This window comes from Coleofasciculus sp. H7-1 (assembly GCF_057473865.1).
This window is the reverse complement of record NZ_JBYCCT010000065.1, coordinates 1-95,690: the sequence shown is the minus strand read 5'-3', so window position 1 is coordinate 95,690 and position 95,690 is coordinate 1. Positions and strand designations below refer to the sequence as shown.

The window sequence follows — 95,690 nt, the reverse complement described above, 5'->3', positions numbered from 1 at the left end:
ACCATCTATCAAAGCAAGGGGGCATGGCGGCGGGAGTTGTCTGTTTCATCGGGAGAAACCTCGACGTGAACTGTTTACTCTGCAAGCATTATACTTTCTTTTCCTTTTGATTTTCGTTTAAGTCCCGATAGAGCGGTTTTCACTTGGAGGGGTTTGGGGAGAGGTGTTCCAGTGTATAGGGCAGGGGTGGGGTCAAACCCTAGGGCATCTCATCGAGAATTGCTAGATTAATTTGCTGGGAAAACAAAAAAACCGGGTTTTAAAAAACCCGGTTTCTGAAGAATTCTCTTTTTCTCGATCGACAACCCGCTTAAGGTTCCAGAAAGGTTTCCACTTTGCCATCGGAGCCAAGAACTACCCGGATGTGGGCATTGCGATCGCCTTCGATGGGAGAAACAAACGGTTTCCCCGGTACTGGCATCCCAGTACGGTCAATATACTTGACTGACGCTTCTCCAAGCGGTCGAATGCGCTCGATGGAGCCATCCGGATTGAGCCGGAGATAGTATTGCAGCGATTGTGTCAGACCGGCGGGTGGTTTCCATTGCTGTTGGAAATAGTTCCGCACTTGTGCAACTTGGGGAATCGTGTCAAATAGCCGGTCTTCCTGGGCGCGATCGCTACTGGTTTGGGCGCGATCGCGTTTCCCCGCCGGTGGGGCAACGCTGCCGCGAGTCGTACCGGGACTAGGTTCGCTGTTATTTGCAGCCGAGCTTTCAGCCGGAAGGCTGGCAAGCGACGGCAGATTGGGAAGCGGGGGAGGCGCGGGAGGAATGCCCCCGGCATTGGGGGATGCAGACTGGTTTGTGCCTTGAGAACTTGAGGCGCTGTCACCAGGAGCCGGTTGCCCGATTCGGGGCGCTGTCACCCCGCCGCTACTGGGGATCGGATCGAACGGGAGATTATTGCGGATAGCCTGTTTTGGCTGTTCAGCCGGGGGTTTGGGGATGGGAGGAAAATTACTGGGAGGAGGGGGCTGGAAAATGGCTCTTCCCTCTGGGGCAGAACGTTGTTGAATGGGGGGCAGATTGGTGAAAATGGGGCTGGAATTTCCAGGGGGATTCCGAGGCACAACGACGACCCCTGGGCTTTTGGCATTGAAAGGTGTCGGCGTGCCTACAGGGGCCGGAGATAACAAAATGGACGAAGGAGACCCAGTCGGCGTCGGCGACACGGAGGACAAAGGAGGAGGCGTCGGCACTCCCGCCGTAGGCGTCGTTGTCGGAACTGGCAACACCTCGGTGGAACCGGGCACTTGTGCCGGGGTGCTGGGTGATGCAGTGGGTGCCGGTGCAGAGGAGATGACAGTGGGACTAGGCTGGTTCAGCAGCTTGAGCGTGGCGGCTGTTATACCCACCCCCAACAGAAAGATGGCTGCCGTCCGAGTCCAGAGGGGCGGATTTTTCAACCACTGGGTGCGGTTGAGGGGAGGCAATGCCACTAATTCAGCGTTGTATTCATCCAAAGCCGTGGCTAAGTCGAATAGTTGCAGCGCACTCAGCGTCACGACTGACCCCGTTTCTTCAGTCGCCAAATGCCCCAAAAATAGGTCGTGGGACAAAAGTCCCCTCGGTTGTATATAGGGGACAAAGGTTTGAAAATGGGGGGATTCGGGCGGGGAAAGAATGGTTGCCGCTTGGGCGGGGGCAGCAGCAGCGACCATCGGCTCGCCTACGGGCATTTGATGCGCCACCGGCTGCGGTCGAGGGGATTGCTGAAGGAAGTCCTGCACGTAGGTGCTAACGGCTTCGCAAAGGCTTTCTAATTGAGCGCGATTTCCGCGAATCGATACTCGTCGATCTTCTGGCTGTCGCGGATCGTCAAAGCTTAGCTCAAATCGTAGATGCTTCAGCACGGGTTGTCCTGCCCAGCGAGACAGGGGCGAGTCTTTCGCCTGGATTTCCAACGTGCAGGTGGGGGGTGTATAGCGTCGCAAAACCATTTTGCTAATTGAAAGGATTGCTAATTGCTAAGTGTGAATTGCTAGCGGGCGCGATCCAAAAGTGCTAACCAGAGACGCCGATGACCATTGGGGCTACTGTAGAACAGGAGATCGATGAGAAGTTTCAAAGCCAAGTGGCTCAAAGCGTCGGACGATACATTTTCTTCTTCCTCCATGCGTTCCTGGTAAGTGTTGCTGAAGGCATCAAGATAATCTCCCAGTAAAGAAGCTTCGTGGGGTTCCCGGTTTTGCTCGGCTAGCTGTTCGAGCAAGGCAACGGCACGGCGGATTAGCTCTTGCTGCTGTCTGGCAAGGTGACAGATGATTAAAACAAGCGATCGCGCTTCCTCCACATCTAACTTTTTCCGCCCTCCCGAACTCTTCCGCATGGGGTTAGACTGGCGCAGTCGCCACAAAGCCACCCGATCTGCCACCATTGACTCTAAATTCAATTGAGCTGCGGCTTGAAGTATCGCGTCGGAACCGATGCCTGCCAATGCTTCAAGAGCCAATAAAATTAAATCCAGTTGGGCTTTGATATTGTCCAACTGTACTGGATCTGGCGCGGAAGCAAGGGGTAAATCCTCCCAGTGGGGGGTTGGCGTCGTTGGTGTCTTCACGATGGAGGGCATATTTTTAGCTTAGGTGACGCAACTGGTGATAACTTCGCCGTTACGAGTCTTGAAACCAGACTATCGCGGTTTTGAGTAAGTTTCCTGTCGTCGGCTGATGGCGAATGGCTAACTGTTTTTAAACAATTAGCTATTAGTAATTCGCTACTTAATATAGGCGATTGTGACACCCGTGCCACCTTCTGGAGTGCCAGCTAATTCAAAACGCTCGATTAGAGGATGCTGTTTCAAGAATTCGTGGACACCTTCTCGCAGTCGTCCGGTTCCCTTGCCGTGGATAATCCACAAACAACCCGCATCCATCGCTTGAGCGATCGCTTTTTCTAATGCCATCTCGGCATCAGGCACTCGACTCCCCCGAATATCGACGGTATTTTTGGAGGTGCGAATTGTGGGTTGCGGTTTGGAGGGTGCGGGTTGCTCTTTTGGAGTAGCCGTCGGTTTGGCTTTAGTGATGGGTTCGGGTTTCTGACCGTCCAAAGATTCGATATCTTCAAGGGAGACGGTCATTTTCATTAACCCAAATCGCACGCTCATCTGACCAGCTTCGTCTGGATTGCTCAGCACTTCGGCGGTTTGTCCCAAGCGAGGAATGCGGACGCGATCGCCCATTTTTGGGCTAAATCCCGGCTTTGGTTTGGGTGGCGGCGAGGGCAAAAGATGACGTTCGGCAATTTCATTCAAGGCGTTGGTTGCACCTTGAGCATCTTGAGCAGTGGCTGAGCCTTGCTGTAACCGCCGAATCACTTGAGCGATTTCTCCTTTGGCTTGAATCAAGGCTTCCTGTACAGCGCGTTCCTGGGAAAGCTTGAGCTGCTGTTCCCGTTCCTGCAAAGCGGCAGCTTTTCTCGACACCTCCTGATAAAAACGCTCCGCTTGCTGCAACAACTGACTAGCTTCAGCTGCTTTAGTTTCTTGATTGCGGCGTTGTGCTTCCAGTCCGGCAATCACTTGGTTGATGTCTTCTGAAGCACCTCCCACATAAGTTTGAGCTTGTTCGACAATTTCCGCCTTCAATCCCAAGCGTCGCGCAATCGTCAGGGCGTTGGAACGTCCGGGAATTCCCCACAACAGTCGATAAGTGGGGCTGAGGGTGCGATCGTCAAATTCCACCGAGGCATTTTCAAACCGTTCGTCTTCATATTTGAGCGCTTTGAGTTCGCCGAAGTGGGTGGTGGCAATGCTTAGATTGGCATGGTCTGCTAGATACTGGAGGAGAGCGATCGCTAAAGCACTCCCTTCTGCCGGATCGGTTCCCGCTCCCACTTCATCCAGCAAAACTAGCGTATTTGGCGTCATTCCCTCAGAAATTCGGCTGATGCGACGAATATGCCCCGAAAAAGTCGATAAACTCTGCTCTAAAGATTGTTCGTCGCCAATATCTGCCAGCACTAAATCAAACCAAGGCAATTCTACCGGCTCCCGCGCCGGGACAAATAACCCCACTTTTGCCATCAGTGCGGCTAATCCCAGGGTTTTTAGGGTGACGGTTTTGCCGCCGGTATTCGGTCCAGTAATTGTTACGACCCGAATCTCTGGCTGAATCAGTAAATCTACGGGCACGACTGCACCCCCGTTTTCGTGTCGCTGCTGCCATACCAATAAAGGATGGCGCAACTGGCGCAGGGTGATGGAATTTTCGATTTTGGATTGGGGATTTTTGGCTGGGGATTCTCCAGACTCCTCATCTTCCCGGTTCCCCGGCTTTTCTGGGGGGGTGCGTTCGATAAATCTGGGAGGATTCGCTTCTAACCAATAGCTGTATCGTGACCTAGCGGTTGCCAAATCCAAAGTTGTCGCCACTGCCAACAACTGCTCTAAATCTGGCTTCACGGCTGCTACTTGTGCCGTCAACACTTGGCGGATGGCTTCTTCTTCCACTTGTTCTTGACGCCGCAACTGCCGCAATTGATTGCCCAATTGCACGATCGCGTTCGGTTCGATAAATAGCGTCGCGCCGCTACTGGAAGTGTCGTGGACGATGCCGGGAATGGCGTCTTTTTGCGGTGCTTTGACGGGAATCACGAAGCGATCGCCCCGCTGTTTGATCGTCTGTTCCTGCACTGCATTGGCTTGGCGCTGCAAAATCCCCTGCAATGTCTGATAAATGCGATCGCGCAGCTGCCGCAGTTGGATGCGAATTCCGCCCAGCTTGGCACTCGCCCTATCTGCTACGTCTCCCCTTTCATCGATACAGTGGTTAATTTCCTGCTCTAATTCTGGATAGGTGCGGATATCGGCAACCAGCGCTTTCAGCACCGGCACGTCTTCTTGATCGTCAATCATGCGCCGCAAACGCCTGACTCCAGCCAGGGTGGTGGCGATCGCCAGCAACTCTTCCCCCGCTAAAATTCCCTGAAGTTCCGCTCGCTCCAGAGAATCTCCTATATCCTGAATTCCTTCAAAAGTCAACCCCGGAGAAAGACGATTCTCCAACTGGTAAACTTCCTGAGTTTGGGCGATGAGTTGCAGGCTCTCTGACTGAGTAGCTGGAATTTGCAGATGATTGGCAGCTAGAGCGCCCAACTTAGTGGCAGCAAAAGTAGACAAATGCTGGCACAGGCGGGGCCATTCGAGTAATTCTAAGGTCTCAGATTGAATCAAAGCTTAAAAGCTATATCTAAATATTCAAGTGCTTATCTATATTAATTTTAAGCTCTGATTAACTGACAGCGCGAGAACAAACATACGCAACTCGCCGCTTTCCTTACGCTGGGGCACCTTCCAACTCATACTGGCTTTGGGTAAGCGTCACCCACGCGGTTTCCTCCCAAGGCTCCAGAAATCCTATTGACTCTAAAGGAGCGATCGCATCCAACTGCATTAGCTCGTCTGTGTCAAAATCATCAAATATTTCAGTAAGTGCTTGCAAGTCGCGCTGCCTCAAAGGCATTTGCAACACTGTGAAATAGCAAGCCAGAGCTGACTGGTTCGTAGATGCAGACATTTGCGTTCCTGATGAAGATAATTGTTTCAACCTAAAACAGGCTTTAGCGTCCTACCTCTATCCCATTACTGAAGTTTATTGCTCTTAAAGTCTGCCTTTAGAAGGATGCTATTTATGAAATAATTAAATTTAAACGATAAAATTCTCTTTATAAAGAATAAAAATTAAAAAAAGTTATCGTTTTTCCGGTTTTTCCGGAATTGTGGCTACGCTGGTGATGTTTTATCTCAGTTCACGCGATGTGCAACTTTAAGAAAGCCGTTTGATCAAGACTTGTCATCAATACGGTTCGCTTAAAGCTAACAATCCAAAACCTGCGTAGGTTGGGTTGAGGCACGAAACCCAACACCAATAACTTATGTTGGGTTTCACTATCGTTCAACCCAACCTACAACTGGTGATGTTTTATCTCAGTTCACTCAATGTACAACTTTAAGAAAGCCGTTTGATCAAGGGTTGTCATCAATACGGTTCGCTTAAAGCTAACAATCCAAAACCTGCGTAGGTTGGGTTGAGGCACGAAACCCAACACCAATAACTTATGTTGGGTTTCACTATCGTTCAACCCAACCTACAACTATTCTTAGTGAACCATATTGGGCTGATTACGACCCACATTTGGTGAAATTTAGAGTTTTAGCTTCAGGCGGACTGAGCCAACAACTGAGCCAACAACTGAGCCAAAGAGTGAGCCGAATCGCCGAGACCGCTCTGAGACGATCGAAGTGCAGTCAGCTTAATTAATCGATGAAGCTCAAAGACAAACTTCTCCATTAAGCACCTTCCTCCGTAAGTCTTGAAACGCTAAAATTTTCAACTCAACTCAATTAAGGACACTAGGCATTCATGCTGTTTAATTCAGCCAACCTACCCTACTGGATGTTTCTAGGGATGGGAGTCCTATTATTCCTATTGGTGATTGTTTCCGGTGGGGGAGACTCCGACATAGATGCTGACATAGATGCTGACATAGATACCGACATAGATGTTATAGACGTAGACACCGATGCAGATGGTGACTTCGACTCCTTGGAAATCCTGGGATGGCTAGGCATTGGCAAAGCGCCGCTAATCCTATTATTAGGAACTGACTTTAGCCTCTGGGGTGTCATCGGCTGGATGCTCAATGTCTGGGTTGGCAGCCTCACAGGTGGCATCCCCTACCGTTTTTTTGGATTAGGGGGAGTGGTGTTATTAGGTTCAATGGCTATCAGCCTGTTTCTGGGGGGGTTGATTGCTCGACCACTGGGAAAAATCTTTGCCGCCTTTGGGGAAGATGCCAGTAGCGATCGCTTAATTGGTTGCTTCGGCACCGTAAGTTCTGCCTTTATTCCCCATAAACACAGAGGCAAAATTGGTCAGGTAGATGTCATCGATTCAGCGCGAAATCTTGTCACCATCAGCGCCACTTTACCTGATTGGGCAACTGTTCTCCCGCGTCGCAATGAAAAAGTCTTAGTCATTGAACGTTTGGAACACCACTATTTAGTCGTCGCCAAAGATAGTCTCGATCAAGAACATTGGCTAGAAAATGCACACAAAATCAAGTAAGAAATCCCAGAAGAACAGGACTTACGCAAAGCTTATACATATAGCGTTTTGTCGGGGCAATCCCTTGTGGTTGCCCTCAGATGTGGTGCTATTTGCGTAATTCCTGAAGAATAAAATACACCGCTATCCAAACAAAGTCCACCTGTGCGTTTACGCGCACGCTACGCTAACGCCGACTTTAGAAGTTCAAGTTGCCTAGGTAGATTTCATCTGTATATCCGCAACTTCCAATCGCTAGAGAAACTAACAACTAACAACCAACTTCTTCAAAATTATGCTATTTTGGCTTACCTTCATCCAATCATTACCGATTGCCACCACATCTGAATCGCAGAAACAATGGCAAACCGAGACAAATTTACCCAAAAATGAGTCTACTTTAATCGCTCAAACACTGCCAGCCCCAATACAACCAGCGATTGCCCAACTGGGAAGTGGGATTGTCTTCCCAGGAATTATTGGTGCTTTAGTTGTATTACTGCTATTAAGCATTTGGGCGTATACGCGAGTTTATGTTGTTACACCCAACAACGAAGCTTTTGTGAGAACGGGCGGCGTTTTCATTAAAAGTAAATCTGTCATTCTCTATGGCGGTTGCGTTGTTTTACCTGGATTCCATCAGCTTACCCGCGTACCTTTGCGGGAAATTTCTATTGATGTTGAGCGCACCGGGAAGTTGGCAGTTCGTACCCAAGATTACCTCCGAGCAAATATGCGGGTGACATTCTATGTCTGCATCAATGCCGACGAACAAGATGTTTTAACGGCGGCGGCTAGACTGTCCAGGGCCGGGAAAATTACGCCGGAAGATATTAAAGATGCTCTGGAAAAACGCGCAGATGATGCGATTCGGGCAGCGGCGAAAAATAAGAGTTTAGCCGAGATTGATTCGGATAAGATTGGGTTTGCTGATGCTGTTTTAAATTTAGTTCAGCAAGATTTGAAGAAAGTAGGTTTGACGCTGAACAATATTGCCATTTCGGAAATAGAAGAAAGCGATACCTACGACACGAATAACTTCTTCGATGCTCAAGGCGTGCGACTGCGGACTGAAACGATTCAACGCTCGATTCAGCAAAAACGAGAAGTTGAATTAACCACTCAAGTTACCATTGAACAGAAAGAACTGGATGCCCAAAAGCGATCGCTCCAAATTGAGCAAGAGAAACAAACCGCTAAACTAGAGCAACAACTGCAAGTAGAAGCACTGAAAGCTCAAAAAGAGCGGGAGATTCAAGAATCGAAAGACACAGAAGCAGCCACGGTACAGCGTACCAAGATTTTACAGCTTAAATCCGTTGAAGAAGAAGAAATTCGCAAGAAATTGGGAGTGCAACAAAGCCAAATTGAGGCAGATATTTCCCTAGAGGAACGCAATAAACAACTCAAGGTGGCGCAAGCACTGCAAAAACAAGAAGCAGAAATGGCGGAAATTACCCGTCAGCGCATCATCCAAGAGGGAGAGATAAAGAAAAAACTGGCGGTGGAACAAGGTCAAATTGAGGCAAATATTTCCCTAGAAGAACGCAATAAACAATTCAAGGTGGCGCAAACACTGCAAAAACAAGAAGCAGAAATGGCGGAAATTATCCGTCAGCAGACAGTAGAATCTTCTCGCCTACAAGCGCAAGTGCAGGTAGCGGAGTCAGAAAAACTGTCAAGAATTGCCCAAGAAGAGGTAGCGATCGCAGTTGCTAACAAAAAACGCGAAAGCTTTGTCGCCGAGGCACAACAAGCGAAGGCAGAATCATCTGTGACAACCGCCAGTTCAGTTGAAAAAGCCGAACGGGACAAACAGCTTTCAATTATTGCCGCCGAACGAGAAGCCCAAGAGAAGAGTATTAGCGATCGCAACGTCGTAGAAATTGACGCTTTCCGGCGCAGAAGGCAAGCAGAAATTGCCCAACAAGCAGCGGAACTTGAAGCCGAAGCAATTCGCACTCTAGCAGATGCCAACCGCGACAAAGCTTTAGCCGAAGCTGAAGGTATTCAAGCCCAAATTGCCGCCCAAAATACTATCAGCGACGCTAACCTCACTGCCAAGATTATCACCACAATTTGGCCCGATCTCGCAGATAAACTACCAGAAATTGTCAAGGCACTGGCACCTCAACCAGGAGTGATCGGCGATGCCCGAATTTACTCCTTCCCCGGTGCAAATGGCAGCAACGGCAACGGTGCCGGTGACATCAACAAAATGTTACTTTCTACCAGCGGCTTAGCTTTAATTAACACCTTGCTAGAAGATGGCAAATTAGGCTCATTAATTGGTCAAGTTAGTAATCTGGTTCGTAGCAACAACGGCAGTATTCCCACCGAGGTGATAACAGGCGATTCCTCCCAAAAACCAACGCCTAGCATTCCCCAGACACCTCCTAAAAAAGAGCCATCAGTCCAAACGCTGGTAACAATGCCAACGCCTCCCCCACCGCCATCCAAGCCGCTAGGGAGTTTAGAAACTGGAAAAGACGATCGCAAAAACAGCGGAAATTAGATTGTCGGTTGAGTAGAGCCGGAACCCCACCCCGTCCTCGCCTGCGGCTCCGGCTCCCCTCCCCGCAAGCGGGGAGGGGTTGGGGGTGGGGTTCTATAGCGCCATCTGCGCCGCAGATATTGGGTCACAGTGTCCTTGTACGTAAAGGAAGTGGCTGGGAACAGATTGGGAATGGCAGCGCTGAATTCTTTCTGGATCGCCCACCGTTACCGCCAGAGGAGCTGGTGTGGTATGGAGGTAGCAACTACTCGAACGATAAAGGTGAGACTTACGCCCTCACTTACGGTAAGGTACTCTCACCAGAAGTCGCTGCTGTCGAAATAACCTTTGATAACGGGAAGATTCTGCGCGACGAAGCCACTAACGGTGTTTTTGTCCTAATATCACCAGGCGCTAATCATTCTTGCCAAATGCGGGTACTCGGCAAAAATGACAAAATACTGCGGCGCATTAATGATGTGAACTTTGTGCAAAATAATCGGTGTTGAGCGCATTTTTGAGAATGCGATAGCGAAGGGCTGACTTGTCAGTTCGCGCTGTTGATGAGAGGAATGCGATCGCGCTATGTCAACTCAATGTAAAATCGATTCAACCAGTTTATTGTTCATCTATTTTTCTCCTATTGCACGTCGCACTTTCTCAACTTGCCTTGGTGCTTCCATTTCCTCAAAAAGTCGAATTGCTTCTTTAAAGTTTGTCTGACCCTTCTCGTTTTCACCCATCTTTTGATAAGTCAAGGCAAGTTGATAATAAGCTTCAGCAAGATCGCATTTAGCGCCTATTTTATCCAGCAATTCTATTGATTTTGAATGGTTTGAAAGTGCTGTATCAAAATTTTCCTGTTCTCGATAAAGCTCTGCTAGACCAGTTAAAGCTTTAGCCTTAACCTGCGTGTAGTGGCTTTCTTCAGCATACGCGATCGCTTTGCGGTACATATCAAAAGACTTTTCATGATCTTCTAAATTGTTGTATGTTTGACCTAAAAACAAGAATCTATATCCTACGGCCCATGTAGTCGACCTCCCAGGTGAGCTTTCATGTTGACTCTTCTCGACTAAGTAAAATGCTTCCTGCCCAAGACCTAAAAATGACTTTAAAAACGCTAGGCAATACCAAGATTGTACTGCGTATCTATGGCATTCTGTATTTTCTGAGAGTGATATAACTTTTTCAAATAATTCTACTGCTTCTTGAATTTCTAATAAATCTATGTGACAAAGACCTCTATTAAAATAAGCAACTATTTCAAGACCTTTATTTTGAATAAAAATTGCAATCTCTTCAGACTTTTTATGAGATTCAATACTAGATTGAGTATGTCCTGTTAACCAATAAAGATCGCCCAATATATTATAAATCCTACTTGCAGTATAACTAGGATTAAGATTATTTATTATTTGATTAATCGCAGTTGTCATTTGTTGTAATAGACCTAATCTGCTGAATGACATACCTAAATCTTCATCTTTTTGCCATTTATTACTTCTCTCTTTAGTAATGACATTACCAGCCCAATTAAAATCTTTAATTTCCACATAGTGATAATAAGCTTCTAACGCTCTCAGTGCTTCTTCTACAGTTTCAACTGTCTTAACATTCTCTGTCCAAAATGCTGCTGCTTTCCGGTTGGCTTCTTCCCAATCTTCACTTGGTCTCAAACGTGCGATCGCCTCTGCCCGAATTACTGGATGCAGCAAGTATTCTCCCTTTTTGTACTCTACTAAACACCGATTTCGCAACGATTCAATGATGCGTCTACGCTGTGCTTCTGGGACATCCCAAAGTAAACAAAACAGCCCCTCAAGGGGGACAGTCGGCACATCCTGATAGCGAAAGCATCCCAAACGGCAGAGGAGTCGATAGGCTTCCGGGTAAATTTCTTGGAGACGGTTGAACTGATCTTTAATGAGGTTTTCTACAGCTAATTCCACTAATAAGTCAGCTTCGACTTGATGTTCTCGCCAATAGGCTGTCATACCCCTATCTCTTACAATTGGATCGCAGAGGACTGTCATCGCTAAGGCATTGCCACCATAAGCTTTGTGCATTTCCCGCAGAGCCGTATCATCTATATCAATGTTGCGGCTGCAAAAAAACTCTTGCCATGCCTGCTGATTCAATCTAGGCAAGGAATAGTTTGCCACATTTACGCATTCAGCCAGCGGTTCGCGGCTGGTAATCAGCGTCACAGATTGCACGGTTGGATCAGCCAAAACTCGCAACAGTTCCACATAGCGGCGATGCGGTTCAATAAACCTGCCTTGTTTATCGAGTGCAGGTTCCAAGTTATCAATCAACACCCCAACTCGGCGCGTCTGAAGTTGCCGTTTTAGCCGCCCTAGCGTTATCCCAAACTCCCGCCCAGGTTCCTCCTGAAAATCCTGTTTGAGCCATTCTTCAATCACACTCTCGACGGCGGTGATGTTCTCTTTCTCCTTTGCCATCAGGAGTTCCAGCACCAAATCAAACCCTTGAGTTTTGAGATATTGCCCTGCCAAAGTTGTCTTACCCACGCCGCCAGGTGCCTGTATGACGATGACTTTCGCCCCTTGGCTGACACGGGTGTTGAGGTGGGCGATATCGCTTTCCCTCCCCACAAAATTAGAATTTTTGGATGTTGTACTCTCTGCGGTTGGTTCTAGCTGAGGAGTTTTAAGAGCAGAGATATGGTCATCCTTATCCAGTGTTAGCCCAAAGGCTTTGAAAAGATGTTCGATTTTTGGTTTGTCAGCCGCTTCCCGTCGATTCACAATATTAGATACTGTATCACACGATACAAAAGCTACTGCTTCTGGATTAACATTAGGGTCAGTTTGTTCTGATATGGCTTGGATGGTTTGCCTGTCAGGAAACGATAAAGCGATCGCATCCCAGATTCTTTTCCATCCTTTGTCAGTTAGTATCCGACCGCGATCGCGTCTTGCCTTTAGTAGAGTCATGATGCTTGGCTTAACTCCGGTTTGTCGGGACTTTAGCTGCGTGCAGGGCAGATAACAACTTTTTCAGGAGGTTAAGGGATTTAAGAGATTTTAGTTCCTAAAATTTATCTTAATTAAAACCCTTGTTATGTCTGGCTTTACAAGATATTAAACTATAAATTTTAACTTTGTTCTTAACACCCTTTTCTCCTCTAGAAAAAACATTGCACTTTGATGAGAATACCAACAGAAACAGCCAAAACAACAAGAAAGGAGACTTACATCAGTTAGTGAAACTGTTTCTCTGGAAAACTTTATCTTTATCAAAGGAATCGCAACTATGAAACGCTCAAAAACCGCTTTGCTTGCTTCATTTTTTCTAGTTCTTTCAGGTTCAATTGCTTTAGGTAGTGCTATGGCAATTGCTCCCCTGGGAATTCAACCAGCTATTGCCGGAGGAATTGGAGATTGGCTTCCTGTTCCTACAGGAATTTACTTTGAAATCAACGGCAAGCAGTTTTTCCTTGGCGACTACAGTGCAGATCCGACATTGACCTATCCTGGTAGCAAGTGGGAAGTGAAGGTTAATGGTCGGATTTGGGCGCATGGATACGGGCAAACTCCAGGTTGGGTTGTAGAGACTGCTAAGAAAGTCTTTGGCTTCTAAACTCTTTTCTAATCTAGGCGATCGCACCTAATACTAAAAGTGCGATCGCCCCTACTTCTGTCAAACCTTGCTCAAAAACGCGATCGCCCCCACAGTCCGATCTCGCCGGACTTCGTTTGTGTAGCCGCGATTTCAATCGCCCAAGCTAACTTGACCCCCAGCCCAGAACAAATTCCCCATTGAATTTGATACTCTAACTTAAATAGTCTTGGGAACGGGAAGTTAAGAGTGGATATTCAAATTGGGCGGGGCAAGACAGCTCGCCGAGCTTATGGCATCGATGAAATAGCGCTAGTGCCTGGAAATCGGACGCTAGACCCCAGTTTGGCAGATACCCGCTGGCGCATCGGCGGCATTGAGCGAGAAATCCCCATTATTGCCAGTGCAATGGATGGGGTAGTCGATGTCCGCATGGCAGTTCTACTATCTCAACTGGGGGCATTAGGCGTCCTCAATTTAGAAGGAATTCAAACTCGCTATGAAAACCCAGAGCCGATTTTAGATCGCATCGCCTCCGTGGGGAAAGAAGAGTTTGTCGCGCTGATGCAAGAACTCTATGCAGAACCCGTTAAGGAAGAATTAATCGAACGACGGATTCAAGAAATTAAACAACAAGGCGGCATTGCAGCAGTCAGCGCCACACCAGCGGGAGCGACAAAGTACGGCGCGGCTGTGGCAAAAGCGGGTGCTGACTTGTTCTTTGTGCAAGCGACAGTGGTTTCTACCGCTCACCTCTCGCCGGAGTCAGTAACACCCCTAGATTTGGCTCAATTCTGTCAAGAAATGCCAATCCCGGTCATTTTAGGGAACTGCGTCACCTACGACGTGACGCTGAACTTAATGAAGGCGGGTGCGGCTGGCGTGTTGGTGGGGATTGGCCCCGGTGCCGCTTGTACCTCTCGTGGCGTTTTGGGCGTAGGGATTCCCCAAGCCACCGCTGTTGCCGACTGTGCAGCCGCCCGCGATGACTATTTCGACGAAACCGGCAACTATGTCCCCGTGATTGCCGATGGCGGTTTAATTACTGGCGGCGATATCTGCAAGTCGCTCGCCTGCGGTGCTGACGGCGTGATGATTGGTTCTCCGTTTGCCAGAGCCAAAGAAGCACCCGGACGGGGGTATCATTGGGGGATGGCAACACCTAGCCCCGTTCTCCCTCGTGGTACTCGCATTCGAGTCGGCACAACAGGGACGTGCGAACAAATCCTGCGCGGTCCCGCCGGTCTGGATGATGGCACCCATAACCTGCTGGGAGCCTTGAAAACCAGTATGGGCACGCTGGGAGCCAAAGATATCAAGCAGATGCAGCAAGTTGAAGTTATAATTGCACCCTCTTTGCTGACAGAAGGGAAGGTCTACCAGAAAGCACAGCAGTTGGGAATGGGTAAATAGACCCACTGCCTTATTTGCGTTCCTTAAAAAATTCCGGACTCCTGCTCGGAGGACTGGAAAATCTAAAGCTGTCGCTTAGAATAGAGAAAGCGGAGACGCAAGTTTCCGTTCACTCCTCACACCACACTCCGCCCGGACTACTGTTCGGGCGGTTCCTTATTTAGGGTTAAAATAATCGCCTGCCTGCCTGCAGTCAAACCCACTGATTCGTCAATTATGTCTAAATGTATACCTTTTGAGTCAGAAGATGTCTGTTTTGCCTATGGTAGAATTTGCTAAAAATTAGAAACAGTTACGCTAAGGATTTCTAGGCATGTCAGCAGCCGCACAAGTTACAGACGCTTCGTTTAAACAAGAAGTACTTGAGAGTGAAGTTCCCGTTCTAGTAGATTTTTGGGCACCCTGGTGCGGACCTTGCCGGATGGTTGCGCCTGTGGTGGAGGAAATTGCCCAGCAGTACGACGGTCAAGTAAAAGTAGTCAAACTTAATACCGATGAAAACCCTAACGTTGCCAGCCAGTATGGGATTCGCAGCATTCCCACGCTCATGATTTTCAAAGGCGGTCAACGGGTGGATATGGTGGTGGGTGCGGTTCCCAAAACCACTTTGGCAAATACTTTGGAAAAGTATCTCTAACCACTTTTTCCAAGTAACAATGGCTAAACCGTCAGTATAGTTACCTATTTTTTCGGGAACTAGACGCTTATCAACCCAGACGCTCTGTGCTGGCTGGGGAGTTCTGCTTGTCATTTGTCTTTTTTGCTCGCCTTCTTGAGCCATTCAGTAGGTGGTTCCAAATCACGAACGATATGCACGACCTGCAAAAACCCGTTTTCTACAAGAAAACGGGTTTTTTTGAGGAGTTCGGCACCATTAATGGCAGCTTCAACCTTTCCGATAGACAGGCGCTGAGAGCCGGTTGGGGAGAAAAATCGTATAGAATGATACCAGTGGCGGCGATGCTGGGGCGAATCTCGTTAGAATAAAGTGCCGCTGGTGCTTGCATAAATTATGACCATTACTCCTCCTTCTAATGCCCTTGAGTCGCTGGAATCAGACGTAGCCGATCTAATTCACCAGCTGCCGAAGCTGAAACATGGGAAATGGATACAACGGGCGCTGTCAGTGCTGGTGCGACTGGCTGGGGAGGAAATCGACCGGCTGGACTGGAAAATCTTGAGCGCTTCTTTGCAAGATATGGAGCGGGCATTTCAAGTTTTTTATCCTTATCGGCACGTCCGCAAAGTAACGATTTTTGGTTCGGCTCGCGTTGCGCCCGATAGTCCCGAATACCTCATGGCGGTTGAGTTTGCTCGGCGTGTCACCCAGCTGGGTTATATGGTGATGACGGGTGCCGGTGGAGGGATTATGCAGGCGGGAAACGAAGGCGCTGGAGCTGAAAAATCGTTTGGTTTGAATATTCAGCTACCTTTTGAACAGGGAGCAAACCCGTTTATTGAAGGCGATCGCAAGCTGATTCCTTTTAAGTATTTTTTCACGCGGAAGCTGTTTTTCCTGCGAGAAAGCGATGCGATCGCTCTGTTTCCAGGTGGGTTTGGCACCCAGGATGAAGCTTTGGAATGTTTGACGCTTTGCCAAACGGGCAGATATGGCCCCGTACCGATGGTATTAATTGACCGTCCTGGCGGCGATTATTGGCAAGCATGGGATGCTTATATTCGCAAGCATTTAGTCGAACCCGGTTTAGTTAGTCATGACGATCCGAGTTTATACACAATTACAGATAACTTAGAGGTCGCTTGTGAAGCGATCAATCGCTTTTACCGGGTTTATCATTCCAGCCGCTATGTTGAGGATAAATTTGTCCTCCGTCTTAAGTCTGAAGTATCGGATGCAGAGGTTGAACAGCTGAATGCTGACTTCAGCGACATCTTGGTGAAGGGACGAATTGAAAAAACTCAGGCATTACCCGAAGAGGCAGTGGATGAAACATTAGATTTGCCTCGTCTAGTTTTGTACTTCAACCAACGGGATTTGGGGCGCTTGTACCAGATGATTTCTACAATTAACCGCATGGGAACTCCCCCACCCTATGTGGCAGCGCATCCAGAGCGCAAGTAACCAGTTCAGTCAACCTAAGCCGTGTACGTTGAGTAACGTTGCCTGATTCGTGAACCGTATTGCATTAGCCATTAGCTATCCGGTAACTGACTACTGACACCGATATAGCTGATAAGGAACCCCGATTCGGTAGTGCTGAGTGGAGTCAATCGTACAACTCGTTGGCTCGGCAAGTGCCAAATACTGGGGATAATCCACCAGCTTGAGTCCAGGGGCAACCACCCACAAGTTCAGCGGCGATTTTAAAGGAGTTGGGATGCCAGACAGATGTTGCCAAAGGGCATCATAACTAGGTTTCGCGTTTAAGAAAGCAAAGTAGGCTTTCTCTCCCTCCGGCTCAAAACTACCGACGCCAGGTGCCCGGATTTTATCGACTGCCAGGGCAAAGCTTAACCCTAAAGCGACATCCTGGGAATCGTTGTATCCCACCACAACCATCAGGGGAACGGTCGGTTCTAAGTTCATGTGCTGGGCGACTCGCAGGGGGTTAAAGGGCTTTAAGAATGCCAGGTTAGAAACGACAAAGATGCTGCTGAGAAGGCAAACTAGCAGTAGAAATGAGGACTCAGGACTCAGGAGTAAGTATGGAGTGTTGCTTTGCTGCTGAGTCCGGGCATTTCCATCAGAATTTTCTTGTGCATCCTCACTCCGCAATTCTTTTACCGCAGTCCCGATTGTGAGGATAGCTCCCAAAAGGGCGCACAAAGCTGGGTAATAGACAAAGTGATAGCGAGGGGCAATGGTGATGTCTTTGTCCAGCAGGTAGATAATGGCAAAGAATTGCAGCAGCACGCAAAGGGTGAAACTACCCAAGGTGAAAATTGCTGGGTAGGAGAGGGTGGAGAGGGTTTTAAAGCGACTTGGATTTGCTTGCGTGCGCCCTCCAGAGGTGGTTAATTGCCTCTTTACCTTAAAAGCATCAAAAATTTGCCATCCCAGCCAAAAGCCAAACAGAAGCATCAGCAGCCCCGATGGAATCGCCATCCATAGAGGCTGATCTTCTACGGGTAGCGCGATCGCCATCAGCAGCCAACCGATCAAAGTTTGATATAAAGGAGCAACATTATGGGGAGACGGAAGCCAACTGGTTTCCGAACGTCCAGAATGTCCCAGCAGTACCGGCAACCAAGGCATAAAGCTGAGTAAAATCCCCAAGATTGTCAGACCCAGCGCCACCCAAGTGTGAATTTTAAGCGATCGCCGCCGCTGGTAAAATATCGCTAGGAGCGTCACCAACTGCGCCACAAAAGCCAAGACAAAAAAGTAGTGGACGTAGAAGGCAATACTGTTGACAACGCCCCAGCCAAGCCAAACGCGCCATCTCGTTTGCCGATTCTTTTCCAGGTCTTGCTGAATTTGAATTAATCCCAGCAGTGCCAAGGTAATCAGCAGTATCGGTAGGGTATAGTGCCGTGCTTCTTGGGAAAGATAGACGCCAAAGGGGGAAACCGCCATAATTGCGGCGGTCATCAAACCGGCGGCGGGAAAGAAGGCGATGCGACCCAGCCAGTATATTGCCGCGATCGCTCCTACTCCGAAAATCGCAGGTAGCGATCGCAAGTCAGTGCTGAGGGAAGAGTGCTGATGGCTGAGTATTTTTAGCCAGCCGTGCATCAGGCAAAAAAATAGGGGAGGATGGGTAGACTGAGTCGCAAGTGTATGAGCAATTTCAGCACAGCTAACGTCTGGCTTCAGGGTAAAAATTTGCTTTAAGGTTGATAGGGGAAAAACTACGTTGAGCGGGACATCATCGTAAGTACGTCCCAAACTAAATAACGCTGTAATCACCTCATCTAGCCACAACGGTTTCAGGTCAAGATGCCAAAACCGCAAAGCAGCGCCCAAGACAATTACCCCAGCTAGCGCTAAATAATGTAAAAAGAACTTTAGGCGATTCATGTTTTTCCGTTGTCAGTTGCTAATTGGTAAAAAGTTTTAAGTGTTAAATTTTGAGTTTGGAATTAAAGAATTCTCTTGTAACTCAAAACTCAGACGCGATCGATCGCGTCTCTACTCAAAACTCAGACGCGATAAATCGCGTCTCTACAAGCCATTAGCTGTTTAGCCAGTCTTCCATTAGCCATGAATGACGATAATCTAATTCACCCAGATGGTACAGCAGCCCAAATGGTGCCGGATTTGGCTCAGCCGTCGCTGGCAGCAGTGCGCGAACAGGCAATGCAGCGACTCCGCAATGGGTTGCGAGCGGGGCAGCAAAGCATGGCTGACTGGCGAGGCGGCCCTTTAGCGGTTTCTGCCGTACCCGGTGCAGGTAAATCTACCGGGATGGCAGTAGCGGCGGCGTTAGCGATCGCTCGTTACCAATTGCATACTCGACGCTATTTAGTCGTTGTCACCTTTACTCGCTCGGCGGCGGCAAATATTAAAGCCAAGATTCGCCAGTGCCTGCGGGAGGATTTGCGACTACCGCAAACTGGCTTTGTTGTCCATACGTTGCACGGTTTGGCACTGAATATTGCCACCCGTCATCCAGAGCTATCGGGTTTGAATTTGGAAACTGTAACTTTGGTTTCTCCGAACCAAAGTCACCGCTTGATTCGGGACTGCGTAGAGCGATGGATGTCCCACAATCCTGGGCGCTATTCCACGCTGTTAGAGGGATGGCAATTTGATGGGGAAGAAACCGAGCGGTTGCGCCGTCAGGCAGTTTTACGCACCGAAGTCTTGCCAAGTCTTGCCAACACAGTAATTCACGAAGCAAAAAGCTCTGGATTGTTACCGGAGAATTTGTGGGAACTCGCAAGACAGACGCCGGATGATTATGGAATTTTGAGCGTAGCTGCCGGGTTGTACGAGCAATATCAAGCTTTATTGCGATCGCGCGACTTGATCGACTACGACGAAATGATTCTCGGTGCCCTGCGGGTGCTGCAAAACGAAAGCGCCCGCCAACTTTGGCAAAACCAAGTCTTTGCCGTCTTTGAAGATGAAGCCCAAGACTCTAGCCCCCTCCAAAGCCGACTGTTAGAAATTCTCGCCGCTCAACCCGCGAACAATTCCCCAGTCCTCAACTTGGTGCGCGTGGGAGATCCCAACCAGGCGATTAACTCCACCTTCACCCCCGCCGATCCGATTTACTTTCGTCGCTTCTGCGAAGCCTGCCAAGCCCAGGAACGCTTGGCAACGATGGATCGCGCGGGTCGGAGCAGCCAGACAATTGTTGACGCCGCGAACTTCGTCCTGGAGTGGGTGAATCGCACCTATGGGAGGAGCCGAGAGTCAGTGGTAGGGGCAAAGCATTCGGCGGATCGATCTGGGCAACAGGCGACCCATTCAGATGCGAATGCTTCGCCCATCCAGCAGTCAAAATCCCCCCAAAACCCAACCGAACTTCCCTTTCGTCCCCAAACAATTCTTCCCGTTGACGCTGGCGATCCCCAATCTGACGCCAACCCCGAACCAACGGGTCGAGGATTGGAAATCTACACCCCCCGCGACATTTACCACACCGTCCAGTTGATCGGAGAACGGACGATCGAATTATTTGAGAAAAATCCCCAAGGTCGGGCGGCGGTTTTGGTGCGGGAAAATCGGCAAGCCCGATTTGTGGCTGAAAGGCTGAGTTATCTGCATCAGCACCAGATTGAGGTGTACGATGTTTCCCAGAGCGATCGCCACTCTAACGTCCCCACCGAAATCCTCGCCCTCCTGCAATTTCTCGATCGCCCCCACTCCCCCGACTACATAAAAGCCGCACTAGAAGTACTCGTACAGCGCCAGCTGATTCCCACCCAAGACCTCAACGCCCTCGCCACCTTTCCAGAGCAATTTCTCTATCCCGGCCCTCTCGACCCTCCCCAAACGCCACCCGTGCATCAGGCGGGGCGGTACTGTCGCAGTTTGCTTCGCGCCCGCTTGGAACTGCCACACTACCAATTGCCAACCTTTCTAGCTCTCACCTTAAAATACGACCCGTCCGAATTGGCCACAGCGGATAAATTAGCCGAACGTATCGCCCAGCAAACCTACGGCAACAGTTCCATGAGTTCCACCCTGGAAGTCTTAAGCGAAATTGTGAATTCCGAACGCTTTGAACCCGTAGAAACTGAGGACACAGACGCCCGCTATATCCGCGCCGGTCAACTCACCATCATCACCATGCACAAAGCCAAGGGACTGGACTGGGATTATGTCTTTATGCCGTTTTTGCACGAAGATAGCATTCCCGGCAGTCCTTGGGTGCCCACAGCCGCCCAATTCCTGGGCGATTTTACCCTAGCAGAGGTCGCTAGGGCACAGATTCGCGCCAGTCTCCACGGTCAATATCCCTTACCCCCAGCACCCGCAGCCTGGGAACAAGCGGGACAGCTCAAAAACGCAGAGGAATTCCGCCTCCTCTACGTGGCGATGACACGGGCGAAGCGCTTACTCTGGATGGCAGCTGCTCAAAAAGGACCTTTCCGCTGGAACACTTTCAACTGGAATAATCAAGACAATTTACAGGAGAAAAAACCGTGTCCGGTGATACCAGCGTTGAAGAGTCGCTTTCCTAAAGCGGTGGTTGCTTTGTCTAGGATGCCGAGTTAATCTGCTTTTTTTGTTGGCGCTTGAGTCTTGAAGTTGCACCGAAAGCACCAAATGCCAGTAAACCCAATACAGAACCTGGTTCGGGAACCGAAGCGGTTTGAGTGGCGGTTAGATAACTAAGGTTGTCAAATCCCCATGAACCTGAATCGTTAGTGAAATCTACAACTGCCCGTTTTACAGGGGTTCCGCTGTAGGTAAAAGTAGTGCCTAAAACACTATCTCTAATCGGGGAGGGAAACTCATCGATGAGTTCTTCATCCAGAGTCAACTCGCTAATACCAACAGAAGTGAAGTCTTCGTCAAAGAGTTGGACGGTTAATTTGGGTATAGGCTGAAATTGAAAATCCCCTAGCTTCGCCACGTCGAACATAATATTAGAGGTAGACATGGCGAAGTCAAGTGTTAACATTCCCAGCGCACCGATTTCTAAGACGGGGGGTGATAAATCAAGTCGAGCAAATGCTCCAGGAATGCCTGTTAAACCTCCGAGATTCAATTTTCTGACAACATTGTAGGTGGCAGCAGTTGAGTCTTCTCCATTTACTTTAAAGTCGAATGTAACGCCCTTAACACTTAAATCATCTACTGGTTGAGTCGGCAACTCATCAAAAGTTAATGTGGTTAATGTAGCAGCTTGCACGCTTTTAGGTGCCATCAGTGCAGATAAGGAAAAGCAGACTGTGCTGAAGACTAAGGCTGAAAGTGTTTTTCTGAAGGTAGCCATACAAGCCATTTCTCAAAAATTGTAGAAGTTGCGAGTGGGGATGGGTAAAAGTGGAAGGCGATGTGGAATGCGATCGCTATCTATCTATAAACAGTCAAAATTGCATACACTCTCACCCCAAAGACTGATTAAAGTCATTCTTTAAATTGACACGATCGAGTTGTACGGGTTGCTTCAGATCGATCGGGAGCGCAAGTATAGCAATAGACCATTGGGCACGCGGTAGCGATCGCATAGGGTAAAAAAATGATCAAATCAATGATGATTATTGGGGGCGTGACCTTATTAGTCGCGCTAGGAAGTCTCTTGTTTAGACCGCGCGATACTCAATGGGTCAAAAACTTGAACCGACCTAGTTGGCTTGTCTTTGAGCCTCTGATTCCGTTTATCTGGACGATTGTTTTTGCAGGCGGAGCTTTATCAGCAACCATAATTTGGGAACAAGATCCAGGTAGCCTGAAAACTTCGTTATTAATGGCACTTTATCTACTATTGGAAATTGTCACAGTCGCTTACATTCCTACCACGCTCAGACTCCGTAGTCTCACAGTCGGTACGATATTAGGGGGATCTGGCGCAATTTTAGGAATTCTTTTGGCATTGGTTGTATTACCTATTTCTGGATTAGCTGCTCTTTTATTACTCCCCTATGTGCTTTGGAGTCCGGTTGGAACTTATACGACTTGGGAGATGATTCAACTGAATCCTGAGTCTATATAGTTGGGAGTTTCTAAGCTGGTTTCAAATCTATTTGTAAAAACGCGAATTTTGCGTCTCGACAGTCGGCGAAGGCAGACTTCGTTTGATAAAAGCTCTCGCAACTTCTGCCCCCCTTCAAAAAAAGGGGGGCAGAAGTTGCGATTACGAACATCGCCAGGTACTTTCTCTCAACAAACCATGATGAATTTCCAACAAATATTCGGTACAGAACCAGAAATCGAAGCCAGCGCACCAGGACGAGTAAACCTACTAGGCGAACACACTGACTATAACGATGGATTTGTCCTCCCGACAGCTATCCCCCAAAAAACGACGGTACAATTGGGTTTTAGCAAAGATGAACAGCACCACTTTTACTCTGCGGAACTTGATGAAAAAGTAGACGTTTTAGAAAGCAGTCATACGCCGTCTAGTTTCGCAAGTTATATATTTGGGTGTATCCGACTTTTAGAACAGGAAGGTAATACCATCGCGCCGATTAATGTGTACGTTACATCCTCCGTTCCTATCGGTTCAGGTTTGTCTAGTAGTGCGGCGCTGGAAGTGGCGACTCTCAGAGGATTGCGATCGCTTCTTTCACTGACTCTTGATGATGTGCAAATCGCCCAACTCGCACAGCAGGCGGAAATTCACTATGCTGGCGTGCAATGCGGGATTATGGATCAGATGGCGTCGAGCCTTGCTGACACCGATTCGATGCTGTTTCTGGACACGCGATCGCTGGAACGTCGAGTTCTTCCTTTCCCAAAGGGAGCAGAAGTTGTGGTAATCGATAGCGGCGTACCTCGTACCCTGGCGGCAAGTGGCTACAACCAGCGACGTGCTGATTGCGAGGAAGCAGCGCGGTTGTTGGGAGTGAAGGCGCTCAGAGATATTACCGATCCGCAAGCTGTAGAGTCTTTACCCGAACCGCTGCGGCGTCGCGCTCTTCATGTGGTTACAGAGGATAATCGGGTGCTGGAGGCGATACAGGGAGTCTCTGCGGAGCGCTTTGGCGAGTTGATGAATGCTTCTCATGCCAGTTTGCGAGACGATTACGAAGTTTCTGTGCCAGCGCTGGATACGCTGGTGAGGATGTTGCAAGAAACCCGTGGTGTATTTGGCGCACGCTTGACGGGTGCTGGGTTTGGGGGCGCTTGCGTTGCTTTGGTGGAGGTGGGGAAGGCGGAAGCGATCGCCCAAAACGTACTTCAACGCTACAACGGATCGGGCTACACCGGGCGGATTCTGGTTCAGTAAGGGTTAAGAGCGTTCTACACTTTATACACTAAGGGTAAGGGCGAGCCGCCATCATCGCCATCACATTGATGAACTGTTTTCCGGGGATGGCGATCGCTTCATCGGTTAAAAGTTGCCCGAATAAGCGATGTGAATTTCTCCCTAGCGATCGCATTTCAAAAGGGCAAACCTGCTATGATTCTGCCTGAGATTTGAAATTTATAACTTGTCTAATCAGCCTAAATAGTGCTAACTTTATAGATTGTGTCGAATTAAAGACCATCCATGCCTAAACTGAAAACCCGTAAAGCAGCGGCAAAGCGTTTTAGAGCCACCGGCAGCGGCAAAATCGTCCACCGCAAAGCCTTCAAAAGTCACCTGCTACAGCACAAGAGTTCTGACCGAAAACGGCGGATATCTAAAATGGCTCTGGTGCATGAACGCGATGAAGAAAATGTGCGCTTGATGCTGCCCTATTTGTAAGGAAGCAATTTGCTTTCTGTGACGAGTCTCTAGTCAATTGCTAATGACTAATGACTAATGACTAATGACCACCGATCAATAACAACTAATAATTAGCCATGACACGGGTAAAACGCGGTAACGTTGCTCGCAAACGCCGCAAAAAAATTCTCAAACTAGCCAAAGGCTTCCGAGGTTCCCACTCAACTTTGTTCCGGACAGCCAATCAACAGGTAATGAAGGCGCTGCGTAACGCCTACCGCGATCGCAAGAAGCGCAAGCGCGATTTCCGCAGCCTCTGGATCGTCCGCATCAACGCCGCAGCACGTCAGCACGGCATTAGCTATAGCCAGCTGATAGGCAAATTGAAAAAGGCGAATGTCCAGATTAATCGCAAGATGCTAGCGCAGATGGCTGTTCTCGATCCAGCTGGCTTTGACAAAGTGCTGCAACTAGCTACACAGGCTCAAGGGTAAAGGATGAAGGATGTAGGGCTTTGCCCTTCCCGAAGGGTGGGATGAAAGATGAAGCTCGCCACTCGTCTGTTGCCGCTCTCTCTCGTTCCCAGGCACCGCCTGGGAATGTTTTTTCTTTTGCTCTTTGCCAGTATAAAAACGCCAAATTTAGCGGTTGCCGCCGAGCTAAAAGAGATTGTGGAGCGCGGCTACCTAATTGTTGCAGTTAAAGACAATGTCCGTCCCCTGGCTTTTCGGGATGGGGAAGGCAAACTGCAAGGGCTGGAAATTGACATTGCCCAGCGTTTGGCAGTAGAACTTCTGGATAAACCCGATGCTGTAAAGTTGCAGCCGGTGGCGAATCGAGATCGGCTCTCGGTAGTGCTGGATGGAACGGTCGATCTGACGATCGCTAGGGTGACAGAAAATTCTTCGCGCGATCGCTTGGTCAACTTCAGCATTCCCTACTACCTAGACGGCACCGCTTTAGTCACCCAGGACGCATCCTTACAAAGGCTTAACGATCTGCAACAGAGAAAAGTCGCCGTTCTGAAAGGATCGGATACGATTTCTACGGTGCGCTATCTTATCCCCCAAGTTCAGCTAATTGGCGTCGATTCCTACGAACAGGCGCTCATGCTCCTAGAATCAGGTGACGCCGATGCCTTTGCCGCCGATGCCAGCATTCTGTGCGGCTGGGTGCAGGAATATCCCCAGTACCGACTGCTGCCAGTACGCTTGTCAGGAGAGCCGCTAGCGGTGGTGATGCCCAAAGGGTTACAGTACACTCAGTTGCGGCAACGGGTGAATGATGCGATCGCGCGTTGGAAGAGAGAAGGCTGGCTACAGGAACGGGTTAAGTATTGGGGACTACCCCAGAGCGATACCAACCGATTGTAGAAAACTTCCGCTAGGGCAGCTGTGGCGATCCTCCTCTGCCGCAACCAAGTCCCATAATGAATAGAGAAGGCAAATTAATCTCTGTATTTGAAGGGCAATGGATAACTCTCTGGCAATTTTTTATCTTTCCTTGTTGCTGGCACTGCTTGCCGTTGCCGGTTGGGCAGTTGTGCGCCAGGTTTTCAAAACCCGCAAAGTTGAAAGTGTCCTCTCCCGGCTGCAAAATAAGCTGCAAAACGACAAATGCACAACCCAAGAGTATTACGAACTGGGCAGCATCTATTTAGATAAAAAACTTTACACGCAGGCGATCTCGCTGCTTCAAAAAGCTCTCAAAGCTGAGGATGCTGGCGAAGAAACTCTCGCGCCTATCTACAATGCCTTGGGCTTTGCTTACTTCTCGCAAGAGCAGTACGACGTAGCGATTCGCAACTACAAAGAAGCCTTGAAGATAGTTCCAGATTATGTCACGGCGCTCAATAATCTGGGTCATGTTTACGAGAAGAAGAAGTTAACCGCTCAAGCGTTGGAAAGCTATGAGGAAGCGCTGAAGCGCGAGCCTGACAATGCCACCGCCAAGCGCCGCGCCGAATCCTTGCGGAAACGGTTGGTTCCCTCTACTTAAGACGCTTTTTCATCAATGAGGCTCTGCCTCCCGTGAAACTTTGTAGGGGCGGAAAGCTTTGCGCCCCTAGAGTTTTATCGGTAGCAATTTATCAGTAATATTCAGTCTGGACGGAGTATTGATTAACTTACCTAAAATTTAGTATTCTTCAGGTAATTGTAAAGCGCTCTCAGATAAATTTCAATTTTCTCTCGTAGCGTCACCGAAGATAAATAACTTTTGACAAATTCTTGACATTCCTCCTCAATTCCTCCAGAACGGCTATACATACCCAAACCTGTTGCCAACAAGTTATTGGTAAACTTAGAAAGCGATGGAAATTTCTTCTTTATCCAATAAGCTGTAAGGACAATTATTCTGGCTTGCACCTTTTGTTTATCCTTCCTCATGGAATAGGCGTTAGAGCCATGTACTCTATAAAGAGCTAATTCTTTATCAAAAATTAGCCCTTTACTCAGTCCTATTGCAGTAAATTCCAAATAACCATCATTAAGACCAATTCTCTTGGCTTCAGGCATTGGTAAAATCTGCTGTAGAAGCGATCGCCTAAAGCAAAGAGCTGTGGTAGAAGGAAGATCGTCTAATTTATCCTTCAGTTTGCCCTTTTTTATGTGTTCTCGCAGATCGTATTCGCGTTTGGGATTTTCATCACCTTTTTTACTAATAGATGCAGCTTCATTGCCATTTTTAGTAAGAGAAGGTTTACCCTCAGCATCCACCCACTTAAGCGAGTGGAAACACCATCCTAAATCTGCGCGATCGCTAAACGCATCTACAACTTCTGCCACTTTTTCTGACACATAGATATCGTCAGCATCTAAAAAGCAAATAATATCTCCAGTACTCGCGGCAAAACCAGCATTAAAAGCCGAAGCTTGTCCCCCATTTTCCTTTAGCACTGGGGTAATTTTATCTTTATAACTGGCAATAATTTCCCGTGAATTATCAGTAGAACCGTCATCTACTACAATTACCTCAGTGTGAGAATAACTTTGGTTGAGAGCGCTGTCAATCGCTTCCGCCAAGAAACGAGCATAGTTGTAGTTGTTGATGAGAATGCTAACTTTAGGATTATTGTTCATGCTTTAGCCTCTTCAATATTTTCAAATTTCATCCGTCGTCATGTTACTTTCTTCCCTCTCAAAAATTACTGAATCTGTAGGTTGGCTTGAGGAACGAAACCCAACGTTCCTTACTGGGGATCGTTCCTCAACCATTCCCTACAAATTTTTTCTAATTAAAGTAGAAACAAAGAAATAAAATCCCGTTAATTAACATTCAACACCTGCCGATACGCTGCTAGAGCGTTTAAAAGAGAGTATTCCGCAGCCTTTCGCCGTAAAGCTTCAGAATTTGCAGGCTCCTCTAAAGTGCTAATAATAGCCTCTGCCATACCCTTAACATCTCCCACAGGTACTAATTTTCCATAGCGACCCTGTTCTAAAATCTCAGCAGGACCACTTTCGCAATCAGTAGAAACAACCGTGGTTCCTCCAGCCATCGCCTCAATTAATACAGTAGGCAATCCCTCAAATAAAGACGAGAGAACGAACACCGCCGATGCAGCCATGTAAGCATAAGGATTCGCCACAAACCCAGGTAAAGCCACAACTTCTGTTAAACCTAGTTCCTGCACCAAAGCCTCAAGCTGGGGTCGTTCTTTTCCCTCACCCAAAATCATCAACTTTACCGGACGATGCTGCTGCACTTGAGCAAAAGCGCGAATCAGCGTTGGGAAATCTTTTTGTTTTTCCAAGCGTCCTACACCCAAAATCACCGGAGGTGAATCCGGTTTAAACCAAGGATGATCCAAAGGTTCAGCAACTTTTTTAAAAAGTTCCGGGGTAACAACTGGGTTGTAGATTACTTTAACCAGTTCCTTAGACAAACCCAATTTTATTAAATCATCCGCCGCCCCTTGAGATACTGTAACAACTGCATCAGCCCACGGGTAAAACCAGCGTGCCAAATAAGGTGAAATTCGCCTTTTGAGTTGAGTTGAATTTTGAGACTCTATTGAAAGAGTGTTATGCACGCTAACTACCATTCGAGTAGATACGCCACCTATTTTTCGACTCCACAAAGCCACCAAGTTTGTATCTTCCAAAGCCGAAAGTAAAGCTTGCGGTTTGTTTTCTTTTAGATAGCGTACCAGCGCGGGAAGACTGGTTATTAGCCGCTTACCCTGCAAGTCTATGATGTTTACTTCTGGCGGAACCAAAGACAAAAAAGGTCCTTCGACCTTAACTAAAACTAAGTCTACGCTTAAACCTTGCTCGATAAAACCACGAGCCAAATTAACAAGCACTCTTTCAACGCCACCACCTTCCAGGGAGGTGAGAAAAATTGCCACATTAGACATCTTAAATCCGGCAATAAATTTTTACTAATCTTAATGAGCAAAAACTCTATTGTATACCTTTGTAGAGTTTAAGCAATTCTCGGTCAGAAAGAACGCGATCGCTCTTTGTCCCAATAAAATAATATCCTGATGCTGCATCAAATGTACCGGGCTTATCAATTAAGAAATAGTCAAAATATTTTAACCAAAAGGAAGTCAACCTGGTAAAAGCTTTCACCGCAGATTTTGCCGCATCAGACTTCACGAAACTCAAAAGAAAGTATTGATATGACCAAGCTAATGCCATTCCCGGACCACACACTGCGCCACTAGAAACTTCTTCAAACTTGCGGAACAAACGGCGATGTCCTAAATGGGTGAAGCGAGTAAAATCATATCTTCCCATGTGTACTTGTTGCATAAAGGGAGTTTCTGCGTAAACTACTCCACCTTTTTTAAGTACCCGATAAATTTCTTCTACACATCGGTTCGGATCTAGAACGTGTTCGAGTACAGCTTGTACAATTACCCCATCAAACGAGTTATCAGCAAAGGGTATGTCGTGAGCGTCACAGATTAATGCTGTACAAGGACCAAAAGAAACATCACTGCTAACAATTTCCAGATCGGGATTGGAAAAAACAGCTTCCATTCCATCTCCCACTATACCCCCACCAACTACCAAAATCTTAGGCTTTTCATTCTGCTTCATCACCACCTTTAAAAACTGGTTATAATTTGCTTTTCCCTTGATATTGGCATGAATATCCGGAAGTAGATTTGCAATAACCTTTTTCAATTTTGACTGGGATTGAAAATTGAAAGTTGTATCTTGACGATTTAAAAAGTCGCTAAAAGAAAAGATACTTGAAGACTCATTGATTAAAACAGGTATCCCATCAACCACAGGAAAACGAGCTTTACACTCAGAATTTATACATTCAAATTCCTCCTTGACCAATTCTAACTTTGAGTGGCAAATTGGACAATTGAGCAATTGTTGCGTATTTTCCGATAACTTCATCTGGGTATTCATGAAATAATCCCTCTATTTTTGATTGGTAGTACAAAGTAATTTCTCTGACGAAATGCATAACCAGCTTACCCTGATATTTTGTTATCTCGTTCCCAGGCTGAGCCGGGAAATGCTTACTGTGAGGCTACGCCTCACATTCTCCGCAAGTCTTTTGGTTGTGAGGGTGGAGGTACCTCCCGTTCCAGCGTACCCAGGCTCAACCTGGGTACGAAAAACATTAAGGAAAGCTTTCTATACCTGTTTGACTAACAGTTTCTTCCCTGAATCTTTCGCTTTCTTTCCTAGTTTTTACCGCTTGGACATTTCTTAAAGAGAAAGTGATTGAGACAAATAAAACCCAATAAATAGAGTTTGGTTCAACAATCGTACTCTCGGTGTAATTATACATAGGCAAGAACGTTAAGTAGATTAGAGGCCATAGAGCTTCTGATGTTTTACTTGAACGCACGTATTTTATTGCCCGTATATAAGCAAAAGCCATACTAAGCACAAAAAACAAGGCTCCTAATAAACCAATTTCTACTCCTATATTGTAAAAGCCATTGTGAGCCTGATACACCCTGTAGCGAAGTACGCGCCACACATAATCTGACTCTCCTCCCTCTATCCAAAACGCTTGATACCCATAACCAAACCAAGGACGCTCCCAAATTTTATGCATGACAGCTTCCCAAATCTCTGTACGACCGCTGAGGGTAGGATCTTTCCCTAAACTAAACAGCAAATTGTCCCAACTGGCTACAGTAAATGTAGCCATACTTCCACCTATTAATATCAAAGTGATGAACAAGGGAATTGCCAGGTTATCGCTCCATCGCAAAGCTCTATACAGAGGTAACAGAATTATCAGAGTAAGAAAGATAACCAGGGCAGTTTTTGAAGTTGAAAGTATAATTAGAGCAGCTGCCAGACCAGCAACACCAAACGCAAGGTAGCGGTACTTGTTGCGAAGATCCAGAGCAGCGAGTAAGGGAGGAAACGCACATACAAGCATCAGCCTAGCAAAGAGATTTTTGTGTAACAATGGTCCTCGCCAAGCTCCCGAATGAGTCCCATTTTCTATTCCTGCCCCTCGCAAACCTAGCGTATACAATAAGCTAAATACTGCAACTATACCCAACGCCCACGCTATTATTTTTAATTGCTCTTTTAAGCTAAAGCGGGAAGCAAGATACAATCCAAATAAGGTTGTTATTAATGTAAATATGCCAGCTTTTCTCGATATAGCTGGGAAATCAGACCACAGAAATGAGGTGACAATAAGTCCTATCAAAACTAATAAGAATGGGTCTCTCAGAGCAGGGCGAACAACACTTTTGAACCGGGCAATAATAAAGAATAAAGTTGTCGCATAAATCCCATATTGTAGCAGTAACACCATACGGTCAAAGGAGGACGAGACGTAAAAACCGTATCCTGGTACGCCCTCAGACACATTGTAATAGCTGGCAAAATTCAAGACACCTGTGAAGACTACCAGGGTAAGAATGGCGAATCTTTTTTCAACGAAGTTTAGGAGGGGATTTACAGTTTGAGCTGGTGACATAAGGAAGGAAAATTAATCGGAATTTTCTGATGAGCTGCTAATACCATTTTGGATTTTGGATTGACAAACCCTTGTCTGTAAAGGATTTCACAATTTTAATTGCAATTCCAAAATCCAATGGTATAACTTTTAACATTGAGAGTCCGTACTTGCGATCGCGCTAACTTCAAGACGCGCCTTCAGACTTTGCTCCCCTGATACTTTTAATGTAATCTCTCAGCTTTTGGTGCGTACTGGGCAACAAAGCCACCACTACTAATCCCAGCGCCGCCCACCATCCTAACTGATAAGCAAACAGAGCAGCAGCAAAAGCACTCCACCACAAGCCAGTCAGTCGATAGTCTGGGTTGCCAATATCCCGCACCAAGTAGAAGTGAATTACAAGGTAACTCGCCAGAGTTACTACCTCAGCCCAACCGTATCCTATTAATCCCAGGCGGGGTAAAAGCAAAAAGGCTGCTCCCGCAAAAAGAGCCATGTGTACGACGTGAAAGGCTGTAACTTCCCAGTTTCGCCGCAGAACGTAGAGTGCTGAGGAGTGCATATTAAACAGGGAGTTGGTCAGGTAGCCCAAGGCGATAAAAGGATAAACTTGTACTACGGGAAGCCAGCGATCGCCAAATACTAGAGGAATTAGCCAAGGACCAACCCAACTAACTCCGACTAACAGCGGTCCCACTGCTAATATCTGTAAACCCATGCCTTCAGTTACAGCCTTTATTAGGCGTTCTTTGTCCCCCTGCAAGCGGGAGAGGGTAGCGATAGAAATTCGCCAGGTTGCTGCCTTGACAAAACCAAGAATCTCGATAATGCGAATGGCTAAAGCCACGTATCCCACCGCTTCCGCCCCGGCGAACCTACCTACTAGCAAGGGGTTGATTAGGGTACGCAGTTGCCACACCCAAATTGATGCGGAGAAGCTCATGCTGTACCCCCACATTTGCTTAACTAAATCCAAGTTCCAGGCAAAGCGGGGACGATAGCCTGCACTCCAGTAGAGTAGTGCTAGAGTTTGAACTTGCTGTAGCCACCATCCAGCCACCAGCGCCCAAACTCCGGCTCCCCGAAAAGCCATTGGAAAGGCTATCACGTAGTAAAATAATTGACCGAGAAGTTCAATTAAAGCTACTCGCTTGTAATCTAGATTCCGCTCTAGCCGAGCCAGCGGTACTTGATTGAGGAGAACTACGGGAAGTCCCAGAAACAAGACTTGCGCTACCGGGCGAAACCCTTTGATGTTCACCCAGCTTTCTATTAAGGGAAGCGCCAAAAAAGCTAAAAGCATTCCGGCAACCGCTTGCAATAGCAGCAGGGTAAAAGCTTGGTGGTATACTCCTAGTTCTTCTTCCCCTTCCCGCCGCACCAGATAAACTTCAATGCCTAGCTGGCTGAGCATCTGAAGGTACAAAAATATACTGATAGCGGCAGCGTACAGTCCGTAGTTCTCTGGGCCGATGACCTTGGTAACTAGCATCACTCCCGCCAGACTGATGAATACTCCCAGTCCCTGACGCAGTACCAGGTAGATTCCTCCCCGCATGACTTGAGTTTTTAAGCTCATGCTTGTCGTCCCTCGAAGTAGCAAATATTGCCGGGAAAACCTTGATGTTCTACCAATGAAGACTTCCAGAAAAAGAGATTTATAGATAGCGATCGCAGCTTGGGAGTCTTTAGCGGCGCAAAATTAGGGAAAATCGGTAGAATGCTCATCATTTTTTTGAGCAGGTGGCTCAGCTCCAGCACATTTTTCTCCTCAGTTTGCCTTGGTTCGTCGCTACTGTATCAGTAGACTGCCTTCTACAGGTCGTCAGCATATTTCATAGAATAAATTAGTCAATTGCCAATAATGCTAGTACAGACTGGCAAAAATATCTCAGCAGCAGTTAAAGTTATTGTAATTGGGTGCCAATCTCTTGCTAAGCAAGCAAATTTAATTTACCACAGACAACAGCGTGCATTCGTGAGAATTTTCCCCCGAAGTTTAAAGCTTTTATAAAGACACTTAATATTTACACATTTGGCATTGAGCTATGGAAGGCTTGATAATTTTTCATTAGAACTTGAAATTTATGAGTAGATAACTCAATTATTCTCTGCAAAATGGCTGTAATCGTACCAGTATTTAGTCAATCATGATATTACAACTTCTCCATCGGGCTGTGGCTCCTGTTTTTATTGGCATTATGCTTGGGTGTACTGCTAGTAGCAACCAACAGCCGATTGTAGGCGCGGGTCTTGTGTCCGCACCGATTGCACCAACTTCCTACGTCGCTGGGGCAAATGGGTATCGCTGGGCTAACGTGTCGATAGGAGGCGGAGGGTTTGTAACAGGTGTCTACACCCACAACGCACAAAAGGATCTGGTTTATATCAGAACCGACGTTGGTGGCTTTTATCGCTGGAATGCCGAAGATAAAACCTGGATTCCATTAAATGACAGCTTCAAAAGTCAAGAGAAAACATATTACGGGGGAGAAGCGATCGCCACAGATCCCAACAACCCAAATATCGTCTACATGGCAGCAGGTAAATACTCCCAGTGGCAACCCAAAGGGTCAATCTTTAAGTCCACAGATCGAGGTAAAAACTGGACTAAACTAAACATAGACTTAGGGATGGACAGCAACGACGAGCATCGTTGGGCGGGAAAAAGGCTAGCTGTCAATCCAGCCAACTCCAACGTTATTTTCTTTGGTTCGCGGCACGATGGGCTGTGGAAGTCTGAGGATGCAGGCGCGACATGGGCAAAAGTCGCTTCTTTTTCCCCAACTTTTACCAAAAGCGTTGGCATTTTGGGCATTGTGTTTGACAACCAAGTACCAGGTTTAGTCTATGCCAATGTTTACGGAGACGGCATTTATCAGTCCACTGACACGGGTGTTACGTGGAGCAAAATAGCGGGAAGTCCAGCACAAGCACAGCGAATGGCTGTTGCTAACAACAGTATTCTGTATGTAACCCACATGGCAGGGGTTAGCAAGTATCAAAACGGAACTTGGAGCAACATCACCCCAGAAAAAAAACCAGCAGCTTTTAATGCTTTAAGCGTTAACCCTCTTACACCCAACGACGTACTGGTAGCCTTAGGTCAATCTACCTCTACTAAAATCTACAGAACCTCAGATGGTGGTGTTACTTGGAAAGAGTTAAAGGCATCGATAAAGCATACCGTTCCTTGGTGGGACGACTCCATGTTTTCCTTGTGGACTTCCGCGATTGAGTTTGACCCAAAAGTTCCAGGGAAAGTATGGTTAACTGACGGGTTTGGAATTTGGCAGACAGACAATATCAACGCCAATTCGGTCGTTTGGACTAACTATGAGCAAGGACACGAAGAGGTAGTTGCTTTTGCTCTAGCTGCACCTCCCAAGGGCGCACTCTTGTTGAGTGGGGTAGCCGATGTAGACGGTTTCTATCACAACAATGGACTTAACGCCTTTCCCGCCAAAAGGTTTGAAGGTATTTCTCCCATAAATAATGCCAATCGCGACACCTACGCGATCGCCTACTCCCAAAGCGACCCTTTGCGCCTCGTTCGCGTTGGCGGTTCGAGGTGGAACTCAACTTATACAGGAGCAACTTCAACAGACGGCGGATTAACATGGAAGAAGTTTGCGTCATTTCCGGCATCAATGCCACTGCGCGTAGCTATATCGGCAACTAACCCAAATTTGTTTGTTGTAGCTGTAAGTCTTGCTCCACCCCTACGCACCACCGATGGCGGCGCATCATGGAGTGCAGTGTCAGGACTACCTAATGGTCCAAAAGGCCCGTGGTATTGGGGTCAGCCCTTGGTGGCGGATAAAGTAGATGGCAATACTTTTTACTATTACAGCGACGGCAAAGTTTACCGCAGCACTGACACAGGTGCATCTTTCAGCGTTGTCAACTCATCCATTCCAACTATCGATCAATATGCTCAGTATGCGCTAAAAACAATTCCAGATGCGAAAGATGAAGTCTGGCTCAGCCTAGACTGGGAAGGTTTATTCCACTCCACAGACGGTGGCAAAACTTTCGCTAAGTTGCCTTCAGTAGAAAAGGCGCATTTGTTTACTTTCGGGAAACCGCAGACAGGAAGTACAACTCCGGCGCTTTATTTGTATGGAAAAATTTCTGGTCTGGGCGAGGGAATCTTCCGTTCTCTCGACAGAGGCAAAACTTGGATAAGCATCGGTTCTAGCCAAAATCCCATCGGTGGGGAGCCAAATGTGATGGAGGCGAGTTGGCAGCAGTTTGGCTTGGTCTTCATTGGCACCAATGGCAGGGGCATCTACTATGGAACTCCTAACGATTCCAAGGAGCAGGCTGCTTTATCTTCCGCGCCCGTACACGCAATTCGCCCCTGAATATTGGTCAAATTTATCCGCCAAGTACCAAGGCATTAGCCTTTAACAGATTTGGGAACCTCTAGACGGTTCTTCCGCGCTAGTAACACTTTCTGTTAAAGAATTATTTTGTAGTGCGGTTACTTCTGACAACACTTGCGAGACGAGAGATTCAACCATCATCAAGACTACCGAAAATGCCAATACTACGAAACCAGCAGCCGTGAAGATAAACATTATGCTCAGAGAAATTAGTTTCTTGATAAAGGCGTTCATTTTTATAAATAGCTTTGTTTACCCCTCTAGCATATAAAACAGTACGTGGCGTTGACATCAGTGAATTTCTTGAATTAATTGTAAAGAACTTCTTTATAAACCCGAAAACCTACGGGGATACTTTTAAGTATAATTTTCAACCAGTAAATTTAAGGGTTCGTGATTAATTTGTCCTGAAAGCTAAGTTTTATAACTTAATGGTGCTAGTACATACGTAATTGAGTGTAAAAATACGTGTCGCGCTTATAACATTGGTTAAGTCTGTGTTAACGGCTATTTTTCGGTAAAAGAAATTCAAATACAAAAAATAGTAGGGACGTACAGATAGCTGTGCGTCCCTACCACTGACGGAAAATATTAAGTTATATTGCAATCTAGATATGCAACAGCACTCTTAAGCCTTGGCAGGAGTGTTTGAAACTGGAATTGGTGGTTTTGCTGGCACAAACGTGGTGAGTGTGTTGTACAATTTCAACGTTTCGGCAGTAATCTGGTTCCAGGTATAGTTTGCTTGTACATAACTCTGGGCGTTTTTAGCCATTACCGCCAATTCCTTCTGGTGATTGATTGCCCATTCCAAGCTGCGGAGGCAGGAGTCTACATTTTTCACCTGGAAAAGCATCCCCCGGTCTTTGCCGATCAATTGCTGATGCACGGGAATATCACTACCGAGTACGGGAACACCTTCCTGCATTGCTTCCAACATTGATAGAGGTAATCCCTCCAACTCAGAAGGAAGTACAAACAATCCCGCGCCCCGAAGGATTTCTGCTAGACGGGGACCTCTAAGTTCACCTGTGAATATTATGTTCTTGTTATTCGCCGCCATGTCGGTTATCTTCGAGGTGAACTCATTGGTATCGCTGGTACCGCCCACCATGACGAGTTTCCATCCTTCTTGCTGAAGATTTTGGAAGGCTTTGATGAGTAAGTCGGGACACTTTTCCGGCACCAGTCTACCTAAAAATAGAATATAGCGTCCCTGTTCTAGACCTAGCGAAGTTCCATAAGCAAAAGTAGGGTCTGAATCACCCATATTTGAGGGTGCGTTAGGAATATAAATTGTCTCTTTACCGTAAGTTTGCTTAAAGTATGAGCGCAGTTCCTCTGAGACGACGATCATCTCATCAGAGAAGCGGACAGCAGCGCGTTCGCCGCGACGGATTAGGTCGCTAGAAGCTTTGTTCCATTTGGCACGTTGCCAGTCTAAGCCATGACAGGTAACAACAACTTTTGCCGAGGAGGCAATTTTTGGCATCCAGCTAAAGAGGGCTGGACCTAAAGCGTGGAAGTGAACAATATCATAACGCTTCGCATTGGAAGCGATCGCTCCCAGCGCCGAACTCAACAGAGCATCCATTCCCTTGACATTTAAGCTGGGTATGGAAACAACCCGCACACCATGAACATTATAGTGACTCAGTGAAACATTTCCGGTGTATGAGGAACGAGCAAACAAATCTACTTCGTGACCCTGTTCAACCACCCGCGAGTAAATTTCTTCACAGTGATGCTCGATTCCACCCTGTTTAGCAGGCAAGCCTTTCGCTCCAATTACGGCAATTTTCATTGTGAAACCCCGGTAAAGCTTTTATGATTAATCTGGTTGGTAGATAAATTCCGCTGTTGCCAGCGGCTTAACATATTGCTGTAGATATCACCCACGACAGTCTTGGCACTGTAAGGTTCGGCAGCCTTAACACAAGCCTCGATTGGATAATCTCCACTGTTGTGCAGTACCTTACGCAAGGCATCTGCAATTGCCGATGGTGTGCGCTCCTGGCATACCACTCCACTCTCAGCAGTGAGTAGATTTGGCGTTTCCCCGCATTGGGTTGTCACCACTGGCGTACCGCTGGCAAGTGCTTCGAGAACGACCATAGGAAGACCCTCATAGGCGCTAGTTAGTACAAAAACACTGCATACACGTTGCAACTGTGCAAGTTCTGCCTGGGCTAATGCACCCAGCAGCGTTACCTGTCCGGACAATCCAAGGCGGGAAATCTCAGAACGTAGCTTATCCTTTAAGTCTCCATCGCCTGCTATGAGGAGGTGAACATTTGCATCGTTCAGGGCGGCAATGGAGCGGATTAGCAGTACGGGATCTTTTTGGGCGTGAAGGCGACCAGCAAAGAGAATAAAGCGCGTATCTTCCGCTAAACCCATCCGTTGTGCAAGTGTGCGCCTACCTTCCTCTCGTTCATCGTCAGTTAATGGGTAGCAGATTTCGTTATCTACTGTGTTTTTGACGTAGGAAACGCGCTCTGCTATTTCTGGGTAACGCTGCTGGTAATGTTGCACCGAATCGGTGTTGCACGACAATATTTGGGAAAACTGGCTTACAAGATAGCGTTCGATAGCAAAATACGCTGCTGGAAAACGTTGCCACAAAATAGCATCTTTCTTGTCCGCAGAATTTACCTGCTTTTGAATATCGTTGTGAATAAAAAGAGTCTTTTCTCCTGACCAGTTGCGAGTAAAAAGCGTCGGTTCCAGCCTGTGAAAGTGCATGAAATCCGAACTCAAGTTACGATCCAAAAGGGCAGCCGTATATTTAATAGTGGTTGGTACTAATTTTTTAAAGTTATCGTTTTCTATGAAAAACAAGGGCATAAAGCGGATTTCTCTGCCTGCCAACTGGGTGTCTCTCCATACTCCTATGGGTTGGGATGGATCATTCTCCGTTCCTACCAGCCGGATTTCAAACTCGCTGGGAGCGTATTTGACAAAGGTGCGTATGACTGTTTGAATGCCCCCGATGCTAATGCCATTAGGATTGAACTGGTAGAAGATAGTCAAAACAGGTTTACGCATAATTATAAAACCTATATATAGCTAGGTGTGCTGGTGGTTTTTTTTGAGCAACAAAGATTAATTTAGCAGCCTGTTAGTAGATTTATTTCAGCATGATTGCTTAGCTTACTTGGGAATCTGAGATTCTCTTCAGCGTTATTGCTTAGATTACTGTAAAGCACTACGCAAGTAAATTGAATTTGCCAGATTTCACAGAGACTTCTCAAATTCCATACTTGACTTCATGGCAAATTCATAATCAGGTTTAAAACTCTAGGAAGCCAAAAGATTCACTCGATCTAACATTGCCTTATAATTTCGTCCCCAAGCCGAAAAACCCTGGTCAAGCCATTCCTACGCTTTTGGCAAATCTAATATTATGCCAAATCGAACCTGCTACTACTACTATCAAAAGTAGGAAATTACAAAATCCTCCTTAGGACAGTTGCTGGCTGATTTGGTTTCTCCGTAGAACTACTTAATAAGCTCGTTCTTGTATAAATTGTACTTTTGTACTTTACAATGAATTTTCTGAGGCATCGGATATAAACTACTAATGAAGTCTGCATTTAAAAGTGTAATTTGACATCCACTACACAAAAAAGCAATTTTTTTAATATTCTTCATTAAAAGATATATTTCTTGGTTTATCCGCAGTAGCAGCCTGCCTAAGGAGCGAATTTGCTGGAGTTTCCGATCGGGAGAGGCTGATCTACGTAACGGCATTTAAGCAAGTCAGGACTCGCCGCACATCACCACATCTGCCACCGGCAACCACAGGGGGATTGAACCCGAAAAAACGCTATATGTATAAGCTTTGCGTAAGTCCTGCAAGTATATAAACTTAGCTGCCTTCCTTGCCAGGAAAGGGGACTCGCCCCTCTCCCGTAAAAAAAGTTTTCCACTGCTCCTAATACGGTTAGGATAAGATGATTTGCCATAAGCGTATAGAACGTCCCTACAACAGTACGCTTATGGTTCGAGCTAGAAGTATTTACGAATGCCCGTTTAAGAGCGATCGCTATTTTTTGGTGTCTTAGCGGTCAGCATTTTCGGCGTAGTGGCATCTTCCTTGTAGTATGCCTTGGCATGGTGGAAATAACTATCAGGTTCGTTTTCCACAATCACACCATTGACTACCAAACCCAAAACCTTGTGACCTGATTGCACCAAAAATTGCTTACAAGCAGCAGCACTGACAGTATCAACCACGCCTGGGCGGACTACCAATAAAATACCATCAGTCATTTTGCCCACTGCTAGAGCATCTGCCACCAGAACGATTGGCGGCGTATCAAGGATTATAAAATCGTAGTTTTTAGAAAAATCTTCAATTAATGCAGCCATCCGCTTTGAGTCAACAAGAGCCAATGGATTAGGAGGAATCACCCCAGAAGGAAGCACATCCAGGTTATCCATCACTTCTCGCACAGCCATCTCAAACTCAGCTTGATTAACGATGACATCGCTCAGACCAATTGCATTAGTCAAGTCCCAGATATGATGCTGCATGGGATGGTGCAGATCCGCATCTATTAATAAAACTCGTCTTCCCAGTTGAGCCATAGCTATAGCCAAATTGGCACAAACCGTAGACTTGCCTTCTTTAGAAACAGAACTTGTCACCGCAATGACTTTCAGCTCTTGATCTGGAGTGAGAAACTTCAAGTTTGCCTGAAGCATTCGGTAAGCTTCACTGATAACCGAATGTGGATTATCTCTAACAGGAAGCTGCGGAACAATTCCTTCTAGTTTCTTACTGCGAAAAGTAACTTTTTTCTTCAAAGAAGGAATCATTCCCAAGACGGTATATTTAAATAACTCCCGCACCTCCTTGGCAGTTTTGATGGTTGGATCTTTCAGGTCTACAAGGAAAGCAGTAATTACATAAAGCAGACTGCCTGCCACAATTGCGGCAGCTAGGATTATTACCTTGCGAGTACCTACGGGCTTTTCTGGAACTGTAGCGGCGGCAATTAAACTAGCGTTGCCTACATTTTGATTTTCCGCAATTTGTACCTCTTGAAGATTTTTCAAAAGGATTTGATAGGTAGATTGTGCGGCTTCTACTTGCCGTTGGAAATCCCGCTGACCCTGTTGCAATCTGGGTAAAATGTTAGCTCTTTGTTTGTATGCAGATTGAGCGCGAGATAGAAAACCGACTTGATTAGCCAAACCTAAGCGTTGCACCTCTGCATTAACTAATTCTGCGGTTAGTTTTTGTTCAAATTCACCAATTTGTAAATTTTCTCCGGACACTTGTTGGTTACTGCCAACAACCTGCGTTACTCGTTCCTGTAGTAAAGCTTTTAATGCCGCTTGTTTACTTTCGAGATTAATTATTTTGGGGTTTTCATCCTGAAAACGGGTGCGCTCGACTGTCAACTCGCCTTCAATTTTTTGGAGTTCTATCAACACTTGCTGAACTGCGGGAGATTGACTAAGCGAGTTTAGTGTCATAGCCCGCTGTGAATTCAGACCTATCTTATTTTGGAAGGCGGCGACTCTAGCAGTTGCATCTTCAAGTTCAGCCTGAGTTTGAGCTTTTTTGCTGTCTAGCTCTGCGATCGCTTTTACAGCTGAGCTGGCTTCTTCTTCTATAGCTACAATGTTATTTTGTTCTTTGAAACTACGCAAAGCTGCTTCTGCTTGACGAACATTAGCTTCAGTCTTGGGTAGCTGCTGAGTAATAAATTCGCGAGCCGCAGCTGCTTGAGCGCGGTTATTAAGTATGTTCTTCTCGCGATACAGACTCATAACTTTGTTGACTATCTTTGCAGCTTCTTCGGGATCTTTGCTTTTAAAGGATATCTGCAAAACATCGGTTCCTTTGATACCTTTTACCGTAAGCTGTTTTAGGAAATCAATAGTTTTTAGGGGGTCTCCCTTTTGGTCTTTTAGCTTTAGGGAATTTATCGTCTCTTGTATCAGAGGCTCAGAACGGACTATCTCTGCTTCTGTATCCAGAGGGGTATTCAAGACGTTTAGCGGTTCCAACTGTCCGATTTTTGCTCCTGCCTCTGTGACTAAGGCAGAAGTCGTATTTTGCTTCTTAAACAAAAGCCTTCCTTCGGCTTCATAGGTAGGCTTTTTTAAGAACGCAAATGCGGTAGCTAGTGTAACTGTAAATACAAAGACGGTGGTGGCGGGTAGCCAACGCCGTTTGAGGATAAGCCAGTATTTCTTAAAATCTATATCTTCTGTGTATTCTCTAGTTTCCATAAGAGGCTCGTGTAGGAGAGTGGTAATAAGGTTGTTTTGGAGGCAGGTGTATTAGTCGCCCCCAGAAGCGAGTCCTTGCAGTGTAGACTATTTCCTCGCTTATCAAGAGGCAGCATCTGGCAGTTCTTACTCAGCCGACAATTGTATCCTAACAAGGCTAGTGAAAGTTAGAGCGATTAAAACTATTAATCAATCAAAGGATGAGCTTAAAGCTGTATGCAGTAGCATCCGGCTGGCAGCTCTAGATAAGACGGATTAACAAGAGCTGGCTGTGAAATTTGTTTTGATGCTGACGGACAACAGGACTATGGCAAAGAGTAGAAGTGCGATCGCATTGGATTAAAGCACCTCTAAGCTTACATCTTAAAGCAGGATTCACTGCGCGATCGCTATATAATCACGCAAACAATTGAGTCCGAAATATTTTTGGTCATATCTGAGGCAGTTTTTGGGACGCGCAGGGCGGAGTAATTGGAGGATTAATTTATCATAAATATTTGGGAACATATTTCTGATTTGTGCGATCGCTCTCCAAATGCTGAGATATGTGTATAAACATACAATTATTCTTTAGTCAATGGTATTACCACCAGCCTTAACAAATAGGACGATTGCCAGGATTCACTGCATGAATATACTTGCTGCCTGAATGAGGCCGTCCCCATTTATAAGCGGCTTCCTCTGGCTTTCCCCAACCCCGTTGCAAGACAATTTATAGGAAATCTAACTTCCAGCAATAACAGGACTTACGCAAAGCTTATACATATAGCGTTCTTGTCGGTTCAATCCCCTTGTGGTTGCTCTGAGATGTGGTGATGTTGCGTAAGTCCTGAATAAAACTAGCTCTCCTGCCTCTATTTCCCCTGGTTGCCCCTCCAATAGTTCACAAATTTCTTTTTTTTAAGGCAACTAATTGTGAGTCATATTTGGGATTGTGCATTTGAGCTTTCTTCCAACTCATCCGGGCTTCTTTAAATAAATTGTAATAGCTTTGCTTCGATGTGCTAAATGAATACTTCTCAACCCCCCTCCCTACACTCGTTTTGCGACTTATGGGTAAGGCATAGTTGCGAACAGAGAGGGCTGGAGGTGGGGTTCCGATTGCCGGTTAATTATGGGTTAATTAACCGGACATAATATAAAAACGCGATGTGCAACTTGTGTTAGTTTCCCAATAAATTGGGGATAACTACCGAACTCACTGAAAAAAAGTTGCACGCGGCGTGAGTCAAATTGCCTGACTACGGCTTAATCAAATGTTGCTCAAACTTGCGATAGTTACCAATCAACCTTGCCCGCTCAAAAGGGGGATAAAACAAGATTGTTCCCAAAGGTAAACCAACTGCCAAAACAGCGCCCATCACCAAAGGATTTAGCAATCCAACTTGGAAGCCAATTCCTAAAGTCATGCCTAACGCCATTGCTAATAGCGACACCCCAATCGCTAGATTGGTACTAAATCCTCTTTTCAAACAACTAACTGCCAGACTCTGTGCCCCAAATCCAGCCATAAATACAGCAAAATCCACAGCTTCAAACCCAACCGCCGCCGAATTTGCCGCTCTAAATTGCTCGCCAAACCCCGTCACAAAAAAAGCGACAATTCCCGCCACCAACAAAGCCACAGCCGCGTCTACACCCGCAAACTTAATTTTATACCTGGATAGAAGCTTAGCGACGAACACAGCCCCAGCCGCCGCCGTAGCCGCCGCTGCCACACCAAATGCAGCGACAAACAGAGTTACAAACCCAGCCATTACCACACCCATCGCCCCAACTTGGGCAATCGTTCCGCCCCAAGCTATTCCCTCAACCCAAGCCGCCGAGGCAGCAAGTGTCACCAGTAAAGCGAGAGCAATATAAGGTAGTTTTTTGTTCGCAATCGGAACTGGCGCAGTCTGAATCTTAACAGTAATATCGTGAGTTTCTGGCAGAGAATTTGTGTGTAATAACAGATGACGCTCGTAGGTTTTATCTGCCATCAATCGGCTGGTATTCACATTGATTTTACACTTCGCCTGATTGCTCTCAAACTTAACTGAATCAAAAGAAATCCAAGTGTGAGTATCTGGTGTATGGGGTGGATCGCTTTCGTGCGGTGCCACTTGCCAATTTCCTTCCAGAAGGGTATCAGGAATCGAGTTCGTAACTGCGATTGTTTGAGTCACCCTTTCACCTAATTTTCTTGCCTTAAATTCTAGGATGGGTTTACTCAGCTTTGCTTCTGGTACGCGAATAACATAAATAGGCTTGAGTGCTTCCAAAGCGATCGCTGCGTTAGGATAGCGGTCTTTTAGTTTGATTTCCACCATCTTTTGCAACCAGTCAATCCACCGCAGACTGAGTTTGGGAACGAGATGCTTGAAATTAAGGCGATAATCATCATCAATTAACTGGCTAATTTCAGCAGATTTGATTCCAGTTAGTAAGCAAATCAGCGTTGCTCCCAAACTATATAAATCTGAGGCTTCAGTGAGTTGACGATGGAATAATTGTTCGGGCGGCATGAACCCTAAAGTTCCTTTTGCCACGCTGCTCATCGTCACTTCGCCATCCCCAATTCGAGCCAGACCAAAATCAACTAAAAAAACATTGATGTTGCCATCGACCAAGATATTTTCGGGTTTAATATCTCGATGGATAACAGTGGGAATGCGATTTTGCAGATAAACGAGAATTTCTAATAAAGAGACCGCAATTTTCTTAATTTCATCGGGGTCGAAGCTACGGGGCACGGCTAAAGACGGTGCTTTTTTATACTCCTGAACCATACAAAAGCCATCGGATGTCTGGAAGGAATCCAGGTAGCGGGGGATTCCGGGATGATTCAGCCCCTGTAACACTTGAATTTCGCGCTGGTAGGAGTCGTAGTCTGACCAGGTGGCGTTGATTTTAGCAAACTGAAACCGTTTAATGACGGCGGGTTGCCGTGTTTTCAGATTGAGCGCCAGGTAGGTTACTCGACCACCGGCGCGGTTGTGTCCTAATTCTCGGACGACCTGATAACCGTGGCTGGATAAGTCTGGAAAGTTGCTCATGTGTGAGAGAACGAACGCAGGTTGAACGATTCTATGCAACCGCTACGCGAGCAGTTGCAGTTAGCGGCATCCGCCAGAGCGAGTAGCCTGCTCCGGCAAACAATAGACAGCTGATAAAACGAAGTAGGTGTACGCCTTTTCCGAGACACCATCTTTCTCTTCCCAGTTGTCCTTTCTCATCCTAGTTCACCAGCTTAGGAGTAGGAATTTCTGTTTTCGCTGTGAAAGTTCATAAAGGCAAAGTGGGTAAGCTACACCTAGTTAAGAACTTGATATCTAAGGATTGTAATTATGACACAGCTATTCAGTTGCTAATCTGGATATTTCTAAGGAAGTTAATAATTCGAGAGGTTTGGGTCGTCTAGGGTTGGGCGCAGCGATCGCTGTTGCGCTAAGAACCTCGCATTGATTAACCCGAATGGGCGATGAAGATTTGGTTACAGTGTTTGTACAGTGAAGTTAGCAACTGAAAAGTGGTTTTAATTATGCGTCAGCTCCTGGGCACTCTTTCTCTATTGGGACTTCTACAATATTTTCCAGCCGTTGTTTATGCTCAAACACAACCTGCTTCAGACGCCCCATCCGATCCCATCGAACAGGTGATTGCTGCCAAATTAATGACTGCATATCCAGATGGACAGTTTCATTCAGAACAATTCATCAGTCGTGCAGAACTTGCCTCAATTTTGGTCAAGACTTTTAAACTTGATAAACGAGCTGGTGCCACCCAACAAGAAGTTATTTCAGTTCAAGATGTACCTTCTTCCTACTGGGCATATAACGACATTCAGACAGTTTTAAAAACTGGCATTATGAAGGGATATCGGGGAAATATGTTTTTCCCCAACCAAAAAATCAATCGCGCTGAAGCTTTATCCATCTTTGCCCAAGCTCACGGTGTATTTCAGTTTCCGACTGACACTGTTGCCAAAATTCTTGCAAAGTATCCAGATTCAGGAAATATACCGGATTGGGCTAAAAAATCGATGGCAACTGCACTTTATGAGGGATTTGCCAATACCGATGAACAAGGCAATATTAACCCTCTAAATCCGATGACGAGAGGAGATATGGCTTACGCCTTGAGTAAATTTTTGGAACGGCAAGAAGCACCCGCACCGCTGTTAGAAGAAGATTTGCCTTCTCCGGCTAGCTTACCAATCCAGTAAGTTCCGAAAAACCCATTTTCTTTGAGAAAGCGAGTACCTTTAGCCAAAAGCCCTATTTCTTCAACCGGGAGAACTTAGAACGCTACACGGATGGCGTCTATTGTCGCCAATGCCCCCTCTACGATCATTGTGACTTTGAGGGCAGCTACGATGAACTAGAGAAGCGATCGCTTTTGCCAAGGAACACAATGCCGATAGGATCGTTACAACAGAAAGTCCTAGCCCCCGGTTTGCCCACATTTGCGACAAAATTAAGGAATCGCTGCCTATCGAAGTGTTACCTGTTGAGCCGTTTGTGAAATACGACGGATATATTGACCTTAAACGCTTTTCTCGCTACTGGCGCGTTGCCGAACGTTATGTTTTTGATTAGCACTAGGAGACTATTGTGAAGAATACAAGAATTAGGAGTTTGATAGCGATCGCCCTTGTCTCTTCAACTGGAACAGCGGCTTATTCCTGTGGGGAACCACCCAATACTCAGGCATCGCTGCCAATTCAGCAGCAAGTAGGGGAAGTGGTGTCGCATTTAGTGGGAGTCATGGATACTTCCGCACAAGCGCAAGCCAAACCAAAAGCCCCAAATGTAAGAATGACGACTTGCAAAGTTAGTGTCGAGGATACTAAACAAAATCCCCAGGCAGTTTTTCTCTATCAAGAACAAGCCATGTCTCAGAATCTTGCCAAACCCTATCGGCAGAGATTCTTGAAAATTGCCCCCGCTGCCGATAATCAAAGCATTGAATCGCAATCATTTAAACCCCCAACTCCAGAAGCTTTGATTGGTTTGTGCAGTCAGCCAGAAGCCCAGCGCGTTGTCAAGTTGAGCGACGTTGGTTCTGCCAAGTGTAGCGTATTCTTAAAGCGTGAGGATGATAAATATGTTGGCGAAACACCGGAGGCGGGTTGTCCCAGCGACTACAAAGGCGCTGTCAAGGTAACAAATCGGATTGTATTGCATTCTACTGGCATGGACACATTAGATCGCGCTTTTGATGCCGCAGGAAATCAGGTTTGGGGTACAAAAGGCGAACCTTATCAGTTTCGGTGGGTTAAGCCAAACGCGAGTCGCTGAATTGCTAAATTATATATCTTCTGAAAGAAGCTGGCTTGCAGCGATCGCATTCTCTCAGCTTCTTTCCAAAAAACTAAAATCTATGGACAAACAAAAAGGCAAATTCACCGGCTGGACGCATATCAGCTATGAAAAAATACCGGAAAATCCGAATAATTGGAATTTGAAAGAATCAGATTATCGCGCTTTCAAGAAAACTGATTGGGTGGTAACTGAAAAAATTCACGGAGCCAATTTTTGTATAATTGCAGACGGATCAGACGTTCAGTTTGCCAAGAGAAAAGAATTATTGCAGCCAGACGAAGACTTTTTTGGATATCAAACACTTGGATATAAATTAGCCCAACAAGTTAAAGAAATATTCAATATTATCCAGGCGGAACGTCAGGGAACGTTTAGAGTTTCTGTGTATGGGGAATTGTTTGGAGGAGAATATCCCCATCCTGATGTAGCTGCTGTTCCTAATGTCCAGGCTGTCCAAACAGGCATATATTATTCACCTAAAATTGAATTTTGTGCTTTTGATATCGCTGTTGAAGAAAATAGTAGCGCTGCAAAACGAGATTATATAGATTATGAGAAAGCGCTAAAAATATTTCATAAAGTAGAAATGCTGGGTGCGAAACCGCTATTTATTGGGAAATACGAACAAGCGCTTGCACAGAATATAGAGTTTGATTCTACCATCCCTGCCTTATTAGGTTTACCAAAATTGTCATTTAGCAATAAAGCGGAAGGCATTGTCATTAAACCTGTAAAGTCAATCTATATAGATACTCCCAAGGGAAGAATCAGACCAGTTTTGAAGAGAAAAATCCCAGAATTCGCTGAAGAAAGCCGATTTCATCAGGCAGAGAAATGGACTAACCAAAAACCAGCAACAGCTACTAACTATTTTAGTGATGAAAAATGGTTAAAGGAGGCGATGCTTGCACTGGTTACAGAAAATAGATTGATTAATGCTATATCGAAAGTAGGGCGAATTTCTGGTAAAGATACAAAAAGCCTGGAGAAAGTTTTTCGATTGTTCGTAAATGATGTATTAGAGACATTTAACGAATCTTATGAAAGCATTTTAAAAACCTTACCTGAGAAAAGTCAGCAAACTCTAATGGAGCAAGTGGAGCGGGAATCAAAAAAATTGGTTAATAATTACTTCAAAAAATAATATCTAAGGACAGTTGTAGGGTCAGCAGTGGTCAACTAATACTCGATCTGGAGCTAAGGATGCGATCGCACTCCAGTCTTCAATGACTACCCTGGAATTAGAGTTCCCACATTGTTGACATGAAATCGATACGTTTCTTGCTGCTGCTGCTCATCCTGACTACAGCAGCCGCCTGTGACTCAACTCAGGCATCCCTCGACCCCCAGACAACCCAACCAACCGAGCAACCGACAGAAACTCCGGCACAGCCGAACCAACAGCTTTCCCAAGCGGCTCAGACCAAAAACGTGGTGCGAACCGAACCACTCACACCCCAACCGATTCGCATCACCCTCAATAACTTACCCAAACCCTACGCCAGCGACAGTGCCTCCAACTCGCCCAACGTGGTGCCCATCCCGCAAAACCCCGCCCTGCGCGTCCCGGCTGGCTTCGTCGTCAACGTCTTTGCCGACAATCTAGACAGACCCCGCTGGCTGGCACTCACCCCTAACGGCGACGTGTTAGTCACCGAAACCCGACAAAACCAGATTCGCCTGCTGCGCGACACCAACGGCGATGGCGTCGCCGATGTCCGCCAAACCTTCGCCAGTTCTCAAAATGGGGTAAATATCCCCTTTGGCATGACCTTTGCGGGCGGATACTTCTTCCTCGGCAACACAGGCGAAGTCCGGCGGTATCCCTACACTCAAGGACAACAGCAACTCACCGGGACAGGCGAAAAAATCGCTAACTTAACCCCCGGCGGCTACAACCAGCACTGGACGCGCAACGTCGTTGCCTCACCCGATGGGCAAAAGCTCTACGTCTCAATTGGGTCGGCATCCAACGCTTCAGAAGAACCCATACCCCGTGCCTCTGTACAGGTGATGAACCTAGATGGTTCCAACCAGCAAACTTTTGCTTACGGTTTACGCAACCCAGTCGGACTCGACTTTCACCCCACCACTGGCGAACTTTATACTGCCGTGAATGAACGAGACGGACTGGGCGACGACCTGGTACCCGACTACCTAACCCGCATCCAACAGGGAGAATTCTATGGCTGGCCTTACGCCTACCTGGCACCAAATCTTCTTGACCCGCGTCATCTGGTCAACGGAAAGAGCAAACGTCCCGACCTGGTAGCAAAAACAAAGACGCCCGACGTTCTCTTCCAAGCCCACTCGGCTGCTTTGGGATTGCAGTTTTATGACGGCAATACCTTTCCCGAAAAATATCGCAACGGCGCTTTTGTCGCCTTTCGCGGTTCCTGGAACCGTAACCAAGGCACCGGCTACAAAATTGTCTTTGCCCCCTTCTCTAACGGGCGTCCTCAGGGCTACTATGAAGATTTTCTCACCGGGTTCCTGCTTAACCCATCTGTCCCAACCACCTGGGGGCGTCCGGTGGGTTTACTCGTGCTACCTGATGGGAGTTTGCTGCTGACGGAAGAAGCCAATAACCGGATTTACCGCATCCAGTATCGTGGCTCTTAACTAGTTGTTAATCGCGGCTCGAAGAACTGCCCCATGCACCCAAAACCAGTTAATCAATTCGCTGTCCTTAAGCCCGCGAAGACGGGCTTGGTTTGTTTAGCCGCGACTTCAGTCGTCGGAGTGTTAACGCTTGGCTTACCAACCCCAGCCCAAGCGGCAAACTCCAAAGACGTGCAGAAGTTGCTGACGCTGAAAACTTGCCCTGGATGTAACCTGAAAGATGCCCAACTCAGGGGAATTAACCTCAGAAATGCCGACTTGAGGAATGCCCAGCTTGACGGTGCCGACTTGACGGCTGCTGACCTCACGGGCGCTAAGCTAGAGGGTGCCCAGCTCAACGGTGCCAAACTAACTGCCGCTAATTTGGAAAAGGCGAACTTGAGACAGGCAAAATTGGCGGCTGCAAATAAAATTGTTGCTGATTTAACAGACGCTAAATTGCGGGGGGCAAACTTATATGCAGCTAACCTCACGGGCGCTAAGCTAGAGCGTGCCCAGCTAGCGCAAACTCAACTGAATTTTGCCCAGTTAGCAGGTGCAAATCTCGGACAAGCCAATTTGATAGAAGCTAATCTTTCGGGTGCCAATTTAGGCGGGGCAAACCTAAAAGATGCTCAGATGCAAATTGTTAACTTAGCAGGTGCCAACCTCACAGGTGCCAAGTTGAATAATGCCCAGTTAGATACTGCCAATATGGATAGTGTCAACTTGAGCAATGCTGACTTGAGTCAGGCTTCTTTGAATAATGCTGACTTGAATGGTGGAATTCTCACGGGTGCCAATCTGCAAAAAGGATCGCTGACAGCAGCTAATTTGCAAAGTGCTACTCTCACGGGTGCGAATTTGACGGGTGCGAATTTGACGGGTGCTGGTTTCAATCGTGCGAATTTGACGGGTGCTAAATTCAACGATGCTGACTTAACCAATGCCAAACTGCCGCTTGCCAACCTCACCAACGCTAATTTGGCGGGTGCTAATCTCCATGATGCTTATCTGGATAGTGCCAACTTGAGCGGTGCCAACTTGAGCGGTGTAAACTTGCGCGGGGCGAATTTGCGGTCTGCCAATTTAAGCGGTGCGTCGATGATTGGCACCAATCTAGAAAGTGCCAATCTGATGAATGCTATTTTGACAGGAGCCAATCTGAGTTACACCAATTTCAGCAGTGCCGATCTCAGGGGTGCCAATTTAGGAAATACTAATCTGAGTTATGCCAACTTGACTCAAACAGATTTGGGTCAGGCTAGCTTAGCGAATGCCAACCTGACGGGTGCCAATTGGAAGGATGCTAAGCTCAAAGGTGTCATTGGATTGAATGGATATTGAGCGATCGCATTCCATCCCCGTTGACTCTTTTGTTCCGACGCGCATGGCTAACAAGAGAGCGTCTTGGCAGTTCAATCGATACTCATCTCCTCAGTTGGCTACCATCCCATGAAACCAGGAATCCTCGCTACCGCCCTGTTGATGCCTGTCTGCTTTGCAGTGTCGGTCAAAGCAGAGAATCCAGAACACGTTCAGAGATTATTAATTAATAAAGAATGTCAATTTTGTGACTTGAGCAATGTGAACTTGACCGGGTATGACCTAAGCGGTGCCAACTTAAAGGGTGCCAATCTCAAGGGTGCCAATCTCACCAGTGTCGTGCTAGCCGGTGCCGATCTCACAGCAGCCACCTTGGAGAATGCTAATCTGAGCAATGCTGTTCTAAATGGAGCTAACCTCAGCGGTGCGAAGATGCGGTTTGCGAAGATGCAGTATGCGAGTCTACAGGGGGTCAAAGCGAAGGAAGCATTTGACGTGACGGGTGCCGATCTCACCGGGACAATTATGCCTTCAGGTCTAGTCTACAAGCCGGTTACTGAGGCACAAAAGAAACCGGCACCTGAGACCGGGCAACCCATCAACCAAGACCGCAGGGAACCGATGAATCCGTAAAATTCATAAGTTTTTTAGTATAATATCTACACAGTAGAGAGGGGAAGTGGCTCCAAAGCCCTAATAGGAGTTGGAACAAATGTGATAGTATCCCTTTGCTTTCGTGTTACACGCAGTCCTCTTCTGCTCTCCCTGAATTTTGCCCCATGCAACTGCGAAATCCCCAGCGCCGGACAAAAATTGTCGCTACGATTGGCCCTGCTACCAGTAGTCCAGAGGTCTTACGCGCTTTAATTGAAGCGGGTGCGACGACCCTGCGCCTCAACTTTTCTCATGGAACTCATGAAGACCATCAGCGTAGCATTCGCTTGATCCGCCAGATGGCTTTTGAACTGAATCAGCCGGTGGGCATTTTGCAAGACTTGCAAGGCCCCAAAATTCGTTTGGGACGGTTTGAAATGGGGTCTATCGTCCTCAATAAGGGCGATCGCTTCATCTTAACCAGTCACCTCGTCCCAGGCACCCAAGAAATTAGCTCTGTCACCTACGAACCTCTAGCAGATGAAGTCCCGACCGGGGCAGCGATTCTCTTGGATGATGGCAAAGTGGAAATGCGGGTGGAACAGATAGACCGCACGGCGCGGGAATTGCACTGTCGCGTTGTCGTAGGCGGGCCACTTTCTAATAACAAAGGAGTGAATTTCCCTGGCGTCTATCTGTCAATTAAGGCGCTGACTGACAAAGACCGTAAAGACTTGATGTTTGGTCTTGACCAAGGCGTTGACTGGGTAGCGCTGAGCTTTGTCCGCAACCCCCAGGATGTGCTGGAAATTAAAGAGCTGATTTCCAGTGCTGGTAAGCAAGTGCCGGTGGTTGTCAAGATTGAAAAGCACGAAGCCATCGACCAAATGGAAGCCATTCTCTCGCTCAGCGATGGTGTCATGGTGGCTCGTGGTGACTTGGGCGTTGAATTGCCTGCTGAGGATGTCCCGATCCTGCAAAAGCGGCTGATTGCAACATCGAATCAGCTGGGCATTCCGGTAATTACGGCAACTCAGATGTTGGACAGCATGGTGAACAATCCCCGTCCCACCCGTGCTGAAATTTCCGATGTCGCCAATGCGATTTTGGACGGAACCGACGCCGTGATGCTCTCCAACGAGACAGCGGTAGGTAAATACCCCATCGAAGCGGTGGAGACGATGGCGCGAATTGCCGTGCGGATTGAGCAAGAACAAATCGCCCGTAACGTGCGGGGCACCACTCGCTCGATCACGAATGCTATTAGTCAGGCGGTTGGTCAAATTTCCGAGCAGCTGGGGGCAGCAGCGATTATGTCGTTGACCAAAAGCGGTGCCACTGCCCGAAATGTTTCTAAGTTTCGACCTTCTACGCCGGTTCTGGCAGTGACTCCCCATGTGGACGTGGCGCGGCAGTTGCAGATGGTGTGGGGCGTGAAGCCGCTTCTGGTGCTGGATTTACCTTCAGCGGGTCAGACGTTCCAGGCGGCAATCAACGTGGCACTGGAGAAACATCTGCTGGCTGAAGGAGATTTGGTGGTGATGACTGCCGGGACGCTCCAAGGCATCTCTGGTTCAACCGACCTGATTAAAGTTGAGATGGTGACATCAGTTCTCGGCAAGGGAATTGGGATTGGTCAGGGATCGGTGAGCGGTCGAGCGCGAGTGGCTTGCACTGCTAAAGAGGTGGGAAACTTTAATCATGGGGAAATTCTGGTGGTGCCCCGCACGAATGCCGATTTTGTGGAAGCAATTCGCAAGGCATCTGGGATTATTACTGAGGATGAAAGCCTAACCAGTCATGCGGCTGTGATTGGCTTACGCCTTGGGGTGCCGGTAATTGTGGGCGTCAAGAAGGCGACGGAAATTATTCGGGATGGAGCGATTTTGACGCTAGATATGCAACGGGGTCTGGTTTACTCTGGTGCTATGGCAGGGACTTCTCCGACGACTGCGGCACTGCCGGTTTAAGCGCGATCGCTTCTGTTGATCTCTTTTGTGCGATCGCTCCTTTGACGAATTGCTTTCGTCGCAGAGGACACAAACACACATCGGCAACGAGAGCGATCGCTCATTTCCCCCAAACTTGCACAATAAGGTAAAAAAAGCAAGAATTTAATTTTTAATTATTTGTGTTTAATTTTTAATTATTTGTGTTTAATTTTTAATTTTTAATTTTTAATTTTTAATTATTTGTAAATCGGCAGCGTGAAGTGAAAAATGCTGCCCTTATCTAGATTCGAGTTTACCCAAATCCGCCCATAATGCGCCCGAATAATCCGCTGGCATAAGCCAAGACCAATCCCATACCCTTCTTTTGCTTCGTCTCGCTCTAGGCGATAGCGATCCTCAAAGATGCGCTCTTGATTCTCCGCAGGGATACCAAAACCCGTGTCCCCAACACTCACCTGAATTTTCTGGGTCGTGCGGTGCAGCATTGAAACTTGAATCCTGCCACCCTCTGGCGTGTACTTAATCGCGTTATCCAGAAGGTTGACTATCACTTGGCGCACCCGTTCTTCATCCGCATAGACATAGGGCAAATCCTGGGGAATATCGGTTTCCAAGGATTGAGATTTCCCCTGACACCGATTTTTCAGTGAATTAATTACCTCATAACAAAGCGCCCCCAAGTCCAACTTATGCGGTTGAATATGCAATTGGGCGCTCGTACCCCTGGCGGCTTGCAGAATATCTGCGATCAGCCGATCCATTGCCCGGATTTGGGTACGAGCCTGCTTGCTTAACTGCTCGGTCAGTGCTGGTGTTAGCTTGGCGGGTCTGCTGCTGTTGTTTGAATTTAAGCTTAATTCTAAAGTTTCCATTGTCAGAGAGGCGGCTGTTAGGGGACTCCGCAGGTCGTGAGCTAACATGGCGAGTACCCGGTCTTTAAACTGTAGCTGCTCCAGCAGTTCTTCTTTTTCTTTCTTGAGGCGAAAAATTTCGTCAGACAGTTGAATCAGTTCTGCGGAATGAGCAACAGAACGAATCGCTGATTTTTCTGCCTCGGTGGTCGGTGAGTTGGTCTCGCGTGCTAAAGTCTCCTGGTATTCTTCGGCACACAGTTGCCAGCGAGGCCAACAATTCTTCAGTTGAGCGATTAAATTACTCCCAGCCAGCGTCTGTCGGGGTTTTGGATGAATCTTGATCAAGGCTGGGGTTGCCACCAGTTTAAAGTGTTCGGCTAAATAGGGCTGCTCCCCCACCTCGACCATCTGAAGTTCAAAGGGAAACTCGGTCTTTAAGTTCTCCAGATAAGTTTGGATTTGCTGGATTTGTTTGCGCGAACTCGGACGCTCATCGACAAACAGCAGTAGCTGTAGCGATGCTTCAGAATGGGTAGGTTTTTCAAGAGCTGCCTGTATGTAATCTGGTTTCAGCACTGGGAACCAACCGATGACACTTTAATTCTTAGGGGTATTGACTGAGAGTGGACGAGAAGCGAAAGTCCGCTTTCAATTTAATATCTATTTAACATTTATAAACGATTGTGAGTGATGTTGTTGAAATTACACAAGCAGCCAGCGTTACGGGTAGTGATGGGTGCAGCGATCGCATTTTTTTTGTTCGCTCTCATCTTCATCCTGCATCGGCACTTCACCTTTTATTCCTCCTACGATCAAGGCATCTTTAATCAAGTCTTCTGGAACGGCATTCACGGTCGCTTCTTTCAGAGTTCCCTGTCTTCGCAGCTTTCGACCAACGTTGTCCACAATGGCGAAGTCCCAGAAGTTTTTTACCACCGCTTAGGGCAACACTTCACCCCAGCCCTTTTGCTGTGGCTACCCTTATATGCCCTGTTTCCCTCACCCGCAACTCTCAGCGTTTTGCAAGTTACGCTCGTAACCACCGCCGGTTTGGTTCTGTACGTCCTAGCTCGACAGCATCTGGAACCGGGAATTTCCGCCCTAATTACTGTCAGCTTTTACGGCGCTAACGCTGTTCTTGGCCCTACCTTAGCTAATTTCCACGATATTTGCCAAATTCCCCTCTTTACCTTTGGATTGCTGCTAGCAATGGAAAAGCGCTGGTGGTGGCTATTTTGGGTGCTGGCTGTTTTGATTCTGGCGGTTCGGGAAGATTCGGGTGTGAGTCTGTTTAGTATCGGGTTTTACATGATCCTGAGCAAACGCTATCCCAGGGCGGGTCTTGCCGTCTGTAGCCTCAGTTTTGCTTACATGATTGTCCTCACTAATCTGATCATGCCGCTGTTTTCCGAGGATATTTCTCAGCGGTTTATGATGGAGCGGTTCGGGCAGTATGCGGATGGCGAAGAAGCTTCTACCTTAGAAATTATCTGGGGAATGGTGACTAACCCCTGGCGACTCATCGTCGAGCTGTTTTCACCCTTCTTTGGCACGATTAAGTATTTATTAGGTCAATGGTTGCCCCTGGCTTTTGTGCCAGCGATTTCTCCGGCTTCTTGGATGGTAGCGGGATTTCCCCTATTGAAACTTTTATTAGGTAAGGGACAGTCGGTTCTAGCCATTAATATTCGCTATGCGATGACAATCGTGCCTGGGCTATTTTACGGGGCAATTCTCTGGTGGGCAGGGCAAAGCGACTTTAGAATCTGGATAAGAGATTTTAAATGGGGGCGAAAACCTCAGACATCAGAGATTGCTGAGTCTGAGGTGCAACCTAATTATCCCAAATCGATTTCGCCGTCGTTTCGGCGCTTTTGGGTCATCTGCCTCTGCCTTTCAGTGTTTTTTACGCTCACTTCTAACCCCAATCGGACTTTTTACTTCCTGATCCCAGATTCTATTCAGCCTTTGGTTTATGTCCCTCTGACGCGGCAATGGGAACACGTCAGCCAAGGAAGCCCTTTATTGGCTCAGATTCCGCCTGACGCCAGTGTAACGGCAACAACCTATCTCGTGCCCCATCTTTCTGGTCGCCGCGAAATCATCCGCTTCCCGTCTTTGCAACTCCGCAATGATGCTGGTGAAGTGGTCAATGTGGATTACATCATTGCTGATTTGTGGCAAGCGCAGCAGTATAAAGCCGCTTTCAAGGAAGAACGCGGACTATTGCAACAGGGTGTTCCCACGATCGATCGGCTGTCTGGTAGTGGGGAGTATGGCATCATTGGCTTCAAAGATGGCGTTATTTTAATGCAAAAAGGAGTTGCCTCGAACGATCAAGCGATCGCTGCGTGGCAGGCATTTCGCCAACAGATTTCTCTAACTTAAATTCGTCTTTTGTCGCATCTAGTGGCAAACTAAGCGATCGCACGCACCGAGCAATTCCATATCAACCCAGCAACATCCGCATTCCCACGGAAGTCATAGATGTTCCCAAATGGCAATATGGATGGCAAATCATGCCTTCTTTTTCACAACGAAACCGATGGGCAAGAGCATCGGTCTGGGGTGGTTAATTAATCTGGGGATTATTGTGGAAAAACCGGATAGGCAATTGAAGTGTCTTTTAGAGTTTATTTGGGGACAAACTTCGTTATTGAAATATCTATTCGGCAGCACATCAAGAGCTAGCGGTAGGATGAAGGCGATTGATATCTAGAGCTAGAAAAGAAATAAACTCTAGGCTTCACATTTCATAATTTATTCTTTTCTTGCTTCTTATTGTATTAACTGCTTATCCCTCAAATAAAAGCAACAATAGAAATAGATTGAGTGTCTATCTCTGCTCAGGGTTAAAAGATTATTTAAATCTATAACACCCTTATTGTCCCAACTAGGAGACTATAATTTTTAGAACTATGTCGATCTGTAGCGATTTGTAACTGAATTGGGGGGATTGGGGGAAATGAAGATTTTAGTCCTGACTTGGGAATTTCCGCCGCGCATTGTCGGAGGAATTGCCCGCCATGTAGGGGAGTTATATCCAGAACTGATCAAACTGGGGCATGAAGTCCACTTGCTGACAGTGGAGTTTGGTCACGCGCCGCTGTACGAAGTGGTAGATGGCGTCCACGTACATCGGGTGCCAGTGGGTTACGGTTATGACTTCTTCCACTGGGTCGTGAATTTGAACCAGAGCATGGGGATTCACGGCGGTAAGCTGATGATGGAAGATGGCCCGTTTGATTTGATCCATGCCCACGATTGGCTGGTGGGAGATGCCGCGATCGCCCTCAAGCACAATTTTAAAGTACCGCTGATTACTACGATTCACGCCACAGAATTTGGTCGTTACAACGGCATCTACAACGACGACCACCGCTATATTAGCGGCAAAGAAAAACTTCTCGCCTATAACTCTTGGCGGATTATTGTTTGTACCGACTATATGCGGCAAGAAGTAGAACGAGCGCTAGAAACTCCTTGGGACAAAATGGATGTCATTTACAACGGCATCCGACCGGAAAAGAAACCGCGCTGGCACGAGTTTGATGCTTTGAACTTCCGTCGCCAGTTTGCCGAAGATCGGGAGAAAATTGTCTATTATGTGGGTCGAATGTCCTACGAAAAGGGCGTTTCCGTGTTGTTGAATGCTGCCCCGAAAGTCATTTGGGAAATGGGGGGCAACGTCAAATTTGTGATTATTGGCGGCGGCAATACTGACCCGCTGAAGCAGCAAGTTTGGAATTTAGGCATTTGGGACGACTGCTATTTCACTGGCTTTATGTCAGATGCCGACCTAGATAAATTCCAAACCGTTGCCGACTGCGCCGTATTTCCCAGTCTCTACGAACCCTTTGGCATTGTTGCCCTAGAAAGCTTTGCCGCCCGCGTGCCAGTTGTTGTATCAGACACGGGTGGTTTACCAGAAGTCGTGCAACACACCAAGACTGGGGTTGTTACTCAGACGAACAACTCGGATTCTCTCGCCTGGGGCATCTTAGAAGTGCTAAAAAATTCGGGTTACGCCCAATGGCTAATTGATAACGCTTATGAAGATTTAGAACGTCGGTTCAGCTGGTCGAAGATAGGGAAACAAACTGAAGCAGTTTATCAAAGAGTCGTGCAAGAGCGATCGCACATTCACTGGTCTTAATCAAAGGTTGGAGGTTGTTCCTCGTTCCCAAGCTGAGCCTGGGAACCAAAATTTAGATGCTGGAGCATCACTACTGCCGAGAAATTCGTCAATCCAACCATTTCGCTGCTGACCTGCTTGATTTGCTTGGCCAGACTCTGCCACTCGTCACATCCAGGCAAGTCAGCCAACCTTCACCGTAAACCTAGGTATCGATACAGATGGCGTGACCGAGATTGACCGGCACGCCACTTTTTTGGCTGGTATGTCCGCAAACCATCGTTTTGCCGGAAAAGTGGGGCGCTGGCTTGTTAAACCGTTCCCAGAACAACATAAACTCAGGTTGTTCGGATAGAGGCAGGTGAATGTCGCCAATGGCAAGAATCCGCATTAGGCAATCAATCCTTCAAAAGCAGCTGACGTCGGTGAGCGTGCAACAGCTGAAACTCCCGCCCCGTCACTTGCTCCAGCATGAAGACGATATGCTCCGGTCTTAGCACAGTTCCATCATTTTGGCAACTGCCCAAATAGCGCAGAACAACGCCTTCTTCCCCTCTATCTTCCCCTCTTTCTTGGCGCTCTTTGCGTCTTGGCGGTTCATTCATCTCCAATTCAAACAAGCGATCGCGCAGATTTATCTGTTTCTTCTTCCCAGACTTCGTAGCTTGCTCAATTAAAATGCTCTCACTCGCTTTAATCGCCTCCACCCAGCCTTCCCACTCCTCTGGTGACGCCGACAGAAGCGCTGCCACCGCAATCAAATACTCCGCTTTTTCCAACAACTGAGTCGCCGAAGGAGCCTTCAAATCAACATCTGCCACCCGATAAACCGGGATATCAGATGGCAACTGGGCAGCTAACTTCTCCTGAAACGTCGCCACATCCATCGTCTGGGTTAGCTCAAAGTCCACAATTTCACCTTCACTGGTTGCTCCCAGCGACAGCGCACTCGCTGGAGAAATGCGGGGACTGGGATGAAACCCGCCCGTAAAAGCAACTGGCAATGCCGCCCGACGCACAGCACGGTCAAACAGGCGCACCAAATCTAGATGACTCACCAGCGCCATATCGCCCAGCTTGCCCAACCAAACCCGCAACCGCTGCACCCTAGCTGTATTCGGCGTGAAGTGTCCGGCAAATTCTGGAATCGGCAACGGCTTGATGACAATATTGTGCCCAAAATCAGTCCCGCAAATGCCACAGTGAGAACAGCCTTCAAAAGAGCAATCCGGCACTGTTGCAGCTTCTAAAGCCCGTTTCAGGTCAGCGACTAGCCAGTTCTTATCAATTCCCGTATCGATATGATCCCAAGGCAACGGCGCATCTAATTGGGGATTGGTAATTGGGGATGGGGAATCGTGAATGGGTAGCTGTTCATTCCCATTCCCCATCAAATTCCATTCGCCGTTCTCGACAAGGCGGTATTTCCAGGTTAAGCCAGATTCGGCGATCGCTTGTCCCCAAGCCGCAAAAGCCCGCTCCACACTATCAAACCAGGCATCCATCCCCGCACCCAGTTCCCAAGCGCGACGCAGCACTGATGCCAGACGCCTATCGCCCCGTCCCATAAAATCTTCCATCGCCGAAAGTCGCACATCGGTGAAGTTTACCTTCACCCCCCTCATCCCGCGAAACTCGTCGCGGAGAAGTTTCTGCTTCTGTTGAAACTCAGTTGTAGAGACAGAGTGCCACTGGAAAGGCGTGTGAGGCTTCGGCGTAAAGTTGGAAATCGTCAGGTTGAAATGCAGACGCTTTCTGCCTTCAGTCCGACATTCTTGCTGTAGCCAACGGACAGTTTCGGCAATGCCGATAACATCTACATCCGTCTCTCCAGGCAGACCAATCATAAAATACAGCTTAATTTTTTCCCAACCCTGCTCGTAGGCTGTTTTCACGCCCCGCAGCAATTCTGCGTTCGTCAACCCCTTGTTGATAATGTCCCGCATCCGCTGGGTTCCAGCTTCCGGCGCAAAAGTCAGCCCACTTTGCCGCGTCCCGCCGAGAATATTGGCGATATTTTCATCAAATCGGTCTACCCGCTGACTGGGTAAAGAAAGGGAAATATTTTCATCTTTGAGGCGATTTTTGATTTCCATCCCCACCGCCGGTAGAGATAGATAATCCGAACAACTCAAGGACAGCAGGGAAAACTCGTTATATCCCGTCGCCCGCATTCCCTTTTCAATTGCCTCTACGACTTCCTGCGGTTCCACATCCCGCGCCGGACGAGTCAGCATCCCAGGCTGGCAGAAGCGGCAACCGCGAGTACAGCCGCGCCGCACTTCAATGGTCAGTCGGTCGTGGACTGTCTCCACATAAGGTACTAGCCCGATGGAATAAGCTGGCAGGGGGGCGGCAACTCGCCGTAAAACCCGCTGTGGTACATCCGGGCGATTGGGATGGACTGAGCCATCTTCTGCCATGTCGTAGAACTGTGGCACATATACGCCTGGTACTTGTGCCAAATTCAGCAATAGTTGTTCTCGACTGAGTTGAGCTTTTTTGCCTTTTTCCACTACCCAGCCAATCTCTGGCAGCACTTCCTCGCCATCTCCCAGAGCCAAGAAATCGAAAAAGTCTGCGTAGGGTTCGGGATTCGAGGTTGCCGTCTGTCCCCCAGCAAAAATTAGGGGATAATTCCAGAGAAATTCTTCACTCTCCCCTGCGCTTGTGCTTGTGTGCCTCTCTCGCCACGTCAGGGGAATCCCGGCCAAATCCAGCATTTCCAGAATATTGGTGGCTCCCAGCTCGTAGCTGAGACTAAAGCCCAAAATATCAAAATCTGTAAGACTTCGCCGCGACTCCACGGCAAATAACGGCGTCTGTGTTTCTCGGAGTTTCGCCGCTAAATCAGGGGCGGGTAAATATGCGCGATCGCACAGCTGCCCCAACTGAGCATTCAATATGTTGTAGAGAATGATATGCCCAAGATTCGATGCACCCACTTCATAAATTTCTGGGTATGTCAGAACCCAGCGTACCGCCGCCGCTTCCCAAGGCTTGTGGACAGCTCCTAGCTCATTTCCCAAATAACGAGCTGGTTTCTGGATCTCTGGTGTAAGTAGTTTCTCGACTGCGATCGCCACTGCAAAACGCTCCCCTGCTTCCAGTGCCTCAGATTCAACCCTAGCACCAATTCAGAGTTAGCACTCAGCAATAGCGCTCAACTTCTCAGTTTTCCTTCAGAAGTATTTGCTTGTTCTTATACTCCAATATTTGCTTCCAAGGCGGCAGGACTTTCAAAAATTTCAAATACTCCGTCAAGTTGAGCCAGTTCAAAAATCATCCGAATCGAGGGCGAAACCGAACAGAGGCTAAACCGCCGTCCTAGACTGTGTGCTAAACGGTGAGCCGAAACAAACGCCATCAAGCCAGCACTATCGAGAAACTCTACTTGAACCATATCAATCAGCACAATAGATCGATCGGGTGAAGAAACAGCTGCCGTCAGTTGACCTTGAAACTCAACCGCATTCGATGCATTGATATAACCTTGGGGCCGAATAACTGCAACGTTGGGGCGAACTAGCGTACTTTGCATGACAACATCCTGTTTCAGCTGTAAACAAAAATTTGTGTAATAGCTTCGACAATAAACTGTAAACTATGGTATTGGCTACCCCCTTTTAGGTAGTTTGCTAAATCTTCATTAGTTACCTCCTCTTATATAAAGTTTTCAATAAGCTTGTTTGAAAAGTGTCCCCTAATACGGACTTTTTAGAAGTTCTCTATTAAATAAATCTCTTTGTATATCTTTTTAAATTTCTGCATCTAACCTAAGACAGATGTATTCTTAGTATAATCCTATGCGAAGCGCATTTCCGCCCGTCAGGCACTTAAGTCTTCAAACATAGGTCTTCAAACAAACATCCGCTGCTATTCTTCACACCATTAAAACTTATCAACGATAATATTATTGCTATTAAACATCAACTCCGAAGCTTCATAGAGTTGTCAGAAATTATTTAAAAAATTAGCGGCAATTGCGGTTAATCTCACAGTGATTTAGATCACTTTAAACTCTAGCTTTAGATCACTGGCTCATCTATATATTCAACCGATAATTTTTAAGTGCGGGGTTCTATCGGTTTTTATGAGAACTACATACGCGATTCGTCAACTGGTAGAAAAAGCTCTCTATATTAAGAAATTAACTCCAGATATAGAGAACGAAATAAACTATGAATTGACCAGAATGGGTCACATCTCTGACGTTGATTATGAGGCGCTGGAATTACTCATGTCAGAGATGGATGCCGGTCGAATTCAACTTGTGCCCAGTGCATAAGTAAAATTAAAAATCAAAGGCAGATTTAGTCGATGGCACGAGACAATATTCGTGCCTTGGGAATCTTTCTAGACCAATCTCTTATCCGTTTGGCTCACCTGGCGGTAAACTGTCTAATTGTTTGCACTTGCTCTATTTTTCAGTTGTTAAATCGCCATGCAGTTTGCCAAACGTTTAGAAAAGATACCGCCGTACCTATTTGCCGAGATTAATCGCAAGCAGCATGAAATGATCGCCAAAGGGGTGGACATCATCAACATTGGAGTTGGCGATCCAGACCGTCCGACGCCAGCGCATATTGTCCAGGCGATGCATGAGGCGATTGACGAACCTTCGACTCATAACTATCCCCCTTATCAGGGAACTAAAGAATATCGCCAAGCCGCTGCGGATTGGATGGAACGTCGCTTTGGTGTCGCTGGCTTAAATCCAGAAACCGAGGTAGTGTCTTCTGTTGGGTCGAAAGAAGCGATTCACAATACATTTTTAGCGTTCGTAGAACCGGGAGACTACACCCTAATTCCAGACCCTGGTTATCCGGTGTACCGCACTTCCACAATTTTTGCTGGGGGGGAACCCTACACAATGCCCCTGCTAGCAGAACGCGGTTTTTTACCGGATTTAGATGCTATCCCGAAAGAAGTAGCACAGAAAGCGAAATTATTGTGGATCAACTATCCCAACAATCCCACAGGTGCGCTGGCAACGCTGGAATTCTTTGAAGAATTAGTTACCTACTGCAAACATTACGATATTCTAATCTGTCACGACCACGCCTATTCGGAAATGGCTTATGACGGTTATAAACCCCCAAGCGTGCTACAAGTTCCGGGCGCAAAGGACATTGCCATTGAATTTCACAGTTTATCTAAGTCTTACAATATGACCGGCTGGCGGGTTGGTTTTGTCGTGGGGAATGCGATCGGAATTAAGGGACTGGGACAAGTTAAAACCAATGTAGATTCTGGCATCTTCAAGGCAATTCAACGGGCAGCGATCGCTGCCTATGAAACCTCAGAAGAAGAACTCCAAGCGGTGATGTCAGTTTACCAAAACCGCCGCAACATCATCGTCGAAGGATTGCAATCCTTAGGATGGCCTATTGAGCCTCCCAAAGCCACCCTCTATATTTGGGTACCCGTTCCCAAAGGTTATACTTCAACGGAATTTGTCACCCTGTTACTGGAGAAATGCGGTCTTATAGTGCCCCCTGGAAACGGGTATGGTGCTGCTGGGGAAGGCTTTTTTCGGATTGCCCTCACCGTGGCAGATGAACGGATGCACGAAGCGATTCAACGGATGAGAGATGCCGGAATTCGCTACGAAGCCTGAAAATCACTCTGATTGGCTTGCCAAACTTGGCGGACAAACCAACTGAGTTGCCAGTGGGCATCTGAGGCGTCCGCCGTCGCATCTGGGGCGTCCAATTGCATTAACAGGGGAATCACCTCGGTATCCAGCGCTGGTCGAAACAACGTTACAGGCCATACTAAATCGGCACCCTGACGCAAATCGTACAGCGTTGGTAACAAGTTGGCATCATTGTCTGGAACTACAGTAAGCATCAAAGGACGCACCCAACATATCTGCCGCGAATCGACAACTTGAATCACGTCAGCGTACAGGCGAGTATTTTCATGGTCTAAACAAACAATCTGACAAGGCTGAAAGTTAGGGGTGGAACCGTTTGAGGCTTGCTTCACAGTCAGGAATGGCTAGCGCGAGTTGCTTCTTTATTGTACGAAGTTGGTTGGCTGTCCTCAGTGAAGAAGTCCCGGAGAAAAGGAAATCGCAGCTACACAGACGAAACTCGACGAAAGCGGGAAAAGATGGGCGATCGCTTCTGATGATAATAGATGGGTATTGATGTTCTTGCCACAAGAGAGACGGCTAGACTACAACTGTGTAATCTCCGTATCTCACGGCTAATCTATGGAACCTGTAACACTGACAGCTGCTGCGCCTTTGCGGATGAGCGATCGCTTCAAAATACAATAGAAACAACTTAGATTAAATCAGCCGTTATGGAAGAACTATTAGACCTTAAAGACTTGCTGCTAAAAGGTGATATCTAAGGCTCGTTAGCGATTGTAGAAGAACTCGAAGAAATGAGCAAAAACGACCTTATTGATAACATTCGTAGTTATGCAGTGATTCTGCTGCTACATCTAATTAAACAGCAAACTGAAAATCGCACGACTCGTTCTTGGGAAGTCTCTATCCGAAATTCAGTTCGAGAAATTCCGAGAACAAATAAGCGTCGTCAAGCAGAGAGTTATTACCTAACGCCAGAAGAGTTGGTTGAAACTCTAGAAGAAGCCTACTTGAATGCTATTGATAAGGCTTCCTTAGAGGTAGAAGAAGGACGTTATGAACTAGAAGAATTAGAACAACTAATTAATAAAAAAGAAATGCTAAATCGTGCCTTGGCTTTGATCTTACCGCCAGCATGAAGTCGTCTAGAAGCCATAATGATACTGAAAATTTTATAAAAAAGAATGAACGCGATCGCACTCTTCCCTCTTCCCTCTTCTCTTTGCGTCCTTGGCGTCCTTCGCGGTTCGTAAATCGAATTAGAAATTTCTAATTCTGCCGCAGGGCGTCGATAATTTGGACGTTCGCTTTGGGAAAGGGAAACCGATCGATTTCGTCCAATGTCACCCAGCGGATTTCATCAGATTCGATGGGTTGGGGAATGCCTGTGAGGTGGCGGCAGTGATGGACGTTGAGAGTGACGCGGAAGTGGGTATAAGTGTGGTCGATAGTGATGAGATGCTTACCCACTTCAATTTCAATCCCCAATTCCTCCTGAATTTCTCTTTTAATACATTCTTCAATGGTTTCACCCGGCTCTAATTTGCCGCCAGGAAATTCCCAAAGCCCGCCCAGAAGACCATTCTGGGGTCTGCGATCGATTAAAATTGCTTTCTGCTCGTTCCAGATAACGGCAACGCCGATGTTTTTGTGGGGGATGGGAGAGGAGGTTTCACGCATAGGAAGCTGGGATTGCATACCCAAATTGTACGCTTGACAGCGCGACATCCAGGGACATCGTGCAGATTCCGGGCGCGGGCGTAGGAGTCGGGGTGGTTACGCCAGGGGAGGTTTCGACCGTTTTGGGAGTACTAGGTTAGAAGCGATCGCCTAAACTCCAAAATAGCAGAACTCGGCAGACTGACTTCCCAGTTTGCCGAGCTGCTTTGTTGCGGCAATTGCAATACAATCATTGGTACAATTGGCGCTGATGCCGGTCGTCCCTACTCAGCATCAGACAAGTTGACTTCAGCACCACCTGCCAAAACGTTTTCAAAGGTCATTCTTTGTTCGGCGTTCCGCAAGAAATAGCCACTAATCATCGCCGAAGCCAGCAGACGCCCTAAATTTTCACGATTAGTGGTGATAGTTACGCCAAAATGTTCTGGGGGTAGGTGCCCCAACAGCCCGACAATATTGCGTTCCATTACCTGAAACACTTCCTGAGACGAGGGTTTGGAAAGCTGGGTAATCGTCTCTGGACTCATGGATTGGACGTATTGCCAAAGCAAGTTGCCGCCTTCCGACTCACTTTCAAAGAACTCTGAAACTCGATTTGACGGGTTGTTCACTTTGTTTCTCCGTACTTCCTAGAGGCAGCTACTCCCAGATCCCCGCACCAGGGTAGATCACTGCTCAAGATTTGTTCTATCGATCGACTCGGAAGCTGGCTCCGAGAGTTGTAAATGTTTGTAATACTCTTAATTTAGCAGGCTCCTTTGGGGGTCACAGTGGGCAGAACCGAACTTTAAACGGCGGATTCTTTTACCTCATAAGGGCTGAGAAAGTTCCTACTCAAAACTTCAAACTGGCTACTCAGTCCTCAATCCTCAATCTTCCATTAGCTAGCCGCGATGTATTCCCGCATATCGGCTTTGCGCTTGCGAAGCTTGGAGAGGGCTTCCCGTTCGATTTGCCGCACCCGTTCCCGGCTGATGTTGAGAAGTTCGCCAATTTTTGCCAGAGTCATGGCTTGTCCATCGGCTAAACCAAACCGCAGTGCTAATACCTCGCGTTGTTGAGGCGTTAAGTCTGACATTAGTTTTTCTAAGTCAACTTGGAGAGAGGATTGAGTTGCGAAGTCTTCTGGGGAAGGTCCGGTGTCTTCCAGTAGTTCTACCAGTTCTGTATCCTGATTATCTCCGACGCGCAGATCCAATGAAAGGGGCTGACGCGCCCGTTCTAGGTACTCCCGAACTTGCTTGGGGGTTAATTCTAGTTCGGCGGCTAGTTCGCCGACTGTAGCAGCTCGTCCCAGGTTTTGAGCGAGTTGGCGCTGAGCTTTTTTGATTTTGTTGAGTTTTTCGGTGATGTGAATGGGGAGGCGAATGGTACGTCCTTTTTCTGCGATCGCGCGAGTGATCGCCTGCCGAATCCACCAATAAGCATAAGTGGAAAATCGGTAGCCTTTGGTGGGGTCAAATTTTTCGACGCCCCGCTGCATTCCCATTGTGCCTTCCTGGATCAAGTCCAAGAGGTCTACGTTACGTTTGATGTACTTTTTGGCAACCGAGACGACAAGCCGCAAGTTGGCTTCGACCATCTTGCGCTTGGCGATTTCACCCAATACGATCGCCTGCTGTAATTCTTTCTCTGACAACCCAGTTGAAGAAGCCCACGCTTCGTCGGTTGGCTCGTATCCTAACTGCAACAAGAGTGAATTTTTCACTTCCTGCAAGCTGGCTAAGCGCTGTACTTGTTTCCCATAAAGGATTTCCTGCTCGTGAGTAAGCAGGGGAACGCGCCCAATTTCTCGCAAGTAAGCACGGACGGTATCTGTAGAGGTCTGAGCAGTTTTCATAGCGCTGAGTCTTGAATCAGAGCGATAATTTATAGCGATCGCAATTGTAAACTATTGTAACCTTTCTGAAAGGAGCCGTGTCTATCCCAAGAGGGGGGTTCCCGTGCCTTTTCCTTCAACATCAGCTATTAAAAGGGTACCCAGGAATCGCTCGGATAATTGCATCTTGAGAAACAAAATGAGAAAAATCTTGCAGATGCTTACTGACACTCAGCGACATTGGCAGGCGGGGGTAGGACAGGAATCGCGAAACGTTAGCAACCCCGATTGAGAAATTGCTCTTATCGGTGAGGGACGCGATCGCGGTATTACATTATTGCATCATGTCTGAGCGCCAGAAGCCGAAAAATAGGGATTTTCTTAAGCAGAAGGACGGTTTTTTGGGCGCAAAGCCAAGGAAAACGCGGCAATGGCAATTTGAGCAGAATCCGGGCTTTCTATTCCGCCTAAAAGACTTGAGAGAAACGACTGAGATTGACTTTGCAGAATATATATATTAAATTGGCAGACTGCTCAAGAGATGGCGAACTCAATAGCCTTATACGATTTGGGATTTCAGATTTTGGATTGTAGAAGACGAGAGACGCGATCGCGTCTGTTGCAGGTCGCCACTGACAACAATTTATTTGTAGCGACGTTCAGGTGAAATGGTATCAGGCTTGCTCTTTGCTCATTATCCCATAAACCCATGACTCAAACCGTCTGGATTGCAAGACACGCCAACCGCCTCGACTTCGTGAACCCCGACTGGTTCTTAACCGCCGAACGTCCCTACGATCCACCCCTGTCTGAGGACGGCGTGGAGCAAGCCAAACAACTAGCGCAACGCCTGAAGGGAGAAAAGATTGCCCATATTTTTGCCTCACCCTTCCTGCGAACGGTACAAACAGCGCACCAAGTTGCACAACTGAATTTACCAATCAAACTTGAGTCTGGCTTAAGCGAATGGCTAAATCCTCACTGGATGCCAGCGATGCCTGAAAGATTGTCAATGGAAGCATTGCACGAGCAATTTCCCCAAATTGACCTCAGTTACACCTCTCGCGTGGTAGCGAATTATCCCGAAACTGGGGAAGAAGCAATGAAACGCTCTGGGGAAGTCGCAAGACGCCTTGCTGCTGAGTTTCCCGAAGATATATTATTGGTGGGTCACGGGGCATCCGTCCTGGGTGCGACCCTTGGGCTAATCGGTGGAACTGCTAAAACAGAAGTGAATGCGGCACTATGTTGTTTGGTTAAGCTGGTGCGCGATGGTGAAGAATGGGTGATGGAACTCAATGGAGATGTCTCTCACTTGAGCCAAACTGAAAAAGTCATCCGGTTTAATTAAGGTCATGGGATTGTTACTAGCAGGGGATATCGGGGGTACTAAGACGATTCTGCGCTTGGTGGTGTCGTCTGATTCTGGGGCATTATTGCAGACTCTGTATGAGGCGATTTTTCCCAGTGGCAACTTTCCCGATTTGGTGCCAATGGTGCGGCAGTTTTTGACGGCGGCGGCTGGACAACTAGGCGAGACGCCGAAACCTGAAAAAGCTTGTTTTGCGATCGCAGGTCCCGTTGTCAATAACACCTCTATCCTGACAAATCTATCTTGGTCGCTTGATAGCAAACGGCTGGAGCAACAATTGGGAATCGCTGCGGTTAGTTTAATCAACGATTTCGCCGCCGTTGGCTATGGTGTCCTGGGTTTAACTGAATCAGACTTGTACACTTTGCAAACTGGCAAGCATCAGGAAGATGCGCCAATTGGCGTGATTGGTGCTGGTACCGGCTTGGGACAAGGGTTTTTAATCCGCTTAGCATCCAACGTCTATAAGGTGTTCCCTTCGGAAGGCGGACACGCTGACTTTGCGCCTCGCTCGGAGTTAGAATTTCAGCTGTTGAAATATCTGCTTGATAAGCATAATATTCAGCGAATTTCAGTCGAGAGAGTGGTTTCCGGTCTAGGCATTGTGTCGATTTACCAGTTTCTGAGAGATCGCCAAATTGCTGAGGAATCGCCAGAAATTGGGCAGATTATTAGAACGTGGGAACAAGAGATCGGGCAGAAAGACAAGACGATCGATCCCGCCGCGATTATTGGCAAAGCTGCTCTGGAAAAGCGCGATCGCTTGTGCGAACAAACAATGCAAATCTTTATGGAAGCTTACGGTGCCGAAGCCGGGAATCTGGCTATCAAACTATTACCTTATGGCGGTCTTTACGTTGCTGGTGGCATCGCTGCTAAAATTCTGCCGTTGATTCAAGAAGGCAGTTTCCTCCATGCTTTTCTTAACAAAGGTCGCGTGAGTCCGTTATTAGAAAGAATGCCGGTGCATATTGTGCTAAATCCGCAAGTGGGACTCATTGGAGCCGCTGTCTGTGCTGCTAGATTGTAGCCAGCGTCAAAGATTTGAAACGCTTGTCGGTACGCCAAGAGGGGTGAAATAGTTTTTTTAACGAACCGCAGAGGACGCCAAGGACGCAGAGAAAAGAAATAGAGAGTTTTACAAATCAGTTAGGAATGCTATATAACTTTGCGTACCGAAAGCGTTTAATTATTTAAAAATTAAATCTAGCCGCTGCTGGGCGTCTTTAAGTGCTTCCTGGGGCGAACTTTTGCCTAGTAAGACAGATTCCAGCGCTCTGCCTACATTTTCGGAAACCCGATTATAACCTGTGAAGATAGGACGCGATCGCGCATACTTTGCTTGCTCTAAAAACACTTTCACCGCCGGTTGTTCGGCGACAAAGGCTTGATATTTAGCACTTTGTCGCGCCTTCAGATTCACGGGCAGGTAGCCTGTACCAAGCGCCCATTCGGTCTGAAATTCTTCTCCCGCAACATATTCAGCAAACGTCCATGCCGCTTGTTCTCGTTCCGGGGTAGTTTTTAAAATAAACAGATTCTCGCCCCCAGTCGCCGTAGCTTGTTCTTTTTGCGCTGGGATGGGGAAAACGCCAAAATCAACGCCAGTTGCTTTCAGTTGCCCCAGCGTCCAAGGGCCGGTTAGTTGCATTGCTACTTTTCCGGCAAGGAAGTTATCTGTCTCATAGCCTCGTTCTGGTAGAGACAAAATTGTTGAGCCATCTTCAATTAAATTGCGCCAGAATTGAAGGGCAGCGATCGCGCCTTGATTGTTGGCTAAAGCGATCGCAGAAGCTTCTTGCCCTTGAGTATTCCCCAACTCACCGCCGCCACTCCACAGAAATGGCAACCAAAGGAATACTGCAAATTCTCCCTTTCCCAAAGGCAAAAATATCCCGTGTTGGTCGATGCGCTTGTCGCCATTTGTATCGCGGGTTAAAGTACGAGCAACTTGCCGCAATTCGTCCCAGGTTTTGGGCAACTCGGTTATCCCCGCTGCCTTAAACAAACTGGGACGATAAAAAACTCCTACATTATTCGTCCCAAACGGCACCGACCAAGTATGACCCGCGTACTGCATTGATTCAAACAAGGCGGGGTCAATTTCGTCGCGCACAGGGGATTGCGCCAGCCAATTTTCCAAAGGCGCGATCGCATCCAATTCTACCAGCTGACCCGTGAGGGTCGCGTTAAACCACAACAGATCCGGCGGCGCATTTCCCACCACCGCTGCCAAAATTTTCGGCAACTGCTGATCCGCTTGTCCCACATAAAAGGATTCCACCTGAATATTCGGATGCGCCTGATTGAACTTGTCCACCAGCGACTGCAACACATCCCGATTCGGCGGCGGATTCACCCCTTGCCACAACGTCAGTCGGATGACATCCGCTGCTTCCGAACGCCCCGGCTGTAGCTGACATCCTGCCAATCCTAACAGGACAATGCCTAATAGCAACCCCCGGCTCAAAAAACTCCACAGTTTTTGGAAAAAATTACTAGACCCGTTAAATCCAACTGACATAATTGAATGCCCAATTTTGAACCGAAACAGCGTTAAAATGCTCACCATGAGCGACTAAAAGCCATCATATTTTTTTGAGCAACGTTGTTTTTGTAACCATTCTTTACACTGATAACTCTCTTGCTTGAACTAAAACATCTACTTTATTGATTTAAAGTAAAGCTTCAGTTTTTGTAAGCTAACAGTTTCAAATAATTGCCTGATGAATAAAAATATTTATAGATTTCTTCTATCACTGCTGGTCATTATCACCCTAAGCACTTGTAAATCCCGTACCGTAGAAAATTTTACCACGGTTACGCTGAGCGGATGGCAAAGCAACCCCAACGAGCAACAATTGCTAGATCGGGTACTAAAGAAGTTTGAAGCCGAAAATCCCAATATTAAGGTAAAGTATGAAGTCATCAATGAACAATACATGGATGTTATCAAAACTAGATTAATTGGTGATGCTGCGCCGGATGTATTTTATTTAGATTCTTTTGAAGCTCCTTTATTGATGAAGTATGAGGTACTGGAACCCTTAGACTCTTATATTACAGCTAAATTTGACTTAGATGATTTTGAACCTTCTTTACTTAAGGCTTTTAGGTATAACGGAAAAATTTACGGGTTGCCTAAAGATTTTGCTACGCTGGCACTTTTTTATAACAAAAAAGCTTTTGCTGAAGTTGGTTTAAGCCAACCTCCCCAAACCTGGGAGGAATTGCGGGATTATTCACAAAAATTGACTATCGATAAAAATAGAGATGGAAGAATCGATCGGTATGGGTTTTGTATTATCCCCGAACTTTCCCGTCAATACTTTATGATTAAAGCATTTGGAGGTCAGTTAATCGATCGAAATGGCTACGCTGCCTTCGCTACTCCAGATAGCCTGAAAGGTTTAGAACTACTTATAAATCAGTATCGAAAAGAGAGAACTGCCGCCCAGCCTACAGATGTTGGTGCTGATTCATGTAGCGAAATGTTGGGGCAAGGTAAAACCGTAATGGCAATAGAAGGTAGCTGGGCAATCCCATTTTTGAAAGAAACTTTTCCCAAAGTTGAGTTTGCGATCGCTGAAGTTCCACCAGTGAACGAAAAGGAAGGAACAATGGCTTATACGGTGGCTTATGTAATGAATAAACAAGCCCAGCATAAAGAGGCAGCTTGGAAATTAATTGCTTACTTAACTGGGAAGCAAGGGATGAAAGCGTGGGCGAGTCAAGGATTAGCTATACCGACTCGGAAATCCGTTTTAAATGAGCTAAACTATTCTGAAAATTCTCTGTATACTCCATTTGTTGAAGGGGCAAAATATGCAACAATTTGGCAATCTGGGGAAAATTTACCAACTATTTTAACCCACTTTAATAATCAATTTATTAGTGCTTTGATCGGCGAACAATCTTTGCAAGATGCGATGCTAAAAGCGCAAAATACAGCCAATCGGGAGATTTTAGCAGCCAAATAATTAAAAATTTGCGGAGTAGTAGAGGAAGCCAATGTTGAGAGAAATTGGGAAGAAGGAAATTACCAGACAAGCTTTAGCTGGCTACTTGTTTATGGCTCCTACACTAATTATTATGGGAATATTTATTATTCTTCCGATTGCCTATGCTATTTTTATCGCTTTTCACAAAGTACGAATTTTAGGAGAACTGAGTTATAGATTTATTGGCTTAAAAAGCTTTGTCAGAATGGCTGACGATTCCCAAGTCTGGATTGCTTTGCAGAACACCGCTGAGTATGTGGCGATTGTTGTTCCTATCCAAACGATACTGGCGCTACTTCTAGCCACAATCCTCAATACTCAAATCAAAGGAAAAAACTGGTTTCGGATTATTTTCTTTCTGCCGACTGTCACTTCATCGGCTGTATTAACCTTAATTTTTATGTGGATTTACAACTCCAATGGTCTACTTAACAATTTTTTAGCTTTTTTAAGACTACCAACTTACAACTGGATAGGAGATCCATCGGTAGCATTGAAAGCAATTATGTTAATGAATATCTGGGCAACAGCACCTTTATTTATGGTAATTTATCTAGCAGCTCTGCAAGATATCCCTGCTTCTCTTTATGAAGCGGCGACAATTGATGGAGCTAGCCATTGGGAAAAATTTATTTATATTACATTGCCGTTGCTCAAGCCGGTGACATTTTTTATTGTGGTGATGGGTGTTATTGGCACCTTTCAACTTTTCGATCAATCTTATATTTTTTCAAAAGGTTCCGGCGGCCCGAATAACTCAACACTAACGGTTGTACTTCTAATTTATCAGTATGCTTTTAAGAGGTTGGATATGGGCTATGCAGCGGCATTGGCGTTGATGCTGGCGGCTGTTATTATGGTGGCAACGCTAATTCAACGGCGTTTTTTTCAAGAAGAAAAATTAGACTCGTAAAGTGGGAATTGGCTACTCTATAACTAGATCAATCCTTGAAGAAATTGTGAAATATTTTTTAACAAACCGCAAAAAACGCAAAGGACACGAAGAAAGAGAAACAAGAGATACAGAATATTTTACAAATGAATTAGGATTGCTATACAGATAGTTCAAGAATTTACCTTAATTTTGTATGAATCGTTCTCGGTGGCTCAAAGTTATTTTGTATGCAGCATTAATTTTGTATGCTGTGATTACGGTTATACCGTTTGCTTGGGCGCTTTCAGCGTCTTTTAAGCCACTGTCAGATATTGTGGCGGGTGGGATGAATTTTATGCCCGAACATTTTACGCTGGATAACTACAAGAAGATTTTTATTCAGGAAGCTTTGTTTGGGCGGTGGTTGTTTAACAGCGTGTTTATTGCTGTTTGTGTTACCGGATTGAATTTAATCTTTAATTCGATGGCTGGCTACGCGCTGGCACGAATACGGTTTCCTGGCAATAAAATTTTATTTTTTGTAATTTTAGGTGTTTTAATGATTCCGGGACAAGTAACGTTGATTCCCAGCTATTTGATTTTAAAATACTTGGGATGGTTGAATACTTATCAGGGGTTGATTATACCCACTGCGGTGAATGCGACGTTTATTTTTATGATGCGGCAATTTTTTGTCAATTTTCCAAAGGAACTAGAGGAGGCAGCGGCGCTGGATGGATTAAGTCGCTGGGAAACTTTTTTGCAAGTTGTTCTGCCTTTGGCGAAGCCTGCTTTGGCAGCACAAGCGATTTTTATTTTTATGGGTTCGTGGAATAATTTTTTAATGCCGCTGATTATTTTGTCGGATAAGGAGATGTTTACCCTGCCGCTGGGATTGAATACGTTTAAGGGGCAATATATCAATTATTGGAACTACATTATGGCGGCGTCGATGGTGTTTACGCTGCCTGCGCTGGCTATTTATGCTTTTTTTAATCGCTATTTTATCCGGGGGGTTACATTTACTGGCGGGAAATGATGTTAGTAAAACTGGGCGAATAGAATTCGCAGCTATATAAACAAAGTCCGCAGGCGCGGACTTTTGAATAAACCCTTGCACCATCCGGGTTTTGTCTGTGTAGACGCGGTTTCTAACCGCCAGCATATATTTGCTACTTTGCAGGGTATAGAAACAAGATTGAATAGACAGGCTTGGTTAGGACTTACGCAACATCACCACATCTGAGGGCAACCACAGAGGGATTGAACCGACAAGAACGCTATATGTATAAGCTTTGCGTAAGTCCTGTTGGTATGAAGTACGGGTTGGTTTTTGTTTATCCTATGTTTGGACGAGCGTATAAATGATTTCAGTCTATGGCTGGACATAGTAAGTGGGCAAATATTAAGCGTCAGAAGGCGAGAGTGGATGCGGTGAAGGGGAAAACGTTCACCCAGCTAGCTCGCGCTATTATTGTGGCAGCTCGGAGTGGTATACCAGACCCAGCAGGTAATTTTCAACTCCGCACGGCGATTGATAAGGCAAAGGCGGCTGGGATTCCGAATGAGAATATTGAACGAGCGATCGCTAAAGGTGCGGGGACTTGGGGAGCAGATGGCGCTCAGCTAGAAGAAATTCGCTACGAAGGTTATGGTTCCGGCGGGGTGGCGATTTTGCTGGAAGCGCTCACCGATAATCGCAATCGTACCGCCGCTGATTTGAGAGCGGCTTTTAGCAAAAATGGCGGTAATCTCGGTGAAACCGGCTGCGTCTCGTGGATGTTTGAGCAAAAAGGTGTTTGTATCCTGCTCGGTGCGGTTGAGGAAGAGGAGCTATTGGAGGCGTCCTTGGAAGGGGGCGCTGAGTCCTACGAGCTGACACAGGAGGAGGATACGCAGGGAGCCGAGATATTTACGTCTGTGGCAAATTTGGAGAATTTAGAGCGAACTTTAAAGGAGAAAGGTTTTAAAGTCACTGAGGTGGAACTGCGCTGGATTCCTAATAATACGGTGGAAGTCGCCGATCCACAGCAGGCGCGATCGCTCCTCAAATTGATCGATACCTTGGAAGGACTTGATGATGTACAAAATGTCACCGCTAACTTCGAGATGGCGGATGAGCTGATGTCTGTAGAGTTTAGTTAATGGCTAATGGCAATTGCTCTGTGTCCCTGCTTTAAGAGCGATCGCGCATCCATACATCTGTCTTCAGGCGCGATCGCTATATCTGTCTTAAGCAAGGTTAATCTCCGGCTGCCAGCTTATTAAATCTTAATATTGCGGCAAAACAAGCTTGCCTCAGTTGCTCAGTTTCCTGAGCTGTCATTAAAGCAAAACAATCGGAGATTCATACATGACATTTACAACCAACGAAACCAGCAAACAAGCCTTAGATACTTTTCAGAACTTCGATGCAGATACTCAGCTTGCCATCCTGTGGTTCGGCTACCTCGACATCAAAGACCAACTGACACCAGCCAATGCCACTTCTGCCCAAGACGAAGCTGCCGCCTTGTACCATGCTATCCTGGCACTGCCCAAGGAAGAACAGCTACAGGCGCAGCGCGACATCGTTTCCGGTGCCAATAGTGATATTAGCCGTGCCTATAAAGCTGTAAGTTCTAGCTCTAAGCTAGATGTGTGGCTGCGGTTGGCACAAGGTATGGACAAAGGTGAAATCATTCAGGTGCCTTCTGACTATAAACTGCCCGCACAAACCGACGAATTTACCGCCAAAATCAAGCAACTGGACTTTGAAGAACGGATTAATTTCATGCGTAGTGCTGCAATCGAAATGGGTGCTAAGTAGTCTGAAGTTGCGCCCATTGAGAGTGTGAAATCAGTCCCAAACATTGCACCGATTTTAAAAACAGCTCTTCTAGAGAGGTTCGCCAATAAGAGAGAAGAAGCTTCTTCAGATGCCTAACCTTTAGCAAGCTTCCTCGTATAAAATCCCTGCTAATTGCTTTGCAATTAGTGGGGTAATATTTTATTCTACCAAACTGCATCCAGAGTAATCTGTGGCGTTGACCTCTCCCCTGCGAGGGAAGGGGAGAAATGCGCCAAGAAAGGAGAAAAGTTTCCCCTTCTCTAATAGAGTTGGGGCTGGAGATTAGGTTTTTTACTAGACATCGCGCCTGTCAACTTGATTGCTCCATCTGTTCGCGTCACAATATGAGAGTAAATATTCTTATTGTTTTGACAAATTTTGTTAACAATGGCGCTGGAACAGACAGTTCAAACAATTTCGTCGCCGCAGACATCGGCAACCCAGCAAGGCTTTGACTACGACTTAGCGATCGCTGGCGGTGGAATTATTGGGGCAACTCTCGCTTGTGCCTTAAAGGATTCTGGATTGCGGGTAGCGTTAATTGAGCGATCGCCCCAGTCTGCTGCGGTTGCCATCGGACGCGCTTATGCCATATCCCTAATGTCGGGGCGTATCTTCGAGGGAATGGGTGTTTGGGATAAAATATTGCCTCAAATCAATGCATTTCAACAAATTCGCCTATCTGACGCTGATTATCCCGGTGTAGTCCAACTTTTACCCCAAGATTTAGGTACGGACAGGCTAGGGTATGGGGCGGAACATCGGGTGCTGCTGACGGCTTTGCAGGATAGCTTGAGAGATTGCCCGAATGTGTCTTGGCTGTGTCCGGCGGAAGTGGTGAGTGCAGACTATCAAGCTGACGCGGTGGAGATAGAAATTGTGATGAGAGGAGAGATTCCCCACTCCAAAATTCAATCTTCCCAAACCTCGGAGATCCCCCCCAACCCCCCCTTAAAAAGTGGGGGCGATGAGGGGAAGCAAACATCCAAAATCAGAACGCGCTTGCTGGTAGCAGCAGATGGGGCGCGATCGCCTATCCGCCAAGCCGCTGGTATCCGCACCCAAGGATGGCATTACTGGCAATCTTGTGTGGTGGCAACAATTAAACCGGAAAAATCCCACCAGAATATTGCCTACGAACGCTTTTGGCCTAGTGGCCCGATGGGGGTTCTGCCGCTACCGGGGAACCGCTGCCAGGTTGTTTGGACTGCCCCGCATACAGAAGCGAAAGCTTTGCAGGAAATTGACGAAAAAGAGTTTCTGGCGGAACTGGAACGTCGCACGGCTGGGCTGTTGGGGCGTCTGGAACTAGAAGGCGATCGCTATGTTTTCCCAGTGCAATTGATGCAAAGCGATCGCTACACGCTTCCCCGACTCGCCCTGATTGGCGATGCTGCCCATTGTTGCCATCCGGTGGCGGGACAAGGCATGAATTTGGGGATTCGGGACGCAGCAGCGATCGCCCAAGTTTTACAATCTGCCCATAATTTAGGGGAAGATATCGGCGATATACAGGTACTTAAACGCTACGAACGCTGGCGTAAACAAGAAAACCTGACAATTTTAGGTTTTACCGATTTCCTAGATCGGATGTTTTCTAATAATTGGTTGCCAGTCGTGGCAATACGCCGCTTCGGTTTATGGATGCTGCGGCGAATTCCTCCCCTTAAAACCTATGCTTTGCAGCTAATGACAGGACTTAGAGGGCGTCATCCAGAACTGGCTTCTCGGTAAAAATTACCTCTGGTTCAAAAGGACGTACCTCGGCTTGATTGCCATTCGAGATCCCTGCGGTCAAATTCTTTGCTACTTGCATGATATCGGACGGCATCATAATCACCGTCGTCGTGTTATTTTCTGCCCCAATTTCTGTCAGCATTTGTAGACGCCGCAACTCCAATACAGCGGGGTTCTTCATAATCACTTGCGAAGCTTCTGCTAGCTTAATCGATGCTTCCTGTTCCGCCGCCGCTTTAATGATCCTGGCTCGTTTTTCTCGAATTGCTTCCGCTTCTTTTGCCATTGCCCGTTGCATCGCCAGGGGAATTTCCACGTCTTTCATTTCCACCCGTTCAATCACAATCCCCCACGGTTCTGTGATTTCATCGACAATTTCTTGGACTTTGACGTTAATCTTATCCCGGCTTTGTAAGACATCATCCAGAAGATTTTGACCAACCACATTCCGTAAAGTCGTCAATGCGATTTGGTAAACCGCCATATTGTAATTTTCAACCCGATTGATAGCCTTTGACGGGTCAAGAATTCGGTAATAGAGAACCGCATTAACTTTAATCGTAACGCTGTCCGCCGTAACGGTTTCTTGGGGTTCAATATTAACCGTTTTGGTGCGGACATCGATCTGCATTTTTTGATCGATCCAGGGAATAATCCAATACATCCCTGGCCCCATAACGCCCTTTGTTCTACCGAGTCGAAAGATAACGCCGCGTTCATATTCTCGGTCTAGTTTAAATCCAGAAATGGCTAGAACGCAAAAGAAAACTAAAAGTGTGCCTAGAGTGGTGCCCATATTTGGCGAAAGGAAATCGTTACTAAGTCCATTCTAGACTCGGCGACAGAGTAATAGCAGGATACCGCTTACCAGCCGGATCTGGCAAACCAAAGCAGCAGTAACGATGCTACGCTAAGAGTAATAAATTGCAAAACAATTATTTGAATTAACCACCGAATTGTTAAGATAATTTTCATAGCCTTCTCCTCACTTAATATCTGGCTGAAAAATTGCGTATCTCTCCAATATGAGCGATTGATTAATGGAGTCTTGTGATGAAAGGGGTGCCCAAATGTGACAATCGTTGTCCGGGTTTGTGACGATCGTCACTTCCGTCTCGTCTCAGACGCTTAATTTGGCTGTGTCGAAAACTGGAATAACCAAAAACACAATCATTGTGGCATACCCCTTCATGCGAACAGCCCTTCCCGTAGACTACCACTGAATCATAACAATTCTCTTTTTTAGCGCGATGGTTGCGGTTTCCCCTAACCACTCAATCATCGCGGTTTTATGAGAAATTCTAAGTATAATTAAAGCCAGCGAACCGGATTGGTCTTGCCTGATTGCAGCCAAAGTATTACCAATTCGTCAACTTGCTTAGTATAGATTGCGAGTTTTTACAGAGAATTCCATACTTTTTTAAGGAATAGACTCACTTCACAGACTTATGGAATCAAAACTCGCTATCAGAAAGCTTCCAGTCCGCCGCTACCGCTGGTTTGAGAGATTGATGGCAATCATTGCCACGATCAACTTTGCTTTAGTGTTGTTTGACCTAAGTTACATACCCTGGCGTGATTTCTACCTTCGGGAAATTCCCAGTCTCATTCAGATGTACGATCCCATTAAAGGAATTGAACTGCATCGAGAAACGCAGGCTTATCTCAATCGGGTGAACGAACTGGAACAGCAAGTGATGCAGACTGGACTAGAGTCGGCAGAGGTAGAAAGCTTGCTACAGGACTTGCGTAGCCGCAGTAATGAAATGATTGAGGATAATCCGTTTGCGTTGGCGAAGAAAAGCGGTTCTTTAGAAAAAATTAAGAATCAACTGCGCGATCGCGTGAGTAAAGAATCGGCTCATCAAGCCTTTAATGAATTTTGGAGTCAAGCTTATCTTTTCCAAGCAGGTTGGCAGCAAGAACTCAATTTTTTTAATACAGAAACTCGCCCCCTGATTCAGACTAACTACTATCGCAGTTTGGGAATAAATGGGAAATTTTTTGATAAATTCTGGTTGATTGACTTACCGTTTACAATTTTATTTGCTCTAGAATTTTTGGTTCGCACTTTCTATATCAGTCGCCAATATCCTGACTTTAGCTGGCTACAAGGAATGCTGCGGCGATGGTACGATCTGTTTTTGCTGCTACCCTTTTGGCGGTGGTTGCGAGTCATTCCGGTAACGATTCGCCTCTATCAATCTGAATTACTAAATCTTGAACCTGTACGGCAGCAAATTAACCATGATTTTGTGGCTAATTTCGCTGAAGAATTGACTGAAATTATGGGCATACAGGTAATTAACCAAATGCAAGGAGCAATTCAACGAGGCGATCTAGCACGCTGGCTGTTTCATCCTGGAAATCGCCGCCCCTATATCAATATTAATAACACCAATGAGCTGCAAGCGATCGCAATTCGCCTGATTAACCTCAGTGTCCATAATGTTCTCCCCCAAATTCAGCCTGATTTAGAAGCTTTAGTGCATCACAGTCTGGAAAGTACTCTCAAGCAATTTCCGGTTTTTCAACAATTCCAAAATGTTCCGGGTTTGAGTCGTTTACCTAGCCAGATTAGTGAAAATTTTGCTAAAAATTTCTCTCAAACCGCTTACAATAACGCCCTAAAAGCGGTTGAAGATCCAGTTGCCTCAGAACTAACGACTCGTTTAATTGATAATTTTGGAAAAGCTTTAGAGGGGGAATTACAGAAAAAGCACAATCTTCAGGAAATCGAATCTTTACTTATAGATATGTTAGAGGAAATCAAAATTAACTACGTCAAGGGCATTGCAGAATCAGGAATGGATAAAATCTTGGATGAAGCGGAGCAATTGCATCAAATTGTTCGGCAATAGATTAATAATCTACACGGTTTTCTTTCAAACTCAACCTGGAATGAAGCAGGATGAGAGTAGGGACACGGCAATGCCGTGTCCCGGAGAGTGGCATCTACTTCCCTCCAAAAAGCGAGGGAATAGAGGGGGTTAAGGGAAGGAGAAATCCTACTTCCCCTGCTTAAAGAGGGCATATAGCAATCCTAAATGATTCGTGAAGGCGAGATCCCCGACTTCTCTAAGAAGTCGGGGATCTGAACCGCTGGTATCTCACAACTCAAATAGGATTGCTATAGAGGGGGTTCTATGTAAATTTTTACAATTGAAATGCTGCCAAATGGTAGAACTTTGGCTGCCTTTGCGGTTACTCGAAGGAATATGCGCTAACACTATCTATTATTGAAGTGCATCGCCTAAGCTTAATCTCTCCAGCCATCTTAAAATTAGCGAGGCCCCTATGAAATCAATCGTGAGTGGTGTTAGCTTGTTGCTAGCAGTACTGCACTTGGCGGGAATCAGCATAGAACGGGTGCAGGCACAAGCAATCATCCCAACACCCGATATTACTGCTACCCTCTCCGGTGTGGAACAGAATATTCTTCTGGCACAAGTTGCTACCCCCACCAAATTAGACAACGCTTTCGATCGAGAAAATTTGACGGAGATAGTGCCGCAAATTGAACAAACGTGGGAAAAACAATATGAAGATTACTTTCGGATAAATTTCTCCGACGAGTCAATTACAGCAAAGGATGTCGCCGATACTCTAGGCAAAATTGCGGTTCAAACTGGTAAAAAGCCTGCTCTAATTTATGTAGTTCCTAGAGCAAAACAACTAGAACTGGTGTTGATTACTCCGGGGAATCAACCGATTCACTCTTCGCTTCCGGGTGCGAAGAGTGAAGTCCTGCTCAAAGAAGTGACAAAGTTTAGAGAAAATATCGTAGATCCCAAACAGCGGAATAGTACCCGCTATCTGCCAGCAGCGCAGCAGTTATATCGGTGGATTGTTGCGCCACTGGAGACAGATTTGAAAAAAAATAAGATAGACACGCTGATCTTTTGTATGGGTGTTGGTCTGCGTACTATTCCACTAGCAGCATTCCATGATGGGCAAAAGTTTCTGGTGGAAAAGTATAGTATTGGGCGCATTCCTGCTTTCAAACTGACAGATACCCTCTATGTCTCTCTGAAGAATTCGCAAGTTCTAGCAATGGGTGCGTCAAAATTCAAGGAGCAAAATCCCTTGCCTGCGGTGCCAGTGGAGTTATCTGCGATCGCGCAAAAGCTAGGGCAGGGTAAATTCTTCTTAAACCAACAATTCACCCTGGCTAATCTGCAATCGCAACGCGCCTCAGAACCCTATAAAATTATTCACCTAGCAACCCATGCCTTCTTCGAGCCGGGAGAACCGAGCAACTCCTACGTTCAGTTATGGGACGTGAAACTGACACTGGATAAGATGCGGCAATTACAATGGAACTCTCCACCCGTGGAACTGTTAGTGCTGAGTGCTTGTAGAACTGCTCTCGGCGATGAACAAGCAGAATTAGGCTTTGCGGGGTTAGCCGTTCAGTCTGGAGCTAAGTCTGCTGTCGCTAGTTTGTGGTCTGTCAGCGATGAAGGAACCTTGGGACTGATGACAGAGTTTTATCAGCAACTGAAAACTGCCCCCATTAAAGCAGAGGCGCTCAGGCAAGCTCAGATAGGGATGTTGCAAGGGAAGGTACACCTGCAAGATGGTCAGTTGTACAGTTCCAGTGGGAAGATATCTCTGCCGCCAGAACTGGCAGGAATTCAAAACGTGGATTTATCGCACCCCTACTATTGGGCTGCCTTTACCTTAGTGGGCAGCCCCTGGTAATTAAAAATTAAAAACCAATTTTTAATTTTTAATTTTTAATTTTTAATTGAATTAAAGGGGTCGATAGACGCGATAGTTGATTTCGGGGAAGATGTTGTCAATTTCCTCCACTTTTTCCAGCCAACCGCTGTCGATTTTGCCATCTTTGATATCGTCGTAGAGTTTGTGGAAGCGCATCAAGTGCGATCGCGTTCTTCTCACCGCATAAGGCACCATCGTTCCCGTCCGCATAATAAACGCCCAGTCAGAAGATTGTGCCAGCAGCACTTCCCGCGCCGCTTGATTGAGAGCTTTCCACTCCAGCTCATCTGCGGGTTCCCGCCGCCCCAGCTCGATCATCCGCTCTGCTGCCTTATGCAAGTGCGGGTAAATCCAAGCATTCGTCTCATTCAGCCAATACTCGTGGAAGCCTTTATAACCCCAACTCGACTGAGAAGGACGGCAGACTTGCTGCATCGGATTCCCTTGTAAATAATCAGCCAAATGCGTCATCTGATACGTGCCTTGGTCATACCAAGACTTGCGGAACAGATAATCGATAAACCAAGGACCTTCGTACCACCAGTGACCAAACAATTCCGCATCGTAGGGCGAAACGATGATTGGCGGACGCTGCATCATCTGGTGCAAATGCTCAACTTGCCGCTCTCGGTTATACGTGAAATTTGCGGCGTGTTCAGCCGCCTTTTCCCGCGCCCAATAGGGATCGTAAAGTTGCTTATCGCCCAACCCCAAACCGCGCCCAGTAATCTTGTGATATTTGATGCCCGTATTCTTCCGCTGACCGTTGGGCATGATGTAGGGCTTAATGTATTCGTATTCCGCTTCCCAGCCCAAATCTTTGTAAAATTCCCGATATTCCGCCGCACCGGGATAGCCTACTTCCGAAGACCAAACCTGCTGGGAAGACTCGTGATCTCGACCAAAGGCAGCAACTCCGGTTTCTGTAAAGATCGGAGCGTAAGAGCCAAAGCGGGGACGAGGACGGGCGTAGAGAATGCCATGTCCATCGGTCAGGAAGTAGCGCAAGCCCGCATCGGCGAGCATTCGTTCTAACCCTTCATAGTAGGCGCATTCCGGCAACCAAATCCCTTTGGGAGGACGCCCAAAGCTTTGCTCGTAGTGTTCTACTGCTACCTGAATTTGTGCCCAGACTGCCTGAGGATACATCTTCATCAGCGGCAGGTAGCCGTGCGTTGCGCCGCAGGTGATGATCTCCAGGTTGTTACTATCTAAAAATTGCTTAAATGCCGTTACCAAGTCGCGGTTATGGCGTTCCCAGGTTTGGCGAATCCCGCTAAATTCATGAACGTAATGTTCGGCGAGATAGCGAATATGACCGTTATTCGCGTTATGCTCAACTTCTAGTTCAACGAGTTCTTCCAGTTTCGCTAAGTGGTCATCGTAGCGCTCTTGCAGTAGCGGATCGCGCAGCATCGACACCAAAGGCGGTGTCATGCTCATGGTGATCTTGAAGTCAATGCCGTCCCGCTTTAAGCCTTCAAATACGTGCAGCAGAGGAATGTAGGTTTCGGTGATGGCTTCAAACAGCCACTCTTCTTCCAGAACGTAGTCACTTTCAGGATGCCGCACGAAGGGCAGGTGGGCATGGAGAACAAGAGCAAGATAGCCGATGGGCATAGTAATTCTGGGGTCTTAGATGGACATGAAATTGAAGCAGGCTGGGCAAAATTGAAGTTATTTTAAGATTTTACGGCGAAAGCGAGTCAGCATTGGGCGGGGATTCCCAATAAGTTCTGGCGGTGGTTCGCCTATCCTGGTAATTGACGATCAATTTGCCTGCTCCCTTTTGAAATCAGCGTAAAATTCAGCCTGTGCTAAAAAAAGTAACTTTGACACTTAGCCTATTAACCGGCGCTCTTTGGGTTGGTGGCTCTTTTCAATCTACGTTCGCCACTCCCCTTATTGTTGCCCAAGAAGCACCTGTCCAAACACCAGCCCCAGAACCAAAAGTCGCCCCATCCGCACCAGCACCTACCCAAGCACCGACAACTCAACCAGCGTCATCTGATGTGAAGCTGACTTTAGAAGATTTGCCTGCTGGGTTTCAGGAACTCCCACCCGATGTAGCCGTCGAGATTGCCTCCAAATTGGATGTTCTCAGACAACAGCTAACGCAAGCGAACATGAAGCCGGAGAACTTCTTTGCTTTCGTTAATCCAGAGAACTTCCAAATCGTCTTGGGCTTCACTGGAAATATGCCAAATCAGCCCGAACAAGCTAAGTTTGATGCGGGTCTGCAAGAAATGCAGAACCCTCAGAAGCAACAACAGATGTTGAGCCTACTGCGGGAGAGACTCAAAGCATACCAGGGACTAGAAGTTGTGGAATACAAACCCCTGCCGGAACTGAATAACCTGGGGAATGCTTCGGGTGGCATGACGCTGGCTCTGAAGATACAAGAGCAACCCGTGCGGATGGATATCGCTGCTTTTCGCCGAAATTCGACAGGAGCGTTAACAGCGGTGATGTACGTCAATGGTAAACAGCCAGCGGTGCAGGTAGGAGATGTGGTTCGCAAGCTAGACAGCCGGATTTTGCAGGTGTCTCCTGCTGCCAATCTGCCTCGCACCCGGTTAGGACGATAGACGGGCGATCGCGCCAGCAATCTCTCTTAGGCGATAGAGCGCGATCGCTTAAGAGAGATTTAAGGGTTGCTGGCGCGATTGAGTTCATCTGTCGATCCGCTCGCAGCAGAGTATATTAGAGGGCTAAGACCTGCCCAATCCGCTAAATCCCTGAAAGGGATTTAAATATGGCTGAAACAGCTAGCACAAAAACGTCTGAAAGTAAAGCCCGTCCCATCTGGAAGCGTATCCCACTCTACTTTCAAATATTAATTGCCCTGATTCTAGGCGTAGGCTTGGGGATGTTGCTAGGTGCTGGGAACCCCGCTCCTCAAAATGTCGCCGCGATCAATAACCTGGCAATTCCTTGCAACTTGGTATTAAAGGCGCTCAAAGCCCTCGCCACACCGCTGATTCTGCTGGCAGTGCTGCATACCTTCCTCACCGCCAGTATCCCCGGCAGGTCAGGTCGCCGTTTGGCAGTTCTGTTGTTAACCAATACTGTCGTAGCCATCCTGATTGGTCTTTTAGTCGCCAATGTCGTGCAACCGGGCAGATGGGGAGGTCTTGTTGCACCCCCAAGCACTGCCGAAGTCACCAAGACACTCGACCCCTGGGGACTCCTGCAAGATAGCGTGCCTGCTTCTATCCTCCAGCCTTTGGTCGAGAACAATGTTATCCAACTGATTGTCGTCGCCCTGAGCTTTGGAATCGTCTTGCGTGCCTTGAAAACAGAGCAGGTAGCTCAAGGGAAAACGGAATATCTAGCCGCCGAACACGGGATTACATTTTTATTCGAGGCAGTCATTCGCGTTCTGGGCTGGGTGATTGCCCTAGTGCCACTGGCAGTCTTCGGGATTGTTGCTAAAACTGTTGCCCTTCAAGGCTTCGCACCGTTTAAATCTCTGGCTGCGTTCATCGTGGCGGTGCTGGTGGCGCTGTTATTGCAAGCCTGCTACTATCTTAGCCGGGTGTTCTTCGGCTCGTGGGTGAGTCCGCAACGCTTTCTAGCTGGAGGATCTGATGCTTTCCTCACCGCCTTCTCAACCGCTTCCTCGACGGTGACAATGCCGATCACTTTTCGAGTTTTGCAGGAAAAAGTGGGCTTAAGGGAATCTTCCGCATCGCTGGGGGCTTTAGTCGGTAGCAACTTCAACAACGACGGCACAGCACTCTATGAAGCCATGTCTGCTTTGTTTGTTGCCCAAGTGCTGAACATTCCTCTGAGTCTCCCACAGCAGTTGATCGTCGTGCTGACATCCATCGTTGCCTCCGTAGGCGCAGCGGGCATTCCAGAAGCGGGGCTAGTGACGATGACGCTGGTTTTCACGGCGGTTGGTTTGCCTACTCAATACATCGCCTTGCTGGTGACGGTGGATTGGTTCCTCGATCGCTGTCGCACTGCAATTAATGTAATGGGCGATATGACTGTCAGTGCATTACTTGATGGCAAGGTGCCTAAACAGGAGCCTGATTTGATAGAAGAAGTCATTCAAAGTCAATAGTTATTAGTCATTAGTTATTGACAAAGTGGGCAATTAGCAATCCAACAAGATAGCAACTAAGGGTTTTTCTTTCCCCCGATATAGGCAAAATATAACTTGAGCAAGATATGCTGAAAAATAAGACTACCTGGCACTAGGAATTAAACGATGGATGACAAACCGGGAATAGTGTCTGAAAAAGAGACGGAAGCAAACTCCTCAACTTCTGACCCAGAAACAGACAAAGCGGAAAAGTCTTTAACGCAGTCCACGGATGTCAAGAAGCCATCGTTCTTCGATTCAGTTGCCACTGCTGGGCAAGCAGTGGTGAAAACAGCAGCCGGAGTCGGGATGGCAGTTGGGAACACTGCCTACCAGACAGGCAAAGCTGTGGCGACGACGACTACTGGGGTAGCGCAAGCGGCGGCGAAACAAGCGCAAAAATTGATTGAACAAACCACGCAAGGCGCAGGGCGTGCAGTGACTTTTGTGGGTGACAACGCATTTTTGCGGCACGTTACTAGGGCGTTACCCACGAATTGGTTGCTGGGGATTATCAATCAAGTTGATGTCGTAAAAGCTGAAGCTGATGTTAAAAAGCTACAGCAAAAGTATCCCGACGAAAAACCGAATCAGATTGCCCATCGTCTGATGGTTGAGAAAGCAATTTATGGTGGCGGAATGGGGCTGGCGACTGGCTTGTTGCCGGGAGCGGCATTGGCGTTGCTGACGGTTGATTTGGCGGCAACGACGCTATTGCAGTCAGAAATGGTTTATCAGATTGCGGCGGCTTATGGATTAGATTTGAAAGATCCTGCCCGTAAGGGTGAAGTGCTGGGAATCTTTGGTTTGTCCTTGGGCGGTTCTCGTGCAATCAAGGCGGGTTTGGGTTTATTGAAAGCGACGCCAGTGGCGGGTGCGGCGATCGGTGCTAGCGCGAATGCGACGATGATCTATGCGCTGGGGTATGCGGCTTGTCGCTTTTATGAGGCACAGCTGCATTCTCAGGCATCGATGGAAAAGCTGGTAGAGTCTCAGGCGGCAAGCGAGAAGTATTTGGAAAGTGCGATCGCGCAACAAGCGATTATGGATCGGATTCTGGTTCATATCATCGTGGCGAGTCATCCTGGCAAATCTTGGGAAGATATTTTACCGTCGTTACAAGCTGCCAAACTTAGCCCAACTTCTCTAGAGGCGATCGCCAATAACATTAATCGACAACAGCCTTTAGATACGCTTCTGGATCAACTCAATCGGGACTATGCGTTGCCGCTGTTAGCTCAGTGCTATACAATCTCCCAACTAGATAGCGCAGTGACGCCAGAAGAATCCCAAGTCATTGAAAAAATTACCCAAAAATTTGATATCGACGTAGAGGCAATTAAAAAAATTGTCGGTTCAACACCACGCTGACAAATACTAACGCTTGTGCGCGATCGCTCTAATCGCCCCAGTCTGCTTCAAAAAGCTAGCTATTGGGGAACGAATCTAGCGCGTTTTTGTCTGCGTGAGTGTTAGTCACGCTTTTGATCTGGGAATCCTAAGAGGGAGGCGATACTAAATCTCTCTCCTGCGATCGCTGCTAGCCATGACGAAACAGTGGATTCGAGAACGAACCAGTGCCGGGGAACGGGTACGCACTGGCGTTGCAGCCTTAACGACAAGGCGTGCAATCAGGGATACAACTTCTCTGCCCGAACTGAATTCTGTCTCTGCCCGAACTGAATTCTGTAGCGCTGCGTCAGCATCAATCAGTTTGATTGTCTCATCTCTTGCATCTGGAAAATCTCACCCCCAGCTTGTTTCCCTTGAAATAAAGGCAGAGAATTACTTCTGTTTCCTTGCAGGATAGGGTTGGAGAAGACGCCTTCTGGCACAAGAGATTAGATTTAGGAACTCCTGGTAACTAAATAGGCAGGTGAAAATAAATTTAAAAACTCAATTATTAACTCAACTTAAGAATTTTTATATTGTTTTTCTGTCTCGATACTTAGGTTTGTATCCTTACTTATAACTCTTTCCCGTTATGCCTGAACAAATCTCTCAACTAACGGCAATGTTTGACCTTGGAGAATCAGAAAGTATTCTTGATAAACTCCCTCCAGAAGCCAAGAAATGGGCGGAAAGTTTGCCTTGGAACCAGCGCCGTTATGTGCTGTCATTGTGTCATCTAATGTGTGCGGCTACTCCAGAAATGCAAGCAGAATTTTTGGATGATTATACGGCAACGGGCTTAGTTACCAAAAGACTTCAAGACAAAAATACTCAACAAAGAGTCCAAGAATATTTAACACAATTCCACCTTCATTTAGACTTAAATGAATTAGTTTTAAGAAGTTATATTAGACAGTTTTATATCCATTCAGCTCAAGATGTAAGTAGACAACCAGAATTGTACTTAGAATCAGCTCTGAGACTGGTTCTCAGTACAGAAGAACGTAACAATGTGTTTAACTACATTTTGGGATTTGAACTCATTAAAATGATGTTTAAAATGAGTTGGTTGCAGCATGAAAGACTATATCAACTACAAATTAATCAAGAAGAGTTTTTCAATACTTATATAAAACCAATTCAACATGCTCATCGAATTAATGCGATAGTTGTTCCCAGTTCTAATAATCGTTTTTTTGACAAACGTAATTATTTTGTACAAAAACCTGTAATTAGCGATAAGAAGTTAATACAGCTAGTTATGGCTACTTTTAATACAGATTTAGTGACTCATTTTGGTTTTACAATTATTCGACATCTCAATTCTTTAGTTTTTGATTATGAATATATCTTTGAGGATGAACAAGAAGGTGTATTTAAATAACCCTAATTTGCTTTGCGCTTGAAACTTTATCAGGACCCACGGATACGGACGTGCGCCCCCAATATAGCGGTTCTCACTTGTATGCGGTACAGCTTTAACTTCTCTCCAAACCTCTCTTTGATCCGGAGAAAGGCTTTGAAATTAGCCCCCTTCCCTCCCAGGGAAGGGGGTTGGGGGTTAGGTCTGACTGTACTAGACTCAACCCTTAAAGCGCTATATTTCTCGGATAAGCCCACAAGTCGATCGCGTTAGCGAAGCACAGGGTATGCAGTGAATCTATAGCCTGGAACTACGGCAAGGCAACCTCCCTACCCCATAAAGTTGCAAAGCAGGACTTACGCATCACCACATAGTAAGGGCAACCACAGGGGGATTGAACCGACAAGAACGCTATATGTATAAGCTTTGCGTAAGTCCTGCAAAGGTAGAGGAGGCTGGCAAATACGTTATTTTTTATCGCAAAAAAAAGACAGGCATCTTGCCTGTCTCATAACTATTTAGTACAACGCCAAACTTAGAAATTCATCTCAGCCGCTTGCACTCTCTCAACTTGCTTCTTCTTCAGTACTAGCAAGACTTGACACAACATGATTGCAGCAATAAATGCCATCAACCACTTGATCCGGGTGGGGCTTTGCAAAACGATTTCGGCATCCATTTGACCAAAGCCACCGACGTTAGGATTGGAAGTCAGCGCTTCGCCAGCTTTAACTTCCTGTCCTTCGGAGACAATTAGCTCTGGACCTGCGGGAATTGTATCAACAACCGCATTGCCTTCTGCTGGTTGAATGGTGACTTGAGAGCCACCTTCTTCAGCTTGGGTAATGGAAGCGACGCGACCGGCTACAGAAGCGTTATAGATGGAATTGTTGCTCTTTTCACCTGTGGGGTAAACCTGACCGCGACCCCGGTTGCCACCAACGTGAATCGAGTATTTACCGAAGAAAACTTTCTTATCGGTCTGTGGATTGGGAGACAGAACGGGGAAGATAATTTCCTGATATTGATCGCCTGGAATGGGGCCAACTATGACAATATTTTCTTTGTCTTCGCTGTAGGGTTGGTAGTAGAGTTCCCCGATTTTTTCCTTCATTTCTTCAGGAATTCTATCTTCGGGGGCAATTTTGAAGCCTTCTGGCAACATTAAAACGGCACCCACGTTCAGGGGACCTTTGCTGCCATCGGCTTGCACCTGCTGCGTGTTGGTGTCGTAGGGAACTTTCACGACGGCTTCAAAGACGGTGTCTGGCAGAACAGATTGGGGAACTTCTATTTCTGTGGGTTTGGCACCGAGGTGACAGTTGGCACACACAATCCGCCCCGTTGGTTCGCGAGGGGTTTCAGGATAGGTTTGTTGCGCCCAGAAGGGATAGGCACTCGCTGATTGGGGAAGGGCTAGATCGCTGGCGAGGAATAATGACACGGTGGCGATCGCAACCAGGACGGTTTTGATCATCGCCTGTTTGCCTATTTTGGATATCGCCGATAAAGAAACTTTTCTCATCTCTCAAGAAGGGATTCTGGGTCGAATTTCAAACAATATCTATCAGTTTTTTGTCTTTAGTTTTTCGTTCTTAGTTTTTTGTCCTTAGTTTTTCGTCCTTAGTGTTTGGTCTATTACAAATGACCAATGACTCATGACGAATGACTGATGACTGATGACTAAGCACCGATGACTAATGACCTTATGTCCACCAAGGATTTTCGCCGGTACGGAAGTCGGTTTCCGTCCAAGACGTTAATGTAACCTTGTCGTCCGCCACGGTAGCGTGAACCAGTGCCAGAGACAGCGGTGCTGGTCCCCGTACTACCTTGCCGGTGCTGTCATATTGAGAACCGTGGCAGGGACACATAAACTTGTTCTCACCGGAATTCCAAGGGACAACGCAACCCAAGTGGGTGCAGACGGCGTTTAAGCCGTAATTGTCAATGGTTTTCTCCTCGGTCACGACAATGTAGGTAGGGTCGCCCTTGAAGCCCTGAACCAAGGTGCGATCGCCCGCATTATGATTAGCTAAAAAATCACTCACAATGACATCGTTGCCGATGGCATCTTTGGCAGTTAGACCACCACCCGTTCCACCACTCGAAGGGGGGATGAAATACTTAACAACGGGATACAGTGCCCCCAGAGCTGTTCCTGTAATGGTACCAAAAGTGAGCAAATTCATAAATTGACGACGCCCCATATCGGGAACGTCTGACGAGCTAGAAAGTTGAGCCATGAGTAACGTCTGAGTGTATAGCTATGTGAACAACCCTGGGTTTAGTCCCAGATTTTGTTAAACCTTGCCTAATCAATGTATACCAAGCAAGTCGCAAGCCTGTTCGCCACAAACCCTTTTGTAGAAAGGTTTACAGCCTTGCTAAGGGTATTATTACATTCTTTTGCACCGTATCATTAATTTAAGAAGCGCTCCATTTATGACGAAATGTAAAGAAAAGTAATTGCGATAAAACTATGACAGGACAAGACCTTCGCCAACTCCTGATCGACAAGTGGGGACGCTCATACGATATCCAGATCAGGCGGACTCAGGGCAAAATTTTCCTCCAGGTAATGTGGAAATACTTAGAGCAGGCGTCTTTTCCGCTGTCGGAGGCAGACTACATGGCGCACCTGGATACTGTCGCCGAGTATCTCCACGCTTGGGGTGGAGCTGACCAAGTACAACATTATATTGAACAAACGCGCGATCGCCCTCGACTCGGTAAAGCAGTCAGCATCCCCCTAGACCTGGGTGAACGAGCCTCGGAGTGGATGCTCGAACAGTTCTAGAAGGTGCCAACTTACCGATCTCAGCGCCCTACGAGCTTAACCAAGCCAATTCCGCTATAGTAGAGTCCCAAAACGGCACCCGCGAGGAGGCTTTGGGTGAGGGGGTCGGTGGAAGGCGTCAGAATGGCACCCAAAATTGCTGCCCCCAGGATCACAAACCGCCAGCCAGATAGCATTTGCCCAGAAGAGACAATTCCCAAAAAGCCGAGTAGCAGCTGGACGATGGGAATTTGAAATGCCAATCCGGTGCTAAACATCAGCAGCAGCACGAATTCAAAATATCGGTCAATCGACCACAGCTGCTCGACGACATCTGCCCCGTAGCTGATGAAGAAATTCAGGGCGGCTGGAATTAATGCTACATAGGCAAATGCCAGTCCCGCTACAAACAGGACACCCGACCCCAAAACAACGGGTCCCACTAAGCGGCGTTCGCGGCGAGTAAGCCCTGGGAGAACAAACAGGATGATCTGGTACAAGATAAAGGGACTGGCTACTAGCAAGCCACTGTAACCGGCAACTTTAATGGAGACAAAGAAGTATTCTCCCGGTGCCAGCTGGAGAAACTTGACGCCCTGCGCCGGTACCTCCAGCAGTTGGACAATTGGCTTGACAAACAGGAAGCTGCCAATGACACCTACGACAACCGCAATTAGCGCATAGAAAATCCGCCGCCGCAACTCCTCCAGATGGTCGAATAGAGACATCTCGGTTTCAGCGGGCAGCTCATCAAGGTATTCATCTTCTAGATTGCGGTTCGCTGATTCCGGCTCCAGGTCTGGATTTAGCTGGGATGCGGTATCGACTTCTGAAGGAAGCGTCATCGGTCAAGTTTGCTTTGAAGATTTCTTGACTATTGTATCCATATCAATTAAAAATTAAAAATTAAAAATTAAAAATTGAAGAAAGTTCCAGCAATTAGAAATTAAAAATTGAAGAAAGTTCCAGCAATTAGAAATTAAAAATTGAAGAAAAATCCAGCGATAGAAAGCCACTTCTACGGCTAGTAATCGGTAATGAAATTTTCCTCATTACCAACTCCCAAAACGGGAGCTTTCATTACACCAAACTGCTTTCTCCAATTTTTAATTTTTAATTTTTGAATGCGGTTGGCTGACCTTCTGAGTATTTTGCTACCTGCTGAGAGATTTTCGGATTGTACAGGCGTAAGTAATTCCAGTAGTTGCCAAACACATTCTTGACGTAACCCTGAGTTTCATCAAAGGGAATGGCTTCGACGAATTCATCTGGATCGCTTACTTTTTTGTCTTGGAGCCACTTCGACAGATTACCGGAACCGGCATTGTAACTAGCGATCGCTAACATGGAGTTATTTTTGTAGCGATCGTGAATTTCATCCAGATACCAGGTGCCTAATTTAACGTTGTCGTTGGGATTTTCCAAGCTATATTTCTTGATGCCAATGTTTTCGGCAACCCATTTACTGGTTTCTGGCATCACCTGCATTAAGCCAACCGCACCAGCACTAGAGCGGATTTTTGGCTCAAATCGGGACTCTTGCCGAATCACAGAGATCACGAGCAAGGGATTGAGCTGACGTTGTTGAGACCAGTTTTCAATCGCTTCGATATAGAGAGTAGGATACAACGCCTGCCAGTAAGCAACTTGTTGCGTTAGAGCTTTGTATTGTGCTTGCTCCTCCGGGTTCTCGCGATCTTCTAAGCTAGAGATTTTAGCAATTCCTTGCAAGTGGTCTCCGATGCTGAGTCGAAGCAAACCATCGGTAAATTGTTCTGCAACCGTTGGCTTGACCCGGTTTTGAAATTCTGTTTGCCAGAGCGTCCAGGCATCTTTGCCTTGACCCATTTGGTAAAGTTCTTGTAAAGCAGCAGAACCCACGGGCAGCGACGGTCGCTTGGCAGGCCATTCTACTTTGGGATCTCGCTGACGCACACTGTTAAAGTCTCCCACATCCCAGCCCAGCATGACGGCAGACCGCCAAGCATAGTAAGATTGGGGATACTTCGCCACTACATTCTCAAAAGCTGCTTTCGCCTCCTGCTTGCGCCCCAGCTTGTTTGACCATTTACCCACCCAAAAAGCTGCCCGACGAGCTAATTCGCTATCAGGATTCTGAGTTGGGATGGGCTTGGCGATTTGCAGCGCCTCCTGGTAATTTCCAGCCCGTGCCTTCGATTGAGCCAATTTCCACCGATATTCTGCCGCTGCATCAGTATTGCCATACTTGGTGAGTAATGATTGACGCGCCACGGCTGCGGACTCGGAACTTTTGAGACTATCGAGAATTTTCGCTTCTAATAAGATTGCTTCGCCAGCTCGGTTGGGGAATTGACTGATGACTTGGTCGAGATAAGGAACCGCCTCGATAGCGGGACCGATTTTGGCGATCTGGAGGAGAGCGGTAGCACTTTCGTTAGCATTGGGGAACTCCTGCACCACCTCTTTATAGGCGCGGAGTGCTTTAACTTTGTTCTCGGCAAGATCGAGTCCCCTAGCGATCCGGTAGGCGTTGTGGAGGGTGCGAGGGGCTTTGGCATAAGCGGTACTGGCTTGACCGTATTTCTGGTTTCCCCAGTAGCCTAAAGCGATCGCTTCCCATACTTCTGGCTTGAGTTGCTCTGCTGGCAAACCCACCAACTTATCTAGCACTGAGGTAATTCCTGGACTGTCAAAGGCATACTTTGCCAGTAACACCATCAATTTTGGGCGTTGCATAATAAAGTATGAATTCAAGGTGCTTAGCCATGCAATGTCCTCGTTGTGGTTCTACTCATACCCGTAAGAATGGTGTGAAGCAAGGTAAGCAAAATCACATCTGTGCGGAATGTGGTC

General features: G+C 46.9%; 84 protein-coding genes and 6 pseudogenes. 51 read left to right on the top strand and 39 right to left on the bottom strand.

The features are described from left to right. Positions 1–310 precede the first annotated feature (310 nt). From AC2VDX_RS16590 to AC2VDX_RS16570, 5 genes are all read right to left on the bottom strand, one after another. Entirely contained in the window at positions 311–1,942 is a 1,632-nt protein-coding gene (locus AC2VDX_RS16590; RefSeq protein ID WP_378184080.1) for a DUF4335 domain-containing protein, read from the bottom strand. Positions 1,943–1,983: 41 nt separating this feature from the next. Then, a complete protein-coding gene (locus tag AC2VDX_RS16585) occupies positions 1,984–2,574 on the bottom strand; it encodes a DUF3038 domain-containing protein (protein WP_378184082.1) in 591 nt (196 codons plus the stop codon). 144 nt (positions 2,575–2,718) lie between these two features. Continuing rightward, positions 2,719–5,178 (bottom strand): endonuclease MutS2, encoded by a 2,460-nt coding sequence (locus AC2VDX_RS16580; RefSeq protein ID WP_378184084.1) that lies wholly within the window; start codon positions 5,176–5,178, stop codon positions 2,719–2,721. Positions 5,179–5,281: 103 nt separating this feature from the next. Further along, positions 5,282–5,521, bottom strand: a complete 240-nt coding sequence (locus tag AC2VDX_RS16575) for a hypothetical protein (RefSeq protein ID WP_378184086.1) — start codon at positions 5,519–5,521, stop codon at positions 5,282–5,284. Positions 5,522–6,163: 642 nt separating this feature from the next. Then, on the bottom strand, positions 6,164–6,295 hold the full coding sequence (locus AC2VDX_RS16570) for a hypothetical protein (RefSeq protein WP_378184088.1): 132 nt from the start codon (positions 6,293–6,295) through the stop codon (positions 6,164–6,166). A gap of 72 nt (positions 6,296–6,367) precedes the next feature. Here AC2VDX_RS16570 and AC2VDX_RS16565 point away from each other — a divergent pair, with 72 nt between their 5' ends. The 3 genes from AC2VDX_RS16565 (at position 6,368) to AC2VDX_RS16555 (ending at position 10,054) form a co-directional block, all read left to right on the top strand. Further along, positions 6,368–7,072, top strand: coding sequence for a DUF1449 domain-containing protein (locus AC2VDX_RS16565; RefSeq protein WP_378184090.1), 705 nt, complete (start codon positions 6,368–6,370; stop codon positions 7,070–7,072). 274 nt (positions 7,073–7,346) lie between these two features. Then, positions 7,347–9,566, top strand: a complete 2,220-nt coding sequence (locus AC2VDX_RS16560) for an SPFH domain-containing protein (RefSeq protein ID WP_378184092.1) — start codon at positions 7,347–7,349, stop codon at positions 9,564–9,566. Between the two features lie 8 nt (positions 9,567–9,574). Beyond that, positions 9,575–10,054 (top strand): hypothetical protein, encoded by a 480-nt coding sequence (locus AC2VDX_RS16555; protein ID WP_378184094.1) that lies wholly within the window; start codon positions 9,575–9,577, stop codon positions 10,052–10,054. 120 nt (positions 10,055–10,174) lie between these two features. Here AC2VDX_RS16555 and AC2VDX_RS16550 read toward each other — a convergent pair whose 3' ends face one another. Next, on the bottom strand, positions 10,175–12,505 hold the full coding sequence (locus tag AC2VDX_RS16550) for a tetratricopeptide repeat protein (RefSeq protein ID WP_378184096.1): 2,331 nt from the start codon (positions 12,503–12,505) through the stop codon (positions 10,175–10,177). Positions 12,506–12,824: 319 nt separating this feature from the next. On the opposite strand from AC2VDX_RS16550, the gene AC2VDX_RS16545 reads away from it, so the two are divergent. Further along, a complete protein-coding gene (locus tag AC2VDX_RS16545; RefSeq protein ID WP_486928205.1) occupies positions 12,825–13,151 on the top strand; it encodes a hypothetical protein in 327 nt (108 codons plus the stop codon). Positions 13,152–13,164: 13 nt separating this feature from the next. On the opposite strand, the gene AC2VDX_RS16540 is transcribed toward AC2VDX_RS16545, so the two are convergent. Then, on the bottom strand, positions 13,165–13,287 hold the full coding sequence (locus tag AC2VDX_RS16540; RefSeq protein ID WP_378184100.1) for a hypothetical protein: 123 nt from the start codon (positions 13,285–13,287) through the stop codon (positions 13,165–13,167). Between the two features lie 92 nt (positions 13,288–13,379). On the opposite strand from AC2VDX_RS16540, the gene AC2VDX_RS16535 reads away from it, so the two are divergent. From AC2VDX_RS16535 to AC2VDX_RS16520, 4 genes are all read left to right on the top strand, one after another. Beyond that, positions 13,380–14,543 (top strand): GuaB3 family IMP dehydrogenase-related protein, encoded by a 1,164-nt coding sequence (locus AC2VDX_RS16535; protein ID WP_378184102.1) that lies wholly within the window; start codon positions 13,380–13,382, stop codon positions 14,541–14,543. A 313-nt stretch (positions 14,544–14,856) separates the two neighbouring features. Beyond that, positions 14,857–15,180, top strand: coding sequence for a thioredoxin (trxA, locus tag AC2VDX_RS16530; RefSeq protein WP_378184104.1), 324 nt, complete (start codon positions 14,857–14,859; stop codon positions 15,178–15,180). Positions 15,181–15,353: 173 nt separating this feature from the next. Next, entirely contained in the window at positions 15,354–15,530 is a 177-nt protein-coding gene (locus AC2VDX_RS16525; protein ID WP_378184106.1) for a hypothetical protein, read from the top strand. A 25-nt stretch (positions 15,531–15,555) separates the two neighbouring features. Continuing rightward, the gene (locus AC2VDX_RS16520) at positions 15,556–16,626 is read left to right on the top strand and encodes an LOG family protein (RefSeq protein ID WP_378184108.1); all 1,071 of its coding nucleotides are present in this window, start codon (positions 15,556–15,558) and stop codon (positions 16,624–16,626) included. 90 nt (positions 16,627–16,716) lie between these two features. On the opposite strand, the gene AC2VDX_RS16515 is transcribed toward AC2VDX_RS16520, so the two are convergent. Further along, entirely contained in the window at positions 16,717–18,525 is a 1,809-nt protein-coding gene (locus tag AC2VDX_RS16515; RefSeq protein WP_378184110.1) for a glycosyltransferase family 39 protein, read from the bottom strand. 183 nt (positions 18,526–18,708) lie between these two features. On the opposite strand from AC2VDX_RS16515, the gene AC2VDX_RS16510 reads away from it, so the two are divergent. Next, positions 18,709–21,174 carry an ATP-dependent helicase gene (locus AC2VDX_RS16510; RefSeq protein ID WP_378184112.1) on the top strand — a complete coding sequence of 822 codons (2,466 nt, stop codon included), beginning with the start codon at positions 18,709–18,711 and terminating at the stop codon, positions 21,172–21,174. On the opposite strand, the gene AC2VDX_RS16505 is transcribed toward AC2VDX_RS16510, so the two are convergent. Next, positions 21,158–21,898, bottom strand: coding sequence for a PEP-CTERM sorting domain-containing protein (locus AC2VDX_RS16505; RefSeq protein WP_378184114.1), 741 nt, complete (start codon positions 21,896–21,898; stop codon positions 21,158–21,160). The two genes, AC2VDX_RS16510 and AC2VDX_RS16505, sit on opposite strands and share 17 nt — an antisense overlap. 112 nt (positions 21,899–22,010) lie before the next feature. Next, a complete protein-coding gene (locus AC2VDX_RS16500; RefSeq protein ID WP_378184116.1) occupies positions 22,011–22,133 on the bottom strand; it encodes a hypothetical protein in 123 nt (40 codons plus the stop codon). Positions 22,134–22,144: 11 nt separating this feature from the next. On the opposite strand from AC2VDX_RS16500, the gene AC2VDX_RS16495 reads away from it, so the two are divergent. Both AC2VDX_RS16495 and galK read left to right on the top strand, forming a co-directional pair. Continuing rightward, positions 22,145–22,618 carry a TspO/MBR family protein gene (locus AC2VDX_RS16495; protein WP_378184118.1) on the top strand — a complete coding sequence of 158 codons (474 nt, stop codon included), beginning with the start codon at positions 22,145–22,147 and terminating at the stop codon, positions 22,616–22,618. 180 nt (positions 22,619–22,798) lie between these two features. Continuing rightward, positions 22,799–23,857, top strand: a complete 1,059-nt coding sequence (gene galK, locus AC2VDX_RS16490) for a galactokinase (RefSeq protein ID WP_378184236.1) — start codon at positions 22,799–22,801, stop codon at positions 23,855–23,857. A gap of 28 nt (positions 23,858–23,885) precedes the next feature. On the opposite strand, the gene AC2VDX_RS16485 is transcribed toward galK, so the two are convergent. Then, positions 23,886–24,011, bottom strand: coding sequence for a hypothetical protein (locus AC2VDX_RS16485; protein ID WP_378184120.1), 126 nt, complete (start codon positions 24,009–24,011; stop codon positions 23,886–23,888). Between the two features lie 110 nt (positions 24,012–24,121). On the opposite strand from AC2VDX_RS16485, the gene rpmI reads away from it, so the two are divergent. The 4 genes from rpmI (at position 24,122) to AC2VDX_RS16465 (ending at position 26,278) form a co-directional block, all read left to right on the top strand. Then, positions 24,122–24,319: a 50S ribosomal protein L35 gene (gene rpmI / locus AC2VDX_RS16480; protein ID WP_190413800.1), complete on the top strand. Its 198-nt coding sequence runs from the start codon at positions 24,122–24,124 to the stop codon at positions 24,317–24,319. 98 nt (positions 24,320–24,417) lie between these two features. Further along, a complete protein-coding gene (gene rplT, locus AC2VDX_RS16475) occupies positions 24,418–24,774 on the top strand; it encodes a 50S ribosomal protein L20 (protein WP_378184123.1) in 357 nt (118 codons plus the stop codon). 48 nt (positions 24,775–24,822) lie between these two features. Next, positions 24,823–25,653: a transporter substrate-binding domain-containing protein gene (locus tag AC2VDX_RS16470; protein ID WP_378184125.1), complete on the top strand. Its 831-nt coding sequence runs from the start codon at positions 24,823–24,825 to the stop codon at positions 25,651–25,653. Positions 25,654–25,750: 97 nt separating this feature from the next. Next, on the top strand, positions 25,751–26,278 hold the full coding sequence (locus AC2VDX_RS16465) for a tetratricopeptide repeat protein (protein WP_378184127.1): 528 nt from the start codon (positions 25,751–25,753) through the stop codon (positions 26,276–26,278). 131 nt (positions 26,279–26,409) lie between these two features. Here the strand turns inward: AC2VDX_RS16465 and AC2VDX_RS16460 are convergent, their stop codons facing one another. The 6 genes from AC2VDX_RS16460 to AC2VDX_RS16435 form a co-directional block, all read right to left on the bottom strand. Next, complete coding sequence (locus tag AC2VDX_RS16460; RefSeq protein WP_378184129.1) at positions 26,410–27,360, bottom strand: glycosyltransferase family 2 protein; 951 nt, start codon at positions 27,358–27,360, stop codon at positions 26,410–26,412. Positions 27,361–27,545: 185 nt separating this feature from the next. Continuing rightward, entirely contained in the window at positions 27,546–28,640 is a 1,095-nt protein-coding gene (locus tag AC2VDX_RS16455; protein WP_378184131.1) for a glycosyltransferase, read from the bottom strand. A gap of 46 nt (positions 28,641–28,686) precedes the next feature. After that, complete coding sequence (locus AC2VDX_RS16450; protein WP_378184133.1) at positions 28,687–29,655, bottom strand: methyltransferase domain-containing protein; 969 nt, start codon at positions 29,653–29,655, stop codon at positions 28,687–28,689. A 217-nt stretch (positions 29,656–29,872) separates the two neighbouring features. Beyond that, on the bottom strand, positions 29,873–31,201 hold the full coding sequence (locus tag AC2VDX_RS16445) for an O-antigen ligase family protein (protein WP_378184135.1): 1,329 nt from the start codon (positions 31,199–31,201) through the stop codon (positions 29,873–29,875). A gap of 166 nt (positions 31,202–31,367) precedes the next feature. Beyond that, positions 31,368–32,762, bottom strand: a complete 1,395-nt coding sequence (locus AC2VDX_RS16440) for an oligosaccharide flippase family protein (protein ID WP_378184137.1) — start codon at positions 32,760–32,762, stop codon at positions 31,368–31,370. Beyond that, positions 32,759–32,944, bottom strand: coding sequence for a hypothetical protein (locus AC2VDX_RS16435; protein WP_378184139.1), 186 nt, complete (start codon positions 32,942–32,944; stop codon positions 32,759–32,761). The genes AC2VDX_RS16440 and AC2VDX_RS16435 overlap by 4 nt, the downstream gene beginning before the upstream one ends. A gap of 389 nt (positions 32,945–33,333) precedes the next feature. On the opposite strand from AC2VDX_RS16435, the gene AC2VDX_RS16430 reads away from it, so the two are divergent. Next, positions 33,334–35,550 (top strand): hypothetical protein, encoded by a 2,217-nt coding sequence (locus tag AC2VDX_RS16430; protein WP_378184141.1) that lies wholly within the window; start codon positions 33,334–33,336, stop codon positions 35,548–35,550. 151 nt (positions 35,551–35,701) lie between these two features. On the opposite strand, the gene AC2VDX_RS16425 is transcribed toward AC2VDX_RS16430, so the two are convergent. The 6 genes and pseudogenes from AC2VDX_RS16425 to AC2VDX_RS16400 form a co-directional block, all read right to left on the bottom strand. Then, positions 35,702–35,863: a hypothetical protein gene (locus AC2VDX_RS16425; protein ID WP_378184143.1), complete on the bottom strand. Its 162-nt coding sequence runs from the start codon at positions 35,861–35,863 to the stop codon at positions 35,702–35,704. A 336-nt stretch (positions 35,864–36,199) separates the two neighbouring features. Next, positions 36,200–37,375 (bottom strand): glycosyltransferase family 4 protein, encoded by a 1,176-nt coding sequence (locus AC2VDX_RS16420; protein ID WP_378184145.1) that lies wholly within the window; start codon positions 37,373–37,375, stop codon positions 36,200–36,202. Beyond that, positions 37,372–38,619, bottom strand: coding sequence for a glycosyltransferase family 4 protein (locus AC2VDX_RS16415; protein ID WP_378184147.1), 1,248 nt, complete (start codon positions 38,617–38,619; stop codon positions 37,372–37,374). The genes AC2VDX_RS16420 and AC2VDX_RS16415 overlap by 4 nt, the downstream gene beginning before the upstream one ends. A gap of 987 nt (positions 38,620–39,606) precedes the next feature. Next, positions 39,607–41,820 (bottom strand): GumC family protein, encoded by a 2,214-nt coding sequence (locus AC2VDX_RS16410; RefSeq protein WP_378184149.1) that lies wholly within the window; start codon positions 41,818–41,820, stop codon positions 39,607–39,609. 831 nt (positions 41,821–42,651) lie between these two features. Continuing rightward, positions 42,652–42,820, bottom strand: a pseudogene (locus AC2VDX_RS16405) (winged helix-turn-helix domain-containing protein); the annotation flags it as partial. Positions 42,821–43,061: 241 nt separating this feature from the next. Next, complete coding sequence (locus AC2VDX_RS16400) at positions 43,062–44,858, bottom strand: serine/threonine protein kinase (RefSeq protein WP_378184151.1); 1,797 nt, start codon at positions 44,856–44,858, stop codon at positions 43,062–43,064. Positions 44,859–45,343: 485 nt separating this feature from the next. On the opposite strand from AC2VDX_RS16400, the gene AC2VDX_RS16395 reads away from it, so the two are divergent. The 9 genes and pseudogenes from AC2VDX_RS16395 to pyk all read left to right on the top strand — a co-directional run bounded on the left by AC2VDX_RS16395 (position 45,344) and on the right by pyk (position 53,617). Further along, on the top strand, positions 45,344–46,027 hold the full coding sequence (locus AC2VDX_RS16395) for an S-layer homology domain-containing protein (RefSeq protein ID WP_378184153.1): 684 nt from the start codon (positions 45,344–45,346) through the stop codon (positions 46,025–46,027). Between the two features lie 29 nt (positions 46,028–46,056). After that, a pseudogene (locus AC2VDX_RS16390) lies at positions 46,057–46,209 on the top strand (FAD-binding domain-containing protein); the annotation flags it as partial. Then, positions 46,185–46,400: pseudogene (locus AC2VDX_RS16385) on the top strand (hypothetical protein); the annotation flags it as partial. The pseudogenes AC2VDX_RS16390 and AC2VDX_RS16385, both read left to right, overlap by 25 nt. 15 nt (positions 46,401–46,415) lie before the next feature. Then, on the top strand, positions 46,416–47,102 hold the full coding sequence (locus tag AC2VDX_RS16380) for a chromophore lyase CpcT/CpeT (RefSeq protein WP_378184155.1): 687 nt from the start codon (positions 46,416–46,418) through the stop codon (positions 47,100–47,102). Next, positions 47,023–48,270 (top strand): RNA ligase family protein, encoded by a 1,248-nt coding sequence (locus AC2VDX_RS16375; RefSeq protein WP_486928206.1) that lies wholly within the window; start codon positions 47,023–47,025, stop codon positions 48,268–48,270. Before AC2VDX_RS16380 ends, AC2VDX_RS16375 begins: the two co-directional genes overlap by 80 nt. A gap of 119 nt (positions 48,271–48,389) precedes the next feature. Continuing rightward, on the top strand, positions 48,390–49,748 hold the full coding sequence (locus AC2VDX_RS16370; RefSeq protein ID WP_378184159.1) for a PQQ-dependent sugar dehydrogenase: 1,359 nt from the start codon (positions 48,390–48,392) through the stop codon (positions 49,746–49,748). A gap of 33 nt (positions 49,749–49,781) precedes the next feature. Further along, on the top strand, positions 49,782–51,074 hold the full coding sequence (locus AC2VDX_RS16365) for a pentapeptide repeat-containing protein (RefSeq protein ID WP_378184161.1): 1,293 nt from the start codon (positions 49,782–49,784) through the stop codon (positions 51,072–51,074). A gap of 63 nt (positions 51,075–51,137) precedes the next feature. Further along, positions 51,138–51,686: a pentapeptide repeat-containing protein gene (locus AC2VDX_RS16360; protein WP_378184163.1), complete on the top strand. Its 549-nt coding sequence runs from the start codon at positions 51,138–51,140 to the stop codon at positions 51,684–51,686. 146 nt (positions 51,687–51,832) lie between these two features. After that, complete coding sequence (gene pyk, locus AC2VDX_RS16355; protein ID WP_378184165.1) at positions 51,833–53,617, top strand: pyruvate kinase; 1,785 nt, start codon at positions 51,833–51,835, stop codon at positions 53,615–53,617. Here the strand turns inward: pyk and AC2VDX_RS16350 are convergent. Further along, on the bottom strand, positions 53,614–53,757 hold the full coding sequence (locus AC2VDX_RS16350; RefSeq protein WP_378184167.1) for a hypothetical protein: 144 nt from the start codon (positions 53,755–53,757) through the stop codon (positions 53,614–53,616). The genes pyk and AC2VDX_RS16350 overlap by 4 nt on opposite strands. Before the next feature lie 78 nt (positions 53,758–53,835). Beyond that, the gene (locus AC2VDX_RS16345) at positions 53,836–55,029 is read right to left on the bottom strand and encodes a histidine kinase (RefSeq protein WP_378184169.1); all 1,194 of its coding nucleotides are present in this window, start codon (positions 55,027–55,029) and stop codon (positions 53,836–53,838) included. 114 nt (positions 55,030–55,143) lie between these two features. Here AC2VDX_RS16345 and AC2VDX_RS16340 point away from each other — a divergent pair, with 114 nt between their 5' ends. From AC2VDX_RS16340 to AC2VDX_RS16325, 4 genes are all read left to right on the top strand, one after another. Next, entirely contained in the window at positions 55,144–56,841 is a 1,698-nt protein-coding gene (locus AC2VDX_RS16340; RefSeq protein WP_378184171.1) for a DUF2079 domain-containing protein, read from the top strand. Next, on the top strand, positions 56,805–57,029 hold the full coding sequence (locus tag AC2VDX_RS16335; RefSeq protein ID WP_378184173.1) for a hypothetical protein: 225 nt from the start codon (positions 56,805–56,807) through the stop codon (positions 57,027–57,029). The genes AC2VDX_RS16340 and AC2VDX_RS16335 overlap by 37 nt, the downstream gene beginning before the upstream one ends. Continuing rightward, positions 56,951–57,172 (top strand): hypothetical protein, encoded by a 222-nt coding sequence (locus AC2VDX_RS16330; RefSeq protein WP_486928204.1) that lies wholly within the window; start codon positions 56,951–56,953, stop codon positions 57,170–57,172. Before AC2VDX_RS16335 ends, AC2VDX_RS16330 begins: the two co-directional genes overlap by 79 nt. A 246-nt stretch (positions 57,173–57,418) precedes the next feature. Continuing rightward, on the top strand, positions 57,419–58,609 hold the full coding sequence (locus AC2VDX_RS16325; protein WP_378184175.1) for a glycosyltransferase family 4 protein: 1,191 nt from the start codon (positions 57,419–57,421) through the stop codon (positions 58,607–58,609). Here the strand turns inward: AC2VDX_RS16325 and AC2VDX_RS16320 are convergent. The 3 genes and pseudogenes from AC2VDX_RS16320 to AC2VDX_RS16310 all read right to left on the bottom strand — a co-directional run. After that, positions 58,610–58,958 (bottom strand): annotated as a pseudogene (locus AC2VDX_RS16320) (hypothetical protein); the annotation flags it as partial. It abuts the gene before it with no gap. Between the two features lie 28 nt (positions 58,959–58,986). After that, a complete protein-coding gene (locus AC2VDX_RS16315; protein ID WP_378184177.1) occupies positions 58,987–61,674 on the bottom strand; it encodes a TIGR03960 family B12-binding radical SAM protein in 2,688 nt (895 codons plus the stop codon). Between the two features lie 116 nt (positions 61,675–61,790). Then, entirely contained in the window at positions 61,791–62,129 is a 339-nt protein-coding gene (locus AC2VDX_RS16310; RefSeq protein ID WP_378184179.1) for an STAS domain-containing protein, read from the bottom strand. A gap of 552 nt (positions 62,130–62,681) precedes the next feature. Between AC2VDX_RS16310 and AC2VDX_RS16305 the strand changes: the two genes are divergently transcribed. Further along, complete coding sequence (locus tag AC2VDX_RS16305) at positions 62,682–62,876, top strand: hypothetical protein (protein ID WP_190412161.1); 195 nt, start codon at positions 62,682–62,684, stop codon at positions 62,874–62,876. A 156-nt stretch (positions 62,877–63,032) separates the two neighbouring features. After that, positions 63,033–64,208: a pyridoxal phosphate-dependent aminotransferase gene (locus tag AC2VDX_RS16300; RefSeq protein ID WP_378184181.1), complete on the top strand. Its 1,176-nt coding sequence runs from the start codon at positions 63,033–63,035 to the stop codon at positions 64,206–64,208. Here the strand turns inward: AC2VDX_RS16300 and AC2VDX_RS16295 are convergent. Then, the gene (locus AC2VDX_RS16295; RefSeq protein WP_378184183.1) at positions 64,196–64,579 is read right to left on the bottom strand and encodes a hypothetical protein; all 384 of its coding nucleotides are present in this window, start codon (positions 64,577–64,579) and stop codon (positions 64,196–64,198) included. The two genes, AC2VDX_RS16300 and AC2VDX_RS16295, sit on opposite strands and share 13 nt — an antisense overlap. On the opposite strand from AC2VDX_RS16295, the gene AC2VDX_RS16290 reads away from it, so the two are divergent. Both AC2VDX_RS16290 and AC2VDX_RS16285 read left to right on the top strand, forming a co-directional pair. Beyond that, positions 64,571–64,723 carry a hypothetical protein gene (locus AC2VDX_RS16290; RefSeq protein WP_378184185.1) on the top strand — a complete coding sequence of 51 codons (153 nt, stop codon included), beginning with the start codon at positions 64,571–64,573 and terminating at the stop codon, positions 64,721–64,723. The genes AC2VDX_RS16295 and AC2VDX_RS16290 overlap by 9 nt on opposite strands. 177 nt (positions 64,724–64,900) lie before the next feature. After that, a pseudogene (locus AC2VDX_RS16285) lies at positions 64,901–65,329 on the top strand (DUF29 family protein). A 130-nt stretch (positions 65,330–65,459) separates the two neighbouring features. Here AC2VDX_RS16285 and mutT read toward each other — a convergent pair. The 3 genes and pseudogenes from mutT to AC2VDX_RS16270 form a co-directional block, all read right to left on the bottom strand. Next, a pseudogene (gene mutT / locus AC2VDX_RS16280) lies at positions 65,460–65,942 on the bottom strand (8-oxo-dGTP diphosphatase MutT); the annotation flags it as partial. 191 nt (positions 65,943–66,133) lie between these two features. After that, on the bottom strand, positions 66,134–66,481 hold the full coding sequence (locus AC2VDX_RS16275; protein ID WP_378184187.1) for a DUF760 domain-containing protein: 348 nt from the start codon (positions 66,479–66,481) through the stop codon (positions 66,134–66,136). A gap of 269 nt (positions 66,482–66,750) precedes the next feature. Next, positions 66,751–67,710: an RNA polymerase sigma factor, RpoD/SigA family gene (locus tag AC2VDX_RS16270; RefSeq protein ID WP_378184189.1), complete on the bottom strand. Its 960-nt coding sequence runs from the start codon at positions 67,708–67,710 to the stop codon at positions 66,751–66,753. Between the two features lie 520 nt (positions 67,711–68,230). Between AC2VDX_RS16270 and AC2VDX_RS16265 the strand changes: the two genes are divergently transcribed. The 3 genes from AC2VDX_RS16265 to AC2VDX_RS16255 are packed head-to-tail and all read left to right on the top strand — an operon-like array spanning position 68,231 to position 70,091. Beyond that, complete coding sequence (locus AC2VDX_RS16265) at positions 68,231–68,356, top strand: hypothetical protein (protein ID WP_378184191.1); 126 nt, start codon at positions 68,231–68,233, stop codon at positions 68,354–68,356. 42 nt (positions 68,357–68,398) lie between these two features. Further along, the gene (locus AC2VDX_RS16260) at positions 68,399–69,040 is read left to right on the top strand and encodes a histidine phosphatase family protein (protein ID WP_378184193.1); all 642 of its coding nucleotides are present in this window, start codon (positions 68,399–68,401) and stop codon (positions 69,038–69,040) included. 4 nt (positions 69,041–69,044) lie between these two features. Further along, positions 69,045–70,091, top strand: a complete 1,047-nt coding sequence (locus AC2VDX_RS16255) for a glucokinase (RefSeq protein WP_378184195.1) — start codon at positions 69,045–69,047, stop codon at positions 70,089–70,091. Positions 70,092–70,250: 159 nt separating this feature from the next. On the opposite strand, the gene AC2VDX_RS16250 is transcribed toward AC2VDX_RS16255, so the two are convergent. Beyond that, the gene (locus AC2VDX_RS16250) at positions 70,251–71,585 is read right to left on the bottom strand and encodes an ABC transporter substrate-binding protein (protein WP_378184197.1); all 1,335 of its coding nucleotides are present in this window, start codon (positions 71,583–71,585) and stop codon (positions 70,251–70,253) included. Between the two features lie 202 nt (positions 71,586–71,787). Between AC2VDX_RS16250 and AC2VDX_RS16245 the strand changes: the two genes are divergently transcribed. From AC2VDX_RS16245 to AC2VDX_RS16220, 6 genes are all read left to right on the top strand, one after another. Continuing rightward, positions 71,788–73,041, top strand: a complete 1,254-nt coding sequence (locus AC2VDX_RS16245) for an ABC transporter substrate-binding protein (RefSeq protein WP_378184199.1) — start codon at positions 71,788–71,790, stop codon at positions 73,039–73,041. A gap of 31 nt (positions 73,042–73,072) precedes the next feature. Further along, positions 73,073–73,975, top strand: a complete 903-nt coding sequence (locus tag AC2VDX_RS16240; protein WP_378184201.1) for a carbohydrate ABC transporter permease — start codon at positions 73,073–73,075, stop codon at positions 73,973–73,975. Positions 73,976–74,150: 175 nt separating this feature from the next. Then, the gene (locus tag AC2VDX_RS16235; protein WP_378184203.1) at positions 74,151–74,975 is read left to right on the top strand and encodes a carbohydrate ABC transporter permease; all 825 of its coding nucleotides are present in this window, start codon (positions 74,151–74,153) and stop codon (positions 74,973–74,975) included. A gap of 338 nt (positions 74,976–75,313) precedes the next feature. Next, entirely contained in the window at positions 75,314–76,081 is a 768-nt protein-coding gene (locus AC2VDX_RS16230) for a YebC/PmpR family DNA-binding transcriptional regulator (protein ID WP_378184205.1), read from the top strand. Between the two features lie 208 nt (positions 76,082–76,289). Then, a complete protein-coding gene (locus AC2VDX_RS16225) occupies positions 76,290–76,745 on the top strand; it encodes an orange carotenoid protein N-terminal domain-containing protein (protein ID WP_378184207.1) in 456 nt (151 codons plus the stop codon). A 408-nt stretch (positions 76,746–77,153) separates the two neighbouring features. Then, positions 77,154–78,500 (top strand): FAD-dependent hydroxylase, encoded by a 1,347-nt coding sequence (locus AC2VDX_RS16220; protein ID WP_378184208.1) that lies wholly within the window; start codon positions 77,154–77,156, stop codon positions 78,498–78,500. Here the strand turns inward: AC2VDX_RS16220 and AC2VDX_RS16215 are convergent. After that, entirely contained in the window at positions 78,466–79,299 is an 834-nt protein-coding gene (locus tag AC2VDX_RS16215) for a slipin family protein (RefSeq protein WP_378184209.1), read from the bottom strand. The two genes, AC2VDX_RS16220 and AC2VDX_RS16215, sit on opposite strands and share 35 nt — an antisense overlap. 652 nt (positions 79,300–79,951) lie before the next feature. Between AC2VDX_RS16215 and AC2VDX_RS16210 the strand changes: the two genes are divergently transcribed. Both AC2VDX_RS16210 and AC2VDX_RS16205 read left to right on the top strand, forming a co-directional pair. Further along, positions 79,952–81,364, top strand: coding sequence for a hypothetical protein (locus tag AC2VDX_RS16210; RefSeq protein WP_378184211.1), 1,413 nt, complete (start codon positions 79,952–79,954; stop codon positions 81,362–81,364). A 436-nt stretch (positions 81,365–81,800) separates the two neighbouring features. Next, positions 81,801–83,207, top strand: coding sequence for a CHAT domain-containing protein (locus AC2VDX_RS16205; RefSeq protein WP_378184213.1), 1,407 nt, complete (start codon positions 81,801–81,803; stop codon positions 83,205–83,207). Positions 83,208–83,258: 51 nt separating this feature from the next. On the opposite strand, the gene AC2VDX_RS16200 is transcribed toward AC2VDX_RS16205, so the two are convergent. Continuing rightward, the gene (locus AC2VDX_RS16200; RefSeq protein WP_378184215.1) at positions 83,259–84,848 is read right to left on the bottom strand and encodes a glycoside hydrolase family 57 protein; all 1,590 of its coding nucleotides are present in this window, start codon (positions 84,846–84,848) and stop codon (positions 83,259–83,261) included. A 212-nt stretch (positions 84,849–85,060) separates the two neighbouring features. On the opposite strand from AC2VDX_RS16200, the gene AC2VDX_RS16195 reads away from it, so the two are divergent. The 5 genes from AC2VDX_RS16195 (at position 85,061) to AC2VDX_RS16175 (ending at position 90,097) form a co-directional block, all read left to right on the top strand. Then, the gene (locus AC2VDX_RS16195) at positions 85,061–85,816 is read left to right on the top strand and encodes a hypothetical protein (RefSeq protein WP_486928203.1); all 756 of its coding nucleotides are present in this window, start codon (positions 85,061–85,063) and stop codon (positions 85,814–85,816) included. A 167-nt stretch (positions 85,817–85,983) separates the two neighbouring features. Then, positions 85,984–87,300 carry a dicarboxylate/amino acid:cation symporter gene (locus AC2VDX_RS16190; RefSeq protein WP_378184219.1) on the top strand — a complete coding sequence of 439 codons (1,317 nt, stop codon included), beginning with the start codon at positions 85,984–85,986 and terminating at the stop codon, positions 87,298–87,300. Between the two features lie 147 nt (positions 87,301–87,447). Further along, entirely contained in the window at positions 87,448–88,692 is a 1,245-nt protein-coding gene (locus AC2VDX_RS16185) for an EcsC family protein (protein ID WP_378184221.1), read from the top strand. Between the two features lie 175 nt (positions 88,693–88,867). Further along, entirely contained in the window at positions 88,868–89,131 is a 264-nt protein-coding gene (locus AC2VDX_RS16180) for a hypothetical protein (protein ID WP_486928202.1), read from the top strand. Between the two features lie 174 nt (positions 89,132–89,305). Further along, a complete protein-coding gene (locus AC2VDX_RS16175; RefSeq protein WP_378184223.1) occupies positions 89,306–90,097 on the top strand; it encodes a cobyrinic acid a,c-diamide synthase in 792 nt (263 codons plus the stop codon). 514 nt (positions 90,098–90,611) lie between these two features. Here the strand turns inward: AC2VDX_RS16175 and petA are convergent. After that, complete coding sequence (gene petA, locus AC2VDX_RS16170) at positions 90,612–91,601, bottom strand: cytochrome f (protein ID WP_378184225.1); 990 nt, start codon at positions 91,599–91,601, stop codon at positions 90,612–90,614. Positions 91,602–91,782: 181 nt separating this feature from the next. Beyond that, a complete protein-coding gene (gene petC / locus AC2VDX_RS16165; RefSeq protein ID WP_378184227.1) occupies positions 91,783–92,322 on the bottom strand; it encodes a cytochrome b6-f complex iron-sulfur subunit in 540 nt (179 codons plus the stop codon). A gap of 236 nt (positions 92,323–92,558) precedes the next feature. Here petC and AC2VDX_RS16160 point away from each other — a divergent pair, with 236 nt between their 5' ends. Next, the gene (locus AC2VDX_RS16160) at positions 92,559–92,876 is read left to right on the top strand and encodes a DUF3067 family protein (RefSeq protein WP_378184229.1); all 318 of its coding nucleotides are present in this window, start codon (positions 92,559–92,561) and stop codon (positions 92,874–92,876) included. Between the two features lie 20 nt (positions 92,877–92,896). Here the strand turns inward: AC2VDX_RS16160 and tatC are convergent, their stop codons facing one another. Both tatC and AC2VDX_RS16150 read right to left on the bottom strand, forming a co-directional pair. Next, a complete protein-coding gene (tatC, locus tag AC2VDX_RS16155; protein WP_378184231.1) occupies positions 92,897–93,700 on the bottom strand; it encodes a twin-arginine translocase subunit TatC in 804 nt (267 codons plus the stop codon). A gap of 268 nt (positions 93,701–93,968) precedes the next feature. Beyond that, a complete protein-coding gene (locus AC2VDX_RS16150; RefSeq protein ID WP_378184234.1) occupies positions 93,969–95,573 on the bottom strand; it encodes a lytic transglycosylase domain-containing protein in 1,605 nt (534 codons plus the stop codon). Positions 95,574–95,602: 29 nt separating this feature from the next. On the opposite strand from AC2VDX_RS16150, the gene AC2VDX_RS16145 reads away from it, so the two are divergent. Then, on the top strand, positions 95,603–95,690 hold an 88-nt coding region (locus AC2VDX_RS16145), incomplete at its 3' end, for an IS1/IS1595 family N-terminal zinc-binding domain-containing protein (RefSeq protein WP_486928133.1).

Bases quoted from the DNA above. Each gene is read 5' to 3' on its own strand.
- AC2VDX_RS16590 (WP_378184080.1), bottom strand. From the start codon at position 1,942: ATGGTTTTGCGACGCTATACACCCCCCACCTGCACGTTGGAAATCCAG.
- AC2VDX_RS16585 (WP_378184082.1), bottom strand. From the start codon at position 2,574: ATGCCCTCCATCGTGAAGACACCAACGACGCCAACCCCCCACTGGGAG.
- AC2VDX_RS16575 (WP_378184086.1), bottom strand. From the start codon at position 5,521: ATGTCTGCATCTACGAACCAGTCAGCTCTGGCTTGCTATTTCACAGTG.
- AC2VDX_RS16570 (WP_378184088.1), bottom strand. From the start codon at position 6,295: ATGGAGAAGTTTGTCTTTGAGCTTCATCGATTAATTAAGCTGACTGCA.
- AC2VDX_RS16565 (WP_378184090.1), top strand. From the start codon at position 6,368: ATGCTGTTTAATTCAGCCAACCTACCCTACTGGATGTTTCTAGGGATG.
- AC2VDX_RS16560 (WP_378184092.1), top strand. From the start codon at position 7,347: ATGCTATTTTGGCTTACCTTCATCCAATCATTACCGATTGCCACCACA.
- AC2VDX_RS16550 (WP_378184096.1), bottom strand. From the start codon at position 12,505: ATGACTCTACTAAAGGCAAGACGCGATCGCGGTCGGATACTAACTGAC.
- AC2VDX_RS16545 (WP_486928205.1), top strand. From the start codon at position 12,825: ATGAAACGCTCAAAAACCGCTTTGCTTGCTTCATTTTTTCTAGTTCTT.
- trxA (WP_378184104.1), top strand. From the start codon at position 14,857: ATGTCAGCAGCCGCACAAGTTACAGACGCTTCGTTTAAACAAGAAGTA.
- AC2VDX_RS16525 (WP_378184106.1), top strand. From the start codon at position 15,354: ATGCACGACCTGCAAAAACCCGTTTTCTACAAGAAAACGGGTTTTTTT.
- AC2VDX_RS16520 (WP_378184108.1), top strand. From the start codon at position 15,556: ATGACCATTACTCCTCCTTCTAATGCCCTTGAGTCGCTGGAATCAGAC.
- AC2VDX_RS16515 (WP_378184110.1), bottom strand. From the start codon at position 18,525: ATGAATCGCCTAAAGTTCTTTTTACATTATTTAGCGCTAGCTGGGGTA.
- AC2VDX_RS16510 (WP_378184112.1), top strand. From the start codon at position 18,709: ATGAATGACGATAATCTAATTCACCCAGATGGTACAGCAGCCCAAATG.
- AC2VDX_RS16505 (WP_378184114.1), bottom strand. From the start codon at position 21,898: ATGGCTACCTTCAGAAAAACACTTTCAGCCTTAGTCTTCAGCACAGTC.
- AC2VDX_RS16500 (WP_378184116.1), bottom strand. From the start codon at position 22,133: ATGCGATCGCTACCGCGTGCCCAATGGTCTATTGCTATACTTGCGCTC.
- AC2VDX_RS16495 (WP_378184118.1), top strand. From the start codon at position 22,145: ATGATCAAATCAATGATGATTATTGGGGGCGTGACCTTATTAGTCGCG.
- galK (WP_378184236.1), top strand. From the start codon at position 22,799: ATGAATTTCCAACAAATATTCGGTACAGAACCAGAAATCGAAGCCAGC.
- AC2VDX_RS16485 (WP_378184120.1), bottom strand. From the start codon at position 24,011: ATGCGATCGCTAGGGAGAAATTCACATCGCTTATTCGGGCAACTTTTA.
- rpmI (WP_190413800.1), top strand. From the start codon at position 24,122: ATGCCTAAACTGAAAACCCGTAAAGCAGCGGCAAAGCGTTTTAGAGCC.
- rplT (WP_378184123.1), top strand. From the start codon at position 24,418: ATGACACGGGTAAAACGCGGTAACGTTGCTCGCAAACGCCGCAAAAAA.
- AC2VDX_RS16470 (WP_378184125.1), top strand. From the start codon at position 24,823: ATGAAGCTCGCCACTCGTCTGTTGCCGCTCTCTCTCGTTCCCAGGCAC.
- AC2VDX_RS16465 (WP_378184127.1), top strand. From the start codon at position 25,751: ATGGATAACTCTCTGGCAATTTTTTATCTTTCCTTGTTGCTGGCACTG.
- AC2VDX_RS16460 (WP_378184129.1), bottom strand. From the start codon at position 27,360: ATGAACAATAATCCTAAAGTTAGCATTCTCATCAACAACTACAACTAT.
- AC2VDX_RS16455 (WP_378184131.1), bottom strand. From the start codon at position 28,640: ATGTCTAATGTGGCAATTTTTCTCACCTCCCTGGAAGGTGGTGGCGTT.
- AC2VDX_RS16450 (WP_378184133.1), bottom strand. From the start codon at position 29,655: ATGAATACCCAGATGAAGTTATCGGAAAATACGCAACAATTGCTCAAT.
- AC2VDX_RS16445 (WP_378184135.1), bottom strand. From the start codon at position 31,201: ATGTCACCAGCTCAAACTGTAAATCCCCTCCTAAACTTCGTTGAAAAA.
- AC2VDX_RS16440 (WP_378184137.1), bottom strand. From the start codon at position 32,762: ATGAGCTTAAAAACTCAAGTCATGCGGGGAGGAATCTACCTGGTACTG.
- AC2VDX_RS16430 (WP_378184141.1), top strand. From the start codon at position 33,334: ATGATATTACAACTTCTCCATCGGGCTGTGGCTCCTGTTTTTATTGGC.
- AC2VDX_RS16425 (WP_378184143.1), bottom strand. From the start codon at position 35,863: ATGTCAACGCCACGTACTGTTTTATATGCTAGAGGGGTAAACAAAGCT.
- AC2VDX_RS16420 (WP_378184145.1), bottom strand. From the start codon at position 37,375: ATGAAAATTGCCGTAATTGGAGCGAAAGGCTTGCCTGCTAAACAGGGT.
- AC2VDX_RS16415 (WP_378184147.1), bottom strand. From the start codon at position 38,619: ATGCGTAAACCTGTTTTGACTATCTTCTACCAGTTCAATCCTAATGGC.
- AC2VDX_RS16410 (WP_378184149.1), bottom strand. From the start codon at position 41,820: ATGGAAACTAGAGAATACACAGAAGATATAGATTTTAAGAAATACTGG.
- AC2VDX_RS16400 (WP_378184151.1), bottom strand. From the start codon at position 44,858: ATGAGCAACTTTCCAGACTTATCCAGCCACGGTTATCAGGTCGTCCGA.
- AC2VDX_RS16395 (WP_378184153.1), top strand. From the start codon at position 45,344: ATGCGTCAGCTCCTGGGCACTCTTTCTCTATTGGGACTTCTACAATAT.
- AC2VDX_RS16375 (WP_486928206.1), top strand. From the start codon at position 47,023: ATGCCGCAGGAAATCAGGTTTGGGGTACAAAAGGCGAACCTTATCAGT.
- AC2VDX_RS16370 (WP_378184159.1), top strand. From the start codon at position 48,390: ATGAAATCGATACGTTTCTTGCTGCTGCTGCTCATCCTGACTACAGCA.
- AC2VDX_RS16365 (WP_378184161.1), top strand. From the start codon at position 49,782: ATGCACCCAAAACCAGTTAATCAATTCGCTGTCCTTAAGCCCGCGAAG.
- pyk (WP_378184165.1), top strand. From the start codon at position 51,833: ATGCAACTGCGAAATCCCCAGCGCCGGACAAAAATTGTCGCTACGATT.
- AC2VDX_RS16340 (WP_378184171.1), top strand. From the start codon at position 55,144: ATGTTGTTGAAATTACACAAGCAGCCAGCGTTACGGGTAGTGATGGGT.
- AC2VDX_RS16330 (WP_486928204.1), top strand. From the start codon at position 56,951: ATGGCAATATGGATGGCAAATCATGCCTTCTTTTTCACAACGAAACCG.
- AC2VDX_RS16325 (WP_378184175.1), top strand. From the start codon at position 57,419: ATGAAGATTTTAGTCCTGACTTGGGAATTTCCGCCGCGCATTGTCGGA.
- AC2VDX_RS16310 (WP_378184179.1), bottom strand. From the start codon at position 62,129: ATGCAAAGTACGCTAGTTCGCCCCAACGTTGCAGTTATTCGGCCCCAA.
- AC2VDX_RS16305 (WP_190412161.1), top strand. From the start codon at position 62,682: ATGAGAACTACATACGCGATTCGTCAACTGGTAGAAAAAGCTCTCTAT.
- AC2VDX_RS16300 (WP_378184181.1), top strand. From the start codon at position 63,033: ATGCAGTTTGCCAAACGTTTAGAAAAGATACCGCCGTACCTATTTGCC.
- AC2VDX_RS16270 (WP_378184189.1), bottom strand. From the start codon at position 67,710: ATGAAAACTGCTCAGACCTCTACAGATACCGTCCGTGCTTACTTGCGA.
- AC2VDX_RS16265 (WP_378184191.1), top strand. From the start codon at position 68,231: ATGGCGAACTCAATAGCCTTATACGATTTGGGATTTCAGATTTTGGAT.
- AC2VDX_RS16260 (WP_378184193.1), top strand. From the start codon at position 68,399: ATGACTCAAACCGTCTGGATTGCAAGACACGCCAACCGCCTCGACTTC.
- AC2VDX_RS16255 (WP_378184195.1), top strand. From the start codon at position 69,045: ATGGGATTGTTACTAGCAGGGGATATCGGGGGTACTAAGACGATTCTG.
- AC2VDX_RS16250 (WP_378184197.1), bottom strand. From the start codon at position 71,585: ATGTCAGTTGGATTTAACGGGTCTAGTAATTTTTTCCAAAAACTGTGG.
- AC2VDX_RS16245 (WP_378184199.1), top strand. From the start codon at position 71,788: ATGAATAAAAATATTTATAGATTTCTTCTATCACTGCTGGTCATTATC.
- AC2VDX_RS16240 (WP_378184201.1), top strand. From the start codon at position 73,073: ATGTTGAGAGAAATTGGGAAGAAGGAAATTACCAGACAAGCTTTAGCT.
- AC2VDX_RS16235 (WP_378184203.1), top strand. From the start codon at position 74,151: ATGAATCGTTCTCGGTGGCTCAAAGTTATTTTGTATGCAGCATTAATT.
- AC2VDX_RS16230 (WP_378184205.1), top strand. From the start codon at position 75,314: ATGGCTGGACATAGTAAGTGGGCAAATATTAAGCGTCAGAAGGCGAGA.
- AC2VDX_RS16225 (WP_378184207.1), top strand. From the start codon at position 76,290: ATGACATTTACAACCAACGAAACCAGCAAACAAGCCTTAGATACTTTT.
- AC2VDX_RS16220 (WP_378184208.1), top strand. From the start codon at position 77,154: ATGGCGCTGGAACAGACAGTTCAAACAATTTCGTCGCCGCAGACATCG.
- AC2VDX_RS16215 (WP_378184209.1), bottom strand. From the start codon at position 79,299: ATGGGCACCACTCTAGGCACACTTTTAGTTTTCTTTTGCGTTCTAGCC.
- AC2VDX_RS16210 (WP_378184211.1), top strand. From the start codon at position 79,952: ATGGAATCAAAACTCGCTATCAGAAAGCTTCCAGTCCGCCGCTACCGC.
- AC2VDX_RS16205 (WP_378184213.1), top strand. From the start codon at position 81,801: ATGAAATCAATCGTGAGTGGTGTTAGCTTGTTGCTAGCAGTACTGCAC.
- AC2VDX_RS16200 (WP_378184215.1), bottom strand. From the start codon at position 84,848: ATGCCCATCGGCTATCTTGCTCTTGTTCTCCATGCCCACCTGCCCTTC.
- AC2VDX_RS16190 (WP_378184219.1), top strand. From the start codon at position 85,984: ATGGCTGAAACAGCTAGCACAAAAACGTCTGAAAGTAAAGCCCGTCCC.
- AC2VDX_RS16185 (WP_378184221.1), top strand. From the start codon at position 87,448: ATGGATGACAAACCGGGAATAGTGTCTGAAAAAGAGACGGAAGCAAAC.
- AC2VDX_RS16180 (WP_486928202.1), top strand. From the start codon at position 88,868: ATGACGAAACAGTGGATTCGAGAACGAACCAGTGCCGGGGAACGGGTA.
- AC2VDX_RS16175 (WP_378184223.1), top strand. From the start codon at position 89,306: ATGCCTGAACAAATCTCTCAACTAACGGCAATGTTTGACCTTGGAGAA.
- petA (WP_378184225.1), bottom strand. From the start codon at position 91,601: ATGAGAAAAGTTTCTTTATCGGCGATATCCAAAATAGGCAAACAGGCG.
- petC (WP_378184227.1), bottom strand. From the start codon at position 92,322: ATGGCTCAACTTTCTAGCTCGTCAGACGTTCCCGATATGGGGCGTCGT.
- AC2VDX_RS16160 (WP_378184229.1), top strand. From the start codon at position 92,559: ATGACAGGACAAGACCTTCGCCAACTCCTGATCGACAAGTGGGGACGC.
- tatC (WP_378184231.1), bottom strand. From the start codon at position 93,700: ATGACGCTTCCTTCAGAAGTCGATACCGCATCCCAGCTAAATCCAGAC.
- AC2VDX_RS16150 (WP_378184234.1), bottom strand. From the start codon at position 95,573: ATGCAACGCCCAAAATTGATGGTGTTACTGGCAAAGTATGCCTTTGAC.